The organism is Anaerocolumna sp. MB42-C2 (assembly GCF_030913705.1).
Taxonomy (GTDB): domain Bacteria; phylum Bacillota; class Clostridia; order Lachnospirales; family Lachnospiraceae; genus Anaerocolumna.
Genome location: NZ_CP133190.1, coordinates 1,845,486 through 1,960,828 on the forward strand (window position 1 = coordinate 1,845,486; position 115,343 = coordinate 1,960,828).

A 115,343-nucleotide genomic window follows, 5' to 3' on the forward strand; every position below is an offset into this window, starting at 1 on the left:
GAAAAAGCGTTCCGGTAAGCCCTGTCAGAAGTCATGGCATCATAGGTGTCAGCAACAGCCAGGATTCGTCCGAAGATAGTTATTTCATCCCCTTTTAAACCTCTTGGATACCCGGATCCGTCGTATCTTTCATGGTGCTGCAGTACACCGACTTTGGTAACACTATTAAGTTCCATAGCTTTTGCCAGGATTTCAAATCCCATTTCAGGATGTTTTTGGATTAATTCATATTCATCACCTGATAACTTGCCCTGCTTATCTAAGATTTCTATCGGTACATTCTTTTTACCGATATCATGAAGGATACCGGCGGTTCCCAAATAAATTAAGTTATCACGGCTTAAGTTTAATTTAATACCAATACTGACAGCTAAAATTCCTACATTTACACAATGAAGATAAGTATATTCATGGTGTCCCCATAAATGATGCATATTTATTTCCACATCACGATTTGCAATAATATTATCCACAATATCAGATATTAAGGGCATCATTTCTGCGATATTTCCGTTTTGGTTGACTATAGTTTCCAGACGTGAAGCGGTTTGTAATCGTAGCCCTTCATCTACTACATCCTGAATAACTATACCCTCTGATATCTCATCTTCTATATATAAACCGGTAAAACCATGTGAGATTAATCTGGCAAGGATAGCTTCTGTTAACTCAACATTTTCCCTTAATAAGATTACACCCTGAGCACCATATAACGGTTTTGCTAAGCGGGAACCTGGAATTACTTTATCTATAGTAAGAAATCTCATTACCCTGAATCCTCCAAGTATGTATAATATAATAATCAGAAGCCGTTTAAAACTCCTGATAAAAGCGCTTTCTGCAAACAAATAATGCAGGAACCTGCTGTTTTTTATAACAGAATATATCGGAAGATTACGTACATCTTCCAATATAAGGTGGCTTACAACCAAGTTCACCTAAGTCATGCATAGTATTCTATTACTATACAATACACTAGGCACATATTATAGCATATTATGTCAGATATTGGTATACCTTTTAAAAAATTATTCTATTTGCTCTTATCTTTGTTTACGCCAGTATCATTCTGTCATTGGCAAATTCACCGCCGCTGGCTGTTTCAAATCTTGCTAACAGATCGCTTACCTGTAGTTTCTTTTTTTCTTCTCCGGATACATCATATATAATTTTACCTTCAAACATCATAATCAGACGATTTCCATACTGAATGGCATTTTTCATATTATGGGTTACCATAAGGGCCGTAAGGGAGTTTTTAGTTACAATCTGTTCCGTTAATTCCAATACTTTTCTGGCCGTTTTTGGATCCAATGCCGCAGTATGTTCATCCAGAAGCAGCAATTTAGGATTTTTCAAAGTAGCCATAAGAAGAGTTAGAGCCTGTCTCTGTCCACCGGAAAGGAGTCCGACTTTAGAGGTTAATCGGTTTTCTAATCCCAGATCCAGGGTTTTTAATAGTTCAACGTACAACTCTTTCTCCGCTTTTGTTATTCCCCAGCTTAAGCCTCGCCTTTTACCTCTGCGGTACGCAAGTGCCAGATTTTCTTCAATTTCCATATCAGCTGCAGTTCCCATCATAGGATCCTGAAAAACCCTCCCCAGATATTTCGCCCTCTCATATTCCGGTAATCTGGTAATATTAATATTATCAAGTGTTATTGTTCCCTCATCCGGAAAATGTACTCCGGCTATCATATTAAGCATAGTGGATTTACCGGCGCCATTACCGCCGATTATAGTTACAAAGTCGGAAGGATTTAACTGAAGTTCCAGACCGTTTAATACCCTTTTTTCATTAATAGTACCCGGATTAAAGGTCTTATATAAATTATTTAATGTAAGCATTATACACCCTCCTTATGTACTACCACTTTTTGTTTCTTTAAAACCGGTACGGACAACGCAACTGCAACAAGAACTGCAGTCAGAAGTTTAAGGTCATTGGTATTCAAACCGAATTGCAATACGATAGCAATAATGATACGATAAATAACGGCTCCGATTATAATTGCCCTTAGTTTATAAGCAAAAGAACGTTTCCTGTGAAATACGACCTCTCCGATTACAATGGAAGCAAGACCTACCACAATCGCACCGACACCCATACTTACATCTGCGTACCCCTGACTCTGGGCTACAAGACCACCTGACAAAGCAATTAATCCATTCCCTAATGCCAGGCCGATTATTTTCATTAAATCCGTATTCGATCCCTGCGCTCTAACCATAGCTTCATTATTACCGGTGGCACGAATGGTACATCCGATTTCCGTACCGAAAAACCAGTACAGAAAAGCAACCACTAATATAACAAAAGCTAATCCTATACCAATTGAAACCAACGTCTGTAAAAGAGAATCTTTCATTCCGAGTTCTTTTGCTGATGGCAGTATTCCTTTTATCTCGGATATTACCGTTTTCTGCCCAAGAAGCGGGGTATTAGCCTGTCCCATAATTCTTAAATTAACAGAGTATAATGCTATCATTGACAGAATACCGGAAAGAATTGCAGGTATCTTTAGTTTTGTATGTAAAAGTCCCGTTACAACTCCTGATAACATTCCTGCAAGTATTGCTATAATTAAACTTAAAAAAGGGTTCCAGCCTAAAACAACAATAACGGTTGCACTGACACTGCCTCCTAACGCAAAACTTCCCTCACTGGTCATATCCGCAATATCCAATATACGAAATGAAATATAAACACCAATGGCTAAAATTGCCCAAAAAAGCCCTTGTGACAGGGCACCTACCGAAGCCAGTAATATTGCCGGCAATAATGTTAAGAAATTTGCCAATACTGCTTTAATATTCATAATGATTCCTTACCTTCCCTTAAACGCAAAGACTGTCCCTTATATCATTCTTGTTCATGTACGTAAACAGATTCAAGAATCCTACATCGGGACAGCTTTTCTGTTATATAATAAATGATACCTACTCTTTATCTTCTGTTAAATCAGACGGAATTTCAATTCCTAATTGTGCTGCAACATCCTCATTAATGGATAACTTACATTGATCTGCTGAAAGATATTCAATAGGCATTTCTGCAGTAGTAGCTGTTCCTTCAATAATTTTTACTGCCTGCTTACCGGTTAACTTACCAAGTTCGTAATAATCGATTCCATATGTAGCTAAACCGCCTGCATCCACCATACCCTCTTCACCGCAGATGACAGGAAGATTGTTGGCATTGGCAACCTGGGAAACTGTTGGCATAGCTTTTGCAATAACATTATCGGTGGGAGCATAAATCGCATCTACTTTACCAATTAAAGATTCTACCACCTGTTGGATTTCATTGGTATTGGAAACGGTAGCTTCCTCAGATTCCATCCCTAATTTAGTAGCCGCTTCAATCGCCATATCAGCTTGTATTTTAGAATTCACTTCACTGGAACAGTAAAGAATCGCTATTTTTTTTGCCTCGGGAACCAGTTTTTTTAATAAATCGATTTGTTCCTTTACAGGAGTTAAGTCAGAGGTTCCTGAAACATTTCCTCCCGGTGCTTCATTGGATGCAACTAAACCGGCTGCTTGAGGGTCTGTAACTGCTGTCACAAGAATAGGAATATCTTTTGTTGCATTGGCAACTGCCTGTGAGGCCGGAGTCGCAATTGCTAAGATTAAATCATCATTATCATTCACCAGTTTTGTTGCGATGGTATTAGCATTGGATTGATCCCCCTGTGCATTCTGATAATCAATGGAAATTTTCTCACCATCTTTATAACCTGCTTCTGCCAGGGCATCTACAAATCCCTTATAGGAAGCATCTAATGCAGCATGTTCCACTAATTGATCAACACCAATACGAAATACTTCTCCTCCTGAAGCAGTGTCTTTCTTGCCACATCCTGATAAGGACGCCGTAACCAGTAATGCGGTTAAAAAAATAGAAATCGCTTTTTTTGATTTTTTCATAACTTCCTCCTTTATAACCGTAACATTTTACTTCAATACAAAATTGCTTTAAAGCATTACAGTTTAGCACTTTTAATGGATAAAGTCTAACCTGATTTTGCACTTTTGTCAATTATTTTTTTCTGACTTAATTTTACTCTTTGGAAGTTTTTGTAACATATAAAATCGGAAGCTACTGATTTTTTTCATTAATCCAATAGCTTCCTGCCCATAATTTACAATTCCATTCACTTTTGTACCTGTCTTGCCTCTTCATTATAAAGTAAGGTTAGACTGATACGTCTGTTTTTCATTCTACCCTCTTTCGTTTTGTTAGAAGCTACCGGTTTATATTCTCCGTAACCAATGGCTGCTAAACGATCCGGTTTCATTTTATAATTTTCGATTAAATACTGTACCATATTGGCTGCTCTTTCCGCAGACAGCTGCCAATTGGATCTGTATTGATTATTATTAACCGGTACATTATCTGTATAACCCTCCACTAGAATGGGGCTGTCAACACTGTTTAATACAACTGCGACCTGATCCAGGATTGGTTTCATCTCCGGTTTTACATCCGCTTCTCCACTATCAAACAGAATATCATTCGGCAAAGAAATAACCATTCCTTTATCTTCCACAGTAATACGGAGTTTATCTTTTAATTTACTGTCTTTTAGAGTTTCATAAAGCTCCTCTCTTAATCTGGCAAATTCTTCTTTGCTGATACCGTCACTGGCATCGATGTCATTCTCTTGACCGGACTGTGCCTTATCGGAATCTCCGCTTTCTTTAATATCTTTCGATGTAAGCCCTGTACCGCCGTCTAAAATCCCGCTGCCTTTTGGTATAACCGATCCATCTACACTCTTTCCGGAATTACCGAAAGCTTGACTTAATGATTGAGAGAGGGCTTCATATTTTTTCTGATTTACGTTGCTGATGGAATAAAGCATAACGAAAAATACCATTAATAACGTAATCAGGTCTGAGTAGGTTAACAGCCATCTTTCACCGTTCTCCTTCTTCACTTTCTTCTTTTTCATCATCTAAGTACCCTTTTAGCCTTTCTACGATTAACGCAGGATTACCGCCTTCTTGTAGCATTAAAATTCCATCCATCATCATATTTTTGGTTACTATTTCATCCGTATCAAGCTCTTTTAATTTATTTGCTATCGGCAGCCATAAAAGGTTGGCAGAAGATATGCCATAAAGGGTTGCTATAAAAGCTATGGCGATCTGAGGCCCCAGTGAATTTGCATCCCCTCCTAAATTACCTAAAACATGTACCAGACCCATAACAGTACCAATAATCCCCATAGTCGGGGCAAATCCGCCTGCTGCTTCAAATACCGCAATTCCTTTTGAGTGACGGTACTCCATATTATCCACTTTATTCTCCAAAGTCTTTTTAATAATTTCAGGATCCGTACCATCCATAACCAGTTGAATTCCATCTACAATAAATTTATCATATGTATTATTCTGAATTTCGGTTTCCAGGGACAATAATCCACTGGTCCTGGCCAGATTGGATATTTTATAGAATGTATCTACAATAGCTTGTCTGTCCTGTTTTTGCTTTTTAAAAGCTATTGCCATTATTTTGGGCAATTTCACCAGCACTGAGGATTTAAAAGATATTCCTACCGCACCAAAAGTACCGCCGAATACAATCATTGCTGCTGTTGGTTCCAGCAGTGAATGAACATGGCCTCCATCCAAAACAAAAGCCAGTATCAGCGATGTGAAAGCAAATATAATACTAATTAACATCGTAATATCCATATATACAGTTCCTCCTGCTATTCAATTATATTTAAATCAAAATCGTATCCTATTAACTTACAAACTTTTATATTTTATAGCTTATTTCATTTTTATACCTTATCTTTTATGGGTATTATAACTATACACCTTCTAACTTATAAATCTATTGTTTATACGTCGAAATTCAGGAAATGAATTAAGTATATAAATGCCTAAAAATAACTTATTTATCCATAATTCTTGTAACATTTAACAGATATCTATTCTCATTTTAGACAAATTAATATATTTGTCAACATATTTTTACATTGTAAAACCAGGACCAAATCCTCATAAATAAACTGAAGATATAAGCATTTTGGCTAATTTGCGGAGCTTGATTTATCAATTGAAATATACACTAGTACTAATTTCTTATAACTGCTTGGATTCTGCTTTCCCAATCAATACAAAACAATCATAATTGAAAATATTTTCAAAATTGACTATGATTCATTATTCACTTATAATAATATTATTAAGAAATATAATCATCAGGAGTTCAATCTGAAAAAAACGAAAGGAACTAATCATGACAGAAGAAATTAATAACTTAAACACGGATTTAAAAGAATTATTTGTTGAAAATAAATTAGAAGAATTACTTGAAACCTTAGAGCAGACAGCGGATAATACCGTTATTGAAATTACTATATATAATTATGAAATTATTAAAAAATATTTTGATACCGGAAATTTTGCTGTTTTAATCCAGCATATTAAATTTACTGCATTTACCTGCTTCCTATGTGAATATGCTGCGAAACGCCAATTAATTAGTAATGAAGATTTTGAAAATCAAACTCTTATATTTAATGAAATCTATAATAAGATGCACCAATCATCTTAATAATATTTGTGATTGCTTCCTGCCCTGTAGTGCTTTTTCTCTTATAGGATGTAATCTCTTAAAATATTAACAGCGCCTGGTATTCCAACCAAGCGCTGTATTTTTATATTAATCATTTCTGCTTTTCTTATGTCGATATTCTTCTATCATACGCTTTTATCTATGCACTTTCGTCAATTCTTTCATCTATACTTTTTTTCTAACTCTTTCATCTAACTCTTTCGTTAAACTATGAGTGCTATGGTACCTATAAAACAAGAGAAGGCGCTGCATAAATTCTTGCTTTCAATTCATTATCCAACATATATAACCCTTTGGGATCACCTGCAAACAAATCATATTTCTTAATGTTATCATCCGCATTTTTCTCTTCTTCACCTTGTTCCTTAATAAACCAATCTAAGAACTGCATTGTCCTGAAATCTTTATTTTTATATGCGGCTTCATATATATTGTTTATGGACGCGGTCACAAATTCTTCATGTTCAAGTGCTAACACTAATGGTTCACGGAAATTATCATATTTTTTATCGGGTGCAGATATTGCTGCCAGTTGTACTGTTTCACTGTTATTTAGCAGGTATTGACGAAATAACATTGCGTGGTCTCTTTCTTCCTGCATTTGAACAAAAAACCAATTTTCAAATCCGCTTAAACTTTGATCCGCGTAATAGTTCGCCATATCCATATAAAGATAGGCTGAATAAAATTCTTTGTTAATCTGGTCGTTGAGTAATTTTGCTACTTCTTGATTTAACATATTTTACACCATCCTTTCATTTGTTCCCAGAATAGTATTGTATACGGATTCCAAATCCATCCTGGTAATTCTATTATATCACATTATGCTTGTATAATATTAGTAATTATTATAAGATTTACTGTTCTAATTTTAACCTATTAAGATTTTAGTGTAAAAGGTTAATTTCATACTTGGAGTATTATCTATAGCGTTCCGGGTAAGAATTGTAATATTGATATATTCATGCCAGACTCTAGCGCTGACGCGCTGTACTTCAGTGACAATCTATCTATGGCACGTCATTCGCATCCTGCCCGGAGGGCTTTTAATTACACAGGAAAGTTCGGAGAACTTTCCTGTGTAATTAAAAACCATATTAATTTTCAATAAAGCATAAGGTATATAAGGCAAATAAAAAATATTGAGGGGATTATATTTTTATATATTGCATTAAAGCCTTATGCCTTATTGAAAGTTAATATGGTAATTGTTTTATCAACTTTTATATCACTTTTTATATTATATCCATTTTTATTTGATTTGTCAAATATTTTTAAATAATATCCAGTATTATTGGACTTATATTTTAAAAAATATATTTTATGTTAGTATTTATTAAAAAAGGGAGTGTTATCTTGGATATTGGTAAAAAAATTCGAAACTTAAGACTTGAAAAAAATATTCCACAGAATGACTTGGCTCAGATCCTTGGGGTAAGTAAATCTACCATGTCCAATTATGAACGGAATTACAGTACTCCCGATCCCGATATATTAGTAAAACTGGCGGAATATTTTAATGTCAGTGTTGATTATCTGTTTGACTACGAAAATAGCAGACAAAGATTTGAGGGAACAAAAGAAACTACGAATTATACACATTCAAAAAGTACCGTTTTAACCAAAGACGAATGGAATGTGCTGAATTATTATAACCGGCTTACAGATGAATACAAAGATTATATTAAAGGCCGTATGATCCAGTTACATCTGGATCAGCTTAAAGAGAAAAACGAAGAAAGTTCTGACTGATGGGGTCGTTGCAAAATTCTTTTAATACTCTTACATATGGATTATGGTTCCTCACGTAAGTCTGTATTCAAAGAAATTTAGAAACGACCTCTTTTTTTATTTAATCTGCAGAGAATGTCTCAGGTAACATAACCGGCTCGATTATTACGGTATCATATACAAAAGTGCATTACAGATACATGCTGCTACATTACTACCGCCTTTTCTTCCCCTGGCTATGATATAAGGTACGTCTGTTTCCATAATTAACTCTTTTGCTTCCACTACATTAACAAAACCCACCGGAACACCGATGATTAGCTCCGGTTTTATATTTGTCTTAAGTATCAGTTCATGTAACCGTATCAGTGCAGTGGGGGCGTTACCGATTGCAAATATCAGGCTTTTATTTAATTCAACCGCTTTTTCCATACTGATGGCTGCTCTTGTTACTCCTCTCTCCTTTGCTTTTAGGGCAACATCCTCATCTGCCATAAAACAGTGCACGTCTCCGCCGAATCTGGCTAAGGATTTTTTATTGATTCCTGCTTTACCCATATTAGTATCCGTAATAATATCAGCACCGTTTTTTATTGCTTCCAGTGCTTTTTTAACTACTCCGTCTGAAAAACACAGGTTTTTTGCATAATCAAAATCTGCAGTCGTATGGATTACTCTTTTTATAATAGGTTTTAGCTCCTCATCCAGCTTTGTTTTTAATTCTGCCTCAATAATCTCAAAACTTCTTTTTTCTATTGTCTCCGGAGCTAAATATTCTGCCTGTATTTTCATAGTTCTATTCCCTTTCTGGCTGTAATATTTTTATCATAGGGATGTTTTACTTTCTTTATTTCCGATACATAATCTGCCTTTTCGAGAAATAAAGGCGCAGGGTCCCGTCCGGTCAGCACCAGCTCCAGTTCTTTCTTCTTATTCAATATAAGATCATCAATTAGCGGGCAATCCACCAATTCATATTTATATGCAGCCATTATCTCATCTAAGATCAGTAGATCACAGGAATCTCTCTTAACCATATCTAAAGCTTTTCTTAAGTTTTCATTGTGATATACGGTAATATCCTTTTTATCCTGGGGGGACATGGTATTGTAAAACCCTAAATCTTTATGATTCCGTATCACGGTAATGCCCGGAATTAACTTTAAACTCTCCAGTTCACTTACCACTCTTCCTTTCAGGAATTGTAATAATACTACTTTCATTCCGCTGCCGGCAGCACGAATGGCCAGCCCGATTGCCGCCGTGGTTTTACCTTTTCCATCCCCGCAGTAAACATGTATCAAACCCTGATTCATTTCGCTTCCTCCAAAATTCTATAAATGAAATCTATGTCCAGATTGTTCCTGACCGTATCCGCTAACTTGTCATATTGCATTTCCTTATAAGCTTTTAAATCAACGGATTTCACTTGATTATATTCCAAACCCTTAGACTTATAAAGGGTTTTGATAATTCCCTCTATAAATTCTTCACTATCAAATATTCCATGTACATAGGTTCCGATTACGTTTTCGAATACATAACCGTCAGACTTTAGACTTTCATTTTGCTCTGTATTGCCATCCATTCTTTCTGTTAAACAAGCAGAGATCTGAGAAAAATAACTACCATTGCCACGACCCGTTTTACTGGATACTCCCATATGAATTTCATACCCCTCAATAGGAACACCGTTTAATAATCCGAATATCCCGTCCAGAGTATTGATATTTCCCGCTATTCTGGTACGAACTTTTTCTTTATTAAATACGGTTGCTATTGGCAGCAGTCCCATTCCCTCCATATTACCGGAGGCTTCCACTCCATAGGGATCACTTAATTTTTCTCCGAGCATCTGGTATCCGCCACAGATTCCGAAGACAATCTTTCCCTCTGCCGCCTGCTTTTTAATTGCGGTTTCAAGACCATTCTGCCGCATCCAGAGAAGGTCTGCCATAGTACTTTTGGTTCCCGGTATAATAATCATATCCGTTTCTTTTAAGTCAGATACATTTGTTATATAACGAAGAGAAACGCCCTCCATATGTTCCAGAGAATTAAAATCCGTAAAATTCGAGATACGTGGTAACTTAATGACAGCTATATCTACCAAACCGATCGTCTTACTGCTTACAAAACGCTCAGATAAACTATCTTCATCATCAATATCCAGATACACATAAGGGATTACACCTGCTACTTCTTTTCCGCTTATATCCTTTAACATGTCAAGTCCCGGTTCTAATATGGCCTTATCTCCCCTGAACTTATTAATTATAGTGGCTTTCACCCTTGCCCTTTCTTCTTCCTCCAATAACATTAACGTTCCTGCAAGCTGAGCAAATACACCGCCTCTGTCTATATCGCCGACTAATAGAACCGGTGCATCAACGAGTTTTGCCATACCCATATTGACAATGTCATCACTTTTCAAATTAATTTCTGCCGGGCTTCCGGCTCCCTCTATTACAATGATATCATATTCTTCCTCCAATTTATGATAAGCTTTCATAATATCCGGTATAAGAGATTTTTTATACTTAAAGTAATCCATGGCTTTCATATTACCAAGTACTTCACCATTTACAATAACCTGGGAACCCACATCAGTGGTAGGTTTTAAAAGTATTGGATTCATAAGCACACTGGGTTTAATCCCACAGGCTTCCGCTTGCATAACCTGTGCTCGTCCCATTTCCAGGCCCTCTTCCGTAATGAAGGAATTCAAAGCCATATTTTGAGATTTAAAGGGTGCGACCTTGTGCCCATCCTGTTTTAATACCCTGCAAAGCCCTGCCACCAAAAGGCTTTTTCCTACATTGGACATGGTTCCCTGTATCATAATCGCTTTTGCCATAATTTATACCCTCCTATATCTTGTAGTCTAATTCTGATTCAGTTTGCAGATGTCTAAAAATTCAGCTATCTCCCTAATCAGGATAACATTTTCTTCATGATTTTTGACTGCAATCCGGTAGAATTCTCTGCTTAATTGATTGTAATTGCCACACTGCCGTATGAGGATTTCCCTATGTAACAGAAATTCATAAAGGGTATCCCAACATTTAAAGAAGATGTAATTGGCAGTAGGTTTAAATACCTTGATTCCAAGTGTTTTCAGACTGTTATACAGATACTCCCGTTCAACTCTTATTAGCTCTTTGGTCTTAAGACGGTAGGACTCTTCCTTTAAGGCTTCTATTCCGGCAATCTGGGCCGGTACGGACACATTCCAGGCAGGCCCCATGGCAGACATTTTGTTAATCAGCTGTATATCACTGCATATGCCGTACCCGAGTCTTAAACCAGCCATAGCATATAATTTGGTAAACGCTCTTAACAGAAAAACTCTATCATTTTTATTCAGATACTTCTTTATTGAATAGGCTTCCGGTTCGTCCGTAAATTCAATGAAACACTCATCCATCACTAAGAAAATATTGTACCTGAGACACTGAGTCATAATTTTTTCTAACAGGGCTGGTGGTATAAGGTTACCTACCGGATTATTGGGGTTACATAAAAATAACAGATCAATCGTTTCATTTAATTGGTTCAGAAGCTGTTCCGTGACTTGAAACGAATCCCGTTCCGTTAAAAGGCAGTATTCAATCTGACTTCCGGCTTCCCTTAACGCTTTTTCATATTCGGAAAAAGCAGGTGCCGTTACCATTGCTTTTCCTGGTTTTAAGGCATAACATAATCGAAATATTAAATCAGAAGCACCGTTTCCGCAGATAATGTAATCCCTGTCTGCTCTTTCATAATCCGCTATGGCACTTGCCAGACTGCCGCAGCGGTTATCCGGATATAAGGCAAAAGTATCTATGTGTCGGATAAGTGTTTTTTTTACGCCCTCCGGCAGACCAAAGGGGTTGGTATTAACAGAAAAATCCCAGCTGATTTTTTTATCATAAATTTCGCCGCCATGTTGGTTTTGCTCCATTATTCTCTCCTGTCTGCCAATTCTCTAAGCCGGCAGTTTATTTAATAAACATTACTACACAAACTAATTTCAATATGGTAAATAATACTACCGCCAGAAAGGATGCTGCGTAGAGTAGTTTATTTACCCTTTTAATGTCTTCTGCTTCAATCGGCCTTGTATCATCCCCTATGGTAGGTTTCTTGTACAGTTTTCCAAAATAAAAAGCATCTCCGGCGAGTTGAAGACCTAATGCACCTGCACAGACTGCTTCTGTCTGGGCAGAATTGGGACTGGCATGGTTTTGTTTATCTCTTCGATAGATCCGTACCGCTGCTTTAAAATCCAACCCAGTTAAAGGACATACCAATATCATAAGATAAGCAGATATTCTGGCCGGGAGATAATTAACGAAATCGTCTAACCTGGCCGCAACCCGTCCAAAATAAAGATAGGACTCGTTTTTATATCCAATCATGGAATCCATGGTATTTACCGCTTTATAGAAAAAACCAAGGACCGGCCCTCCGATTGCCAGATAAATCATCGGTGCAATTACTCCGTCGGAGGTATTCTCCGCAACCGTTTCAACAGCTGCTCTGGTAACTCCTGCTTCATCTAAATCAGCGGTATCTCTTCCGACTATCATGGATACGTTATATCTGGCTTCTTTTAAATCCCCCTTAACCAGCGAATGGTATACCCGCATACTTTCAACTTTAAGACATTTCGTAGCCAGTATCTGATAACACATGATACTTTCAACGATAAACCCAAGTAAAGGAATATTATGATACAAAAAATTCAAAAGGGTAAGAGGAATCAGAGTGGAGAAAGTGAGAATCAGGATTACCAGTACTGTACCTCCCGCCATCAGGCTTTTTTGCGTATTTTTACAGAATCTGCGTATCCATTTTTCTGTCTTACTTATTAAAGTTCCTATAAGACGGATGGGATGGGGAAGCCAATACGGATCGCCAAAGATTAAATCTAATAAATAGCCGGTTACAAATGCGGTTATGGAATAATAAATCATGATTTTTCTCCCGTATCAATTTATTTTAAGGTAATTAAGATACTAAACTGTAATATTCTGATACTATAACGTTTCACAGTTGGCTGCTATTATGCTAACAACTTTCAGGCTGACTCTGTCTTTCTGAAGTTCACACAGATATCCTTCACCATTTTTTAACTGCCAGTCATAGAAGCTTTTTTCAGGTACTCCGTATTTTTCTAAAATAGCCATAATAGTACCTCCATGGATAATAAAGGCAAGATCCTGATTGAAACTTTTTTTTATGATCAGTTTATAAGCCTCCTGGCATCTCTTTTTAAAATCCTCCTGCTTTTCGGCGGAGGGAAATTCCGAGGTTCCATTGCCTGCAAGCCATTTTTGATATTTAACATGATTTGATAGCTCCAGATAATTTTTATTTTCCAATTCTCCAAAGTCACATTCCCTTAAATTCTCAGAAAGAATATATTTTTTCTTTGGATAGATAAGTTGTGCCGTCTGAATGCAGCGTTTTAAGGGACTTGTATAAATAACGGAAACTTCCGGGTATTGGTTGTCTTTCACATTTTCCAGAATCCGGTCCACACCCTCCGTACATAAAGATTCATCTGTCACTCCGATATACCGCTTTTTAAGATTTCCTTCCGTCTGGCCATGTCTTATCAGCATTACCTTCATTTTAGTTTCATCCCCAATCCGCAGACAATCCTTTCTACACTTGTAGAGTATTCTGCCACTCTGCATAAACACCGTCCTACTGTTTCCCGGTATATCCGATCTGTTTTATCCATAGGAACGATTCCGTATCCGACTTCATTACAGATAATAACAGCGGATGGGTTCTTTGCTATCAGTACTTCAATAAATGCTAAGGCCATATCCTGGGGCGTGGAGGGATTTTTTAAATAGACATCCCCAAGTGTTTCCTCCATCCATAAACGCTTAATAAATAAATGGAACTGATGAATAATTCTTTTGGACAATATTTCTTTCATAGAGCAAACTGCTCCATCACAAATTTCTATGCTGTCTATAGAGATATTCTTTTTGTTACATACATACTGAAGTTTTCCCTGGCTGATTCCACCGATATATAATTCCATTTTATTTTTCCTCCCCTTACTAAAGAATAACTGCCACGGCAATCACAATAGCCAGCTCACAAACCTGTAGAAAAAATCCGGCCAGATCACCTGTAATTCCTCCAAACTGGCTGTAAGAGACCCTTTTGTAATACCAGAAAATAAGTAACGCCATAAGAAACAGTACACTGCCGCCAATCCTATCAACGTAAAGCAGGAAACCCAGACAGATAAAGAGAATCAGTCCTAATAAAAAACCTGTAATTCCCCTATGTGCGGCAGAAGAAAAAGCATACAATAAGCCTTGTTTTTTGGCAGAGCGAAACAGTACCAGCCCTAATCCGCTTAATGCTCTGGATAGAATGAATCCCAGACTTAGCATTATATATGCTTTAAGACTTTTCATTTCCGTAAGGGCTCCAAAATACAAGATAAAATAAACACTACAGCTAATTAGAGCAAAAGCACCAGTGTGGGGATCTTTTAATATTTCTAATTTTCTCTCTTTCGGCTGATAGGAACCTAACGCATCTACCGTATCGATAAATCCGTCCAAATGAATGCCTCCGGTTATAAAAACAGGAATAGCCAAAGCAACGGCTGATCTCATAAAAACCCCAAAACCTAAAACCCCAGAGAGCCCCCACCATCCGCAAAGAACTCCGCCGATTACAACACCTATGAGAGGAAAAAAGATTAAGGAATACTTCCTGTTTTTTTCATCCCATTCTACTCTCGGCATTGGTATTATGGAATAAGTCGAAAAAGATATTATTATAGATGACAATACAGAAGTTATTAAAGATACTAATCTATTTATAAATGTCATAAAATATCTGCTCCTTTCTGGCAGACCGGTATCCCGCACACGATTTCGTAAACATTTGAAGCCATATTGGCAATGGTACAATTTATTTCACCTAATATGTTTATGTATTGGGAAGTTTCCTCATAGTGGGAACCATTATCGGAAAAAACTTCATTGGATACGATAATGACATGCTCACAAACTGCAGCTAGATGAGTGATACCCTTTAGAATTTCCTCTTTTACCGGTACCTTTTCAAACAAATTAGATATTCCATTCTCACAGTACATCTCATTTGCCAGCAGATTGGACATACATTCTAATAATACGGCAGGATAATTATTTATCTCCAAATTTTTTAAATCCGTATAACGCTCCAGGGTTTGGAATCCTTTTTCTTTCCTTTGGTTTTGATGTCTTTTGATTCTAATTAAGCTTTCCTCATCCATCGGAATCATGGTAGCGATATAAAGTAAATCCTTATTTCTAAGCTTTACTGCCAGGTTTTCCGCAAATTTTGATTTTCCGCTTCCACTGCCGCCGGTAACTAATATAATCATAACAACCTCTTTCCGGTAAAAGATACACACCCATATCCGCCTATAATGGTATATAATTTCTTTTATTTATTATCGAATCTCTCATAAGCCTTAACATTAATATTATCAAAAGTAGAATTAAAGTAATAAACTTTCAATACCATATCTAACAAGGGAAACAACATGGCTGTTCCTGTACCCTCTCCCAATGCCAGATTGCCGTATATTACAGGGGTAAGCCCTAATTCTTCCATAATCTTTATACTGGCAGGTTCTTTGCTCATATGAGAGGGAATCATATAATTAACGGCTTCCCTGTTAATTCTGGCTGCAATAAGGGCAGCTACGGAAGATATTACCCCGTCAATGACTATGGGAAGTCCATACTGTAAGCCGCCTATATAGAGACCAACCATTCCTGCAATATCATAACCGCCCAGTTTAGCAAGGACTTCCACCGGATTTCCGGAATCGGTCTGGTTAATACAAATTGCTTCTTCTATGACACGAACTTTTCTGTTAAGTCCCTCATCTGATAAGCCGGCACCTTTACCGGTGACCTCCCTTACCGGAAGATTTAATAAAACACTGGCAACAGCACTGCTGGTAGTGGTATTTCCAATTCCCATTTCGCCGGTTCCGATTATGCGATAGCCGTCCTCTTTTAAATCCCTGACAATTTCCATACCGATTTCAATTGCTTTTAATGCCTGTTCCATGGTCATTGCCGGTTCTTTTGCAATATTTCCTGTTCCATAACCGACTTTTTTATTTATAATCCCAGGAGACTCTAAGTCTTTATTTACGCCTATATCAACCGGTATTACCTTAGCACCGGCTGCCGCAGCCATCTGATTGATACTTGCAATTCCTTTTGCAAAATTTTCCGTAACAATTGCTGTAACGGAACTGTCGGTCTGAGTCACCTTTTCCCTTACCACTCCGTTATCACTGCACATAATTACTACAGCTTTCTTACTGATATCTACTTTTTTACTGCCTTGAATACCAGCTATCTTAATGATCAAATCTTCAAATACTCCCAGGCTCCCTATAGGTTTAGCAATATTATCCCAATGCTCTTTAGCGGCAGCCATAGCTGAATGGTCTAACTTTTGTTCCCTGATCTCAAGCATCATACCTATCCTTTCCTTTAAACCGGATTCTTATAGTGATATGGACTGATTCTGTATTGCATACACCGGTCTATAAACCGTTTTGCAATGGAATTATCACTGGAGAAATAAAGGTGTGGAAATCCGGCATAAAGGGTTTTACTTGCGTGAACACACTCCCATTCCCTGCTGCCGTCCGGTTTCACTGCATGAAAATCCTTGCCGCAGCTTTCGCTGTCCCAATAATGAAATTCATGGGCTTTAATCATTTCCTGATTACCGGCTGCTAGACTTTCCTCCAGGCCTTTTAAATAAATATAACCAAATCTCTGCAGGTGTTTGGTTTTAAAACATTTACCGGGAATTACACCCGCCATAGGATAGGCTAACCCTTTCGAATCCTCCATAGTTTCGTGAAGATACATAAAACCGCCGCATTCCGCGATGGTGGGTATTCCATTCTCAATTGCAGTTTTAATCTCATGAAGCAGGGAAGTATTCCGGGATAAATCTCTGGCATACAGTTCCGGATATCCCCCGCAAAGCAATAATCCATCCACTTTCTCAGGCAGAGTTTTATCCCTTAAGGGACTAAAAAAATAAAGCTTGGCTCCTGCCTCCTTAAGCCTTTCCAGATTATCCCTATAAATAAAACAAAAGGCTTCATCCTGTGCTACTGCAATGGAAATCTTCTCTTTTTCCTTTAGGTAGGGTAAATCTTCTGTAATCGAAAGAGGTTCTGCCATTCCTGCAATGGTGAGGATTTTCTTAAAATCAATGGTATTAGAGAGCCTGTCCGCCAATCTCTTTATCCTTTCTTTAATATCTATTATTTCATCGGCAGTTACCAGTCCGAGATGCCTGCTTTCAAGCTCCCATTCCCTAAGGACAGGTACATAACCAATTGCCTGGATTCCCATATCTTCTGCTAGTTTTCTGGCACTGTCGTATAATCTGTCCGGCAGCCGGTTAAATATAACCCCTTTAATATAACTTTCCTTTTTGTATGTTGAAAAGCCATGTAATAATGCACCTAAAGAACCACTGATTCCCTTAGCGTCAACAATTAAAATTACCGGTGTTTTCGTTATCGCTGCGATAGAATAAGTACTTCCGGTATCAGAAAACCCGATACCGTCGTAATAACCCATTACTCCCTCCATTACACTGATATCCGTATCTCTGGAATTTTGATATAGTAAACCCATTAAAGTATCATCATCACAAAAAAAGCTGTCCAGATTCCCGGATTTTGTACCTATTACTTTACTGTGAAACATGGGGTCTATATAATCGGGTCCGCATTTAAAAGAACTGACTTTGTAACCTCTGTCCACCAGACCCTGTAATATACTTAAGGTTATGGTTGTTTTTCCTGCACCGCTTTTTGTTCCTGCTAACATGATCCGATTTATCTGTTTCAAGTAGTTTCCCCCCTGCCGCTAACTATAAATACCGGGTTTTGTCCCATTAACATATGATAACTTCCCACTTTCTGTGCTTTTGATATGGCAGCCTGTACTACTTCAACTTCTTCAAATTTAAACTCAGTCATAAGTCTTAAAACTTCTGTCAGAGTTTCTAAAGCAATGGCAGTAATAACCAGGCGAATACCCGGATTTTTATTAAGTAAAGATTTTATGATGTTCTCCATATTTCCCTTACTGCCTCCGATAAATGCAAAATCCGGTTTCTCTAAATTCTCCATAACTTCCGGTGCAGTTCCTGGTATTGCTATTATGTTTTCTAGTTTGAATTTATCTTTATTTTTCTCTATCAGCCCTATAGCTTCTTCTTTCTGCTCAATTGCATATACTACCCCTCTCTTAGCCAGAAACGCTGCTTCAACAGAAACAGAACCGGTACCCGCTCCGATGTCATAAAGGATGGAATCTTCCTTAAGCTTCAATTTGCTTAAGATGATAGCTCTGATTTCACTTTTGGTCATGGGAACAGCACCGCGTATAAATTCATCATCGGGAATGCCGATACGGAATTTTGCTTCATAATCCGAGTTTATAATATAAACAGCACTTAAGGGGGCAAAATCCATATGTTGAATTTCTTCGGCTGTTCCTTTTACGATTCTTTCCTTATCGTAGGAGAGGTTTTCTCCCACATACACCTGTACGAATCCAAGACCTGCCCGGGTAAGCTTTTGGCATATAGCATTTATTTTTCCATCCGTGAGAGCAAAGGTTTTCATGTGCTGTCTTACTGCCTGTACAATATTCTCCTCCCTGCCGTGAAGACTTAACAAAAAGGCATCCTCCCAGGATAATTTTAGCTTAGAGCAAAAATAGGATACGGTTGAAATACCGGGAATAACCTTAACTTCATACTCCTTAAGCAAAGGAAGAAGAGAGGTCGTTCCACTGTAAAATCCGGTGTCACCGGACATAAGAACGGCATAATTTACATAGTTTGAGGATTGTATGAAATTCTTAATCTCATTACCGTCAAAGGACGGAAAAGACGGCTTATTTCCTGTATTTACGGATTCTATCATACGTTTAGCACCAAGTAATACTTCAGCCTTGTCGATATGGTTTTTTCCCTCTATTGTAAGGGTATCTGTATTACCCATACCTACTCCGATTATTGTTACGTTTTTCATAATCACCTCTTTAATCTGCCGCAGCCGGCGGAATCAATTTCTTAAGTTTCTCTGTAACCTCCTGCAGGGTATATCCCTTTTCCGCTTCGGGTCGTTTTATAACGATAACCTGAGCACCGGCTTTTTCTGCCGCATGTACTTTTTCCAAAAACCCTCCATAGGCGCCGGCTTCCTTGGTTACCAGATAAGATGCTTTTATTTCCTTTAAGAGAGCTAAATTAAATTCTTCCGAAAAAGGTCCCTGCATACAAATCAGATTGCGGCCTGTGAAGCCCAGTTCCATACACTGTTTTACATTCTCGTAATCCGGCAGTATCCTTACCGTTAATCTTTTCCTGTAATCCCTGATTTGACTGAATACTTGCAGTTCCTTGCTTCCGGTAGTAATCAGTGCTGCCCCTTCGTGTGTATTTAAATAGTTTGCAGCCTCGTATATGTTATCAACCTGTATAACACCCGGTATAATCTGGCTTTCTCTTAGTACACGGACATATGGTGTATTATGCTTTATACATGCAGTTTTAATATTTATCGTAACTTCCCTGGCATAAGGGTGAGTTGCATCTATTACAAGTACGTATTGGCTGCCAAAGAGTAATTCCTCCATCTGCTGCTCATCCATTCTGCCTACCAGTATGTCGGATATTTCATTTGGCGGCAGTACCGACTCCCCATATTCCGTTGCGACAGAGGCAGTTACCGGAATATTAAGCTCACTGCAATATTCCCAAATAAACCTGCCCTCCGTTGTACCTGCAAACAAAAGTATTTTCTCCATAAATCTCTGCCTTTCCCGTTTTGCTTAAAATTACAAGTCTGTATTAATGGATGCTTTACCAGGATCCGTCTTCCGGTGTAAATCAGGTGTAATTTTATAACCTCTTGGTGTTACCATCTTATTATTCAGATTTTTTGTGGTGGAATTACCTATAAATACAGTTGTAAACATATCTACCGATAGTTCCTTTAAATCGACCAGATTCATTATCTGACTGGATTCACCCTCCCGTCCGATATTACGGACATAACCGCATACTGTTTCTTTCTTCCTGTATTTCAAGATAATTTCACAGGCTTTTTTTAGATAATCAAACCTTTTTTTACTGGACGGGTTATAAAGACAGATTACCATATCACACATGGCAGAACACTGCAGTCTTTTTTCAATCAAGTCCCAGGGAGTCAGTAAATCGCTCAGACTGATGACGGCAAAGTCATGAGTCAGGGGAGCCCCTAATACCGCTCCGCCGCTTAATGCAGCTGTTACACCGGATATCACTTCGATTTCAAAAGGTTCATATTCTACAGCCAGTTCATAAACTAAGCTGGCAAGGCCATATACACCGCTGTCACCGCTGCATATTATTGCAACCTTTTTTCCTTGCAATGTCTTCTCTATAGCCCACCTGCACCGTTCTTCCTCCTTCTTCATGGAAGTACTGTAGTATTCTTTATTTTCAATATACTTCTGCACCAATTCCACATAAACGGAGTATCCTACGATTACCTCACTATCTTCCAGGGCCTCTTTTGCCTGCATGGTCATATATTGATAATTCCCTGCTCCAAATCCTATTATGTATAATTTCATTTGACACCATTGCATATCCTTTCTTTCTCTTTTACTTTTATAGTGAAGATATAAATGTTATCGAATAGTCCTTTACATAAGCAGCCAGGGTGATACCTGCCGCAGCTGTTTTAGGTATCAGCATTTTGCCATAACCGCTTCCAAGACAAGCACTTCTTTCACATACATTATCTACACCGACTGTTTTTTCTACAAATTGGGATGTTTTAAAATCACCCGGTGCTTTTTTCAGTTCCTCCGCGGAGAACGTGCTGTATTCCACCTGCAGATATTCCGAGAGTTTCAGAATCCCCTCTTCTTCTGCTTTTATATCAATGGAACAAATACTACAGATACGTTTTTCATCCAGATTATATTTTCTAAAAGTATTCTTTAGAACATCCATAATGGGTGCTATTTTTGTACCTTTTCTGCAACCGATTCCCAGTACAATATTTCTCGGTATCAGATGTAAAGTCTTAGGGAAAGGGCTAAACAGCGTATTTTCTGCTATATAGATACCTATGTCGGCAGCTTTTTTAGTAAGTTCGAAAGGTTTGTCCCCATGTATTGGATATTCACTGCAAAATCCCACCTGGTTACCGTTTAATATGGCACCTGATATTTCTTTTATCAGACTCATATTCGTTATAATCAGGTTATTATTAACTGCCCAGCTATCAACCGCAAATTTATGATTCATATCGGTTGCAGTGGTTATGACCGGCTGTGCTCCTATCAACCCGGCTACCTTTCTGCTTAGTTCGTTCGCTCCGCCGATATGACCGGACAAAAGGGCAATCACATATTTACCGTCTTCCCCTGCCACTACTACGGCCGGATCCGTTACTTTACTTTTAATATAAGGTGCAATTGCCCGAACTGCTATACCACAAGCTCCGATTACAATGATACCGTCCATGGTTCTGAATAATTGATTCATTAATTCACTCAGGTTTTGAAAAGGATTTATTTCTGTACTTTGAATATACTTGGCTAATCCATACCCCTCAGCTTCCATACCAGAGGATTGTAATCCCCGGCAAATTTTATTGTTTAAATATCCGCCTTTTACCGTAAAAGAAATGATACCTACTTTCATAAACTTAATAAAGCCTCCTTAAGCAATTATCCGGTGCTCTTTCTTTAACCCTGCAGCTTTCCCTGATTAAAGGCAGCCTCACGGTATCCGGTAGAAAAGGATGGATCATACAATTTTGATAATTCATAATCGTCACCCAGAAACTCACCGACTACAATCAGAGCGGTTTTGGTTATGTGGTTCTTTAACGCCATTTCAGGTAAATCCGCTACAATCCCACGTACCACCAGTTCATCCTCCCAGCTTGCTTTATACACAATTGCACAAGGTGTGGTAGGCTTATATCCACCATTTTGCAGTTCCTCTTTCAGTTCCTCCAAAAGTCCGGTACTTAAAAATATAACCATAGTGGACTGATGAGCTGCAAGCGATGCAATCTGTTCTTTCTCAGGTACCGGTGTACGCCCTGCCATACGGGTGATAATAACTGTCTGGGATACTCCTGGCAATGTATATTCCGTTTTTAAGGATGCCGCAGCTCCAAACAAACTGCTGACACCGGGACAAATATCATACTCAATTTTTTCTTTAGTAAGACAATCCATCTGTTCCCTGATTGCTCCATAGATACTTGGATCTCCGGTATGAAGCCTTACGACTTTCTTACCCTCCCTGCTGCCGTTAATCAGAACCTCCATAACCTGTGTAAGTGTCATACGGGCACTGTCATAAATACAGCAATCTTCTTTCGTATACTGCAGCAGGTCAGGATTTACCAGGGAACCTGCGTAGACTACTATATCCGCTTCACTTAATAATTTCTGGCCTCTGACAGTAATTAAATCCACCGCACCGCAGCCGGCCCCTACAAAATGTACCATATTTGTACCTCCTGCATAACGCAGATCTGTCTGCGTTACTGCTTTAATAAGTAGTTTGAAAGGGAACTTTCAAACTTCTCCTATCGTAAGTTAAATTAACAGGATTCGAGTATCAAGACCATACAAATAATTTATGTCCGCCAATTTGCACATCTACACTTCACACTCGCCTCCTATAAGTTGATTTATAAGAAACGGAACCTTTTTTGTCTCTCCTAATATGCCATATTTATTTGAAAATACCAAAGCCCCTATTGTTAAACCCTCATATGCTCTGTGCCCTATATGATAGTCGATTTTTTCCATCAAAACTTGCATTACTGCTTCCAGTAAACCGGCTTCCTGAAATAGTTCCAGAGCTTCATCCGTAGTAATACAATTAAGGATTTTTCGTAACAATACAGAATCTCCGCCTGCCAGAAGACCACAGCTGCACAGTATCTCCATCCGTCCGTCCGCCCATTTGGAATGGGTATTCATGATACCTCCGCCAAGCTTAACTAACTTACCGATATGCCCTACCAGTAATAATCCCTTTAATTTAAATTCAAATGCCATATCAATGGTTTCTCCGATAAAATTACTGCACTTAACCGTCTTGTTTTCTGTAAGAGTCAGGTGACTGTCCACAAAGGCTTCCCCATAGTTTCCGGGAGCTGCTATAAGGTATTTTGCTCCTTCTGCCACAAGGGAACTCATCTCCGTTCTGATCGTATCAATAAGTGCCGTTTCACTCATCGGTTCCACAATACCGGTGGTTCCCAGTATGGAAAGGCCACCCTTTATTCCGAGTCTTGGGTTAAATGTTTTTCTTGCAAGCTCTTCTCCCTGAGGTATTGAGATGATAATTGATAAGCCTCCGGTGTATTCTGACTCTTCGCAGACTGCCATAACCTCTTTGTAAATCATTTCTCTGGGAACGGTGTTGATGGCAGCCTGCCCGATATCCTGATTTAAGCCTAATCTGGTAACCCTTCCAACTCCGGGTCCACCGTCAATCACAATATCCTTATCCGTCTTACTGACCGTAGCAAATACTAATATTCCATTGGTTACATCTGCATCGTCCCCGCTGTCTTTTTGTATCCCGCAGGTAACAAAATCATCTCCCCGTGTAATCTCTTTTACTTCCAGGTTAAGAGGTATTCCTTTTGGTGTTAAGATAGAAATCCATTCCAAAGTTTTTTCTGCAAACAACATAACCGCACCTGCTTTTGCTGCTGCCGCCGCACAGGATCCTGTTGTATAACCGCACCTTAATTTCTGGTTTCCTTTATAAACATATCTCTCTAACATAATTTAACCGGCCCTTTTACTTTACAATAATTAGGGAATAATATCCCGCTTCCTCTGGGATTTCATCAAGGGTGGAATATACTTTCTCCTGCTCCATTCCGCAATTCTCCACCATTGCCGCATGAAGCCCCAAAGCCTTTATTTGTTCCTTTACTTCACCAAATTTTTTTCCTGTTTTCATAAGTACCTTGGTACCTTTTAGGGTAATGGCATCAGAAATAGAATAAGAACCCGGTATAATATGAAGCTGTTCTGAATTTTCCACAAGTCCTTCCTGTAATCTGGCAGCCACAGCACAAAAGGACGGAATGCCGTTAATTATTTCTGCTGTAAAACCCTCGGCTAAAATACGCTTATGAATATAAATATACGTAGAATAAATTGTTGGATCTCCTAATGTCAGAAATGCAACCTTAAGTCCCTCCTCCAAATAGCTCCTGATTAATTCTGCACCATTTTTGTGGCTTTCTTCTAACTTTTCTTTCTCTTTGGTCATAGGCATATCCACTGTAATGATTTTTTTATTGCCAATATCCGATAAAAACTGTTTTACAATATTATAAGCCATGCAGGTATTCAAATCTTTCCCCGGCACAGCAATTATGTCAGACTCTTTTATAATTCGGACTGCTTTTAATGTAAGTAATTCCGGATCTCCCGGCCCTACTCCCACACCGAATAATATACCTTTCATACGAATTCCTCCACTTCAAGCCAATTTAATCTAAATACATCAATAAACACCTGTTGACTGCCCTATCATGTATTAAACTATTACTGACATTCCGGCACTCAATCTGCTTTGGCAACATGCTCAATAAAAATATTCCTGATTCTTTTATATTCCCCAAGTCCTTTTAAAGAATATCCCACGTTATATCCCAATCTCTCCAGTATAGATTTCCAGGAATCCTCTTCCTCTCCTGCCATATCATTTACGGCATGGTCCCCTGCAACTATCATAAAAGGTACTAATATTACCTTTTTGTAATCTTTTTTCTTTAGTTGTTTTATTACATTATCCAACGTTGGGTAGGCTTCCACCGTAGCAATATAGATATCCTCATATCCATAATCCCGGAACATATATTCAAGAGCCGGATAGCTGGTATTGGAGTAATGCGTTGTACCATGCCCCATATATACAACCGCCTCGTCATTTTGCAGCTCCGGTAACTCCTTAATAAGCGCCGTTATCACTTTATGATAATCCTCTGCAGAGGTTAGAAGCGGGGCACCGATTTTAACAGATTTAAACCGGTTCCGCCAATTCTGTATCGCTATTTTCATATTGTCATTCTCAATACCATTTATAATATGCGTGGGTTGTACGATTACCTCACTGATTCCATCCGTAAACATCTGTTCCATGGCTTCATTTACGGTATTCACTAACAGCCTGTCTCTGTTTTTTAATATTTTTATTATAATATTGCTTGTAAATGCACGGTATATCTTCCAATCCGGATAGTTTTTACTAATATCCTTTTCAATCTGATCAATGGTTTTCCTTCTCGTTTCATTATGGCTTGTACCAAAACTGACAACCAGAATTGCTTTTTTGCACATATTCTCTGCTCCTGAAGTTTTAATCTGTAACTTATCGGAAGCCGGTTTAAAACTTCTGATAAAAGGCGGTGCTTTTGTTCCTGTAATCCGGTCATAGGTGTTTGTTATTTGTTCATAAAACTCCTTTCTGAATAAATAAAAAAAGCCCTTTTCGTTAACCGGAATCATTATTATACGAACGATTCCAGCATACAAAAAAGGCCTGTAAAATATAATCCCGTTTTATTAGGAACTATATTTAATACACACAGCCATCGTTCGTAACTATGCATAATTTCATATCAAAAGGCAGGTCTTCTGACTCAGGTATCATAATAACAACCACTCTTCCCATATATCACAGTGATTTTTCAGCAATTCATTTTAATAAAATGTTTCACCGACTGATTGTTACTCTTCCTTTACAGCGGCGGGACCGTATGGGCTTTTCACCCATTTCCCTATTATCTTGTCTGCATTATTTAATGCTCCAAGCACCTTTTCATATTAGATTGTTATAATTAGTGTAGCATTACTTGGTTTTCATGTCAAATATATTTCCTGGTCTTCCAAGAAAATCCAAAATCTTTAGAACAGGTTTTGGGTAAATACACAAACTATTTTTATACTGTCTGTTTTGAACTTTGAAAGAAATTGTTTGAAGTAACTATTTTCTTGTAAATATTTTCGATTTTACCAAGAAATTTATCCTTAGATATATGCAAAAAACAAAAAATATGTTATGTTATAATATAGATTATTTTTAAGGGGTGAGCATATGAGTTCCAACGGACAATATAATAAATATGTACTGCGTATTTTGGTTGTTCTGCTTCCAACTCTAGTGCTGAACCTTAATATAGATACATCTGTACCGGCTAACAGTAATGCGTACAGTGTTATAGAATCTTTTAATGCATTGGATAACATATATCGGCCTTTTTACTATCTGGATTATTTTACTTCTATAGCACTTCTTCCGGAAGAGGAAAGTGTGGCAACTCATTTTATTAGGGCCGCAACAAGATATTTTCAGTATCCCCAGCGTTTTTTATATCATGATCTTTATTCATCAAGATTCTCCCCTTTAGGCGTATCTCTGTTTTTATGTCTGCTATTAATTCTGTTTAAGAAACAGATTAATGATATAACAGAATTAGCAGCACATATAGGAGGACATGCTCCCCCTTGCAGTGTTTGCTAATAGTAGTGTAAGGTTAGTATAAATGGTTGAAGAAAAAATTAATGAAAGAAAGGATGCCACATAATGATTCTTTCAACCTGTGAGACATGAGTTTCACTTTTATTTGTGGCAGTATCACAAGTAAGCTTGTGATATGTTTTGGTATAAAAATGAGAAAAAATAGAAAACCGGTATTTTTTATAATTTTAATAATAGCGCTGCTTATGGCTTATACCGCAATTTTTGGCGTTTCTATTCCCCTTGGTTCCGATAAAGCATTTACAATCGCCGGAGCACCGGAAATGCGTTATGGTATTGATATCAGAGGAGGCGTGGATGCTGCATTTGAGCCTGTTGGACTTGACAGAAAACCTACCGGCAAAGAACTGGAGGCTGCAAGATCCATTATCGAAACACGTCTTGACCAGCAAAATATATTAGACCGTGATGTTACCGTTGATAAAGATAACGGTTATATCATCGTACGTTTTCCCTGGAAAGCAGATGAAAAAGACTTTAACCCTCAGGAAGCTATGGCAGAGCTCGGTGAAACCGCACAGCTTACTTTCCAGGACGCAGAGGGTAATGTATTAGTGGAGGGTTCCCATGTCAGCAACAGCTCACCAGAAATGGACAGAACCACAGGACAATATGCAGTAAGCCTTACTTTTGATGAAGAAGGAACAAAACTTTTCAGTAAAGCAACTCAAAAACTGATCGGTAAAGAAATAGATATCTATATGGATAAAACTTTAGTTCAACGAGCTACAGTTAATGAACATATCGGAGGCGGTAAAGCTCAGATTGACCACATCGGAACTTATGATGAAGCAAAAGCACTTTCCGATAAAATCAATGCTGGTTCTCTGCCATTTTCTATGACTACCAAAAATCACTCCACCATCAGTCCCACTCTTGGTGCCGGTGCATTAGACGTTATGGTACAAGCAGGTGTAATTGCTTTCGCTATAATTTGTTTACTTTTAATTCTGTATTACCGTTTACCTGGTTTTGTAGCCTGCATTGCACTTTTAATTCAGGTTTCCGGCCAGCTTTTAGCCCTTTCCATTCCGCAGGTAACCCTTACCTTAACAGGTATTGCAAGTATTATCCTTTCCATTGGTATGGGTGTAGACGCAAACGTTATTATATCAGAACGTATTAATGAAGAAATTAAATCCGGCAAAAGCATTCCGTCTGCTATCTCTTCCGGTTTTAAAGATGCTTTTTCCTCTGTATTCGATGGTAATATTACCGTATTAATCGTTGCAATCATATTAATGATTTTTGGTTCAGGTTCGTTATTATCCTTTGCATATTCATTGCTTACCGGTATCTTCTTCAATTTCGTTGCAGGTGTTACTGCTTCCCGTTTGATGATCAGATCCTTAAGTGAATTTAAAGCACTGCGCCAGCCTGCGCTTTTCAAATGTAGATCAAGGAGGGTAACACTATAATGGGAAAAATAATTGATTTTTATAAAAAACGCTGGATATTTTTCGGTATATCCATAACAATCATGTTAATTGGTATTATTTCTGCATTTATTAATGGTGTACAACTGGATATCCAGTTTAAGGGAGGTTCCCTCTTAAAATATTCTTATGTCGGTGATTTGGATGCCGACGCAGCTGCCGATATAGTAACAAAAACTTTAGACAGGCCGGTGACAACTCAGCTTACCTCTGATATTGCAACCGGTGAAAAGAGACTTATTATCAATATTTCCGGTAATTACGGCCTTGATGCAAAAGATCAGGATAAGTTTGACGCAGCATTAAAAGAAAAATTCCCGGATGCAAAATTAAATCTTTCTGAATCTTCCATGGTTGAACCATTTTTCGGTAAGAAATTTTTAACAAACGGTATTACAGCGATTCTTCTTTCCGCTGTATTAGTTATGATTTATGTATGGATTCGTTTCAGCAGAATGGGTGGACTTTCCGCCGGTGTTATGGCTCTTATCGCATTGTTCCATGACGTTTTGGTTGTATTTTTCACCTGCGTAATTTTCCAGATTCCAATTGGTGATTCTTTTGTTGCCGTAACACTCAGTATCATTGGTTATTCAGTTAATGATACCATCGTTATATATGACCGTATTCGTGAAAATACAAGACTGCATCCTAAGACGCCGGTGGATACCCTGACGAACCTTTCCATTTCTCAGTCCATCACAAGATCTGTCAATACGAACGTTGCAGTATTGTTAAGTGTAAGTTTGGTTTATATTCTGGCTCATATTAACAGTATAGATTCAATACAAAGTTTCGCTCTTCCTATGGCTATTGGTTCCATAAGCGGATGTTATTCAACGATTTGTATTGCCGGACCACTTTGGGTTATGTGGAAGAAGAGAAAGAATTCCAATGTAGCTTTTAAAAACAGTTAATTTAGCATAAAAAGCTGTCGCATTTTGATAATGCGGCAGCTTTTTATATAAATATATTAAAGGGCTTATAAGTACTTTCCTATAAATCTTATAATTCTCCTAAGTCGTAATAAGTGTTTAACAGACTATCAAAGTTTTTTCCCATCTCCTCAATACCCGGATTCATATGTAAATTCTCACTATTATTAATCATCTTATTTATATCTAATCTTAATTTTTCCAAAGTTAATAATTGAATTTTCGGTCTTGAAATTCTCCCCTCCACCTCTTGCCAATCATATAATTCCGTCAAGTTCTCGTTATTCATATCTTATCCTCCTTTGTAAAAAATGTATAAAATTAATTTTAAGTTAATTAATTTACCTTTATCCGCAATTCTTTACCGCAGCAGTAGTATAATATAAAGACAAATTACTAATATATATTATATATGACATTACTGACGGATTTCTGACAAAAGACCAAAAAAACTGCATAAGTATACAAATTCAGGCTAAAGTGAGACTAATTACCCAAAGGATTTTATTAATACGGAGTACAATTCCACCATTGAATTATCCGGTGAAAGCCCAAGTTCACTTTTTAGTATTTTTTTATATCTTTCATATTGCCGTTCCAATAAGTATCTGTTTTTTTGTAATGAATAAATTTTCATTAAGAGACCATTTATTTCTTCATCCAGTTCATTAAAATTATTAATTTTTTTTGTTATATGTAATGCAACCGTTAACCTCATATTGTCAATTAAATAATGTACCAGTCTTTTAGCAAAACTAAAATATACTTCGGATATCCTTTCTTTTTCCGGTAACGACCAGCTATAATCTTTTTCTCCAAAAAGTTCTCCGGAATAAAGCTTTTCAGTTTGTATTGCTTTTTCCAGATTCGACTCATCCAGTTGGTAAATAGATGTGATACGGTCTTCGAAGTCTATTATATCTGCATAAACCTCCTTTAAATCTATCTTATAACCTTCCTCTGCTGAGATAATCGCTGATTTCATACCGTGTGGTTCTAAAGCCTTTCTTAACTTATATACAGTGGTATTTAGATAGGTTTCTGCATTTGACTGTGCCATACCGCTAAATACGTCCTCCATGATTTTCCATTTTGAAACCAATCTCCCCCTGTGCATAACTAAATACGCCATTAATTCCGAACTTTTTGATGAAGTGAATTGTATACTGCCGCCCATTGCACTTTTTACCTCCAAACTGCCTAAGCAATTGAAAAATATTTTATTTTTATTATTCTGGTTAGAGGGTTGTAAAAAAATCAAAGTATCTTTCGCTTTTTGAATGGAATTTTCCAGTTTCTCGAATGTAATAGGTTTGACGATATAATCAAAGGCGTGCATTCCGTACGCTTCTAAAGCATATTCCTTATAAGCGGTCAGAAAAAATATTGCAATTTCCTTATATTGCGATGTTACTCTTCTAACAAAATCAAGCCCGTTTTCTTCCCGCATATTAATATCTACAAATGCCATATCTACTTTATTTTCTTTTATATAAGTATATGCCTCACTTGGACTTTGGAAGCTTCCTACTAATTCGATATCTTTAATTTTTGACAGCATTTTTTTCATAATGATTAACATTGATTTCTCATCATCTAAAAGAATTACTTTCATTTTATCTCCTTGTATTATTTCTTTCTTATCTGCACCATTCATTCCCTGTAGGCACTGAAATGTAGAAATTACTCCCTTCGTCTAATGTACTATCCACCCATATATCTCCATGATTACGTTGAATGATTTGCCTGCAGAACAGCAAACCCAAACCAATACCTAATTCTCCCTCTGTGCCAATGGAAGGCGTGCATTCCACATCCTGAAAAAGCAATTGTACTTTTTCCGATTCCATACCTATTCCAGTGTCTCTCACAGATATAATTACATAATCATTTTCTTTTTGTGCGGTTATTACTATTTTTCCATTTCTATTTGTAAACTTTACTGCGTTAGAAAGAAGATTTCTTAAAACAATCTGTAACATCCCCTTATCGGCATATACAAAAAGATCCTCCTGGATACTGGCCTTTATATTGATGTTTTTATGATCTGCTTTTATCTTTATAGAATTAACAGTATCCTGTACCAGCATAGCCAGTTTCCACTTCATAGGCAAATAGATATTACTGGTCTGCTTACTTTGAAAATATTCCAGCATACTATCGACTATTAAAAAAATATTTTTTACCTGCTTTTGAATCTCTCTCACTAATAATTTGTTATCCAATTGATTCAATTCCTGCTTGTCCAGAATATCTGTAAGATTAATAAGCATATCCAGCGGTTCCCTTATGTCATATGCCACTATGTTTATCAGTCTGTCTTTTAACGTATTAAGTGTTTCCAATTGTGCCGATGTAGAAGTTAAATCTTCAAGATTTTTTTTGCTAGTGGTTATATCCGATAATATCATAATTTTCCCTAAATAAGTCTTTTCGTTATTAATAAAGGTTAACTTCATTTTATAAATCCTTACAATATCTTCTTTGGGAACATGGAATTGTATTTCTCTTAGTTCATTACTTTTTAAGGTTTCAATTACTACCGGATAACTGGTAAATATTAATTCAATATCATTATTACGGGGTGTTATTTCCTTTAATTCGGGAATTAATATACACGCCGGTTTATTATATAAAATAATCTGATTCTTTTCATTAAATACGACTGCCCCGTCGGATATTGACTCAAGTATTTTATCAACTTCAATAGGTGTAATTGTAGATACATTATGCTTAATCTGATAAAACACCCAAATGATTAAGATACCGGTAATCGTTAAGCCTGCGAGGGTTAAAAATAAAGATAATTCTGTACTGTTCCATATGTATATAATATTTAAAATCCAGGAATTACATATACCTATACCCAGAATGATGATTTGTTTCCGTAAGAACTTTCCTGCTTTTAAGTAAATAATCCAAAAAGTAACGAAACAAATTACAATTACAAAGCTAAAATAAATGATATAACTTATATACCACGGTCCTATTTGCAAAGAAGCTAATGAAATAAATGAATTATTGATAAGACACATGATAAGGAAACAGGCTGTACTTAAATAATAATTCTTAAGCATATATATGTACCCTCGTTGGTAAATAACTTATATATAATCGAATTGAACAAAGTGTCAGCGCACTGACACTTTCACGCCCTCGCGGACCCTGCAGCAATATACTTCCTATCCGCGAAGCGTGCATCCTGACCGGAGGGCTTTTTTATCTTATAGGACGTATTTTTTATAAGATAAAAAATAACTGACTTAATATAATAGTATTTACTATAATTTTTTATTGGAATTTAATAATGAAATATAAAATGTACTTCCCACGCCTGGTTTACTCTCAGCCCATATTTTTCCTCCACCTTTCATAATAAATTCTTTGCATATTAAAAGCCCCAAGCCGATTCCCTTCTCGCCTGCCGTTCCTAAGGTCGAATTTACATATCCCTCATCAAAAAGCTGGCTTAATTTATTTTTATCCATACCAATGCCTGAATCTTTTACTGCAATAATTGTATCATTTGTTGTTAAATATGCCTCCACCCAGATATTTCCTCCAAGTTCCGTAAATTTTATCGCATTGGATAAAAGATTACGCAGTACCAGTTCCAGTACCTCCTTATCGGCAAATATTGTAAGTTTATCATTTACATTACAGAATATGCTTATCTTCTTTACCCCTGCACTAACCAGGTACATAGATATAGTCTCCTGTAAAATTTCAGTTAAATTCCAAAGTGATGGTTTGATAACCAGCCCCTCTCTTTGACTGTTCAGCCATTCCAATAAATTTTCAATGATGTTATACGTGTAGTTTATTTGCTTTTTCACTTCTTCTAATATTTCCGTGCAATCTGTGTTATACCACTCATTATCCTGTTCTAAAATATCCACCAGACTTACCATGGTAGCAATCGGATTTCTTATATCATGAGTAAATACAGTAAATAGTTTATCTTTTAATGCATTCATTGACTTCAACTGCTCTGTAACAGCTAATAAATTCCTATGCAAAATGTTATCGGTAATATCCATGATAAAGTATACACCATGGGTCAGGCTGCCACTATTACTATAAATTGGTGTACCATTAAACAGTAAATGTTTATCTTCTCCTGCATTTTTCATAATAAAATGAAAGTTTACAACTTTTTCTCCCCTCAAAACCCTAAGCAATGGAAGTTTATCTTTTTGAATTTCTCTTCCATCCTCATAATAATAGACTCCCTTATGATATGTGTTTATTATCTTATCCTTCACTATATAAATATTAGGCAAAAAATAGTCCTTTACTGCTTTGCTATAATATATTAGGTTGCCCTGTTTATCTGATATGGATAAACACGCAATATCCGATATAGTATTTATTATTGTTTCCACCTGCAGTTTCTGATCGCTTAACTCTGTGGAAAGATTGACAAGCTGTGATCTATTTGACTCCAAGGCAGTACTAAGTTCTTCTTCTTTCATTTTCCGATTCGTAATATCTATAAGAACAGATATGGTTCCACGTTTTTTTCTGTTATTATTATATACAGGATATACTTTAACATAATAGTATCTTTTCCTGCCCCATTTCAGAGCATCGATTTCGAATTCATCCGCCTTCATACTCTTGCAGGATTGATACCATCTTGGCCAATTCAATAGAAAATCTTCCAGTTTCCCGCCTATCAGCTCTTGATTTTCACCGGAAGTATCATAAATAAACTTATCCGCAGCAGCATTTTTATCAATGATCACACCATAATTATCTACAGAAATAATACCCTCCTGTACAATGTCAAATATTTTATCCCGAGTGATTGGGGCAATGGAAAATAACTGATACCGGAAGATACTAAAGAAAAGTATGATACCGGTTATTGATAAGGTTATTGCAATAAACGGCACATGTAATCCCAAATAAGATTTTACGATTATATATATAGAAGCGATTAATGTAGCCAATATTCCAATTCCCATAGTGAGGGTTTGCTTTTTGTAATTTACATTAATCTGCTTATGAAAATGGAGTAATAAAATTAATACTACCAATATTATATTAAACTCCAACACCATTATAAATAAAGCAAATTGCGCACTGTTAACAGCAAAACTGCCTTTATCTATATAAATATAATTTCTCATCATATGATAGTATGGATCCATCCATTGTAATAAAACTCCTAAAACCGGGAAAAAATAGATTCCAAGCATCATAATCGGTTTTAAAATATTTTCCTTGCCTATGTAAATAATGATAAGAATTAACAATGTAGGTACTGTTAGTAAAAAACATGTCTGACTTACTGCGCTCCATAAAACTTTTACGGTATCATCATTCACCATTAATTCTTTATAGGAACCTAAGGTGAATATCGTAATCTCTGACATAAGCAAGGCAAATATAACCGTATATTTTGAATGTTTCATATTATATGCATAGATTGTAAGCAATAAACTAATAAAAGCGGAAATAGCGGTTAGTATTTGAAAAATCATGATTATTTAATTCACCTTATTCAATTGTATATTTTTCCACATAATTTTACCTATAAACAAATTTTAACACATGATGTATAGTTTAAGCAATATAGATAAGCAATATATTAGTACAAGAAAACAATACATTATATACAAAAAAAGTTAAGCTAAAAGACCCGTAGTTACATTAGAAGTCCCCTCTTCTGCAGGATAAAACTGTTAATTGATGTTAGCTTTTTGAAACTCTTCTCTATATTTCGTCGGTGACATACCGGTATTTTTTTTAAATGCCAGTGAGAAATAATTGGTATCTCTATATCCTACCAACATGGCAATCCTACTGGTTTTAAAATTAGTGGTTTCCAGAAGAAGTTTTGCTTTTTCAATCCGTTTGCGCACTATGTATTCATTACACCCCTCCCCCGTTACTTTCTTAAATAATCTTGAAAAATAATTTGGTGAAATATATAATACTGCCGCAATGTTAGAAACCGATAACTCATCGGGCAAATTTTCCTTAATATAATGTTTTGCTTTATCTATGATTTCATGGACATTCTGATCTTCTTTATTCGCAAGTAATTTTATGAAGAATTGCCTCGTCAATTCAAATAATTCATTCCCACTAACATTCGTAAGGCCTTTTAACAGGATACTAAGGCGGGAATCTGCCTCCTCTCCGGTATTACATATAAAGGTATAATAGATAGAAGAAGCCAGTTCAAAACAGCTTTTACGTATATAAGAATCCGAAAGATTGTAAGAATCCGTTGCCTGCCTGAATCGGTTAAAAATATATAATACTTTATCGGAATCACCAACATTCACGCACATGGCATTTTTCATCTCTGCAAATACTTCCCGGAACAGATTATCCCTGTTCTGGGCATATTGGGTTTGAATAATTTCGTTAAAATCATCTTTTTCATATTTTAATAAAGAAACCGCATCATTATAGGACATATATAATAATCCAAATCCAATCACCGAATTTCCTACTACCACTTTTGGTTTTTTATTATACTCATCAGTCAATATATCATTTAATTCCTGTATCCATTCTAAAATGCTCCCCTTTTGTTTATCCAGAAAAAAAGCTATAACAATTCGTCCTGAATCATCCGTAAAGGTCAATCCCCGGTTTTGAGCATCTACCATACCGATACAGATATTTTTAACAGACAGGGCAATAAAATTTTCTTCCGATTTTCCGTTATCCATATATAAGGTTGGTACCAGTATTGCTGCCTGTATCGGTTGATTATAACTATATTTGTATTTATTACAGAATATAGTTATCTGCTCTTCCTGGTTTTGTACCCTCCTGTGAACCAGACCTCTAAGAAATTTCTCAATATTCATCTGCTCTGTAACGGCCAAAGCCCGGTTTATATTAAAATTAACGACTTTTTCTGAATTTTTCTCATTCAGGTATGTTACCTGCTTTTTTACTGCCTCAATTAATTGAGTCTCATCAATCGGCTTTAAAAAAAAATCATGTACCTTTAGTTTAATACACTGCCTGGCATATTCAAATTTATCATAACCGGTTAATACTAAAATTCTAATATCCGGTAAAATTATCTTAACCCTGTCAATTAAATCTAAACCCGTCATTTCATCCATATTAATATCCGTAATCATAATCTCCGGCTTATTTTCTTTTATAATTTCTAATGCTTCCTTACCGGATTTTGCAACGAAAACTTCTCCGATTCCAAGCGTGTTCCAGGGTATAACTTTCCTCATACCCATTCTTATCATTTTTTCATCATCTACTATAATCGCCTTATACATATAATATCAGCACCCGCTTTTTAACGAATTATTTACAGTACTTCTTCATATTCCATAACAAACCGGCAGGGCAAGTGTATGATAACAGTAACACCACCCAGTTCGTTTCTTTCATAATGAAGTCCATATTCTTTCCCAAATAATATCTCAATTCTTTTATTTACATTCCGGATACCATAACCGAAATCCTTATCATACTCAGATATGGAATTGTTCATATCCTGAATTGCTTCCTCCGTCATTCCGGTTCCATTATCCGAGACCGTAATAAATATCTCATCCCCCTTTTTTTCAACCCTAATCCAAAGTTTACCTTTTTTTCCTTCCTTTACTTTAATTCCATGATATATGGAATTTTCTACAAGAGGCTGCAAAGTAATTTTGGGTATGAGAATGTTCCTGCACGAATCATCCACTATAATATCACTCTCAATGATGTTGTCATAACGGATATTCTGAATAATGAGATAGTTTTTAACATGCTCTATCTCCTGTTCCAGATGTATTACATCTTTCCCTCCGCTGAGACACAACCGATAATACTGTGCCAATGCTTTTACCAGTGCAGATATTTCTTCATTTCCGTCAACCATTGCCTGCCAGTGAATGCAGTCCAGCGTATTATAAAGAAAATGCGGCTGAATCTGTGATTGCAGCGCATTGAAACGAATGTGGTTCATCTGCTGTTGTTCCAGCTTAACCTGTTCCATAAGGGAATTAATTTCCTTCATCATATAATTAAACCCATAAGCTAATTGTTTGAAATCAGTTCCCACATTTTCCATATCAATTCTTACATCTAATTTACCCTCAGCAGCATATTTCATTTCCTTAACAACATATTCTAACGGTTCATAAGTCTTTTTTAATATCTTCTTACAGATTGCCACCCCAAAGCAGGTAATTGCTACAGTCATAAAAAATAAAAGTGCTACTACAATAATATTATCCCTGTACATATTCATCAATGGAATTCTGCTGACCAGATAATAATTCCACTTTCCTATTTTTTTATAACTGTATAGGTTATTCGAAACGCTAAAATTAGCATTATCGCCGTTTAACCTGTCTGCATAGGCGAACTTGGTTCCGATTGAAAAATCATCTGTACTGGATACCACTACATGATTGCTGTCTACCATAAATACTTCCGAATCAAATTCCGTAATACTGTTTTCCGACAGTCCGTCAAATAAGCTGGTCTCAAAAATCATACATAACAGACCGGTCTCTTTAATCATTTTAGTTATGGAATAAACTGGGAAGTAAATATTTAACGTATTATGGCCGTTTCCCAGGTAGACGTCATTAAAACTCATTCGCATCGTTCCGGATTCATAACAAAATAAACTCTTGGCATAATCCATTTTGTACGTCTGATTGAAATTTTTAGCTATCTTGGTGATATTACCCTTATATACCATACCATTAAAGTTGTAGCTGAGTATTGCTATATAGTTCATACTGGAATGCATATTTATGGCATTTTGAAGTGTCTGTTTCGCACTATTAACAAGATTAAAGTAATCTTTATCTTTTTTTCCTGTACATTCTAAATATTCCTGGATGGAATCATCAATGATCATAGCTATTGCAAATTCATTGTAATCGTCTAGAGTTTTTTCATAATTGGAAGCAAGTGCAGATAATTGATTTTTGGTTATATTATTGGATTGTCTGATAAATGAATTAATATAAAAGGCCGTGAAGATAACAAGCATGATTACGGAGATACCGTAAATTAAACTTGTAATAATGAAAAATATCTTTTTATCCAGATTCCAGCTGTTTATATATTTTTTCATTATAATACCCATTGTATAACACATCTGCTCATACTATGTGTTACTGCCACAAATAAAAGTGTGAAAGTCTCTTAAAGTGGCATTCCTTCCTCTAAATATATTTTATTTCTAAGATTCGAGTGTCAAAAGATCCTTCAACCTGCATTTTATGAATATCTGTGTATATCTTGGTCGAAATATTTCGACTTCGATCGGCCGAGGGCTCTTTTTTCTATTCCTATAATGACTCGCACCTTTTAGAATATTATTATTGGAAATAAGCTAGTTAAAAATACGGGGCATGATTCTTTACATACATGCCCCATATACTTTCTATCTCTATTTTAACACAATTTAATTAAATCAGCATCTGATTTTTCCAAATTCTGCAAAGTTTTTTTACAAAACTAGCATCAGATAAAACTCCTACAATTCAACCATACCCTCCAATAAATCATTATTATCGCTGCTGGTTCCTATATACATATCATACTCCATATGTTCTAACTCCCAACTGGAGGTATCCGTATTGTACCATTTTAATTTTTCCACCGGGCAGGATATCCTTATCTCTTTTTCTTCTCCTGCACTTAAATCAACCCGGGTAAATCCGCGGAGTATCTTAACCGGCCGGTCTATTTTTGAATTTTTAAATCCCACATACAGCTGAACAACCTGACTTCCCTCCATGAGACCTGTATTTTTTACCTTGCAGCCTGCAAATACATTCTCGAAATCTGCAGAGAAAGTGGGGTCAATTAATGCAAATTCCGTATAAGACAGACCATAACCATACGGCAATAACGGCTTAACACCCTCTTTTTCAAGTTTTGTATAACCATGATAATAATCATACCACTGGGTGTCTGTATCCCAATTAACCTGCGGCAGATCACTTTCTTTTTCGGGAACCACAAAAGGGAGTTTTCCGCTGGGATTTACATCACCAAATAATATTTCAGCGATAACATTTCCCCCCTCCATACCCGGATAATATGCCATAAGAATGGCACTGACACAGTCTTTCCACTCCGTCATCATAATCATATTACCGCCCATTAAAACAGCTGCGGAATTTGCGTTTACAGGTCCGATTTCTTTTATTAGCCTTATTTCATCCTCATGTAATCCAAGACTTAACCTGTCTCCGCCTATAGCACCGGTATATCCGTCATTCTCACTTTCTGAAATGTATTCTCCTTCATCATCATGATCATAACCTACTACAAAGATAACAGCATCTGATTTTTCAGCTATTATTTTCGCTTCATTAAGATCACTTCCATCACAATACAAAACTTGTGTATCTGGTGCTATGTTTTTTAATCCATCATAAGGACTTACCACATAGGCCGGAAATACACGACTGGATCCCCAGTCACCAATAACTTCTTTCTTACCGAGTTTGCCGATTAGAGCTACAGTCTTAACCTTGGCTTTATCTAAAGGAAGAAGCTTCCGATCATTTTTTAGTAATGTAATACCTTTTCTTGCGGCTTCTTTTGCAAGAGCGATATGCTCTTTATTTCCTGCAAACTTTTCTTTGAGATAATCCTCGTTATCTGCCTCGCTAAATGCTAACAAAGTGCGGATAATTCGAACTGCAGCATCATCAATTTTGGATTCGGGAACCAATCCGTCCTCTACTGCTTTAACCAGTTTATCACCAAAATACTGGGTGCAGCACATTTCCATATTTTGTCCCCCATTGGCAGCCTCTACCGTATCTTTAACCCCCCAAATAAAGTCGCTCATTACAAATCCGTCAAAATCCCATTCTTCTTTTAACACCTGATTTAATAGATAATTATGATGACCGCACTGTCTTCCCTTATAACGATTATAGGAGCTCATAATACTGGCAGCTCCTGCGTCGATACAGTCTTTAAAATGCGGCAAAAACACTTCCCGTTCCGTACGTTTATCACAATCAACACTTACTTTGAACCTGGATATTTCCATTTGATTAAATGCATAATGTTTTACACAGGCAATAACATTTTTACTTTGTACACCTTTGACCAGGGAGGAACCCATCTGTCCTAGATGAAACGATTCTTCACCATAAGTCTCCTGACTGCGTCCCCACCCTGGATTATAGGGAAGATTTATGCAGACTCCTGCAAAGGTATTTCCACCAAATGCCCTTACTTCTTCCCCTATTGCCTGGCCTATTCGTTCTTCAAGGTCAGTATCAAAGGTAGCGCCCCTTAACATGGATACAGGAAAACAGGTGCTTTCTCCGGTTCCGCATACAACACCTCTGGGACCGTCAACAAACAGCATGGGAGGAATATCTTTCTCCTTAATACCACCTGCCGGGTACGGAACCTTATTATAATGATTATCCGATTCATTGGCTGTTGCTTCTGACATCATTTTTTCCAGACTCCAATTTCCACCCATTAGTGAGACCTTTTCTTCCAGTGTCAGACTACCTACAATTTCTTTTGCCCTGTCCGAATAGGACAAGCGATATTCCTTATTGCATTTCATATCTATTGGGTTTTCCTTTCTTTTTTAGATTTTCTTTCTACCTTATAAAAAGATTAATTGCAGTTTCCTATCGTTAATAAAATTATTATATCTGCTCACAAACTGACTACCTATCCTTTCACCGCTCCTGCCATAATACCTTTTACTAATTTGTCCTGAAAAATAATAAACATGATAATCATAGGAAGAACCGTTAAAACTAAAACTGCCATAATTACTGGTATATTTAAGGAATGTTCTCCCTGAAAGGCGGAGATAGCTAATGGCAGCGTTTTTGCTGCTTTTGACTGGGTGAGGGTATTGGCAAAAGAGAACTCATTCCAGATTCCAACACCATTATAGATAGCAAGTGTGGATATACCTGCTTTTGACAAGGGTAATATTATGGCAAAAAAATTTTTAAATTTGCCGCAGCCGTCTATTTCTGCAGATTCTTCGATTTCTTTTGGTATCGTGGACATAAAGGTAGTCAGAATAAAGCAGGAAATCGGTATGCCAAATGCAATATTCGGACCAATGAGTGACCAAAGCGTATCATAAATTTTAAATTTGGTAGTCATCTTAAATACCGGTATTAAAGTTACATGCATAGGAACGGACATACAGGCTACGATTAATATATAGATCAGATTTCTTAACTTAAATTGCATCCTGGAAAGGGGATATGAAGCACAGGCGGTTATGAACAAAAGGATGGACAGGGATATTACCAATACAAATACACTGTTGAAAAAATAATTTAAAAAACCTTTTGTTAATACTTCAATAAAGTTAGCTGGATACCAGGAATCCGGTAGTTGAAATACGCCCTTTTGCAGCATTTCAAATTGTTCTTTAAAAGAATTCAGTATCATAAACAAAAATGGAAGTCCGGTAATACAAACCCAGATTAATGCAAATAGAAATGCAATTGTCCAGGCAATTCTGCTTTTTAATTTTTCTTTCTTATATTTATCCATAATAATCTTCCTTCTTATTAATTAATTTCTGAATGATAAGCGCAATTCCTGTAACCAGGATAAACATACCCGCGGCTACTGTGGACCCATAACCCATTTTAAAATGGGTAAACGATAATTTATACATATAAGTCGCCATTAGTTCCGTAGCCGTACCCGGACCACCGCCGGTCATAACATAAATTAAATCAAAATATTTGAGGGATCCTATTAAGGACAGGATACATGCTGTACGTACGATAGGCATTAATAAAGGCAGTGCTACATACTTAAAATATTTACCTCTCGTTGCACCATCAATAATGGCTGCCTCATAAATATCCGAATCAATACCGCTGTAACCTGCCATAAAATAAACCATATAAAACGGTGTATACTGCCAGGCAATTACGCCGATTACTGCGAAAAGCGCCTGTGGTGCCCGCCCTAACAGGTCGATCTTGCCGCCTCCCAGCGCCTTTGAGATGGTAGTAATAATGCCTCCGGTTGTAGCTAATGCATAGGAAAATAAAAAACCAATTGCCACTGAGGACATTAAGAGAGGTAAAAACCAGATTACTTTAAATACATTTAATTTCTTACCTCCTGCATCTAAAAATGTTGCAAGAGCTACTCCTAACGGAATCTGAATACAGATAGAACAAATCATAATGATCAGATTATTGCGAAAAGCTACCCAAAAGTTAATATCAGTAAAAAGATCTTGCCAATTACTGAATCCAGTGAAAATTTTATCCGAAGAAATGCCGTTCCATTCGTATAAGCTGGTGTTAAAAGTAGACATAATAGGGTATACAATAAATACCAGCATCATTATTATTACTGGTGCAAGAAATACCGTTGCTGCAACACGTGTACTTCTCTGTTTATATTTTAAAAGTGATTGATTTTGATTATTTCTCACGAATACTTACCTCCAATACATTTTTACAATACACGACATGGCAGCATGTAATATATCTGGTTTTAAATTTAGGGCTGCTGCAAAATTATAAAATTCTTAAATTTCGTTAAGAAAAACATATTTTCCCACTAATTTAAACATTAAGAATTTTGCAACAGCCCATGTTTAGAATAACCTATCTAAGCCATTTTCTTGTTTACATGCTATTAATCTATGCCAGATTTTAGTTCAGAATAAATTTACTCTGCCAGATATTTTGCCATTGCATCCTGTAATGTCTTATTTGCTTCTTGAGGTGTCATAGTAAGACCAAATAATTCCTGACAAGTTGACTGATGTGCTTCACTGACAGCCGGCGGCAAGTACTGGTCATACCATAATTGTACGTTGCTTGCACTGGAAAAGTCCTTCCAAATCTGCTGCATACAAGGATCCTGTATGGTATCTCCCATTCCCTTAATAGAAGGAATAGTACCGGCAGCTAGTTGAGCCTTATTATAAGTATCATCATTGTAATATTGGGTAGTAAGAACAAAACCTGCTTTTAATTTATCCTGGTCATCTCCTGTATTAAAGGAAAATCCGTTACCAATGGAGGTACCTACTACGATACTCTGATCCGCTTTACTATTTTCCAATTTAGGAAATGCAAAATAACCGATATTCTGTGTATACCATTCTTCATTATCATTTTTCATAGAGGCAGCCTGCCAGGAACCATGAAGCATCATTGCTGCATCCTCCGTATACATTAATCCTCTGTCCTGACCATCATCCGTATTCAGACTGTTAACACCATCCGGGAAATATCCTGCTTTAATCCATTTTTGGATCGTCTCTGCCGCATACTGAAATGCATCTGATTCAAAGGAGCCAGTACCATCCACAGCAGCATTAAATTCATCAACACCGCCATAACGTGCTGCTAAATACATAAAATACATGGAACCGGTCCATTTATTCTGGTTTGCCAAAGAAAAAGGAATATAGTCATTTTCTTTTAAAGTATTTGCAACTGTTTCCAATTCAGAAATCGTTGCGGGCACCTGTAATCCTAATTTTGAGAAAATTGTTTTATTATAGAAAATACCGCTTCCCCCGATACCGCCATAAGGAACTGCATAAATATCTCCTTTATATGAACTCTGTGCAATTGCAGCATCTAAGAAATCAACATCACAATAATTTTTCATTAAATCGGTCAGCGGCACAGCAAAACCGGATTCAATATACTCATTCATAGGTCCGCCGCCCCAATGCATATAGATATCAGGACATTGACCAGAACTCATAGCGATAATCAATTTTTCTTTGTAGGTATCATTTTGAATATGCGTTGTTTCTACTTTAACATTAGGATGCTCTTTCATAAAACGGTCTACGGCACCTTGCTGAATTCCATTCGCCGGATCTTCCGTCGCAATGTCCCATAATGTTAATGTAATATCCTTATCCGGAACCTGTAACTTACCACCGGCGGTATCCGCAGTTTCCGTTTTTGCTTCTGTGGCAGCTTCCGGTGTTGTAGCATCTGCAGCAGCTTCTTTCGTTTCTGCGGTTTTTTCATCTGCTGCTTCCTGTGTTGGTGTGGACGATGTTTTTTGCGTATCTCCTCCTTTTTTGCATGCCATCAGTGATACACTTACCAATGTGATGACCAGTAATAGTGAAACTAATTTCTTCAATTTCACAATCTAATCCCCCTTTCAAGATGTGGTTTCTTGTAACATCTTCATCATAACACGATTTGCATATATTTGTAATTTAATAAAATATCCATTATCTATAAATTTCTTACCATTTTACTAATTATTGAAATTTTAGTTATAAATAGGTTTTTATTTACTTAATAAATTATTTATTACAGATTTTGATTAGTATTAAGATCTTCAGGTTTTTAATGTTCAGGATAGCTATTATGAGGTCTTAAATCCATTAGATAAATTAACTGGATTAATAAATAAAATGTAAAAAGTGTTCAATTAATTAAAGTTGAACACTTTTTTACCATAAATTTATTTATTTTTTAAATTGTCTGCCCGCTTCATCCAGATAATAATCATCAGTATAAATAAGCTCGGATATAGGTACGATTTTATAGCCCTTATCCTCTAATCTGTCAATAATATCCTCGAGGGCATCCTTAGTATATTTAGAACCATTATGAAATAATATAATTGATCCATTTCCTAAATGTTCATTATTTAATACTGTATCAACAATAGACCTGACCCCATAATCTTTCCAATCCAGGGAATCCACATCCCAATCAATGCAGTAATACCCAAGGTCATCCGTTGTTTCGATTAATGTGTTATTATAATCGCCGTATGGCGGACGGAATAAATTCATCTCTGTTCCCGTTAATTCTTTCACTTTGTTATGAGTTTTTAATATTTCAGCCTTGCATTCTTCTTTGGTCAGCTGTGACATATGTATGTGGTTATCACTGTGATTTCCCAGGTCATGGCCTGCTGCCGCAATTGCTTTAACATCCGCCGGATACTCATTGACCCATCCCCCCGTCAAAAAGAAAGTAGCTTTTATATTATGTAAAGCAAGTATTTCCAGAATTTCCTCAGTGTCCTCATTCCCATAAGCAGCATCAAAACTTAAAGCTACTTTCTTTTCTTTTTGATCTACACAGTTGATAGGTGTTCTTTCTGAATTTGCTGAATTAGTAACTGTAACTGCGGTGGATATGTATTTAGCACCTAAAACCATTAGAACAAGGAAGGATAAAACAGCAATTCCTGTTTTGATAAAGAATTTTAATTTATCTTGTTGTTCATTATCCATAGCTACACCATAGAAAATATTGTCAATATTAGTATATTTATTCAAATGAATAACTATACCTCTATCTTATTTTCTATCAGTGGTTATTTTTTATAAAATCCACTATATCACTGGCTTTCGGAGGACAGCCCTTTACATAAGACTCACATCCTGACGTACAGTTGCCTACACCAATTCCGGCATTTTTTTTCCCTCTGTATCCCTGACCAATCTTTATACACTCTCCCCTTATGCCACCGGTTTTATCAAGTGCATAAACAAGTGCAGCATAACAGGCTGAACAGGCACTGTCAGCTTCAATGTATTTGCTTAATTTCTTTATTGTACTGCTGTGGCTTACACTGGTTTTCGGCCGGTTCTTAGCGCCCAGTTCCATAATTTTCGTATCTTCATCCGCATATTTACCAATGCCGTAAGATTTCCCCAAACGAAGATATTCTATTTCATCCGGCTTAAAACCCATCAGCTGTGCTCCGTAAGAATCCAGCAGTACGGGATCAACCCCGAGCATAATCCGGTTTGCAATTACCGGATTTCCTCCCTCTTCAAAGGATAAATCACCGCAGACAGAATCCACAATATGAAGTGCAGGGTGAATAACCGTATTAAGAAGCGCAATGGGTTTCTCCAGTCCCATGGTATGAAAACGTCTTTTTTCACTGTCAGGTATACAGCCTTTCAGATTTTTCATACAACAGGTCATACCGGTCTGACAATGCCCTTTAAGAACCGGAACATTAATCAGATAATCCACATTAAGCACACTTTCACAAATATTCAGGGAAATGTCCTTACTTTTAACCTGTACCGCTTTATCCTTCTTGGTGTCAAGTAATTTAACTCCATACTTTTCTGCCAGGGACGTATAACCGCAGTTCTTGAATGCAAGTTGAGTACTATCGCCCACCCAGGATCCTTCCAGAATGGTAATATCTTTTATATCAAAAGCTTGCAGATAACGAATGATCCCCTCTACAATTTCAGGGTGCGTGGTGGCACCGTTATCAGCGGGACGCGATACGACAAGATTTGGTTTAATACCTATCTTCATATCCGGATTCAACCTGTCCGCAATTTTTGCAGCCTCCATCAATTCATATGTTATTTTAGGCAAATTAGTACCATAGTTTATATAAATATCTTTCATAATAACACTTCCTTTAATAATATTAATATTTTAAGATCAGGAATATAGAAATTAATAAGAAGATTATTCCTCCTGCTCTATGAAAAACTAAAGCGATATCACTGGATTCCATCTCTCCCTTAAATTTCCACCAATTTGACATATACCAGGAGGTGCGCGGACATATAATACCTAACATTCCGATTATTATAAATACAAAAATAAACAGCCACATATATAATACTCCTCGTAAAATCAAAAATAAACATCAATTTAAATGTAAATAAATTTGTTAACCTTACTTTTAATTCTAACCATTTAATTTTTCAATGTCAACTTAACATTATTTAAAATGTATGCGATTTGGGTAAAGAAAAAAACATAGCTAAGTGATTGTTTCATTCACTCAGTTATGCTTTTATACCTGTTACCTATTCTGATTCGCCTGAAAAAGCCTTACACTTTTGTCGGGTGAATCTTATTCTATTAAAAGACTTTTCCCATTGCTTTTTATCACATCATGGTACCAGTAAGCGGAATCCTTTAAAGTCCTTTTCTGTGTTTCATAATCCACATGAATCATACCGAACCGTTCCGTATAACCATTGGACCATTCATAATTGTCCATCATTGACCAGGCAAAATAACCTTTTACCGGAGTACCGTCATCTATTGCCTTCTTAAGTTCAAGCAAATAACGCTGCATGAAATCAATTCTTTGCGGATCATGTACCTTGCCGTCTAAGCTTACCCAATCAGCCATGGACAGACCATTTTCCGTAATATAGATTGGAATCTGATATCTATTATAAAGAAAGTTCGGCATATAATGCAGAATCTGGGGTGTAACTCCCCATTTAAATGCTGTCATATCAAATCCAGGTTTTCTTGGTACTATAACAGGCTCTCCGCTCTTATCTGCTCTGATTTCTGTTCCCTGATAAAAATTACATCCAAGAAAATCAATAGGCTCTGAAATCATTTCCATATCACCCGGTTTTATCATTTCCAACGGAAAATCATCACCAAATATATGAATTCCATCTTCAGGATAACACCCAAGGAAAATCGGATCCAGCCACCAGGTAGAACACCAGAAATTTCTGCTTGTAATGCCAAAAGCCATCTTCTTGGCTGCCTGAACATCTTCTTTCCGATCCGTTGACGGATAATAAGCTGAGGGATTGGGCGCAATCCCTATCTGAGGTTTTTTTACAGCGTATTTTCTGATAATCCGTACTGCCTTACCATGTGCTTTTAAAATACTGTGAATGAGATAAAACCCCTGCCGGTCTGTTACGCGTTGCTTCGGGGCACATTCTCCGTCTATATGGCCGATAATAATATGACACTGCGGTTCATTTAATGTCATCCAGTAAGTAACCCTGTCTGATAAAGCATCCACTACAACTTTTACATATTTCCCGAACAGATCCGGCATCTCAGGGTTTAACCAGCCGCCGATATCCTGCAAAGCTTGCGGAAGATCCCAATGAAATAATGTTATATAAGGCTCTATTCCTGCCGCTATTAATTCATCTACCAGATCACTGTAAAACTTTAGACCTTTCTCATTAACTTTACCTCTTCCCTCCGGTAAAATCCTTGACCAACTGATGGAAAAGCGGTATGCTAAAAGTCCCATTTCTTTCATATGCTGTACATCTTCTTTATAGCGGTGATAATGATCACAGGCTGTATCGCCGGTATCTCCATTCAGTATATTCATACGGTTTCGGAGCAAATCAATCTTTTTATTATGGGCATAGGTGTCCCAGATGGAGGGTCCTCTGCCATCCTCACCCGCACCACCTTCGATCTGGTAAGCTGCGGTTGCGGCACCCCAGGCGAAATCTTTTGGAAAGCTCATATTTTCTTATAAACAGCGTATCGTTAATCGCTGCTTTTCTCCTTTTATTAATAATTCTTAGGCGTTTTACAAACGCCTAAGCCCATTGATTTTATTGGGTTTTCTTTCTCGATTTATATAAATTTTCTCTCTAAAAACATTTTTTAATTACCTATCAATATTTATCTACACCTTGCTATCCTTTAACTGCACCAACTACGATACCTTTTACAAAATATTTCTGAAAAAAGGGATAGATAATTAAAACAGGTAAAGCACCAATTACCGCTACTGCCATTCGAATAGAGGTAGATGGCATTTTCATAGTGGAAGCTCCGGAAGAAGCTGCATTTTTAATCATTTCCACATTCTGAAGCATTTTATTAAGCAGTACCTGTATGCTGTAAAACCTGTCATCATTTAAGTAATATAAACCATTCAGCCAGTCATTCCAATATCCAAGTCCAATTAATAAAATCAGCGTTGCGATAATCGGTTTAGACATTGGAAGAACAATTTGAAGCAAGGTTTTAACTTCCCCTGCACCATCGGCTTTTGCCGCTTCGATTACTTCTTCCGGTATATTTGTCGTCAGATAAGACCTCATCATAATAACGTTAAAAGCATTCATAAGCAGTCCCGGAACGATCAGTGCCCAAATGGTATTTTTTATATGGAACATCTGGTTCCACATAATATAAGTAGGCACTAGCCCTCCGTTAAACAGCATGGTAAAGAAAATAAAAAAAGCGAAGAAATTCCTTCCCGGCAGATTCTTTCTGGATAACGGATAAGCAAATAAAGTTGTCAGCACCAGACTGCAGAAAGTACCTGTAACCGTTACAAAAATAGATATACCATAACCTCTTATAATTGACTTTGAGCCGAAAATCAGATATTTATACGCCGTCAGATCCAGAACTTTCGGAATAAATGAATAACCGTATTTTACCAGTGTTTTGTCTGCTGTCAGAGAAGAACTGATTAACAGCACAAAAGGAAGTACACATATCAAACACAGGATAATCATAATAATATTTACAACGTATTGGAACCCTCTATCATTTTTAACCATTTGATCATCCTCCTAAAATAATGCATTTTCCCTACTGATTTTCCGAACAATATAATTCGCTGTAAGTACTAAAATGAAACCAACAAGTGACTGGTATAAACCGGCTGCCGCGGCCATACCGATATTGTTCTGTTGTGTGAGACCCCGGTATACATAAGTATCAATGGTATTGGTAACATCAATCAATGCTCCGCTGTTCATGGGTACCTGATAAAATAAACCGAAATCCGAATAAAAAATTCTGCCGACGGCCATTAAAGTCAGCGTAATGATTGTGGTTTTCAACCCCGGCAGTGTAATATATTTGATCTGCTGCCAAACTGTAGCTCCGTCTATCACCGCTGCTTCATAGAATCCTTTATCGATACCGATCAAGGTAGCATAATAAATAATGCAGCTATAGCCGAACACTTTCCATATATGCACAAAGACCAGAATATATGGCCAGTATTTTGCTTCCGAATACCAGGAAACCGCATTCATTCCCAGTTTTTCTAAGATTGAATTATTTATAAAACCACTCTGTGTATTTAGAAAACCATAAACGATATAACTTACAACCACAATAGATATCAGATATGGTATTAAAATCAAAGTCTGATAAGTTTTCTTTGCTTTTTCGCTTTTAATCTCATTCAATAAGATTGCCATGGTTATTGCTACTGCAGTACCCAAGACAATAAAAACAATATTGTACCCTAAGGTATTTCTGGTAATTGTAAATGCATCCTTGGTCTTAAAGAGAAATTCGAAATTCTTAAAACCGATATTTGGGCTTAAATACATCCCTTTTTTCATATCATATTTCTTAAAGGCAAGCACAATGCCGGTCATGGGAATATAGTTATTAATAATCAGATAAATAAGGCCCGGTACCATCATCAAATATAACGGCAAAAACTTTTTCAATGCTTTAAGGCTTGAAATCAGGGGCTTTTTGGTTTTTGTGTTCATAATTATACCTCGCTGTTTAAAAACGGGGCAGCTGCAAAAATAATTAGCTTATCAGACTTAGGCTAAGAATCCATTTTAATTCTCTCCACAGTAAGATAATTTTTAATTTGCAGCAACCCCATTCTGTTAATTTATATCATGGTAATCCTCTATACATATCACAAGCCTTGTCTGTGATACTGTTCAAACAGAAATTACTACTTTCCTGCTAACCAGGCATCTAACTGTGCCTGTTTTTCAGTAATAATTGTATCAATTCCGGCTGATTTCAATTCCTCATTCATCTTAGGAATCGCTTCTTCAGGATTTAAACATCCCGTAATCAATCCCTTTTCATATTTATCGATTACATTGTTACATGCAGTTACTTCATTTAAAACCTTTTCATTATTAAATACAAAACCTTTGGCAGGTGAAGCATGCGCTGATGCATTGAATTCGCTGAGTTTTTTCCAAACATCCGGTTCATCACCGTTCCAAACATAAGTAATCTGCTCATTTGGCCATGCCCATCCTACAACAGAATAATTTGTTGTGGAGGAATCAACTCCATCTGCATAATCGATAATTTTTTTATCGTTATCTATAATTTTATAGTTATCCCCTTCAATACCATTGATAAACAGATTGGCAATTTCAGGATTTGTATACATTAAATTAAGCATTTCCATAGCTTTTTCCGGTTTTTCACTGTTTCCGGCAATACACCAGCAAGCGTTTACCATGGAGGTTGTGGAATGTGCATCAAATAACTGAACTGTTGCGATATCCACACCGCATTTTCTGGTTTCCTCAGCTTCAAAACCTGCTTTTAATGGTGTAAAAGTACCAAATCCAACCTCTGATCCAATATAGGTTGCATAACTTTCATCCGTATTGGCTCCATCCGGCATCATAAGACCTTCCTGTGCCCATTTATAAATATAGGAGCAATATTCCTTAAAGGAATCGGTATCAAACAGATTAACTACCTCTGTACTGTCGTTCAGGCAATTTTCCAATACACCCAGACTGTCACCAAGAACATCACAGGACCAGGTCGGGAAGTTCATACTTCCTCCGTTTGGAACAACAGGATACATATCAGGATACGCTTCTTTCACCTTTTTTAAATCAGCTTCCAGTTCTGCATAAGTAATCGGCTTACTATAGTCGATGCCAACTTCATCGGCAATCTTTTTGTTCATTTCAAATCCTCTTGCCTGTGCTTTATCTTTGTTCATTGGAACACCGTAGATTCCTCCATTTACCGTAACACAAGCCCAGTCATCTTCTGAAATGTTTTCTTTAGTCTCCGGAGCATATTTAGTCAGCAGGTCGTCCATTGCAACTACTTCGTTGCTGGCAACCATACTGGATAAAGATACTTCCCACGGAAATGCATAGAACAGATCCAATTTTTCACCTGACGTTAAAGCCAGGTTTAACTGATCCTTAGTTACCCCTCTGACTAGTTCCACATTACAATTGATTAAATCTCTGGTGATTTCACTTACTTTTTCAGAAACAGCTTTGCATTCATCCGTAGTTGCATCATACGGAGCATACACTGTGACCGTATAAGGTTCTTCACTGTCCGCGCTATCGGTTTTTGCAGTATTCCCCTCTGATGTACTGCTGCCTTTGGATGTGTTTTTGTCGGCTCCCCCGCATCCTCCTAATAAGCTGCACGTCATTACTGCTATTAATAAAGCAGCCAAAAGTTTTTTCATTTTCATAACCTTCCTCCTTGATTTGATGATACCATTATAATAAACTCTAACAGCAGCAACTACCTCGTCTGTGTCTTATTATTATTAAAAATGTAAGTTCTTTTGCAATACTGTATTACTTTTTAAAAAAATGTAACATTCCGATGCCGGAAATGTTACATTATCTCGTATTATACTATTTGAACTGTAAACCATTTTTGCTTATTTGTATTTGCCCTTATTTGTGCTTTCCGTTTATTTCTCTGTCTTCCGCCGGAGGAAGTCCATTTACTTTCTTATATACCTGTGCAAAATAAGAAAAATTGTTATAACCAACTTTCATTGTAATAACACTGATAGACAGATTTGTATTTCTGACCAGTTCCCTGGCCAACTCCATCTTTTCTTCCATAATATATTCTTTTAAGGATTTCCCCGTTTCATTCTTAAATAATCTGGAGACATAATTGGGATTAAGATGCACCGCCTCTGCAATATCGGTTCGGCGTATATCTGATTCAATATTACTTCTGATATATTGTAATATATAATCTATCTGTGTTTTCTGTTTTTCCTCCGATGCACTTTTTTCATTAAAGAATGCGGTAATATATTTTATCAGCCATTTCATCTCCTCCACGGAGGAATAAGCTTTCAGCGAACGTTCCCGTTCCGTTTCGCCCTCAAAGATCTCTGAAGACGAAATTCCGTATTTTTCTGCTGAAAGATACATAACTCCCAGAAAGTCCTGGTAAAACCGAATCAAACTATCCGCATTCATCTGTTTTTCTCCTGAAAGTTCATCTAACAGCAGCATTGCATCATCACAGATCTTTTCGTATAAATTATTCTCGATCAAGGTTCCGAGCTTCTCAAAAAAAATCTTTGTTTCTTCTCCTGCTGACTGTGTCTGCCGTTCCAGGTCACCATCTATAATTCCTTTATCCTGTATAACATTATTGGACTTAATTTGTTCCAGTTTATCTACCGCCGACTTCAGTTCCCTGATTCCGTTACATGAGACTAAATAACAGGTCATTTCACAACCACTGTATTCCTTATATATTTCAATAAAATGTTTTAGTTGGGTACCAACAATTTCTTTTTCAATGTTGCACGGTTCTTTCTTATATACATAAATCACAAAATTTCTTCGCGATTTAGTAAATATCAAGATACCATATCCATAACCGGATAACAGCTCATCCAAAATGTTTTCTATGGTATATTTAATCAGGTCATTTTCCCAATCTTTAACAATTGGGCTCTCTTTCTGCATATGCAGATGTATTACAAAGGTCCTCTCTGTTTCATTTAAAGGTATTCCAAGATTATTAAGATCCTTTATTGCCTGCTCCTGGGGAAGGCCTGTTTCACCAAAAAATCTTTGCAGAACCGCATCCAAAAATATATTTTTTCTTTTCTGTATCAGATCTCCGCAGGATGCCATTTCTTCTTTCTTTCTAGTAATCCGTATTTTATCCATAGCTTTCACCAGAGTTCTTTCAATTTCTTCGTACCTTGCAGGTTGTAAAATATAATCAAAACTTCCCAAGCGAAGCGCTTCCTTGGCATATATGAAATCAGCATGAGAAGTCAGAAATATGCATTCCATGGGATAATCCTTCTCCTTAACCCAGGTAAAAAGACTTAGTCCATCCTCCACGGGCATTTCGATATCACATAACAGAATGTCAATGTTCTGACTGCTGATAATTTTTCTTGCCTCTGTGGCATTATAGGCTTTCAGTACTTTCGTAATTCCTATTTTCCTCCAGTCTATTCCAAATATCAAACCGCTCACTACACTGATATGATCATCTACCACTAATACTGTCATCTTTTTTCACCTCATCTAAGTCCATTGGAATATAGATTTCAACACATGCTCCGTTTGAGTTACCAAAAAGGATGGTACCTTTTCCATGATACAAAAGTTCTATACGTTTTTTGATATTTATAATGCCAATATGCTCTTTGGAATCTACATCATATGGTTCATCCGATATATTTAAACCATCACTGGAAAAACCAGGTCCGTTGTCCAGAATCGTAATACATACATAAGATTCCGATTCACTGATTAGTTTGGACACTCTGATGGATATCATAAGTCTTTTATCCGATACCCCTCCATGTTTCACCGAATTTTCAATAAATGTTATAATCGACAGCGTTGGAATCTGAAACTGCCAAAGGTCTGAATCCACATCAATATTGCATTCCGGCGGTTCTGACCGGCACATCTGCTGCAATGCAATATAATTATTAACCCCTTTCATCTCTTCTTCTATGCTGATAAGAGATGGATTGATCTTAAAGAGGCTTCTTAAATACTGTGACAGCAAAAGTATCATTTCCTGTATGGAATCGTACTGTTTCTGATTCGCCATAGCATATATGTTCTTCAGACAATTCAAAAAGAAATGAGGGCGGATTTGTATCTGCAGATATTGCATCTGTACATTTTTATACTGAAGTTCCTGTTCGTATGCATTGATTTTTAATGCCTTGATCTTGTCAACCATTGCATTAAAAGTATCCTTGACCTGCAAGAATTCTGCAATTTTATAATCTTCATCCATATGTGCATCTGTCTGTCCGGCTCCTATGGATTCCATCGTTGTTATCATGGACTCCATAGGATTAAACAGTGTTTTTTTCATGTAATAAAACCCCACCGGTATAAAACAAGCAATACTTATAGTTATAATCATAAGTAATATCTGTACTACATCCAGATATCGAAAGGCACCGTTATACGGGCTGATATAATATTGTCTGATACCAGCATAGGGAAATTCCTTCTGTACTATCATATAATGATTCACATCACCACCGGATATATAATAATTAGCGTAAGACTGTTTTAGAACAATATCATTTTCGGTAATAAAATCTTTCATTATCAAAGGTATGTTATCTTCATCCGTGTACACAAGATATCCGCTTTCTACCTCATCTGCTTCTTTCTGTGGCGTAGTAATCAATGAAAAATCTATCACCATAATAATATAAACATTATTATTTTTTAAGATTCTCACAAGATAATCCCTTGCTGTCAGAGAAAGCAGCTGCCAGCCGGCTCTATAACATTCCTCATCCTGCATCAACAGTGCAATATATTGATTCAATTCACATTTTTCATCGTAAGTATATTTACCGGTATCCGAATACACCATTCTCGTTAGATTATTTTGCGGGGAGCTAATACCTAATGCACCTAAACCTTCCAGCTCCGAACGTACCATTGCCTTAAAATCCGAAGCTATATCATTACAGCAGAAATAAGCTTCCATATAACTCGTAGCGTAATTCAGCTGCAGCATGCTGGAATTATTAGCCATGGAATTCGCCATGGAATAACTGATATAGTCCATATCCTGAACTACCGGTTTTTCATATATTGATATAATATCGCTGTTATTTAAGGAAACCTGTTTGTTCAGTACTTTCAAAGTATATAAATTATACGCAGCCAGAACAAGCAGCAGCGGTACAATCAGTATAATCATCCATAATAATATCTGTGACTTTAATTTTTTCATTTTTCCTCATTCCCCACAATCAGGGTCTTACTGCCGTCCCATCGGGCAAACGGCTGAACAGCCAGCTAAAGTCCATCTCCACCGGTGGATATTTAAGTGCAGCTTTTTCATCAAAGTCTACACCGATACCTGCTTTATCACTTAAATAGGCATAACCGTTTCTTACCACTGGACAACCCGGAAACACTTCTTTTTCTTCTTCAGTGAAGCCTGAGTATTCCTGTATTCCGAAATTATGAATTGACGTATCCAGATGCATCTGAGCAGCCATTCCAATCGGCGACAGATCATTAGGACCATGAAAAGCTGTTTTTACCTGATACATTTCGCAGAAATCAGCAAGTTTTCTAGCCGGTGTAATTCCCCCGATATCGCTTAAGTGTACCCTGATATAATCAATCCAATAATTCTGAATAACATTTTTCCATTCACCTGGACTGGTAAATAGTTCTCCCATTGCAAGAGGGATTGTTGTATGCTCCCTTAACATTTTAAAAGCGTCGACCTGCTCCGGAGGTAATGCATCTTCCAGAAAATAGAGATGAAATTGTTCCAGATCTTTTGCCAGATTTATGGTGTCTGCAAGGGACAGCCTCTCATGCACATCATGAAGCAGTTCAAGGTCTTCACCAAAATCACTCCTTATTCTTTCAAATAAATGCACTACACTCTTCCTGTATTTACCCGGATGAAAATAAGCTCCGTCCGGTGCTCCCTCTGGTTTGGCAATCATTTGGTTTACATTTCCGGCATTACCTCCGTATAATCCCATATGACATCTGATATAACGGTATCCTTCCTCCAGATACTTACTGATACATTCCTCTACTTCTTCAATACTGTTTCCATCTGCATGACGATACAACGCAATACCGCTTCTTGTTTTACCGCCGAATAAACTGTATAAAGGCATATTTGCCAGCTTCCCTTTTATATCCCATAACGCTTCATCCACACCTGATATAGCATTATTTAATACCGGACCGTTTCTCCAATAAGAACTGCCCATCATAGTATGCCAGATATCCTCTGTATTATGAACAGATTTTCCTTTCAGCATTGGTGCCAGATACTCTTCTATGGCTGTAACTACCGCTTTATACCTCCAGGTAAATGTAGCACAACCGAAACCAGTAATATCCGGTTCGGAAGTCTCTACTTTTACTATAACCAGATTAATGTTTCTTGGTGCCGTTACAAATACTTTGACATTTTTAATAATAATTTCTTCCATCTTTACACCCATAACATACCGCAGACAGGTCTGCGGTACTGCCACAGAATAAAATGCGAAACAAAAGTTTCGCAGGTTGAAAGAATTGTATGTGGCATTCCTTCCTTTTTTTATTGTTTCTTTCAACCATACAGATATGATGCCGCTCTGGCGGCATCTTAAATTATATTTTTTCTAATTTTTATTTGCTATCAGCTATGTAAGTACTTGTGATAAAAAATGAAACTTCTTAAATTATTATTTAGTATAAAACAAAAAATGTAACATTTCTATATTAAATTTGTTACATTAATAGTTCAGGTTCATAAGTTTTTTCTAAAATTTGCTTATATCCTCTCCATCTTTGACCATATATTTCCATATTGTTTATACACTTCCACCCTGCATTAGGCTAATCATTTTAACCAATGCCTGTCCAAGTCCGTTGCTTCCAGATTTTACTTTATTTATTGTATAAAAAGGATAGATATTTTAATAAGAAAGAGTCTGGCTCGCCAGACTCTAGCGCTGACGCGCTGTCACTTTAGTCCTAAAGGATATTATCCTTTTGCGTGTTCATGTGCATCCTGCCGGTCGGGCTTTTTATTACATAGGGAAGTTCGGAGAATTTTCCTATGTAATAAAAAATATTCACGAATTGTTCATGAATCAGCCACGAAATAAACATATATGACTGTTATAATGAAAACATAGAAAATCAGTTACACCTAAAATTACTTATAAGAAAACTTTTTCATAAAATAAAGCCTGGTAGTTTCCCTCCCCCCTACCGGGCTTCTCCTCTGTCTATTAAAGAATCATCTGGCTAATCTGATTCTAATGCTGAAGCGCTATCATTTTATTGAAATCTGCCTCTGGTATCTCAGGTACATCCATTCGGTCGTGCTTTTTATTTATGAGGGAATATCAGTGAACTTCTTAGTAAATAAAAAATCTGGAATTTATATTTAATTATAAACTCCAGATTTTTAAATCTTCAAAACATCTTATATCTAAGAATGCTCACGTTCGCTAATGAGAAGAATTCTATCCAAAACCGTTTTATATACCAGCACTATCTGGGCATCGATAAAGCAATATTTATTTACAATAAACTGATAGGTTTTACCGATAAAACAAAAACTCATTAAAAGAATACTGAAAAATGTTATAAGCGGTTGAATATCCTTTGTTAATAAATAAAAAATAGCTCCCACAAAAAATAAAAATGAAAAAAGGTACGTTTTGCAAATACGCATAGCTAAAAACATGGTATCATTTAAACGCTCCTGCATCTTTTTAATTGCTACTCTATCTTTATTTTTCAGATGTTCATAAATATCATTGTATATTTCTTTACTGTCAAAAGCCTTGTTCTGTATGCTTTTCTGGCAGACAAAGAAATACTTATTGTAATTATTTTCGCCAAGTTCTCTACTTATTAATTTTTTAAAAATGCTTGCCATACTGATACCATCCTCTCATCTATTTTATAACTCACACAAATTTATTTTTATGCTTTAGATATTAGATGTTTCTCTTAGTATTTGTATCTTAACGAAAAGTAGCCTTTGTAATTCCTGAGAATTCTGCCTTTTATAAGAAAAATTTTAAATTTAAATATTCACAAAATGTTCATAAATCATCCATACAATAATCATATATGTCTATTATAATAAAATCATGGTAATTGAGTTACACATAATAATGCTTATAAGATAATTTTTTTCATAAAACAAAGCCTGGTAGTTACCCTCCCCCCCTCTACCGGGCTTCTCCTCTGTCTTGCGGTATTTTTTCTGTAAAATTCTGCAGTAAGATTTTATAATAACTGCCTCTATATATCAAAATAATAATAATAATTTTAATATATTAAATATTATTACAAATTCCAGTTCCCCATATGTTATGATTACATTGAAATTTTAAAAATTACAATAAATTAAAATTTACACTTTTCTTAGACATTAAACTTTGCTATAATGATTTTTAAAGTAAATAATTATGTTCATTTTTGGGAACAAAAGTATATTAAGTCAAAAATTTTTGGAGGCAATGTTATGTCTAAAGTTATTATTATGGATCACCCATTAATTCAGCACAAAATCGGCATTATGAGGCGCAAAACTACTTCAACCAAAGAGTTCCGTGATTTGGTTTCCGAGGTTGCCATGTTGATTTGCTATGAAGCAACAAGAGAACTTCCTCTTGCTGATATCGAGATAGAGACGCCTCTCGTTAAAACCATAGCACATGAGATAGCAGGTAAGAAACTCTGTATTGTACCGATTTTAAGGGCAGGCCTCCATATGGCCGATGGTATATTGAACCTGATTCCTAATGCTAAGGTTGGTCATATTGGTTTATATCGTAATGAAGAAACCCTTGAACCTGTAGAATATTTCTGTAAGCTTCCTGTTGATGCCGATGAAAGAGAAATTTTCGTTGTAGATCCTATGCTGGCAACCGGTGGTTCGGCAAGTGCCGCGATCACATTATTAAAAAATAAAGGAATCAGTAAAATACATTTCTTATGCTTAATCGCTGCACCGGAAGGTGTAAAACGTTTAACTGAACTTCATCCTGATGTTGATGTTTATATCGGAGCTTTGGATGAAAGATTAAACGAGCATGGATATATCCTTCCCGGACTTGGTGATGCTGGTGACAGAATCTACGGTACTAAATAATTATATACCATTAATATTAAAAAAGTGCTTATCTCCCAGTAAAATGGACGATAAGCACTTTTATTATTTTCTTAGCGGCAAGGATAACTTTACCGGTTTGCTTCATTTATTACATTAATTAAAAACCAGTTTATTTATTTGGTTGTAAATTTGAATACTGTCACATAATCATATTCATTACCGGCTTTTAACACACTGGATGGAAATTCTGGTTTATTGCAGGAATCAGGAAAATATTGGGTTTCAAAGCAAACACCGGCACGTTTTTCATATACGAAACCATCCTTACCTGTTTCTGCATTCAAGAAATTAGCCGTGTAGAATTGGATTCCCGGCATATTCGTAAAAATCTCCATCTTCCTTTTACTTTTCTCATCTACTAATTCACCAATTTTTTCCACTTCACTGCCGCTGATATTTAGAATAAAATTATGATCATATCCCCCTGCTTGCTTTAAAGGGCCATAGTTTGCATCGATATCTTGTCCGATAGGTTTTAACTTTCTAAAATCCATAGGAGTTCCTGTAACGTCACGTAATTCACCGGTAGGGATAAGTGCATCATCCGTAGGAGTAAATTTGTCCGCATCCAGCATAACCAGCTGTTCCAATACAGAACCTGATTTATGTCCCGCCAAATTAAAATAGGAATGGTTGGTCAAATTCACGATAGTGTCCTTATCTGAAACTGCAAGATATTCAATTACTAATTCATTATCATCAGTTAATGTATATGTTACACTGATATCAAGATTTCCCGGAAAACCTTGTTCCATATGCGGACTCAGTCTTGAAAATTCTATAGAATCTGAATCTTCCTCTTCAAAAGCTTCAACCTCATAAAGAAATTTATTATATCCTTTGGAACCACCATGTAAATTATTGGGACCATCATTTTTCTCCAGTTCATACTTTTTACCATTTAATTCAAAAGCAGCTCCGCCGATGCGGTTAGCATGACGCCCGATAAAAGAGCCAAATCCTGGTGTATTAATTTCATAGCCGGTTACATCATCATATCCTAAAACTACATCATCAAAATTACCGTTTTTGTCCGGAACATTGATATTTACGATAATAGCCCCAAAATCGGTAAAGCTGACAGTCATGCCGTTTTTATTTTTCAAAATAAAAAGAGTAGCTTCTACTCCCTCCTTGGTTTTTCCAAACGATTGTTTCTGTATACTCATAGTAATTCTCCTTCTGCGAACAAACATTTATTTAATTACTAGAATAATCCACTTTGTAAAAAAGTGCAAGATAATTTTGAATAAAAATTAAGATAAACGACAGCATATTAAATCTTTTTTATTAGTAAAATAGAATAATTATAAATAATAAGTATTTTTTTATCAGGATGTCAACCGTTTTTGAAAATGTCCTCAAAAAGTTTAAACATAAGCACCAGATTTCTGGTGCTTAGTTTTAAATAGTACTTTAGGAGAAAATCCATAGCTCAGTCGGTATTTGGATAACCTTAATAAACCTACAGACTTCGAAATATCAGTTAAGCTACATCTTTTCTATGTAATTGACTTTTAGCGTACTTTTCAAATGATGCCTGCTTCCAAGGATGGTTCATAGGAGGTATGTATTTCTTTTTTGGTAATTCCGGAATGGTCGCTAAATCAAATGCTTTTGAAGAAAGCTTGTGTTCCGGAAGTAACTCAAGTGCATAAACCTGCTCACCAATACAACTAAAAAGTTCACCATTGAATGATCTAATTACCATTGCTGTGGTGCCCTTACGATGGTGTACAGCGATTCCTTGACTGTTTACAGGAAGATAGTATTCATTTTGATATTTCAGGCAACTTCCGTTATCTATCTTTCTAGAAGATAATACCGCCAACGTCAGATTGATTTTATCACTATCTGGTTGCATTTCGAACACAGATTTGATACTATCAATAGGTAAAGCGAACTGCTTATTAAATTTCTTTATATAGGTGTGGAGAAATTGATTGGCTTGCTGAATGCTGGTTACATTCGCAAGTCGGAGTTCAACAGGAAGGCGGGATTGAAGAGTGCCAAACATTCTTTCAACCCGCCCTTTTGCTTGTGCAACGCTGGAAGTACGAATGTCGATTCCTAATTGTTTGCAGGCATAACCAAACTGAGTAAAGGTATCTTTCTCTAAAGAGGTTTCATGCTTCTTTTTATACTCAAATACAGTTCGGTTGTCAGTAAAAAATTGATATGGAATGCCATAATTACTAAGAACCTGATAGAGAACATGATAATAGCCATTTAATGTTTCTTGTTCATCAAAGTAGGCGCCAACAATCTGCCCTGTGGCATCATCAACGGCGATGTGGAGTTGTGTTTTGAATTGCCCAAACCAAAGGTGTAGGGACGCATCCATTTGAAGCATTTCACCGAAATACGCGCATCTAGGATGCCTAGGATGCGAATCCTCCAGATCCATGATGGAACTTTGAATAATAGCTGCTTTCTTTTTAGACTTAGTCTTTGATTGAATAGCCTTTAGTGCTTTTTTTACCGCTTTCTTGGAAGAACGGTTTGCTTTAGGAGAAAGGATGTATTCCTTTCTAAGAATAGAAGTAATGGCACTGACAGATACACTGATATGTTCTTTTTCTTTGAGAAGTTCAGAGTAATGGGTCAGATTGCAGTCACTGTACTTGGTACGATATAAGTCCAAGATTAACTGTTTTGTATCTGTAGGAAGAGTAATGGCCGGCTGTCGCCCTCGGTTACCATGAATAAAGAAAGACTTACCTTGTTCTTGATAGCCCTTTATTAAGCGATTGATGTGTCGATCTGAACAACCTATTTTAAGAGCAGCTGTTTTCTTATTACCATTTGTGTCTACGAGTTTTTTAATGACCTCGTACTTTTGGTTTTCGTCCATTGTTAGTAATACCTTTCTGATTGTGTCCACCTCATTTCTAAGTCATGAGGTTCTATTATAATATATGAACGACTAATTGGGACATAATCATTTGTGGTACACTAAGACATTATCATAAATGAATCATATAAATAATAAGTATTTTTTTATCAGGATTGACAAGTAAAATAGGTAATGTTATACTTCAACTATCAAAATAAGCATCTATTAAATTAAGTACTTATATAAAATTTAATAACGATTTGATGAAGATATATTTATAATGTATTTTAAGTGATTACTTATCCGATATATCTGTATAAAGGACAGATAAGCGGCATAATAGGGAAATAGTTCCTGCCCTCCTGGTTTAGGAGCTTTTTTATTGTATCTTATATATCTAATAAGATGAAAGGAATTAAATATGGAATATAAAAATAATGCAAGAAACATAATATTAGGTCTACTTGGTCTGGTTATCCTTGCTGCTGTTATGTTTTTAATGTATAATCATTTTAAATTAAAATCAGTTGAGGGTACGAAACATATCGTTGCTGAAGTTATATTTGATGATGGTAAAAGTAAATCTTATGATATTACAACAGATGAGAAATATCTTAGAGGTGCTTTGGTAAAAAACGGGCTTATTTCAGGTACAGATGACGAATATGGCCTTTATGTAACTACTGTGGATGGTAAAACTGCCGACAAATCCAAACAGGAATGGTGGTGTTTTACTTTAAATGGCGGAACCATAAATACCAGTGTGGATGCAACTCCAATAAAAGACGGAGATCATTATGAAATTACTTTTACCGTAGGTTGGTAGTTTAAGATAAAAGACAATATTACACTATTTATTTAAGCAGTATCGTAAGCTGGTTGGGATCTAAGTGGGTATAAAAATGAAAATAAAAGATATTGCTATTATAGGTATGTTCAGTGCTATATTGGTTGCCGTACAGTACAGCCTGGCTTTTCTTCCAAATATTGAACTGATTTCCTTATTAATAATCATATTTACGTTGATATTGCATAAGAAAACTCTTTATATCATTACGGTATTTATAATCCTGGAGGGATTTCTTTTTGGTATTGGATTGTGGTGGATAAATTATCTTTATATCTGGTTTGTCCTATACCTGTTAGTTACATTATTTCCAAAAGAAAGTACTTCACTGCAGTGGGCAATAATCTCTGGCGGATATGGCCTCTCATTCGGTGCATTATGCTCTATTCCGTATTTTTTTATGGGGTTAGCCGGTGGTACGATACGAAGTGGCTTACAATCTGCTTTTGCTTATTGGATAGCCGGAATTCCTTTTGATATAGCTCATGGTATTGCTAACTTTGTAGTTGTTTTGTTACTGTTTAAACCGATTTATAAGATTATAGATCAACTGGCAAGGAGAGGCAGTAATATAGTAACGCATTAAAAAAGGTTATCCCGAGGGATAACCTTTAATCAATTTCGTTCATGACAATATAGCTTATTTCTGTATAAAAATGTTAAAAATAATAATTCTTAAAATTTATATATATAGAAAAAGGTACACTGAAAACTTTGTTGATTATAATTTAGTTACGTTAGTAGCTTGAGGTCCTTTAGCTCCTTGAACAACATCAAAAGCAACTTCTTGTCCTTCTTCTAAAGACTTGAAACCGTCCATGTTAAGACCTGAATAATGTACGAATACATCGTTGCCTTGTTCATCAGAGATAAATCCGAAACCTTTTTGATTGTTAAACCATTTTACTGTACCTTTGTTCATGTTAATTCCTCCAAATAAATTAAAATTACTGTTACATATTAGTGACAGCTATAATCGTATTGCATCTACTGCAACATATTAATCATATCACTTATTTCTTGTTCTGTCAAATATTATTTTGTAGATTTTCATGCGAAATTATACCTTTTTCAATTATTTTTTGTTTGAATTTTTTTGTTTTATTATATATTATTGAAATAGATTAGTATAACATAATATTTCTTAGATAAACAGAATACAATTGTACTAACGCTACATTTTGTTGCTTTATCAGATATTTTTAAGTCAACTTGGTATAATAGATAAATTGTATAATTAAAAAGTTTACTACCGATGAAAGATGATGCCATATAAGAACTGTAATATGTTATAATTGAATACTTAATACAAGTATCAGCTTTCAATTAAAGAAAAGCATATAAATTTGCAAGGGGGTTTGGCATGTCTGAATTATTATTGAAAGACAAATTGCGCGAATTGCGTACCAGAATGCATTTAACCCAAAGTAAAGTCGGCCAATACCTGAATATGACTCGACAGGGTTATGCCCATTATGAAGCAGGCTTGCGAAATCCTGATTATCATACACTTTTAAAACTTTCCAAGTTATATCAAGTAGATATAGGAGATTTAATCAATAACCACACTACGCCCATAACGCATGAAACTCTTCATGAAAATGTGGATTATACCATAAAGTCTGGTAACTCGAAGCCAAATAACACACTTTCGCGTGTAATTCAATTAACCAGTGATGAAAAAAAACTATTTAATCTTTATAGTAAATTAAATTCAACTGAAAAAAAAGAGCTATTAGCTATGTTGGAGTCTAAAATAAATGAAACCAAAAAGAATAATAAATGATATTAATTATTTCATATTAGAAAATATAAAATAAAAAGCTGTTGCTAATTCAAGTTATCTGAAAGTATAAATAATGCTTGTAACCTATTTATAACATATTATTTATAGATAAACCCGAATAAGCAGCAGCTTTTTAATATTGGTTTAGTTTAATCTATATGATAAGCTTCCTCTGCCGTTAACATATCAAAGTTACTCTTATGTAATACTTCCAATGCTGCCTTGCTATTGGATACTTTTAGTATCATGGAACCTATTTCACTGGAGGATAGTGCGTACATATACTCCACGCTGATACCGGCTTCTGCCAGTACCTTAAATAATTGGTGAAGCATCCCAACTTTGTGGGATAGTTTAACTGCTATAACATCCGTCAGGTTTGCTGAGAAACCAGCTTCTTTTAATACGGTTCTTGCTTTTTCCGGCTCAGATACAATCATCCGAAACATTCCATACTCGGATGAATCGGCTAAACTGGCAGAGATAATATTAATGTTATTTTCATTAATAGTTTCCGTTACTTTCTCCAGTCTCCCTTCTCTGTTTTCAATAAATACTGATAGCTGTTTAATTAACATGAAATCACCTCTTTATATTTAATATTATTAGACGTTGAGTATCAAATATTTAATTTAGCATTAACAAACTATACAAATTTTAGGCAATTTTACGCCTTGTCTATTACACGTTTGGCTAAGCCTAACGAATTATTAAACCAATTTTCGCTTGTCTATTACACGTTTGGCTTTACCCTCACTTCTTTCAATGGTTTTTGGCTCTACCAGTTTAACTTTAACTGCCAGACCAAGTGCAGCTTGAAGTACATGCGCAATTTTTTTTGTCAGATCTTCCAAAACTTTAATTTCATCTGAGAAAAATCTCTCTTCTACCTCTACCCATACTTCCAAAACATCTAAATTATTTATCCTGTCTACGATAAGCAGATAATGAGGGCTGGTCTCTCCGATTTCTAAAAGTGCTGCTTCCACCTGGGATGGAAATACATTTACTCCCCGTATTATTAACATATCGTCAGAACGTCCTTTAAATCTGGATATTCTGGCTAAAGTTCGCCCGCATTCACATTTATCATAAGTTATACTGGTTAAATCCTTGGTGCGGTAACGAAATAGTGGTAGTGCTTCTTTGGTAACTGTGGTAAATACCAGCTCTCCTGTTACACCCTCCGCAACAGGTTCTAATGTTTCCGGATTAATAATTTCCGGAATAAAATGATCTTCATAGACATGAAGTCCATTATGGTATTCACAGTCAGCTGCAACACCCGGTCCCATTATCTCACTTAGACCATAGATATCATAAGCCTTGATATTCAGTTTCGTTTCAATTTCTTTTCTCATATTCTCTGTCCAGGGTTCTGCACCGAGTATAGCTGCTTTCAGTTTTATTTTATCAAGCTTCTCAGCTTCCTGTAAAGTTTCTGCTATATGTAGTAAATAAGACGGGGTACAGGCAATAACTGTACAGCCAAAATCCTCCATCATGGTAATCTGTTTTTTAGTATTACCGGAAGACATAGGTATTACGGTAGCTCCCAGATTCTCCGCTCCATAATGTAATCCCAGTCCTCCTGTAAATAAACCATATCCGTAGGATACCTGTATCTTATCACTTTTTCCTACACCTGCCATTGCTAAAACTCTGGCCACGCATTCCTGCCAGATCTCAATATCTCTTCTGGAGTACCCTACGACGGTAGCTTTACCCGTTGTACCGGAAGATGCATGTACTCTTACAATTTCGGACTGCGGAATTGCAAATAAACCAAATGGATAGTTATCTCTTAAGTCACTTTTTGTAGTAAATGGAAGTTTATTTATATCTTCAATCCCTCTGATATCACCTGGTTCCAACCCCATCTGCTGCATTTTTTTTCGATAAAATTCAACGTTATGGTAAACTCTGTCTACCATTTTAATAAGTCTGGCACCTTGAAGGTTTCTCATCTCTTCGCGGCTCATACATTCTTTTGTTTCATTCCATATCATAATTACACCCTGTGCATAACACATCTGTGTACAAATGTGTTACTGCCATATAATAAAATGTGAAAAAAGTTTCACAGATTGAAAGAATCTATTTATGGCATTCCCTTTCTTTTCTTGTATTTTCTTTCAATCTTACACCTATGTTCTCCCAGCTTAAAACTTTAAGATTAGTATATTTGGCATAAATCCAGAAGAATAGCCTCTTTTGCTATTCTTCCAATGGCTCGCATTTTCTTAGCGAGACTATTCATACTAGCGTAACATGGTCGCTTAAGCGACCGCAAATGTTATTTGAATCAAGGAAAATATAAAAATTTCGCCCCTCCGGCGGAATTCTTATATTTTGATAGAAAACTGCATAGCAGTTTTCTATTTCATACTATATCCTCCTGATCTATTACCTTAACCCCGTTTACCCTTAAGGTTAAATCAGCTTTTTCCATATTATCCAAATGAATTACCATAAGCGGAGCTTTACCGTCCCTGATTACAAAGGAATATATATAATTAATCGCTAAGCCGGAATTTGAAATAATATTCAGCACTCGATCAAGATCTCCCGGTTTATCTTCTAATTCTACTGCTAAAACTTCTGTGATTTTTACTACAAACCCTTTACTTGTTAAAATCTCCTTAGTATATTCCGGTTTATCCACAATCATCCGCATAATCCCAAACTCAGGAGAATCAAAGGAGGATATGGCTCTTAAATTAATCCCCTTCTCCTTTAATACTGTTGTTATCTTCGCCAGACTGCCAATTTCATTTTCAACAAAAACCGAGAGTTGTTTTATCATGGTGTCCTCCTTTTATGAAAGGGTTTGAAGATTATATCCCACTTCAAAAGCCTGTTTGTTAATATCTATCGTTTTCGGCGGTACCGTATTCTCAATTACTTTCTGCCATTCTTCTTTCGTAAAGTTCATATGCTGCGCTGCTACACCCAGAATGATTATGTTAAATGTCTTTGTATTACCCAATTTTTGTGCTTCATGAAGGGCATCTACATGTACTACCTTAAATTTTTTTGAAAGTTTCTCAATAATATTATCCGGATATTCTGCTGCTCCGATTACCACAGGCATAGGATCGATTCTTTGATCATTTACTATTAAAACTCCGTCTTCTTTCAGAAAATGAGCATATCTTAACGCTTCCAGCCTTTCGAAAGCAATTAACACATCAGCCTGACCGACTTCCACAATAGGTTCTGCTACTTTTTCACCGAAACGCACAAAAGTAACAACACTTCCGCCCCTTTGAGCCATACCGTGTACTTCGGATAATTTCACGTCATAACCTGCCTGCATAGTTATTCCGCCTAATATACGGCTTGTAAGCAGAGTTCCCTGACCACCGACACCAACAATCATAATATTCTTAGTTTTCATGTCATTACACCTCTACTTTCTCTATTGCATTAAACTTGCATAAACCATAACATAAGCCACAACCGGTACACATGGTTTCATTTATTCCGGCAGTACCGTCTTCTTTTTTCGTAATAGCCGGGCAACCGGGTTTTAAGCACATCCCGCACTTTTTACATACTTCGGTTTTAATTTTATACTGGCTGGTAATTTTTTTCTTATTTAATAGCACACAGGGTGCCTTTGTTATAATAACGGAAATCTCGTCCCTGGTAGTTTCTTCTTTAATAACCTTTGTCAGATAATCCGTATCAAATGCGGGAACTACTATTACATGATTAATTCCAATGGCTTTGCAAAGTCCCTGAATATCAATTGAATAGGTGGACTCTCCCATCAGCGTTTTACCGGTAGCGGCATGATCCTGGTGTCCGGTCATACCTGTAGTTGAATTATCAAGGATTAACACAGTTCCGGTACTTTGGTTGTATACCATATTCATTAATGAGTTAATACCTGTATGAAGGAAAGTGGAATCCCCGATAACAGCCACCCAGTTTTTGATATAATCCTTACCTTTGGCTTTTTCCATGCCGTGTAAGGTACTGATACTTGCTCCCATACATACCGTGGTATCTACCACGCTTAGCGGAGCCACTGCACCAAGGGTATAACAGCCGATATCTCCTGCCGCATGTATTTTTAATTTATTTAATACAGAGAAAACACTTCTGTGCGGACATCCCGGACATAGAATCGGAGGCCGCTGTGGTACTTCTTCTGGCATATTTAACTTTATTTTTTCTCCAAGTATGGCTGTCCGTAACAGATTGGCACTATATTCACCCTGAACTGTAAGTATTTCCTTACCGATTGCTTTTATTCCCCAGGATTTAACCTGTTCTTCAATTATTGGATCTAATTCTTCAACTATGTATAGTTTATCAACTTTTGACGCAAATTCTTCAATCAGCTTTTTGGGAAGTGGATTCACCAAACCTAATTTTAAAACGGAAGCTTCCGGTAATGCTTCCTTAACATATTGATATGGAATTCCGGAAGTAATGATACCAATACCGGTATCCAGATGTTCCACTTTATTAACCGGAAATTCGCATCCGTCTTCTGCTAACGCTATTTCTCTTTGTTCTACTACCAGATGCCTGTTTTTTGCATTTCCCGGCATCATAACATTTTTTGCAGTGTTCCTTTCATATGGTTTATCCTCCGGTTCAAGCCTGTTTCCTAATTCCACCATACCCTGGGAATGAGATAACCTTGTGGTACTGCGTACAATTACCGGTGTGTCATATTTTTCACTCAAATCAAAAGCAAATTTCATAAATTCTTTTGCTTCCGCACTGTCGGAAGGCTCTAAGACCGGTACTTTAGCGGCTCTTGCTACTGCTCTGGTATCCTGTTCATTCTGTGAACTATATAAACCAGGGTCATCCGCCACTACTGCTACCAATCCACCTGTTACTCCAATATAGGAAACGGTAAATAAAGGATCTGCCGCTACGTTTAACCCAACATGTTTCATGGAAGCCATGGCACGAACACCACTCATAGACGCTCCTATGGCTACCTCCATTGCCACCTTTTCATTGGGTGACCACTCTGAATAAATCTCCTTATATTTTATAATATTTTCACTTATCTCCGTACTTGGTGTTCCTGGATAAGCCGCAGAAACCTTAACTCCTGCTTCATAGGCACCTCTGGCAAATGCTTCATTTCCCAGCATAATTACTTTGTCTTTCACTATAATGTCTCCTTTCAATCAATGAGGCTTAAACTAATTTTTCAAAACAAACCTCAATCTGCCTATCATGTGTATATTTATTATTAACCTCTAGGTAAACTCAAGCTTTTTAGCTTTCATTTCTTAAGTCCGTTACGCGCTTGGATTTTCCTTCAAAGCGCTGCAGGCTTCTTGGAGCAACCAGTTTAATATTAGCATCCAACCCTAGAACCACTTTTAAATTACCATGAATCTTTCTATTTAATTCTTCTAATCTAAAATAGGATTCAAGTAAAGTTTCGTCTACTAATTCTACTTTAATTTCCATGGTATCCAGATGATTTTTTCTATCTACAACAATTTCATAATGAGGTCCGATTTCAGAAGTTTTTAACAGTACTTCTTCAATCTGGGAAGGGAATACATTAACGCCTCTTATAATCAGCATATCATCCGAACGGCCGGATAAGTTCTCCATCCGTACCGTAGTTCTGCCGCATCTGCAGGAGTCATACATAAGTCTCGTAATATCCTTAGTTCTATAACGAATTAATGGGAGTGCTTCCTTGGTAATACAGGTAATAACTAATTCACCCTTAGAACCGGGGGGTAATACTTCACCTGTTGCCGAATCTATTATTTCTGGAATGAAATGGTCTTCATTAATATGCATACCATTTAGTTCCAGGCATTCTCCTGATACGCCCGGTCCCATTAACTCACTCATACCGTAATTTTGGGTCACTTTCATATCATGTCCCCAAAGTTTATACATTTCTTCTCTCATAGGTTCTGTCATTCCTTCGCCACCAAATAAACCTATTTTAACTTTTAAATCCGTTGCCGGATCAATCCCCATATTTTTTGCAACTTCTGCTATATGTAAAGCATAAGAGGGGGTGGCAACCAGCAGCGTGGTCTCAAAATCCTTCATATACATAATCTGTTTTTGTGTATTACCAGATGAAGTAGGACAGACGCTGGCTCCTAAGTTCTCCAACCCATAATGAAGTCCCAAAGCGCCTGTGAACATCCCATAACCAAAACAGATCTGTGCTACATCTTCTTTTGCAGCTCCGCCTAACACCGCAATTCTGGTGACTAATTCAGTCCATACTTTCAGATCTTTTCTCGTATACCCTACTACAGTAGGTTTCCCTGTTGTACCGGAAGAAGCATGAATACGTACCAGCTCGCTTTTGGGGACTGTAAATAAGCCAAAGGGGTAATTATCTCTTAGATCCTTTTTATTGGTGAATGGCAGATTCTTTAAATCATCCAGTGTTTGAACCTGTTCCGGTTTTATTCCTATTTCATCCATCTTAATACGATAAGCCGGAACCTTTTCATATACCCGCTCCACTGTTTCTCTTAACCTTGCCAGCTGAAGTTCTTTAAGTTCAGCTCTTGGCAAACTCTCTTCTTTTGCCCAAATCATTATAAATCAGCCTCCATGTTTTCGGATTTGTTAAAAATATATTCAATATGTGCTTGTTCATAAAGCCTCGTAACCAGACTTACAACATATAATACCGGTATGGGTATTATCATGGAACAAGCACTTATCGTCGTAATCATAGGACTGTTGATAGAATATTTTAAAACTCCTCCAGTCATTATAAGTATAGCGGATATTATACTCGCATACACACCCGTTTTTGTAGCATTTTTCCAATACAGACCCAATAAATACGGAGCCAGCATACAGCCGGACACCACTCCCCAGGACAGAGAATTCAGACTTAATATCGGGCTGTTACCTGTAGCCAAAAAATAAGCAGCAACTACAAATAGGATACAGCAGATCCGAAGCAGGGTAACTGTCTTTTTATCGTCTAATTTATCACCGGTTATAGGTTTAATCAAATCCATAACGAACGTCGTACTGGAGGCTAGCACAATAGAGGCCAGAGTTGACATGGAGGCTGCCAGAATAACGACTAACAGGATTCCGATAACGATCTTTGGAAGTGTATGATTAATTACCATTGGTACTATTTTATCATAAACCAATTTACCATTTACTGTAAATAAACTTTCATCATTTTTCAGTATTAATCTGCTCATGGTGCCCATGGTATACGCTCCTGTTGTGATGATTACTGCAAATATGGTAGAAACAATTTTTGCAGCGGGTATTGATTTCTCACTTTTTATGGTATAGAATTTGCTGACCATCTGCGGCAGTCCCCAAGTTCCTAAGCTGGTCATTATAACCAGAGATATAATAGGCAATACGGTGCCTTTTGTTAATGGTTTAATTAAATCCGGGTTTATACTATTTAAACCCTCTATACCATGTGTAATTCCATTCACTTCGGGTGCTGCCAATATAAAATAAATTAATAAGCAAACACCAATTATCATAATAATACCTTGAATAAAATCAGCAATGGAAGCAGCAAGAAATCCTCCGGCAAATAAATACAAGGCCGTGATTATCGTCATAATTAACATTATGACTCTTTCATTCATGTTGAATGTAATTTGAAACAGATATCCCAAACCTTTGTAAACAGAAGCTGCGTAAGGAACTAAGAAAATAAAAATAATCAGGGATGAGATAATCTTAAGTTTCGGATCTTTGTAACGAATGCCAAGAAATTGAGGCATAGTGGCGGCACCCAGTCTTTGTGTCATTTCTCTCGTTCTTGTCCCTAGTACTTTCCAGGCCAAATAGGTACCTAACAATGAATTACCGATTACAATCCAGAATGCACCAAGTCCAAAGGTCCATCCATTTTTACCTGCATGACCGATTAAAATAACCGCAGAAAAATAAGCCGTACCATAAGAGAATGCCGACATCCATGATGGAATGGAACGCCCCCCTAAAGCATAATCATCGACATTTTTTGTACGAGCTTTTGAATAGATACTAACCCCAATCATGATTGCTAAATAAACAGCTAAGCAGATTATGTACTCCATATACCTTCTCCTTATATAATAATTGTTACGCTTTGCTGTGTTACGGTTTAAAGCGTTTAAACATCACAGCTTTAGTGCGTTAAATTTATTATACCTTAGACCGGTAATGTTTTCAATGTGTCATTTACTTATCTACCATATAAATTTTTATGTAAGCATTCCTTCATTATATAATAAGATTTGGGTGTCACAATCAAATATTATATAGAGAACAAAAAAATAATCAGTATTACCTGTATAATCAATATTATTGGCATACCAATCACAAAACGGCAATGTTTCGTTTTATGATGAAAGCAAAACATTCCTAAGATGGAACCGAGACTTCCACCGATTACTGCTAAAGTAAAAAGTGTTTTCTCCTTTATTCGCCACTGATTTTTCTTGGCTTTCTGCTTATCAGCACCCATAACTAAGAAACTGGCAAAATTAATAGTGACAAAATATATGATACAAATTAAAAATAGTGATTTCATTTATTACTTTATTCCTTTCGTACCGTTAAATTTTTATAATTTATTTTCTTAAAATTCAATTTATCAAACTATTTATTATTTTAACTTGATGACTAAATAAAGTCCAGGCAAAAATTACTATAATTATTATTTCTTTTGCTTGTTATAATTTAAAAGATTATAATAAACATAACGGAAGTTTCTTTTCCTGCTTTTGATAGAAACAGGTATTAATTGTATGGCAGATTCAAAAAACCATTTTGTTTCCAATTGCCTATAGAATTCGAGAATAAAGGAGATAGAAGATGAAAGAAATAGAAACGCAAAGGCTAAGACTTGGCAGATTCAGACCTGAAGACTGGAAAGATTTATACGAATATCTCTCCGATGAAAATGTGGTAAGATTCGAACCTTATGAAACCTATACGGAAGAAGAAAGCAAACAGGAAGCAATTAACCGTTCCGTTAACGATGCTTTTTGGGCGGTTATATTAAAAGAGAATAACAAAGTGATCGGAAATATTTATTTTGAAAAGCAGGATTTTGATACTTGGGAACTCGGTTATGTCTTTCATACGGATTACCAAAGATATGGTTACGCTACGGAAAGTGCCCGTGCTATTATGGATTATGCCTTTCATAATCTTAATGCAAGACGTATAATTGCCAGGTGTGATACAAAAAACGAACCATCCTGGAAACTTCTGGAACGTTTACATATGAGACGGGAAGGCCACTACCGTAATTTAAGGTATTTTAAAATGGACAAAGAAAATAATCCTATCTGGATAGATGCTTACGAATATGCAATTTTAGCTGAAGAATGGAAGTAATGTATTTGAAACAAATGCTGCCTGACGGAAATAATTAAACAAAGGAGTTATTGCAAAAGCTGCTATATTTTGCAATAACTCCTGAAACTCTCATTAACAGATTAATCACTATCTTTTATCGGTATATTTATCCAGTTCTTTTTCTATGGCTGTTAATTCATCTTTTACAAGATCAAGTATTTTCTGCTGTCTTGACTTTATATCTTCCGGAACCGTTTTTAATTCTTCAGCTGTTTTGTCAAGCTGTTTTTTTTGCTCTGCAATAGTTTTCTGGATTCCTTCTATACTCATCACATATCCTCCTCTCCAGCAAAATACAATTATAAAAGGATTTATAATAAATCTAAACCAAATTTATTTATATTGTACTATAATATATTCCCGACAAATTAATTGTGTTCCCATCAAAAAGCATAAATAAATTATAAAATACTCTTTGTTAACATAAAATGGGCCATTGAGAAATTTTTTAATTTCAATGGCCCATACATGATAAAATTACTATATTATAAAATTATATATTTAACTAATGCATCCTTTCTTCCTTATTTAATCCTATCCTTGTCGTTTAATAAAACCATATGTATGTGATCTTCCCATTTTCCATTGATTTTTAAATAATTTCGCGCTATTCCTTCATTATAAAATCCCAATTTGGTTACCACACCTAAGGAGCATACATTTTTAGGCATAATGTTAGCTTCAATCCTGTGAAGTCCATAATCTTGAAACATAATTTCAATTCCCCTGCTTACTGCTTCTGTCATAAAGCCTTTATTGATTTCATCTCTGTCCAGCTTGTACCCAAGAAAGCAGGATAAAAAAACGCCTCTTACTATATTGGTAAATGCAATTGTTCCGATTACTTTATCAGCTTCTTCTTTCTTGTAGATCCAGAGCCTTAAGGACACATTGCGGTCCATATCCATTAAATCCTGTTCCAATAGTTTTTCCTGACAAGCTAAGGTATAAAAAGATTCCTCTCTTTCTGCTTCCCATTCTTCCAAAAAATCTTTATTTCTCCTGTAATAATCCAATACCTGGTCTGCGCTGGATTGATCCAGTATCTTTAAGCAAAGCCTATCTGTTTGATAAAATTTCTGCATATAATCTCCCCGGAAAATAATAAATAAACTTATTTTCAGTAATATAATAAATGTAGTGTCATAAAATAAATTATATTTTAGCACAAACAGATTCTTTAATCAATAACAGCAGAAATTGACCAGGTAATGGAATCTTTTGTCCACAAAAATAGTATAGTATTTTATTTTACCACTACACGTCGAATACGAACTGCCATATATTCTCTTCCCGGTAAATCAATAGTAAATTTCCCTTTAAATTTTCCGGCATTGGTTATGGTCATATTCCAGGTATCGAGGACTTCAACTTCATATGTATGTACATCGTCATAATAATATTCCCGGAAAGATGGTCTGTTAAAACCATAATAATATAAATAATAACCGCCATCGTAAAAAGGTACACTTTCCACTTTTGCTGCTACTTCATCCCACTTTGCTTCCATTGGCGCTAAGCCAAGACCAGGAGTTTCTTTTAAAATGTTTAATAAGAATTTAAACCTTTCCGGGCTTTCTCCATGTAATTTTCCGCCATGGGACCACCATAAAATACCATCTTTATTTAAATAAGTCTCCCCATGACCGGCGTACCCGCCTCTGCATGCTGCCTCCCAAAATCTTCGTACAAGTTCCTGTCCGCTGATATTTCCCCATCCATGCTGAATATTACCCTCATAGGCAATCTCATCTAACACAACAGGTTTCTTATAACGAATTCTCCATTCCTCCACATATTCAGCTGTTTTGTATATATCCTGGCGTTGTATGCTGCAATGGGTAATCCATGGCCTGGTATAATCATAAAATGGTTTGCAGTTATGAATGGAGCGCAAATGGTTATAAACATCTTTTTGGCAAATTATTTTTGCATAACGTTCCCAGTCTTCTATATTTTTATGAAACATTAAATCATATTCATTAGCTAGAGACCACCAGACATTTCGATAGGCACTGAATCTGGCTATGACATAATTCCAATATAAATCATCCTCCTCTTTAGTCATCATGCTAAATCCCCAGCGGTCATAAGGATGCATAACAATAATATCTGCTTCGATACCCAGATTCATTAAATCTTTGATCCTCTTCTCAAACAGTTGAAAATGTTTTGGGTTAAAACGCTTGTAATCCCAGTTGTTACCGGGCGCACAACCCACATATTCCTGAAAATTCTCTTTTGTTAAAACCGAATTATCACAAGGTGTTCCTTCATATGGATAACTGATTGGCTCATTAAAGTTATAATCATAATGTTTTGGGAAAATGCAAAAACGTATTTTATTAAATGCACTGTCTGAAAGTGTTTGTAAGGTTAATTTCTGTAAATCCTCCGATTGGAGACTCCATACATAACATGTAGTTCCCACAGGATAATACGGTCTACCGTCTTCATAAGCAAAATGATAAGTATTAGCTACTCTTACCGGCCCGTGATTATCCGGCTTCGGTGCTGTAACCATAAAAGACCCCTGGTACACTTCTTCTGAAAAACTTCCTTTTATCTCAAATGTATAAGTCTCTTCAAAAGACGGCATAAATCTTACTTTATAGATACCCTCTCCATCATAGAAACCGTCAACATACTTTTCTTCATTTTTGCTACAAAATCTTCCCTGAATATCATAGTCGGTGAACGGATTATTTTCAGAATGACCAGACACGGCCACTTCAAAAACATCCCACTTTTCTACCGTTGTTACATAATTTATCTCTCTCATTATCTCATCCTTCCTAGCTATACAATTATGATTTTACCGCTCCTGCCATACCCTCCACAAAATAACGCTGAAATATTAAGTATACAATTATTACAGGAATTACGGATATGAGAACTCCGGCGCACAAATATCCATAATCCGTTCCATGTTCTCCTACAAATGTCATCAATCCAACCGGTATCGTTTTTTTCGCATTATCATTGATAATGACACTTGCCAGCAGATATTCATTCCAGGTTGCCAAAAAATCGGTAATCAATAGAGTTGCCACCGCCGGTTTGGAAATCGGAAAAATAATTCGTATAAAAAGCTGCCACTTGCTGCATCCGTCAATATAAGCAGCTTCATCAATATCTTTTGGGATTCCGTTCATGAACCCTCTTAAAATCAATATTGCATATGAAATACCAAAACCAACATATACATAAAACAAACCAAAATAGGTATTAAGTAGTTTTAATTTACTATAGATTACATTAATAGGCACTAACGCTGCTTGCATGGGCAGCATCATCCCAATCAGAAAAAATATAAAAAGTCCTGTTCTGTGTTTAATTTTTAATCGGGTTAAAGCAAAGGAAGCCAACGCACCTATAAAGATCCCTAAAGGTACTTTTAAACAGGTTACAATAAGGTCATTTTTCATGTAGGTGAACAGACGGCCTTTTATTATTGCATTAATAAAATTACTCCAGGCAATTTTATCCGGCAGTTTAAAAAGACTGATTCCGCTGTAAAAATCCTGTTTACTCTTTAATGCCGTAGCAACTAAAGTAAACATGGGTACAATCCAAATTAAGGCTAATATTATCAAGACCAAATAATGTACAATCTTTTTTGCTGTTTTTTTCTGTTTTCCTTCCATTATTCTTGTCCTCCTTAATTTTCTTTTGCCGTAAATGATACATATGGAACAATAACTACCAACATCATAATAACCATAACGCAAGCCACTGCAGTTCCGGTTCCTACATTATTATACTGGAACGTTTGCGAATACATATAAGTAGATAACATCTGGGTGGAGTTGTTAGGACCTCCTCCTGTTAAACCTTGAACCACATCAAAAACTTTCATCGCCGATACTATTAATGTTGCAATTACAATTACAAAAGTTTCTTTCATTAAAGGAACTGTAATATAAAAGAATTTTTTTATGTCTCCGGCACCATCAATGGTAGCCGCCTCTAAAACATCAATTGACACGGACTGCAAGCCTGCTAAAAAAAGAAGTGTGGGCTGCCCCACCGCCTGCCAAAGGGATGCGGCAAATACTGCATATAAACTATATTTTGGATTGGAAATCCAACTTTGTGAGAAGTCACTTCCCAAAACTTTGAAAAATTGATTTATAAATCCGATATTAGGATTATAAATCCATCTCCAGATGATAGCTACTGCAATGGGCGCTATAACACACGGAAAATAAAAAAAACCCCGGAAGAACGTTCTTCCTTTAAATTGATTATTAAGCAGCAATGCAAACCCCAATGAAACGGTCATAGTCATCAGTATAGTCAATACAATCCATATTAAATTGTTTTTTAGTGCAGTAAAGAAAACTTTATCCTCTGTAAACAGCTTTAAGTAATTTTCCAGTCCGATAAACTTCATTTTCCCAATACCGTTCCAATTAAATAAACTGATATACAACGAATAGAAGACTGGTACAACGATTACGGAAAGATAAATAATACCTGCCGGAATCAAAAAGGCATATGCACTAAAATCAAATTTCTTTTCTCTTTTCATATTTTACACCCATTGCATATCGCAGGCAGGCCTGCGATACTGCCACAAATAAAAAGGAGTGAATGAATCACAGTGGAACCTTTTCTTTTCAAAATTTTCTTTCACTCTTATCTCCATTGCCTACCGCAAACTGGTCTGCGGTACTGCCTAAATAAAACAGATTGAAAGAATCATTACTGTGGCGTCCTTTCACTTTTATATTTTCTTTCAATCTTTTTTCCAGTCAGGTAAAGAAAGTCATACTAAATAACCCGGAAAATACCGGATTACAGGGATAGTGCAAAAAATCAAAACCGATTATTTGCAACCGTCCCTGTCCCAGAATGGATTTAGTTATTTTACTTTAAACCTCTAAAACCTTTATTTGTTGTTGTATGCTTCAATAGCAGCCTGAATATTGGCAGCTCCTTCTTCCGGAGTCATTTCTCCAAACGCCATCGCATCCTGTGCATTAAATAATACATCTGCAACTTCAGTGGGAAGAGCCTGATCGGTAATAGTAAAGGTTCCGTTCTTATTACTTGTATTAATTATCTGCTCTACGTTTGGTTGTCCTTCCGGCATAGAGGCTCCATTGAAAGGAAGTGGTAAATTATAATATTCCGCATATTTTTTAGTATTATCTTCACTATAATAATAATCCATAAATTTTATACAAGCATCTAATTCTTCTTGACTAAGATTTTTATTAAACTGAGTCATCTCAGCAAAAGAAGATAATCTGTTTGTACCACCGGATGGAAATGCAAAGGTGGAGAATAAGTTTATATCTACTCCATCCTGTATTATCTTACCATCCTGCCACTGACCTTGGATGTCCATAGCAGCGGTTCCTGAAGCCATATTAATCAGTGTATCATTAGGGTCAGCCGTTACAAAGCCTTCCGGGAAGTAACCTTTCTCACAGAATTCCTGATATTTAGCAAAAGCTTTTATAACCGCATCATTATTCCAGCTTTCCTGGAATGTACTTAATTTATCATGAAGTTCTGCACCCGCGTAATGCTCAATCAATAATTCTACAAATCTCATAACATGCCATCCATTAAGACCGGCAGTTGAAATAGGAACGATACCATTTTCTTTTAATGTCGCACAGGCTTGTTCAAACTCTTCAAAAGTAGTTGGTACTGCAATGTTATATTTCTCGAAGATATCTTTACGATAATATACTCCTAACGCATTGTAACTGGTAGGATATCCTGCTAAGGTATTGCTTAATTGACACAGATTTAGTGCACCTGCACTGAATTTGTTTGCCCAATCATGCTCTTTCGCATATTCGGTCAAATCATATGTAAGTCCATTTTCAGCATAAAAACCACCTAAACTTCCTCCCCAGTTGAACCACATAGATGGAAGAGTATTAGCAGTAGCAGCTACCTTACAAGTATTTTTGATACCATCGGTATCGTAATAGGAAGCAGTAACTTTTATATTACTATTAGCTGCATTAAAAGCTTCCACAATAGGATCTACTGCAGCCTGTCTGGTTGATAATGTCCAAAATGTTATTTCAACAGGTTCCCCGGAATTTGCCTCTGTACTGCCTGTTTGTGTTGTCTCTGTTTTGGATGACTCAGTTTCTCCCGTACTAACATTTTCTGTTGTAGTTGAAGAACCTTTACTGCACCCAGCTAAAAGACTTGAAAGTAACATAATGGCTACCAATAATAATGCTGTTATTTTTTGTGATTTCATGGTTGTCCTCCCTTGATAAAAGTTAAATTACCTCATATTATTTTGTGCGCACTTGATATCGATTCCGTTTAATTTCAAATTACCTCCCCGATAATTTAAATAACTAAACTTTATCTAAATTTAATTTAACATATTTTAAATTATATTTCAAGCATTTTATATATTTTATTAGTTATTACCATTTTTTATATTTATTTTTATGCATTTTGTACAGTTAATTTTATTATCGATATTAATAATGCATTGAATTCATTTTTAAAAAATTAAAAAAAGTAAATCTTTTTAAATAAATGATCTACTTTTTAAATTTCAAATATTAACTTTTTTTATTATCTCAAATTCTTTTAACACTGTTCCCAATTACAAATTCCGTATTAACTAATATATGAATTGACTCACGGTTTTTTTTCTTTATTCGATCCAGTAATCGTCCAACCGCTATGTTTGCAACATTTCCATGTAATGCTCTAAGAAAAGTAGGCTGGAAACCTAATATCGCGGCTCCTGGAATTTCATCAAAACCTACAATGGATACATCCTCCGGAATACGAAATCCACAACTTTGCAATGCTCTGGATACTCCTATGGTTACTTCAAAATTTTCTGCAAAGATGGCATTGGGAACATGACCTTTGTTCTTAATATATTTATACATGTTATCGTATATTTCCTGGGTAGTGCTTCCAATATCTAAAATTCGTTCATTTTCGATCTGCTGGAGCTTTTTTTCATTCATGAAAGCATTACATGCGCTTCTTCTTTCATACATATTGTAGAAGTTCTTGGAATTTCGCAGATACATAATATCTCTATAGCCATTATCATAAAGATATCTTAATCCTGTTTTAACTCCCTGCTGGTTATTTAATGTAATACTGTCGGTACGCAAATCCTCAAAATCCTGGTCACATACAACAAAGGGTATATTAAAACCACGAAGGCATTGATAATCCTCCAAAGTCATATAAGCAGCCCCCAGATACACACCTGCGACATCTTCCTCCTGGCATTCTTTTAATATTTTTACAAAATCATCTTTATTACGGTCTACAAATAACATATCCATTTTATACCCGGCTGCTCTGGCCCTTCTTGAGGCTTCTGCATATCCCATATAATGCCTTGCATTTTCATTTTCATCGAATAGACCGCTTTCCTGTAAGAAAGTATACATTCGTATAGTTTTTTCTTTACGGCTTTTCCAAACTTCTCTATCTTCTTCAGATTCTTTAACATAATTTAAAATTTTGTTCCGCGTCAGCTCATTTACACCGGGCTTATTATTCAGCGCCAGTGATACGGTAGCTGTGGAGACGCCCAGTTCTCGTGCAATATCTTTTGCTTTTAGTTTCATTATACCCACCTTACAAATTAGTTTAAATTTTTAAATTATTTAAATTAATTTTACAGGTTAATTTAAATTATGTCAATAAGTATTTAAAATCAAGATGAAGACGGGTGGTTACGAATAGTAAAACCTCCAATTTTCTTATTTATTCAATTTAAATTGAAAACGATATTCCCCGGATCCAACGTCTAATTTTGTATTTTCCTGATCAGGTAAATAAATCGTACCTACTGTATTAGCCGGTACTCTAACCAACATATCCACTGTATTATCTTCACCGATTTCCCATTTGCTTATAATTTTTCCATAAACGGATTCATACTCACAGGTTACATTTTGAATGCAGTCGTTTATAGATGGCTTAATAATTAAGTGTTTATATCCCGGATATTCTTCATCTATCTCAATTCCTGCCACAACCCTGTACAACCAGTCACCGATTGCACCGTAGGCATAATGGTTAAACGAATTCATATTAGGACTCCAGAAAGTATCGTCCGGTTTCTTTCCATCCCAATGCTCCCATATGGTTGTCGCTCCTTTTAATATCTGGTATAGCCAGGATGGATAATCCGTTTGCATTAATAACCGATATGCAATTTCACTGTATCCGTTTTTACTTAAAACATGGCATAAATATGGCGTTCCAATAAAGCCGGTTGTTAAATGGTAATTATTTTCTTTTAATAATTTTACTAATTTTTCTACAGCAAAATTGACCTCTTCTCCTTCTAAAAGACCAAATTCTAATGGTATAATTTGCGAGGTCTGAGTATTTTGCAGGATTATACCATCTTTCATAAAGGTTTTCTTAAAGTTCATAACTATGCTTTCATAAAGGTTTGAATATGTAATAACATCTTTCTCTTTTCTCAAAACTTTTGCGCATTTACATAAAATCTTCACTGTATTGGCATAATAAGCAGTTGCCACAAAGCTTTCCTCCGTAGCGCCACGGTAGCTTCCCTCCGAATGATCTAATGCAAGCCAGTCTCCTAATTGAGGACCCCAATCCCAGATAAATGGATTACCACTTCCGTTTTTATACCCATTCCGTATATAGGCTACATATTTTTCTATTGCCGGATAGGATTTTTCTAAAATCTGTTTATCTCCATAACAGAGATAAAGAGTCCAGGGGCAAACAGTAATTACATCTCCCCAGGCGGCGGAGGTTTGTTCAAATCCCAGCTGACATTCCGTTAAAAAACTCCAATCAGTAGGAAGAACATTAGGAACGACAAAGGGTATGGCTCCATTATAAAATTGATCCGCTTTTACATCCTCCAACCATTTTGTAAAAAAGGAATCTGCTCCAAAATTAAAACATGCCGTTCTGCAGAAAATCTGCGCATCTCCCGTCCATCCTAACCGTTCATCTCTTTGAGGACAGTCTGTTGGCACATCAATAAAATTACCTTTCTGTCCCCAGACCAGATTATGCCATAACTGATTAATTAACGGATTAGAGCAGGAGAATTTTGCGGTAGGTTCCATATCCGTATGAATAACTACTCCGGTAAAATTATCAATAGCCGCTTCTCCTGGAAATTCAAGGATTTTAATATAACGGAACCCCTGAAAGGTAAAATGGGGTTCCAACACTTCCACCCCTTTCCCTGTTAATGTATAGCAGGTTTCCTGCTTTGCGAGCCTGATATTATCAAAATAAAAATTACCATTACCGTCTAATACTTCTCCATGTTTTAGATGAACCTTATCGCCCTGTCTCCCAGAAACAGTAACTTTAACCCATCCGGCCATATTTTGTCCCATATCTATTAATGTTTCTCCGGACGGAGTTTTAATTATTGCTATTGGTTTGATTTCTTCTATCCGCTTGGTTCCCTCATTTATAGTTCCTACAAGATTCGCTTTGGTCCTGTTCAGGATAACTACCTTTTCCCAGTGTGTATCATCAAACCCATTGATATTCCAACCGTCTGGTTCTTTATTTCCATCATAGATTTCACCATCATAAATTTCAGAAAATAAAACACCACTGTCAGCCGTTTTCCAGGTTGCGTCCGTTACAACCGTATCTTCTGTATCATCTTCATAAGTAATCATAAGTTGAGCGATGGCTCCGATATTTTCTCCATAAGTATGTATCTGATGGTTAAATGAAATCTCACCGTTATGCCATCCGTCTCCCAACCTGATTCCTATCGTATTTTCATTTATCAGCAGTAAATTGGTTACGTCGTAACATTGATATTGTATGCGGTTATTATAACTCGTCCAACCGGGTGTCAGAACATAATCCCCTACTATCTGACCATTGAAATGCAATTCATATAAACCCATTGCGCTGATATAAATTCTTGCGGATTTTACTCTTTTTATCAGTTTAAAGCTCTTTCGCAATACTGGGCAAATGTCCATGCACTCTCTTTTTGTCTTCTTTTCTTTTCCGATCCACTCACCACTCCACAAATCAGGATCCAATATACCGGTTTCAAAATAAGAAATTTCGGTAGAATCTGCTTTTTCTCCATAATTATCAGTGATTTCAACGGAATAATAATACCTGTGGTTGGACTTTAGTTTTTCCCCCTCATAAGGTATATGTATGGAATCAGAGGAATTATCTTCTTTCCTCCAAATAGTAGTGCCCTCTATACCATCTATCACTGATAATACAAAAGATTTCTGTAAGACATTCTTTTTATCCGTCTTAATTTTCCAGCTGAATCTCGGTTTCTCAGTATCGATACAGTTAGGATTTTTTTTGTATTCACATTTTAAATCATATACTTCTAACATATTATACCTCTCTCTTATCTTAAATTTTATTAAAGGCTGCTGCAAAGTTTATAAATTATTTACTCATAAAGTAAATAAAATAAGTTTTGCAACAGCCTATGTAATTAAAAGTTTAGTAAAATCACACCTCACGATATGGCTAGCTACCTTGCCGTGTCGAATTTCCACCTACTATACCAGTCGTCCTGGATGTACTCAACCTTTAACAGCACCGGCTGCAACACCATTGACAAACTGCTTTTGAAAAATTAAAAATAAGGTTATTAATGGTAATGCACACAAGAAACAGGATGCAAATAATACGTTCCATTGTGCCGGATTTTCTCTATCACCTAAAAACTGAATCATAGCAACCGGTAAACTAAATTGCTCTGATTTCGTTATAAATACCATTGGGAAAAAATAATCATTCCATATCCAGATACCTTGCGTAATAACTACCGCCACCGTAGCCGGTTTCAAAAGTGGAAATACAATTTGTGCAAACCTCGTAAAAAGATTCGCTCCATCCATATAAGCAGCTTCCTCAATCTCCACAGGAACACCTTTCATAAATCCGGAGTACAAAAACGTTGTAAATGGCATACTGCAAGTGATAAACATAAACATTGGCGTAAACCTCGTATATGGAATGTTTAAAGAATTAAACATCTGTGCTACGGGAATAATAACCATCTGTGCTGGAATCACAAGACCAGCAATAAAAAAGTAATATAAAAATCTGCTTAATTTAGATTTCAATCTACCTATAGGATAAGCTGCCGCAGCTCCGATAATAACAATTACAATCAGTGAACCTGCCGTGGTAATAAAGCTATTAAAAAAAACAATTGGAAAATCCATTTTTTTAAAGGCTGTTCTATAACTTTCCATAGAAAATTCCATAAATAATTTTAAATGGGATGCCTGATTTCCAATTGTACGAAACGAGCTGGAAAATACAGTAATAAGTGGAGCTAATGTAATGATAGAATATAGGATAAGTATTACATGAATTAATATATTTCCCGGTTTGAATTTGTTTCTTGTCTTCATTACATTTCTACCTCCTTCTTATTCATAAAGATAAGCAAACAAATAGTAATTGCAATAATCAGTATAAATGCTACGACAGACAATGCTGCTGATTTACCCATCAGCTGCTCTGTAAATGCCAATTTGTATATAGAATACATTAATGTATTCGTCGCTTTTCCAGGTCCTCCATTGGTCATAATAAAAACATAATCATATGCTTTGAGGCCATTAATTATACTTAATACGACATTAATAGTGATAGTTGCTGAGATTAAAGGTATCTTAATCATTCGTATCATCTGCCAGCCACTGCAGCCATCGATTTTACCGGCTTCAATTAAGCTTGTATCAATTGTCTGTAATCCGGCCAGATATATAATCATCGTAGTTCCGATATGCTTCCAGATATCAACGGTTATAATTGCATACAATGCAGATTTAAAACCCGCTAATATATTAAACTTAGAACCGTCCATTCCTATATTATTCATTATGGTAGCGATCATACCATCACTTGGCATATACACATATGACCAGATAAAACCAATTACTATCGCGCTAAATAAGGTTGGTAAGTATGCTGCTGTACGGTAAATACCTTTCCCTCTTATATTGGCATTGAGCAATAATGCCAGTGCCAACGCAATAATATTACTAACAGCAACAAGAACTACGGCGTAAATAAGAGTATTGGGAACCGCATTTAACAAAGTGCCCTCTTTATACAAAGTAATATAATTTTTAAAACCTACAAAATCATAATTCTGGTCAATTCCGTTAAAATTAGTCATACTGTATCGAAATAGCTGAAATACAGGAAATATCCAGAATATAAAGTACATAAGAAATGCCGGCACTGCAAACCAAAACATTTTATTCGTCATAACCAGAGACTTATGCATTTTCTTCTTTTTCAATTTGCTCTCTCCTTTTCTATCATTCAACAACCTTGATGACAAGAAAGAATCTGGTTTACCAGAATCTAGCTGCACTGCCTTACAATAAATGAGGCAGATGCAAAATTCATATCTATATTACTTGTGGATAAATTCCAGGCACAAGTCTAAAATAGTAATTTTGCAACGCCTCCTTTAACTTAACCAAGTCTGTTATTCTGCAAGTAATTCTTCCATTTTGCTTTGCATACCTTTTGTAATATCAGGAACTGTTGTTCCTGCACCACCAATCATTTCACCAAATAATGCTTCCATTTCATTTTCAGTTCCGGCAGGCCATGCCTGATTACACCAATACCAGGAATTACCTTCAGAATATAATTTCATGAAATCACTGTATAAAGGATCAACTACAGCACCCTCATTGGTTGAAATGAATTTTCCGCAGCTTTCATATGCTTTGTAAAGATCAGATTGACCGTCAAACCAATACTCTAAAATCTGTTTGCATAAATCGGCGTTTTTAGATTCGGAATAAATAGCTGGTCCCGCACCGGGTGCACCAGCCGTATAGAGTTGCTGACCCTCGTCATTACCCGGTAATGGGAAATAACCTCTTTTAAAATCCGCTGCTCCGGTCGAATTAATTGCCTGCGCATTAAATGTACCGTCAAAAATCATAGCACTTTCGCCATCGATAAATTTTTGTATTGCCTGAGATGCACCTAATCCTAAAGAACCGGACTGAATATATCCGTTTTCATATAAAGAGCCATATCTTTCAAGTACTTTATCCCAGGTTCCTTCATCAGTGAATTTAACGGAACCATCGCGCAACTGATCATCATAGGTAGGATTTTTCGGATAAATCATATTAGCTGCCAGCTGATATAAACCAAACTGCATGACATACATATCTTTATCCCCCATAACAATAGGTTGAACGCCGTTATCTTTTAAAACTTTACATACATTTTCAAACTCACTCCAATTGGTTGGAACAGATAAACCGTATTGATCAAACATATTTTTATTGTAATAGGTACCCAAATATGTAACACCTGCCGGTATTGCATAAATCTTATCGTTATAAGTGAAATCTTTTACACCGGGTCCAACTAACTTGGCAGCATTTAAATCGGAGAGATCTGTTAAATAACCGGCTTTAGCTAAAGCAAAAACGGAGTTAACTCCAGCATACCTTGGCTGTACCCACATAATATCCGGTGCTTCTCCTGTAGCAAGCTTAGTTTTTAATGCCGTATAATATTGATCATCAGGAAGTTTTGTAACTTCAAGATTAACATTGGAAAATTTTTGCTCCACTAATCTTGTCATCTGATCTACCTGAAAATCTTCACCTTCTGTTGCTAATGTGCCTGAACACATAAAAGTAATTGTAACTTCTTCTCCAGCGTCTGTAGCCGTACTATCTTTTGAACCGGAATCAGCCTTTGATGAATCTGCTGTTTTAGTATTCGCTGCAGTTTCATTTCCTGTGGTAACGACGCTGCTATCAGATTTCTTACCACACCCAAAAAGCATAATTGCAGCCATAACGATAACTAATAGCATCGATAAAAATTTCTTTCTTTTCATACATTAATTCCTCCCTGTTTTTATTGCTGAATTATCATTGCAAAGTTATTGTAGCATAGTAGCAGTATATTTTTGTTGGATGTTATGGTATATTATTGTTGGATTTTTAATTCCATTCATTCTATAGCAATTACACAATGTCGGTATACTTTAATGCAGATTTATGATATATTATTTATATCTTTTTTCCGAAGGAGATATAATTTTGAAATTAAATAATAAATTTTTACTTATATTTATTACTATTTCTGTTCTGCCTATCGTTATAATTACTATTTTTGTATATGGGCGGTATACTGATCTTGTAAACAAACAGACCATTCAAGTTACTAACAGTATTGTTGATAATGCGGTAGAAGCTACAAAAGCCCATATTGATGCGGTGGATGGCATGACAGAAATTTTCCAGCTATATTCTAATAGTTCTTATAGTGTATTAGATGATATAAAAAAGTATAGAGAAAAGGGTAATTACACCGTATATGATTTATGGAAAAGTCGTAATAATATGCGGTTTTTATGTCAGCATCTGTTATATTCTAATAATTTTGTAAATGGTGTTTTTATCTTTACTCCAGGCGGAGAGAATATAGGTTATGGCTGGAATAATGGAATTGACATCCAAAACGATTACACTCCTTTTGAAGATTCCTGGTATAAAAAAACCTTAGAAAAAAAAGGACAGCTATATATTAGTGATTTAAGTAAAAAAGCCTTTATATTAAACTCCCAAAGATCCATTTCTTTTTCCAGAGCTCTTTATGATGTATATACAAAAGACTTTTTAGGTGTTTTACTGATTGACTGTTCACCGGATGTCTTTGATATAAGCAGCTCTAATACACTTCCAGGGCATGCCTTATTAACTGTTTCAAAAGAAAACGGAAATATACTCTATACTAACATTGATTCTGTAAAGGCTAGTTTTACCAATAAAAAAAACAATAAGAATATCAATGTAATTAAGAATACATTGGACAACCCCGCTCTAACAGTTGTTGCTGCCATTGATATGAAACCTATTTATAATGAATTTAACTTTACGAAATTTTTAATTATTGGTATTGCAACTTCCTGTGCACTAATATTCATTATTATATCTTTCTTCTTATCAAGATCACTTACCAGGCCAATCTCCGCTCTTAGTGATATTATGCGAAATCATAAAAAACACGGGTTGGTAACTGCTGATAAATATTTGAATTTACATAATGAAATTGGTGTGTTATACAATGAATATAATAATATGGTAGAAGAAAATAATCAGTTTATTAAAGAACAATACCACAATAAACTGATAACTCTGGATTCTCAGATGAAGTCTCTGGAAGCACAGATTAACTCACATTTTTTATATAATACTTTAGAATCTATAAACAGTATAGCAGAGATTGAGGAAATTGAAAGCATTTCCATTATATCCCTGGCACTTGGCAATATGCTCCGTTACAGCATCAATACAGAAAGCGAACTAGTTAATATTCAGGATGAGCTTAAAAATGTAAATGACTATATGTCGATCCAGAAAATTCGTTTTGACAACCGTTTCGAGATTATTTATGAAATCAATGAATCTGTTTTAAAATTAAAAATTTTAAAATTAATATTACAACCTTTAGTAGAAAATGCACTGTACCATGGCCTTAACCGATGCTCCATAGCCGGGAAAGTTATAATATCGGTTAATGTAAAAAATGAAATAATATTCATAGATATAACCGATACCGGCATGGGTATGAATGAGAAACAATTACGGGAAGTGCAGGAATCTTTAAGTAAACCGATTTTATTCACCGAACTTGGCCGGCGTGAAAAGCAGAGTATAGGGTTAAAAAATATCCATTCCCGAATTGAACTGTATTATGGAATCGGGTATGGATTATCTGTTAAAAGCAAGGAAAAAGAAGGAACCACGATAATGATTAAATTACCTGTACTAAAATAGGAGGCATTATGTACCGTTATATCATAATTGATGATGAAACTTTAACCAGAAAAGGAACAATAAAAAAGATCGGAACATTAGATGGCCGAGTTCAATGTATCGGTGAAGCAGATAACGGAGAATCAGGTATGCAGCTTATTGATGAAACAGATTCGGATATTATAATAACTGATATGAATATGCCCGTAGTAGACGGCACCCAACTACTAAAATTAATACGGGAGAAATATTCAACTAAACAGATAATCGTTATCAGCGGATATAAAGATTTTGACTATGCAAAACAAGCGATCCAGGCAAAAGTAATCAGTTATATATTAAAGCCTTTTAGTAAGGAAGACATACAAAATACCATGATGGAAGCAATTCATCTGATAGAAAATAATCAATCCTCTGACAATAAAATTATATCCATTGAGGCAGAAAAAGAATATGTTCAATACGGTTATGATATCCAAATGCTGAAAAACCTTATTTTAGGTTACCATAACCGGCAGCTGGAATTAAACTCAGAAAAGCTAAAAACCATGTATTCCATGCACCATATAGTACTAATGACAATTCATTCTACTTCTAACTTAGATGAAACTGCCTTAAATAACTATGCCATCACCAGTGGATATGGAGATTTGGGCTTATATATATCTCATCTGAATAATGATAAGATGGGATTTTTTGTCCTGTTTTTTCCGGATAATACACCAGTTAAACTAAATAGTCTCTGTAAGCAGATCAGCTCCGGGTTGATTCAATTACTGATGGAAATGGATTCTTCTGTCTCTATCGGAATCAGTAATATCAAATCTGATTTACTGCAGTTAAATGCTGCTTTTAATGAATGTGTAGATGCACTAAATTCAAAGAAACTGACAGATTTAAATCATTATTATTTTTATAATGAGATTAACAATACACATAAACGTTTTAGTTGGGAGTTATCAGATGAATTTTTATTCCGTATTGAGGCTGCAGAAGAAACGAAAGTAATTGACTTAATAGATAATTTATTTAATTATTTTATGTCTATTCCAGATTGTACATTATATGAAGCCAAATTTTACTGTAATGATTTAATTCAAAAAACAAAAATTATGTTAAGTACTTACTATCAGTATTCCTCTTTAAATAATGATTCCTCAAGTATAAAGAATATATTTAATTCTATTTTTAACTTTGAAGAAATGAATAATTATTTAAAACTACTCTTCACTAATATATCTTCTAGTATGGCAAATACCAGTATTTATAAGATTGATGACAATATTGGAAAAATAAAATTATATATTGATAGAAATTATAAAAATAATCTATCCATGGAATTTATATCTTCCTTGTTTTATATGAACCGAAGCTATTGCAGTTTTTTATTTAAAGAAAAAACCGGTGAAAAATTTGTAGACTATGTTAACAACATACGTATAAATAAAGCAAAAGAGCTATTAACTCAAACTGATATGAAATTGTATCAAATATCAAAATCCGTAGGTTATGATAATATCAAATATTTCTTTCGTGTCTTTAAGAAACAAACTGGTATAACTCCGGAGCAATACCGTAAAAATATTAAATAAGAAAAAGGGGCAAAAAATAAATCCATCTTATTTGGGTTTGGAATATTGTTAACATCTGCAAAATATTAACTATATTCTCTCCCATATAAGATAGATTTTGAATTTTGGAACAGCCTTTTTATTTAAAAGTTCTTGTCACTTATACCTATATGCAAGAAAAAAATCTTTCTTATCCTATTTTTATTACTGCTTTTACTATCTCAGCTTTATTATTCACACTGTAATCCATTGCTTTTTGAGCTTCATCCAAAGAGAATTCATTCGTTACAATTCCCTTTAGATTTACCTTGCCTGCTGCCACTGCTTCTATAGCCATGGGATAAATATGACGATAACGGAACACGGTTTTTAAAGTAAGCTCTTTATCTAAGATAAGACTCATCGGGAGAGTCATCTCACCACTCTTGCTATAACCTACCAATACTATATTGGAACCTTTTTTTGTCATATATACCGCTTGTTTCGTAGTGATCTCAGTTCCTGCTGCTTCAACTGCCAAATCACAGCCCGCACCATTAGTTAATTCCAATATGGCTTTTACAGCATCCGTTTTACTCGCATTAATTACATCAGTAGCACCCAGTTCCAATGCTTTTTCTAATCTTTTTTCCATAATATCTACTACATATACCTTCATGACACCCATAGCTTTTAAAGCCATCATACAAACCAGACCAATACAGCCTGCACCCAAAACAACTGCAGTCTGACCGGCTCTGGCATTTCCCTGTATAGCTGCATGGAATCCCACCGCTAAAGGTTCTATTAAAGCTCCCTCTAATGTACTTACATTATCCGGAAGTTTAAAACACAAATCCGCTTCGTGAGCCACATACTCCTGGAATACTCCGTCTACCGGCGGGGTAGCAAAGAAAACAACCTCAGGGCATAAGTTATATCTTCCGGTTTTACAAAATTCACAATGTCCGCATGTTTTTCCCGGCTCTAATGCAACCCTGTCTCCTGTCTTTAAATGTTTTACATCCGCACCGACTTCTACTACAACACCACCAGGCTCATGCCCCAGTACAAAGGGTGGTTCTACTATGTAATCCCCAATTCTCCCCGTTTCATAATAATGCAGATCTGATCCGCAGATCCCCACATATTCCAGTTTAACTAATACCTCATTGTTTTTAGGGCTTGGAATAGGTCTTTGTTCAAAACCCATTTCTCCAATACCATTCATTACTGCAACTTTCATCAATCCGTCCATAGAAATAACCTCCCAAATGATAATTTATCTCTTTTATAAAATGTTTTATTAAAGTTATTATATTATTGCATTCTTATACTAAAAAGTCAAGTCAAATCCAGTTATTCTTTTACTATTTATTATTTTTAACCGGTCAATCAGATCCGGAGCTGAAATACACATAAATAAAACCTTATGACCATATTGAAACAATCATAAGGTTTATACTTAGTATATGGAATTAAAATATCGTTCTATAAATTGTATCCCTGCTCCAACTGCAGCCGCTTCTATTTTATACTTACCGCTTTTGATATAAGTAGTATCTATGTCAAAGTTATTATATATCATAACAGCCTGTCCTAATTCTACCAAATACTCTTCCAAATATCCACCGACATAACCGCCTAAAATTATGTCGCAATCAAAAGCCATTCTTAAATTTGATACTGCAATTGCAAGATAATTGATGTATTCATCCCAGGCTTTCTTACTATCTTTATCGCCGTCTTTTAATTTATCAAAAAATAAATCCAGATTTTCATCGGTATATTTCGATAAATTCAACGCAGAACAATAAACATCCATACACCCTTTCTTACCGCAATAACAGGTCCGTCCGTTCGGTTCTATCACCATATGTCCAAACTCAGCACTTTTAAAATTATCTCCCATGTATATTTCATCGTTAATATATACCGCACCACCCACTGTATTACTCAAGGATAAATATATACTGTTTTTTGCTGATTCTCTAAGCTCTGCATAAGCTGCACTATTGGCATCATTGCTGAACGCAACTTCATATTTTAAAAATTGGCTGAACTTTTTGAGACTTAAGTTACTGACTTTAAAGACATGGGTTCGCAATAGAACTGAATTTGATGTATCAACGATTCCGGGTATTGATAAACCAACACCCAGAACCTTATTTTTGTCGATCTGATTTTCATTTAGAAATACTTCAAGTTCAACTCCCAAAATCTCGTAATATTCAACCGTGTCCTCATAGAACCGTTTTAATCTTTTATATACGGAAACCGTACCACTGGTATCAACAAGAACCATACTGATATGATTTTTTGTAATATCAATTCCTACCGCATATTTGTGCCCTTTTGCCAAAGCCAGTGCACCGGCCTTTCTTCCGCCGGTAGATTGATATTTCCCGACTTCAGTCACGATACCATCCTCCAGCAGTTCTTTCACATTCTGCAATACCGTAGGCATACTAAGTCCAAGCTCTCTGGAAATCTCCTGTTTCGATGTTTCGCCTTTTTTATATATAAATTTGACTATTTTTACTTTGTTTCTATGTTTCGTTTCAAAATTATTTGGTATTCGTTTCATAAACACCTCTTCTAAAAGTAAATGATTTATCACTTCTATTATAGGATAATTCAGAGTCTAATTCAATTCTTTAATTAATATAAAAAAAGTAAAAGGTAATAAAGTTAAAAAACTCTATTACCTCAAAGAATTTATTATTCTGTTACTTTAATATTCTGTTACTTTATTGTCTCTGTTAATTTACTATTGCTCTTCTAAAACAACTCCGATTCCAAGTTCATCTAATTGTTTTTGCTCTACTATATTCGGGGCATCTGTCATTAAACAGGAGGCATCTTTTACTTTAGGAAAGGCGATTACATCACGGATACTGTCTTCCTGTGCCATAAGCATAATAAGTCGATCCAGTCCATAAGCAAGTCCGGCATGGGGTGGAACTCCATACTTAAACGCATTTAATAAGAATCCGAAACGATCATAAGCATCTTCTTTGGTAAATCCTAATACTTCAAACATTTTCTCCTGAACATTATTCTGGAAGATTCTCACACTGCCGCCGCCGATTTCTGTTCCGTTTAATACAATATCGTAAGCTTTCGCCCTTACTTTACCGGGGTCAGTATCTAATAATTCCAGATCTTCTTCCATAGGCATGGTAAATGGGTGATGTTTAGCTGTAAATCTTCCTTCTTCTTTGGAGTATTCCAGTAACGGGAATTCCGTTACCCAAAGAAATTTATACTCATCTTTCTTTAATAAGTCCAGATTTCTTGCTATCTCTAAACGTAAGTTACCTAATACATCAAATACAACGTCATCTTCATCAGCGGCAAATAATAATAAGTCGCCCGGTTTACCCGACATTGCTGATACCAAAGCTGCCAATTCATCTTCTGTCATAAATTTAGAGAAAGAGGATTTATAAGTACCGTCACTGTTAATAGCAAGGTATGCCAATCCTTTTGCTCCAAATCCTTTGGCAAATTCAACTAATGCATCGATTTTCTTTCTTGGCATCTCAGCTTGTCCATCTGCATTGATACCGCGAACGGAGCCGCCTTTTTCCAATGCTCCTGTAAATACGGAAAAACCGCAATTCTTTACAACCTCAGATACATTTTTTAATTCCATTCCAAAACGGATATCCGGTTTATCGGAACCAAAACGGTCCATTGCTTCCGCATAAGTCATCCTCTGGATAGGAAGTGCTACCTCTATACCAATGGTTTCTTTAAATAACTTTTGTAATAATCTTTCATTTACGCCGATTACATCATCTACATCCACAAAGGATAATTCCATGTCAATCTGGGTAAACTCCGGTTGCCTGTCCGCACGTAAATCTTCATCACGGAAGCATTTTACGATTTGGAAATAACGGTCGTAACCGGAACACATTAATAACTGTTTAAAAATCTGAGGTGATTGGGGAAGTGCATAAAAGTTGCCTGGGTGAACACGGCTTGGAACCAGATAATCCCTTGCACCCTCCGGTGTACTCTTAGTAAGCATCGGAGTTTCTATTTCCAAAAAGCCCTCTTCAGCTAAAAACTGACGGGTTAATGTGGCAACCTTACTTCTCATTATCAGGTTTTTCTGTAAATCCGGTCTTCTTAAATCCAGATATCTATATTTTAATCTTAATTCTTCTTTGGTTTTGCTCTCTTCTTCTATTGGGAACGGCGGTGTCTCTGCTTCAGACAGGATACGAAGTTCGGCAGCTCTAAGTTCAATACTGCCGGTTGCAAGATTTTCATTGGCTGCACCGGAACGTGCTTCAATCTTACCAACTACCGCAATAACAAATTCACTTCTTAATTTCTCTGCTTTCGAAAATCCTTCTGCGCCGATATCTCCTTCTTCAAATATAACCTGTAAAAGTCCTGAACGGTCTCTTAAGTCTACAAAGATAATTCCGCCTTTATTTCTGCTTTTTTGAACCCATCCCATAACGGTTACCACTTCTCCAATATTGGAACCGGTTACTTCTGTACATCTGTGGCTTCTGTGCAAGCCCTTCATTGATTCTGCCATTTTGACCTCCTTTTGTTACGTATCAAATGATACGCCAAAACTCCTTTGCTATCATATCACTGATTATTCATAATAGTCAATACATTTCCGGTCTTTCACAACAGATCTCACAAAGGTTGCAGCTTTCACATGCTCAGGATGAACCTGATAGTTATTCAATGCTTCCGCACTCTCAAAGGAGCTGTCCAAAATCAAGTCTGCATGACCGGAACCGGACGGCAGGGGCTCCGTAATTACTTTTATGGAAATAACACCGGGTACCTTATCAATTAAAGCTTCCAGACTTTCTTTGATGATTTTTGCATGCTCCATCTTTTCCTCTTCTGTAAAATTATCTCCGTGTTTCCACATTACAATATGTTTCACCATAATCAATTTCCTCCGTTATTTAAAATTTAGTCTCTGCTAAAATACTCTGCGATTTTTTCCAGTGTTTGCTCAGTCTGTTGACCGCTTTCCATGTTTTTTATGGATACTTTATTTACGGCTAATTCATCTGCGCCAATAATAATTGTATTTTTAGCTCCGATCTTATTCGCATATTTCATCTGAGCTTTTACACTACGGTCCATATAATCGGTCTCTACTATGATTCCTGCATTTCTTAACTGATTAACTACTTTGTAAGCTGCTGCTTTGGATTCTTTACCTAAGATACCAACATATAATTCAATCGCTGGCTCCGGTTTTAGTTCTACATTTTCTTTATCCAGGAAATAAATGATACGTTCTATACCCATACCAAAACCAACAGAGGGAATATCCTGTTTTTCATCAATCTCATGAATCAGATTATCATAACGGCCGCCTCCGCATAAAGTAAAACCTTCCTCATTAACAAATTCAAATACAGTTTTCGTGTAGTAGTCCAAACCTCTGACTATACCGGTATCTATTTCAAAAGGAATATTTAACTCTTTTAATAAATCCTGTAATTCTTCAAAATGTGTCCTGCATTCTTCATCCAGATATTCTATGGTTCTTGGTGCATCTTTTACAATCTCTTTGCAGGTCGGAACCTTACAATCCAATACTCTTAAAGGGTTTTTAAGCATTCTTTCCCGGCAGGTCGGGCATAAATTCTCTTCCTGTTTCTTCAGATACTCTAATAATGCTTCGTTATAGGTCTTTCTGCAATTACTGCAGCCAATGCTGTTTATGTGGAGTCTGGCATTCTTAAGCCCTATCTTCTCTATAAAAGTAGTAATTAAAGTAATTAATTCCACCTCAGCCAAAGGACTTTTAGAACCGATAAATTCCACACCAAACTGGTGATGCTGGCGAAGTCTTCCGCTTTGTGGCTGTTCATACCGGAATGCAGGCGTTACATAAAACAGTTTTGTCGGCTGACTTTCCGCATATAAATTATTTTCCAGATAAGCACGTATTGCACCTGCAGTTCCTTCCGGTTTCAGGGTGACACTGCGTTTCCCTTTGTCTTCGAAAGTGTACATTTCTTTTTGTACTACATCTGTAGTTTCACCAACTCCTCGTTGAAATAATACAGTATGTTCAAATACAGGTGTAATCACTTCTTTTATATTATAAGTCCTGCATAATTCTCTTGCCAGTTCTTCTATCCGGGTTCTTTTGTACATATTACTTCCAAACCAGTCCTGTGTACCTTTAGGTCTTTGTGTAATCATGTCTTTACCTCCACATCTATTTATATTTTAATAATAACCATCATGAAGAATTTTTCTCCAAGAATAATTTTTTTTGTTTATTTCATGTACAAAATTGTTAACATCAGAAAACTTTTCAGAATGAACCACTCTTAAAAAAGCAAGGAATATTCCCATGTCAAAATTCTTCACTTCTTCGATTAATAAATTAATCGCAGTCTCCTGATTAAAAGCGGACCGGTATCTTCTGTCTGATATTAATGCCGCGTACACATCACATATCCTTAAAATTCTGCCGCCGATTGGTATGGCACTTTCTTTGAGATTATCCGGATAACCTGTACCGTCATAATTTTCATGATGGTGGTAAACAGATTCTAATATAGTATCATCATATTTATATTTTTTCAGTATTTCATAGCCGATTGCAGGATGCATACGAATGTATTTCATTTCTTCTACTGTTAATGTATTATTGCTGCGTTTATATAAAAACTGCCCTAACTTCAGCTTGCCGATATCGTGTACCATTCCTGCCACTGCCATGGTATAGCAATAATTCTCGTCCATCTCCATTTCTTTTGATAAGAGAAACGCTAATTTGCTAACCAGGATTCCATGGTCAATTGCCTCTTCCAGATCATCTTCCATAGCAGTATCATTTTCCGGTTCATATAAATCCAGTGTTTCCTGTAACAACATTCATATTTCCTTTCTATATCAAGAGCCTGTCTATCCAATCTATGTTAAAGACCCTCCGCTTTAGTGAGTTTGTAGGGTTTTCCTATGAATTAAAATAAGAATTTTCCTTTATGAAAATACGTTTTCTCTCAATCATCTCATCAATCCGTTCCACATAATCTTTTAAACTTTTTACATTTTCTACCCGTTCTAAACGGTTTTCCTTGTGAAACACAAACTTGGAAAGTGCACCTGCACCTAAAGCAAGGATTGTCTGCTTCTCTTCCATGATCAGTATGTTATATAAACCTTCTTTACCAAATTTAGAATATCCTATATTTTCGAGGTTATCTGCCATATTCTTCTGTCTGTAGAGATAATATGGAAGATAATCCGATTTCTTTGCATAATCAGATGTTAATTTTAACATGTCGGTAGTATCTGGGCATACCAAATCCTGATACTCTTCTTTCTGAATGTTTAATCTGGCTGCACGTTTAACTGCCAGTGTATGAACCGTTAAACTATCCGGCTTTAGCTTATCGATTTCTTCCAAAGTATAGGCTACATCTTCGGATATCTCACCGGGAAGCCCGACAATGATATCCATATTAATATTATTATGGCCGTAATCTCTTGCTATATGAAACGCTTCTGTAACCTGATGAACCGAATGTTTTCTGCCTATTAAATCTAAGGTTTTCTGCCTCATGGTTTGAGGATTAATTGAAATTCTGGTAACACCATGATCTTTTAAAACCTTTAATTTTTCTGTAGTTATGCTATCCGGTCTGCCAGCTTCCACGGTATATTCCAAAACACTTGAAAAATCAAAATTTTTTCTTATATGTGTTAACAATCCATCCAGCTGTTTGGCAGACAGGGTAGTCGGTGTTCCGCCTCCAAGATAAACAGTAGTTAGTTTTTTATTTATATTACAGCTTCCGGCAAATGTTATCTCCTTATATAAAGCATCTAAATAGGCTTCAACTACACTTGAATATTTTTCAAATGAATAAGAAGTAAAAGAACAATACAGACAGGTACTTGGACAAAATGGTATCCCAATATAAATGCTGTATCCATTCTTATAATCCATCTCATTTAACAGAGTTTTCTCTCTTTTAGCCACCTGGAGGCTTAATGCGGTCTTTTCCTCTGAACAAAGATAATCTTTCTTCAGACATTCCGCTATCTTATCCTCAGGAATATGTTCTTCCAGCTTTTCATAAGCTATTTTGGTAGGTCTGACACCAGTTAAGGTTCCCCATGGCAATATTCTTCCGGTTATATGTGATAAACAGCTGTATAACATCCTTTTTAAAAGATTCCGCTTACCTTTATTCCTATCGGCCCCGGAATCAAGTTTATAGTCACGGGTAGTATTATTCCGGTTTTCTGCATAACTACGATTTTCTGAGTATAATAAAACTTCATCTTCAATCGTTTTTATCTCAATGAAAGGATCCAAAAAATCGATATAAATCTGCAGAATATTGGTTATCGGAGGGGTAGATGAGTCTGTCTGATCCTTTATATTCCTTAAACTATTCCCTTTAATTATATCTTTCTCTGCCTTTTGTTCTGGAAGAAATTCCTTATACACCTTTATCTGAACATTGGGATAAAATGCCTTTACTAAGGAATATATATCATATTCGTATTCGTCTTTTGATAAATAAACCTGTATCATGACGGCTCCTATCTGCTTAATATCAATCCCAGAAATCATTATCTCCAATATAAGGATTATGAGTTCTTTCATATCCTATGGTTGTCCGGTCTCCATGACCGGGATAGATCTCAACATCATCCGGTAATACCATTAATTTCTGCTTTATAGAATCTATCAACGTTGCTGCGTTGCCGGTGGGAAGATCCGTTCTTCCTATTGACTCCAAAAATAAGGTATCACCACTGATTAGAACTTTCTCTTTCTCAAAATAATAACACATACCCCCGGCAGTGTGTCCGGGAGTATGAATCAACTGTATCTTAAGACCGGCTAATGTAATCTGTTCCTTATCCCGAACATATTGATCTGCCTTTAAAGTAATGTTTTTGCGTATCATATAACCGCCGTTTAAATCAGAATCTGCCAGCAGTTCTTTTTCTGCTTCACCGGCTATAACAGGTATATTATAACGCTTTGCAAGACTCTCGGCTGCCATAATATGATCAAAGTGACCATGAGTTAATACAATCGTTACCGGATGTAAACCCTGTTCATTTAGTTTGTCTGAAATTACCTGGGCCTGATCTGCAGGATCAATAATAATAGCCTCTTTTGTATTTTCATTGGATATTATATAACAATTGGTACTTACAAGACCTAATACATAAGACTGAATTTTCATATCTGCCTCCATCTGCCTTTATCCCCATCCTGCTTTTAACCGGTTGTACGTTCAATATCCAGCACGCTTTCTATGCCGCGTAATTTGGCAACAATATATTTTAACTGTTCCACTCCGTTAATTTCAAAGCCTACACTAATGGTTGCCGTTCCTTGTTTACTGGTTCTGACTGTCATTGATGTTACATCTATTTTATTTTCCGTTAAAATTTTAGATACATCAACCAATACACCGCTTCTGTTATTAGCATAGATTTTGATTTCCGCAGTATACAGTTCTCCCTGCATTTTATCGGGAGATACATTCCATTCTGCTTCAATTAACCTGGCACGGTCTTCTTCGGATAAATTCATAAGATTAATACAGTCCGTACGGTGGATAGATACACCACGGCCACGGGTTACAAACCCGACTATTTCATCACCCGGAACGGGACTGCAGCATTTAGAAAAACGAACTGCAACATCATGTATTCCCTCAACTACAATACCACTTCTGGATTTCGTAAAGGCAGGTTTATTCTCTTTAATATCAGAAATGGTATCTAATACCTTATCATCGGTTATATCTTTTTTATGTTTTTTATCGTACTCATCTTTAAGCTTATTAATTACCTGGCCTTCCTTTAAGCCACCGTGGCCAACGGCCGCATAGATGGAATCCCAATCGCGGAAACCATACTTGGACATTACCTTATTCATAAACTCAGGTTTTAATAAATCACTAAGATTAATGCCCTTAGCCTTACAATAAGCGATAATCATATCTTTACCGCGGGTGATGTTATCTTCTTTTAGTTCGGTTTTAAACCATTGATTAATTTTGTTTTTAGCCTGAGTGCTTTTCACCAAAGATAACCAGTCTCTACTTGGTCCTTTGGAATTCTGGGATGTAATAATTTCTATGCGGTCGCCGTTTTGAATCACATAATCAATATTCACTAATTTACCGTTTACCCTTGCTCCAACCATCTTATTACCTACTGCACTATGAATGCTGTAAGCAAAATCGATGGGTGTAGATCCATTAGGTAAATTTTTAACATCTCCGGTAGGTGTGAAACAATATACGCTTTCAGAAAATAAATCCAGATCACTCTTAAGCAGACTTAAGAATTCTTTATTATCCGACATGTCCCTCTGCCACTCTAAAATCTGTCGCAGCCAGGTTAATTTAGCTTCTTCCGTATCATGGCTATTCTTTCCGTCCTGCCCCTCTTTGTATTTCCAATGGGCAGCAATACCATATTCTGCAGTCCGGTGCATCTCATAAGTCCTGATCTGTATCTCAAACGGCTGTCCTCCAGGCCCGATTAATGTAGTATGAAGAGACTGGTACATATTCTGTTTCGGCATGGCAATATAATCTTTAAATCTGCCAGGTATTGGTTTATACATCTCATGAATAACACCGAGTGCAGCATAACAGTCCTTTACAGATTCCACTATAATACGAACAGCAAATAAATCATAAATCTGATCCAGTGTCTTACTTTGATTGACCATCTTTTTGTATATGCTGAAGAAATGTTTCACACGTCCGTCTATTTTAGCTTCTATTTCTGCTGCCTGAATATGAAACCGTACTTCTTCCACGATTCCGTTAATGATCTCTTCTCTTTCTCCTTTTTTGGAGTTTATCTTCTCCGTTAAATCATTATAAATTTCCGGTTCCAGATATTTTAAAGATAAATCATCTAATTCTATTTTAATTTTGGATATACCAAGTCTCTGTGCTATAGGAGCATAGATATCCATGGTTTCCCTTGCTTTTTCTTTTTGTTTAATGGGAGTTTGATATTGAAGGGTCCGCATATTGTGCAGACGATCCGCTAATTTTATTAATATAACGCGGATATCTTTTGCCATAGCCAAAAACATTTTTCTTAAATTTTCAGCCTGGATTTCGACTTTATCCTTAGAATAACTTAATTGAGTTAATTTTGTAACACCATCTACCAGTAATGCGATTTCTTCGTTAAACTCTCCCTTAAGTTCTTCAACCGTATAAACCGTATCTTCCACTACATCATGGAGAAGTCCTGCTACTATGGTTTCTTTATCTAATTCCAGTTCAGCCAGAATAATAGCTACGCATAAAGGATGTATAATATAAGGTTCCCCGGATTTCCTGAACTGATTTTTATGAGCAAGATCTGCAACATGGTAGGCTTTTTCTATCATGGAAATATCAGCAGACGGATGATAACTTTCCACAATTTTAACTAATTCCTTATATAATACATCAGGACTTGTAAAATCAGCAGGAATTAACATTTCTTTATTTTTTTTGTCGTTATTATCTTTATCCTTCATCATATATGCCAATTCATCCATGAAATCACCACCAGTCTGTAAGTTTATCTTTTTATTATAATCAATCTCTAAAAAAAAATCAATTCATTTATTGAATAATGACTTATCCTGCTGTTTTTTGTCATTATTATCCAGGTTACTATTCAAGAATTTAACTATTTTTGTCATGATATAACCGAAAGAAACACACTTTGCTAGTTTCTTCAGTTTGTCTCGCATTCTAATTTTTCACTTCGCTTTTGCTAAAAATTTAAGCCATAGGTTATAATAGTACATTTAACCTATGGCAAAATTTAATATAAATATATGATTTAAGTTTAACAAAGTTCTTACAATGTGAATAAGTAATTGTTTATGATAGTATTTCTTATTTTCCTTCGTATTTTATAACTGCATCTACATTATAACCTTTTAATTTATCACGTCCATGAAGTCCTTCTAATTCGATTAAGAATATAATTTTAACTACTTCACCGCCTAAGCTTTCAATCAGTTTCGTTATTGCTTCAATCGTACCACCGGTAGCAATTAAATCATCTACGATTGCTACTTTCTGCCCTGGCTTTATTGCATCCTTATGCATTTCAATCGTTGCAGTACCATACTCTAAGGCGTATTCCATCTGTATGGTTTCACAGGGGAGTTTCCCTTTCTTGCGTACCGGAACAAATGCTTTATTTAAATTATATGCAATCGGTACTCCAAAAATAAAACCTCTTGATTCAGGCCCAACAATAACATCTATGTCCAATCCATCTAAAAGCGTCTGCATTTGATCGATTGACATTCTTAAACTGTCTTTATCCTGCAATACACTTGTTACATCCCTGAAAACTATACCTTTTTCAGGAAAATCAGGTATACTTCTGATATATTCTTCTAACTTCTTCATATTAACGTCCTCCATAACACATCTACTTAAGATGTATGACTGCCACTAATAATTTGTGAAAGAATCTATATGTGGCATTCCTTTCTTTATTCTCTTTTCATTTCCGTCTTACTTTTATGGAATATTACATCTGCCAACAGATGATACTCCTTTGAAACGAATCAAATTATGTTTTCTGCTCGCAGAAAACCCAACATATATTATAACATTATCGTATATAAATATCAAATTATTTCAATTCTATCATATAATATTCCATGATGTATTTCGATGCCCAAAATTATTCTTAATTCCATAATTTAATTATTCCCAGATTACTTTCATCTCTCGTTTGCTTTAAACTCTATTTCTTACAATTACTTCAAATTTGAAACCCTATTTTATAAAGGTTTCACAATATCAGCTGATAGTTTTGAATAATGATCTGTACAGTGCGGTTTCCGCCATATTCATTAATGCTTGGATAATAGGTTATTGATAATTTTACCGCATTATCCCTGTTCTGGAACATCTTATCTATTTCTTCCCTGCCATAACCATCTCTTAAATCATTTAAAAATCTTTCAACTTCACCAAAATATACGGCATCCATAACCCGCCCATATTCGTTTACAATCTGAAATTTCAGTACATTTGAATTTTTACCGAAGATACCCGCCTTTCTGATACGCAGGTTTTTTTCAGCAAATATGGGTTTCAAGTTCCCTTTTCCGAAGGGTTCCATCATTTCTAATTCCGCTACCAGCTCTTCATTTAAGTAACCCAATGGAAGAAGAATATCGATTGATATTTTAGGGATTAAATCCTCTGGGGTTAAAAAAGAATTCTGATTCAGTGTTTTTCTTAAAAGTTCTACCTCCGTCTCTGCCAGGGATAATCCCGCGGCAAGCGGATGCCCGCCGTATTTTAATAATAAGTGTTTGCATTTCGTTAACTCTTCATATATATTATATTGCTCAATGGAACGACAGGACCCTTTTACAGCGGTTTCCGCATCGGTCAGAACAATTGCCGGTTTGTTATATCTTTCTTTCAGACGTCCTGCAATAATTCCGGCCAGACTTTCATGACAGTCTTTTAGATAAACTACTAAGACTTTATCTTCTTTCATATTGCCGTCTTCTACCAGTTTAATTGCCTGCTCCAGACTTCTGGAAGTCATTTCTTTACGGGTATCATTTAACTGCTTAAGTTCCTCCGCCAAACATTCTGCTTCCTCTTTTGATTCCGATAACAGCAGCTGCAAACCTTTTTTGGCCGTATCCAGTCTTCCGGATGCATTCAGACATGGTCCGATAATGTAACCTAAATGATATGCAGACAGATTAACCAGATTAATATTATTTTTTTCCATTAAAGCTTTTAGCCCATAATTATTTGTTTTTTTTAATAGTTCCAGTCCGTTTTTTACAATAATACGGTTTTCGTTCACCAGATCCATCACATCACATACTGTAGCGATAGCAACTACTTCTAATAATTTATCCGTCTCTTTTTTATCAATTCCAAACCTATCATAAAGTATTTGAACTAATTTAAAAGCCACTGCAGCGCCGCAAAGACATTTGAACGGATACTCACAATCGGACTGCTTGGGATTCACCACTGCATCCCCCATTGGTATGATATATTCTTTCTGATCTCCGTTTTCCAGAAACGGTACATCATGATGGTCCGTAATAATAACTGTCATACCAAGTTCTTTCGCTTTTTCAATCTGTTCTTTTGCTGATATTCCATTATCACAGGTTAATATGGTATCAATACCATCCCGGCTGGCAGCTTCTATAATATTCATATTAATACCGTAGCCGTCTTTTATCCTGTCAGGAATTTCATAATCTACTGAAGCTTCTAAGTTATTAAGTGCCGTGTACAAAACATAAGTCGAGGTGACTCCGTCAACATCATAATCCCCAACAATCCTGATTTTTTTACCCTGCTTTATTTTGTCTGTTAATATATCACACGCTTTCACCATATCTTTCATAGTCAGCGGATTATGTAAACGTCCGATATCCGGATTGAGAAAGGCTTCAATATCTTCTGCTTCTTCATGATTCCGGTTTACCAGTAATCGTGCAATTACTTCACTTATTTTATATTGCTTTGTCATAGCGGCAAAATCTGCTTTTTTATTTTTTAATACCCATTTTTCCATAGTAACCTCTTTCCTGAATATTCTTGATTTCGGTTGAATACTCGCTAATCTGTAGTTAAGATGAAAGAATAACGGAAGAAACTCAAACACTTGAGTTTCTTCCGTTCGCCGCAGCATTACAATCATCTAAGTAAGTTAGATGATTGCTCACTTTTGCCACTCCTATTATTCCAAATCCGCTTCTGCAGCTTTTAACATAATTGCACATTCTACTCGTTTTTTCTGCAGTTCGCAGCCAATATCATACGTATCCAAAATATTTCCGTGGAACTTAAAGGAATTTGCCGCGCAACCGCCGCTGCAGTAAAATCTGGCAAAACACTCTCTGCATTTATCTTTAGCATAAACATTACAGCATTTAAATTCGTCTCTTAAACCGGTCTTTTTAACACCCTCATACACGTTACCCATTAAGTATTTATCCTCACCGACAAATTGGTGGCATGGGTATAAATCCCCCCAAGGTGTTACCGCCAGATATTCCGTTCCCGAGCCACAGCCTGATAAACGTTTTGCAACACAGGGACCGCCGGATAAATCAATCATGAAGTGGAAAAAGTTAAAATCCTTTCCCTCCTTCTTCTTCTCCAGCATGTACCTGGCCAATTTGTCATATTCCTCAAAAATTTTAGGAATATCGTCTTCTGTAATAGAATAGGGTTCCTCAGGAAGTGATACTACAGGTTCTACGGAAATCTGTTTAAATCCCAGTTCTGCCAAATGCTTAACATCTTCTGAAAAATCCAGATTATTATGAGTAAATGTACCTCTGACATAATAATTCATCTGGTTTCGGCTGTCTGCAAATTTTAAAAACTTTGGTACAATTACATCATAACTGCCTTTTCCGTTCCTTGACGGTCTCATTAAATCATTTATTTCTTTACGTCCGTCAATACTTAGTACTACATTACTCATTTCCCGATTAGCAAATTCCATGATTTCGTCATTTAACAAAATTCCGTTAGTGGTTAAGGTAAAACGGAACTTTTTATTATGTAATGCTTCCTGTTCCCTTCCATAAATAACCAAACGTTTTACAACATCAAAGTTCATAAGCGGTTCGCCGCCGAAGAAATCAACTTCAAGATTTTTTCTATTACCGGAGTTCTGAATCAGAAAATCCAAGGCCTGTTTTCCCACCTCATAACTCATTAGAGCTCTTCTGCCCTGATACTCCCCTTCTTCTGCAAAACAATAACGGCAGGCAAGATTACAATCATGGGCTATATGTAAACATAATGCTTTTACAACGGTTTGCCTGGATTTAAAATCGGATATATAATTTTCATAAATATCTTCCGTGAAAAGCGCGCCGTCCTTAATTAATTCCTCTATATCGCTAAGAGCATCCAGAACAGCGGTTTTTACTTCTTCCTCATCCGATTCGTTTCCGAACAACTGACTGTAATCCGCATTATGATATTTACGGATTATTTCACTTATTACCTCTTCTTTATTAACCTCAGACAGGTTCTTAGATTTATTTTGATCTATTGTATTATATATGGCTATAATATCATAAGCTAAGTCATCAACAACATGAACCATTCCGCTGTTTACATCTAATATAATATTATATCCGTTATTTTTATATTGGTGAACCAAAGTGTTTCTCCCTTCTATATAAAAAGCTTAGGATATCCTAAAAAAAACAAGCAAAGCCGCACAAATAATAAGCAGCGGCCGAAAGACGCTGCTTATAAAATACATGGAATAATGGTGGAACTTATAAATTCTTTTTCCTACATTATTTCTCTGATTATGTAGCTTTATTATTTGTTTTCGCAGCTTTGATTTCCTACTGTACAGGATGTTTTACAAGCTGACTGGCAGGAAGTCTGACATTCGCCACATCCGCCTTTTTTCATGGTATCTTTTAAATTTCTTGTATTTAATGTTTTGATACGTTTCATGAGATTGCCTCCTTCAATTATTCCTGATTGCCTGTTTATAGCAACAATATCATCTGATATTATAGCATACCCCCAATAATATGAAAAGAGTTTTTTATTGATTTGCTTAATTTAACTGATCATACCACCAAGCATGCCACTGAATAGGCATATGACCATAACAGTTATTACTCTGCTTGCTTCCATTCCCATTACGGAATTCGTCAGTACAGAAATCAACATCAGCATAATAAAATATAATGCTCCCATACCCAAACCCCACAGAAACCTTTTCTGTTCTGCACTTTTTCCCAGCAAAAAACCGCCTGCAAAAGAAGACAAAACATAAGTCACTAAAATACCCCCATTAAGGATACCGCCTGATAAATCGGTTTTGAGCATAAGAAATGCCAGCAATAACAATAGTATTCCTGTTACCATATACGAAACCAGAAGATCTCTTAAGATAACTACAACCTTTGAATTACGGTGCAATACTTTGTCCATTCCAAACCTCCGCTTTATTTATACTGTAATATATTATCCATACTTTATATATATTCTATAATCTCCTGAGAATATCAGTTCATTTTTAATTTTATAATACCTCTCTTATCTTTAAGTTCTATCCGTGTCCATTTGAAAATCAGATGACTTCTTTTTGCTGGAATGATATAATGTATACGTCTTAATCAATTTAATAAAACCAAAGAAGCAAACTTAACTCGCAGGATTTAGGAACCAAATTCTTTCGGAATTATATTTATAACACCCAAATCCTAATAGATATAATCAATAGGAAGGAAGCATACGAATGAAATATATTGATCTCCATGTCCATTCCAATGTTTCGGATGGAACCTTAACTCCATCCGAAGTAGTGAAACTTGCCGTCAAGAACCAACTTGCAGCTATCGCTTTGACTGACCACGATACCCTTACCGGTATTCCACAGGCACAGGCTGCTGCCCTGTCAGAAACCAAAGACGGAAATCCCATACAGGTTATTCCCGGAACAGAACTTTCGGTATTTTACAGAAAAAGAGATATTCATATTTTAGGTTTATTTGTAGATGAGAATAATAGTACCCTTTATCAGGCCTTAGAGAATGCCCGTTTAAAGCGGGACGAAAGAAATGAAAAGATGACAGCCAATTTAAGGTCCGCGGGTATTGATATCACTGTTGATAAATTACGCCTGGAAGAAGGGGATGCTGTCTTAACAAGAGCTCATTTTGCCAAGTTTATGGTTAAGTACGGATATTGTAAGTCCATGCAGGACGCCTTTACCAGATATTTAAATGATGACTCTCCCTATTATGTACCCAGAGAATATTTATCCCCAGCTGAGGCAATTGATCTGATTCATACGGCCGGCGGACTTTCCGTCGCGGCACATCCACTGCTCTATAAATATACACTGGAGGAAGTGGAACAGATGGTCTCCTATCTTACCGAACGGGGGCTTGACGGAATCGAAGCAATTTATTCCTCTAATACCGGTTTTGATGAGGGACGAATGAAACATTTGGCTAATAAATATAATCTGGTAATTACAGGTGGTTCCGACTTTCACGGTGCTAACAAACCCGATTTAAATCTGGGTTTTGGCCGCGGAAATTTAAAAATCCCCTTTTCCATATTAGAAAAACTGGAAGAACGTTTACGTTTATGTTAACTTTCATCTATTAGCTTTGATTGGATTGGTTTGAAAAGCACAGCACTGTTTTATAACCGTGCGACTCCGTACTTTCTATTTTCATTGTCCCGCCATGTGCTTCTACAATATGACGTACCAAAAGAATACCCAGGCCGTGCCGCAGGTTCAGCTGATTGTCCGTGCTTTCCATGTAATGGGGTTTTTCTTCCAGTTCCCGCAGCTTTTCAGACGAAAGCCCTACACCGTTGTCCAAAACAGTAAGGGTGATAGCCGTTTCCTCACAGTCAAGAGCAATCATGATTTCACAGCCCTGCGGATTGTGCTTTATGCTATTTTGTACCAAATTATTGATTGCCCTCAAGATCAAGCGGGAGTCACATTCCAGTATGGCATTCTCAGCAGAGGGCTTGATTTCAACTTCTACCGAATAGCTGTCAGAAAGTCCGCTATTCAGCAGTTCCACCGCATAGGATCGCAGAAGTTTTGAGAAACGCACCAGCTCCTTATGGAGCGGCTGCATTTCATATTCCAACTGAGAAACCAAGTTCAAATCCTGCACCAGTTCCTTTATTTTGATGCTTTGCTGCCGTACGATTTCAGCCTGCTCCTTTACAGAGCTGTTTATGGTTTTATTGTCTGCAATGCGTTCGGCGTATCCTAAAATCATGGACAGTGGTGTGCGGATATCATGGGAAACACCACTGATCCAGTTAGCCCTTGCTTCGTTCTGCCTGCTCAAAATACGGGATGCTTTGTTGATACTACCTGCAACCTCTGATAAATCACCACAGATTGACAACGATACTGACTTGCCATTGGAAAGAGTCTCAATCGCATCGATGATTGGTTCCGTGCTTCGGATGATTTTCCTTCTGGAAAAAAAATAGGCCAGAAATAAAAACAAGAAGTCGGCTGCCAGCATTCCGGTAATATAGAGCGGTAGCGTTTGAATCGCATGGATGGAAAAATAGTTGCTGGTCAGCTTGGTATAGCTGTCTTTCGGATAGCCCAATACCAGCAGACCATCTTCCGTGTTCCAGACAAAAACAGGGTGATCCTTTAAATACCCTCTGGAAAAGAGGGCTACATCCTGAATGGTGTACTCATACGGAATATCTTCCGGAGTATCGATGGCCCATACCCGACTCCCGTCCTGGTTAAGGAGCATCGCCCAGATATGAGTACTCTCCAGCTTTTTACGAGCATCGTCCGATATACCCTCTGCTGTCGAGCTTGCAGCGATTTCCTCCAACATATTTTGCGGTGAGGTATCACCGTAGTCGTTTATTATAACGCTCTGAAACGTAATACCAAAGACCAGTACATTGAGCAGCGCCAATAGAAGGATAAAAGCGGCAAAGGATGCCAGATGCTTTGAGATATATTTTCCAAATGATTTCATGACGTCACTTCCTTATGTTCAGTTTATAGCCCAGCCCTTTGATTGTAATCAGTGAAACCGGCTTTGACGGGTCTGTTTCAATCTTTTCCCGAATGCGCCGCACATGGGCATTCAAGCTGTTCTCATACCCGAAAGGATTGTCCCCCCAAAGAGCTTCGCAAAGCGAATCTATAGAAACAATTTTGCCCTCATTCCTTGCAAGGGTTTCCAGCAGGGTGTGTTCCTTTGCAGTCAGGGAGATAACATCTCCGGCCTTTTGGACTTCGGCGCGGCTGAAATCAACCGTGCATCCGTCCAATCTCAGAAGCTGCCCGTCCTTTTTGTAACAGCGGCGCAACACAGCATAAACGCGCAGCAGCAATTCCTGTGCTATAAAGGGCTTTACGATGTAATCATCAGCACCCAACCCAAGACCGGCCAATTTATCCACAGCCTCGTCCTTCGCCGTCAAAAAGATGATCGGCACATCGGTGAAGGAACGTATTTGCTCCATCAGGGAAAAACCGTCTCCATCCGGCAGCATCACATCCAAAATTGCTAGATCGGGCTTTTCATTTTTGGCAACTGCGATACCTTCTTTCACGGAAGAGGCAGATACAATATTTTCAAAACCGTCATCCTTTAAAATGGCGGTTACCATTCTAAGCAGCCCCGGCTCGTCATCCACAAGCAGGAGCTTTTTTGTGTGTAAAAATGTCTGATCCATTCCTTCACCTCCAATAACATCTATTATACCAAAGCACGTTCGTTTTGTGTAATTTTCAGCAAAAAGTAAGGTAAAAGTAAGGACGCGGGAATGTAGATGTCAGGTTGACGCTGTACAATTAGTATGTCGAAAGGAGATGTTCTTATGAATTATATGATTACAACGGAGCAGTTGACAAAAAAATATAAAAATTTTACCGCTGTCAACCACGTATCGCTCAATATTCAGAAAGGAAGCATTTATGGTTTCCTTGGGCCGAACGGTGCAGGGAAATCTACCACCATGAAAATGTTGCTGGGCTTGACGGCTCCTACAAAAGGCAGCTTTATAATTGATGGGAAACACTTTCCCAATGAACGGCTGGCCATATTAAAGGAGATTGGTTCCTTTATCGAATCACCATCGTTCTATGCCAATCTGACCGGCCGCGAAAACCTTGATATCATCCGCCGAATTTTGAAGCTGCCGGAAAGCGCAGTAGAGGATGCATTGGAATTGGTTGGTCTCACTGAGTTTGGTGACCGACTGGCCAAAAAATATTCGCTGGGTATGAAACAGCGGCTGGGGCTTGCCGGGGCACTGCTTGGCAGGCCACCCATCCTCATCTTGGACGAACCGACCAACGGCCTTGACCCCTCGGGTATCCATGAGATACGTAATTTGGTGAAGTCCCTGCCGGAGCTTTACGATTGCACCGTTTTAATTTCATCTCATATGCTGTCGGAAATTGAGCTGATGGCGGACGATATCGGCATTCTGAATCATGGCCGTCTGCTATTCGAAGGCAGTTTGGATGAGCTGCGGCAGAGTGCGCTGCAGGCCGGTTTTGCCTCGGACAATCTGGAGGAAATGTTCCTGTCTATGATTGATAAGGACAATGCAGCCAGAAAGCAGAGGGCAAAACTATGAATGCGCTTGTAATTGAGCTGCGGAAAGAAAAGCGTACAGGAGTAATTCCTGTGCTGCTGGCGGTTGGCGTTCTGGGAGTGGCGTACGCCTTTGTCAATTTCTTCGTGCGGAAAGATACCCTGCTGAACCTGCCTCTGGCCCCGATGGACGTTCTGCTGACCCAGCTCTACGGCATGATCATGATCTTAAATATGTTTGGCGTCGTCGTCGCCGCCTGCATGGTCTACAACATGGATTTTAAGGGAAACGCAATTAAAAAGATGTATATGCTGCCCATGAGTGTGCCGGGAATGTACTTTTGCAAATTTTTAATCTTGACTGTGATGCTTTTGATAGCAGTGTCGTTGCAAAATCTTGCTCTAATGAAAATCGGCATGACCGAACTGCCGCAAAGTACCTTTGAACTCGGGACGTTGGTGCGGTTTGCAGCCTATTCGTTTATCACAACTATGCCTGTGCTGTCCTTTATGCTTTGTATTTCATCCCGCTTTGAAAATATGTGGGTTCCTCTCGGTATCGGAGTTGCAGGATTTTTAAGCGGAATGGCCTTGGCAAACTTGAAAGCTGCTTTGCTGATGATCCACCCCTTTGTTGTGATGCTAAAACCCGCAGTTGCCATGAGTGCGCAACCGGATAGCACGGTGATCCTTGTTTCTTTGGTGGAAACAATTCTTTTCCTTGGGGCAGGTCTGTGGATGGCAAAACATCTGCGCTATGAATAAAGAAGGAGGATTGAAATGAGTTTATTAGAACTGCTTAAAATTGAATTTATGAAAGTGAAGCGTTCAAAAATTGTTCCTTTGATTTTTATTGCCCCGTTATTGGTGGTAGCATCCGGGATTGCAAATTTGAGCAGCTATTTCACACCGGAATATACCAATGCGTGGCCAGCTATGTTCATTCAAAGCGCATTGGTCTATGCCTATTATCTGCTTCCGCTCAGCATGATTATAGTTTGTGTCATGATTGCTGGACGGGAAACGCAGAATAACGGCATTATGAAAATGCTGGCTCTGCCGGTTAGCCGGTATGCGCTTTCTCTGGCAAAGTTTTGTGTGCTGATGTTTTATCTTTTGATGGAAATGGTAGTGTTCCTCGCGGTATTCGTTGCTGCCGGATTGATTGCGACAAGCACGATGGGAATTACGGAAACGCTGCCTGTCCTCTATTTGTTGAAATGGTGCGCCGGACTATTCCTTACTATGTTACCTTGTGTTGCTACGATGTGGGCTGTTACGGTGCTGTTTGAAAAGCCGTTGCTTTCTGTTGGCTTGAACTTGCTGCTTGTAATTCCCGGTGTTCTGGTCGCAAATACACCGCTTTGGATTGTCTATTCTTATTGCTACAGCGGCTATTTGGTATCCTGTTCACTGCACGAATTTACAACAAACACTTCAGAGCCAGCTTTCGAGTTGTTTCCGTTCCTGCCCTGTGCGGCTTTGATCTTTGCGTTGGTACTCATATTAGCGGTAACACAATTTGGAAAGAAAGAAATGAGGTAAAAAGATGGAAAGTAAGAAACTACAAAAAGTAAGCGTAGCTGCATTGATTGTCAGTGTACTGCCGCTGACAACTTTTATTCCGATTATATTGAAAATTACTCTGTCAGATGGAGTACGCGGCATTTGGGCTGGGGCCAATATTCTTTTTATTCTGGCAGGGCTTTGTCTCTCTATACCATGTGTCAAAAACTGCGAAACTCGTAGCATTGTAAATATCATTGCTATGATAATAAGTGTCGTGCTGATTCTGATCGTAATTGGAATAATTATTCTGGCGTTTTTTTTGAATTTCCTACAGTAAAATGATTTGTTTCCTTGTCTAAATATAGAATTTTTAGGTGAATTGCAGCGCGACCGAAACTAACAGCTTCGGCTATTCTGTTCTCCTCGCAGAATTTCTGTATTCTTCTCTTGGAGATAATTGATCAGCGGCCTGCTGAACGGATATATAATCAAGCATTTATATTCCTCCATAATATATCTTAATTACAGTATTTACGCAAAAGCGAATAAAATCAATAACCGCCTTGCATAGCCAGTCCTCTCACTTTAATTAAGCGAGGAGGCTGGCACACTTTCACTTTAGTGACCCTCCACCCCTGGTGCGTAATGTGCATCCTGCCGGTCGGGCTTTTTATTTCATAGTAAAAACCTGTCCTAATACTTACCTTGGTTGTTTCTGCAGGTAATAAATCGGGACAGGTTTTTATTTTTTAAACATATTTTCTAATGTTATTTTATATCATCTAAAAAGCATTTATTATTTGCTTTTT

General features: G+C 36.5%; 102 protein-coding genes and 1 riboswitch (1 of these 103 only partly in view). Of the genes, 17 read left to right on the top strand and 85 right to left on the bottom strand.

Annotated features, from left to right (window positions below; all coding sequences use genetic code 11):
• The 6 genes from RBU59_RS08295 to RBU59_RS08320 form a co-directional block, all read right to left on the bottom strand.
• Positions 1-767, bottom strand: partial view of an HD-GYP domain-containing protein gene (locus RBU59_RS08295; RefSeq protein WP_308147409.1) — the 5' portion only. Its footprint begins 265 nt before the window's first position; the window shows 767 of its 1,032 coding nt (coding positions 1-767); its start codon is at positions 765-767; its stop codon lies off the left edge, out of view.
• A gap of 286 nt (positions 768-1,053) precedes the next feature.
• Positions 1,054-1,848: an ABC transporter ATP-binding protein gene (locus RBU59_RS08300; protein ID WP_308147410.1), complete on the bottom strand. Its 795-nt coding sequence runs from the start codon at positions 1,846-1,848 to the stop codon at positions 1,054-1,056.
• Positions 1,848-2,819: an ABC transporter permease gene (locus RBU59_RS08305; protein WP_308147411.1), complete on the bottom strand. Its 972-nt coding sequence runs from the start codon at positions 2,817-2,819 to the stop codon at positions 1,848-1,850. The genes RBU59_RS08300 and RBU59_RS08305 overlap by 1 nt, the downstream gene beginning before the upstream one ends.
• 121 nt (positions 2,820-2,940) lie before the next feature.
• Positions 2,941-3,930 carry an ABC transporter substrate-binding protein gene (locus tag RBU59_RS08310; RefSeq protein WP_308147412.1) on the bottom strand — a complete coding sequence of 330 codons (990 nt, stop codon included), beginning with the start codon at positions 3,928-3,930 and terminating at the stop codon, positions 2,941-2,943.
• Positions 3,931-4,157: 227 nt separating this feature from the next.
• Positions 4,158-4,961: a flagellar motor protein MotB gene (locus tag RBU59_RS08315; protein ID WP_308147413.1), complete on the bottom strand. Its 804-nt coding sequence runs from the start codon at positions 4,959-4,961 to the stop codon at positions 4,158-4,160.
• Complete coding sequence (locus RBU59_RS08320; RefSeq protein ID WP_308147414.1) at positions 4,924-5,703, bottom strand: flagellar motor protein; 780 nt, start codon at positions 5,701-5,703, stop codon at positions 4,924-4,926. The genes RBU59_RS08315 and RBU59_RS08320 overlap by 38 nt, the downstream gene beginning before the upstream one ends.
• Before the next feature lie 553 nt (positions 5,704-6,256).
• Here RBU59_RS08320 and RBU59_RS08325 point away from each other — a divergent pair.
• The gene (locus tag RBU59_RS08325; protein ID WP_308147415.1) at positions 6,257-6,574 is read left to right on the top strand and encodes a hypothetical protein; all 318 of its coding nucleotides are present in this window, start codon (positions 6,257-6,259) and stop codon (positions 6,572-6,574) included.
• 247 nt (positions 6,575-6,821) lie between these two features.
• On the opposite strand, the gene RBU59_RS08330 is transcribed toward RBU59_RS08325, so the two are convergent.
• Positions 6,822-7,334: a ferritin gene (locus RBU59_RS08330; protein WP_308147416.1), complete on the bottom strand. Its 513-nt coding sequence runs from the start codon at positions 7,332-7,334 to the stop codon at positions 6,822-6,824.
• A gap of 617 nt (positions 7,335-7,951) precedes the next feature.
• On the opposite strand from RBU59_RS08330, the gene RBU59_RS08335 reads away from it, so the two are divergent.
• Complete coding sequence (locus tag RBU59_RS08335) at positions 7,952-8,347, top strand: helix-turn-helix domain-containing protein (protein WP_308147417.1); 396 nt, start codon at positions 7,952-7,954, stop codon at positions 8,345-8,347.
• Between the two features lie 144 nt (positions 8,348-8,491).
• Here RBU59_RS08335 and RBU59_RS08340 read toward each other — a convergent pair whose 3' ends face one another.
• The 19 genes from RBU59_RS08340 to RBU59_RS08430 form a co-directional block, all read right to left on the bottom strand.
• Entirely contained in the window at positions 8,492-9,118 is a 627-nt protein-coding gene (locus RBU59_RS08340) for a precorrin-8X methylmutase (protein ID WP_308147418.1), read from the bottom strand.
• Positions 9,115-9,642, bottom strand: coding sequence for a cob(I)yrinic acid a,c-diamide adenosyltransferase (locus RBU59_RS08345; RefSeq protein WP_308147419.1), 528 nt, complete (start codon positions 9,640-9,642; stop codon positions 9,115-9,117). The genes RBU59_RS08340 and RBU59_RS08345 overlap by 4 nt, the downstream gene beginning before the upstream one ends.
• On the bottom strand, positions 9,639-11,183 hold the full coding sequence (locus RBU59_RS08350; protein ID WP_308147420.1) for a cobyric acid synthase: 1,545 nt from the start codon (positions 11,181-11,183) through the stop codon (positions 9,639-9,641). The genes RBU59_RS08345 and RBU59_RS08350 overlap by 4 nt, the downstream gene beginning before the upstream one ends.
• Positions 11,184-11,210: 27 nt before the next feature.
• Positions 11,211-12,272 (bottom strand): pyridoxal phosphate-dependent aminotransferase, encoded by a 1,062-nt coding sequence (locus RBU59_RS08355; RefSeq protein WP_308147421.1) that lies wholly within the window; start codon positions 12,270-12,272, stop codon positions 11,211-11,213.
• A gap of 37 nt (positions 12,273-12,309) precedes the next feature.
• Positions 12,310-13,287 carry an adenosylcobinamide-phosphate synthase CbiB gene (gene cbiB, locus RBU59_RS08360; RefSeq protein ID WP_308147422.1) on the bottom strand — a complete coding sequence of 326 codons (978 nt, stop codon included), beginning with the start codon at positions 13,285-13,287 and terminating at the stop codon, positions 12,310-12,312.
• A gap of 63 nt (positions 13,288-13,350) precedes the next feature.
• Positions 13,351-13,947 (bottom strand): histidine phosphatase family protein, encoded by a 597-nt coding sequence (locus RBU59_RS08365; protein ID WP_308147423.1) that lies wholly within the window; start codon positions 13,945-13,947, stop codon positions 13,351-13,353.
• Positions 13,944-14,372, bottom strand: a complete 429-nt coding sequence (locus tag RBU59_RS08370) for a bifunctional adenosylcobinamide kinase/adenosylcobinamide-phosphate guanylyltransferase (RefSeq protein ID WP_308147424.1) — start codon at positions 14,370-14,372, stop codon at positions 13,944-13,946. The genes RBU59_RS08365 and RBU59_RS08370 overlap by 4 nt, the downstream gene beginning before the upstream one ends.
• A gap of 19 nt (positions 14,373-14,391) precedes the next feature.
• Positions 14,392-15,180, bottom strand: coding sequence for an adenosylcobinamide-GDP ribazoletransferase (locus tag RBU59_RS08375; protein ID WP_308147425.1), 789 nt, complete (start codon positions 15,178-15,180; stop codon positions 14,392-14,394).
• Positions 15,177-15,719, bottom strand: coding sequence for a bifunctional adenosylcobinamide kinase/adenosylcobinamide-phosphate guanylyltransferase (locus RBU59_RS08380; protein ID WP_308147426.1), 543 nt, complete (start codon positions 15,717-15,719; stop codon positions 15,177-15,179). The genes RBU59_RS08375 and RBU59_RS08380 overlap by 4 nt, the downstream gene beginning before the upstream one ends.
• Before the next feature lie 62 nt (positions 15,720-15,781).
• Entirely contained in the window at positions 15,782-16,837 is a 1,056-nt protein-coding gene (gene cobT, locus RBU59_RS08385) for a nicotinate-nucleotide--dimethylbenzimidazole phosphoribosyltransferase (protein WP_308147427.1), read from the bottom strand.
• 14 nt (positions 16,838-16,851) lie between these two features.
• On the bottom strand, positions 16,852-18,237 hold the full coding sequence (locus RBU59_RS08390) for a cobyrinate a,c-diamide synthase (protein WP_308147428.1): 1,386 nt from the start codon (positions 18,235-18,237) through the stop codon (positions 16,852-16,854).
• Positions 18,234-19,430: a precorrin-6y C5,15-methyltransferase (decarboxylating) subunit CbiE gene (gene cbiE / locus RBU59_RS08395; protein WP_308147429.1), complete on the bottom strand. Its 1,197-nt coding sequence runs from the start codon at positions 19,428-19,430 to the stop codon at positions 18,234-18,236. Before cbiE ends, RBU59_RS08390 begins: the two co-directional genes overlap by 4 nt.
• A gap of 10 nt (positions 19,431-19,440) precedes the next feature.
• The gene (gene cobK, locus RBU59_RS08400) at positions 19,441-20,208 is read right to left on the bottom strand and encodes a precorrin-6A reductase (protein WP_308147430.1); all 768 of its coding nucleotides are present in this window, start codon (positions 20,206-20,208) and stop codon (positions 19,441-19,443) included.
• 30 nt (positions 20,209-20,238) lie between these two features.
• Positions 20,239-21,036 carry a precorrin-3B C(17)-methyltransferase gene (gene cobJ / locus RBU59_RS08405; RefSeq protein WP_308147431.1) on the bottom strand — a complete coding sequence of 266 codons (798 nt, stop codon included), beginning with the start codon at positions 21,034-21,036 and terminating at the stop codon, positions 20,239-20,241.
• Positions 21,037-21,058: 22 nt separating this feature from the next.
• A complete protein-coding gene (cbiG, locus tag RBU59_RS08410) occupies positions 21,059-22,102 on the bottom strand; it encodes a cobalt-precorrin 5A hydrolase (RefSeq protein ID WP_308147432.1) in 1,044 nt (347 codons plus the stop codon).
• A gap of 44 nt (positions 22,103-22,146) precedes the next feature.
• Entirely contained in the window at positions 22,147-22,923 is a 777-nt protein-coding gene (gene cobM / locus RBU59_RS08415) for a precorrin-4 C(11)-methyltransferase (protein WP_308147433.1), read from the bottom strand.
• Positions 22,924-23,076: 153 nt separating this feature from the next.
• Positions 23,077-24,219: a cobalt-precorrin-5B (C(1))-methyltransferase CbiD gene (gene cbiD / locus RBU59_RS08420; protein WP_308147434.1), complete on the bottom strand. Its 1,143-nt coding sequence runs from the start codon at positions 24,217-24,219 to the stop codon at positions 23,077-23,079.
• A 16-nt stretch (positions 24,220-24,235) separates the two neighbouring features.
• Positions 24,236-24,913: a precorrin-2 C(20)-methyltransferase gene (cobI, locus tag RBU59_RS08425; RefSeq protein WP_308147435.1), complete on the bottom strand. Its 678-nt coding sequence runs from the start codon at positions 24,911-24,913 to the stop codon at positions 24,236-24,238.
• A gap of 98 nt (positions 24,914-25,011) precedes the next feature.
• A complete protein-coding gene (locus tag RBU59_RS08430; RefSeq protein ID WP_308147436.1) occupies positions 25,012-25,983 on the bottom strand; it encodes a sirohydrochlorin cobaltochelatase in 972 nt (323 codons plus the stop codon).
• A gap of 75 nt (positions 25,984-26,058) precedes the next feature.
• Positions 26,059-26,284: riboswitch (cobalamin riboswitch) on the bottom strand.
• A 261-nt stretch (positions 26,285-26,545) separates the two neighbouring features.
• Here RBU59_RS08430 and RBU59_RS08435 point away from each other — a divergent pair.
• From RBU59_RS08435 to secF, 3 genes are all read left to right on the top strand, one after another.
• Complete coding sequence (locus RBU59_RS08435) at positions 26,546-26,971, top strand: hypothetical protein (RefSeq protein ID WP_308147437.1); 426 nt, start codon at positions 26,546-26,548, stop codon at positions 26,969-26,971.
• A gap of 149 nt (positions 26,972-27,120) precedes the next feature.
• Entirely contained in the window at positions 27,121-28,407 is a 1,287-nt protein-coding gene (secD, locus tag RBU59_RS08440; protein ID WP_308147438.1) for a protein translocase subunit SecD, read from the top strand.
• Positions 28,407-29,342, top strand: a complete 936-nt coding sequence (secF, locus tag RBU59_RS08445) for a protein translocase subunit SecF (protein WP_308147439.1) — start codon at positions 28,407-28,409, stop codon at positions 29,340-29,342. The genes secD and secF overlap by 1 nt, the downstream gene beginning before the upstream one ends.
• Before the next feature lie 88 nt (positions 29,343-29,430).
• Here secF and RBU59_RS08450 read toward each other — a convergent pair whose 3' ends face one another.
• The 21 genes from RBU59_RS08450 to RBU59_RS08545 form a co-directional block, all read right to left on the bottom strand.
• Positions 29,431-29,649 carry a hypothetical protein gene (locus RBU59_RS08450; RefSeq protein WP_308147440.1) on the bottom strand — a complete coding sequence of 73 codons (219 nt, stop codon included), beginning with the start codon at positions 29,647-29,649 and terminating at the stop codon, positions 29,431-29,433.
• Positions 29,650-29,850: 201 nt separating this feature from the next.
• Positions 29,851-30,975: a response regulator gene (locus RBU59_RS08455; protein ID WP_308147441.1), complete on the bottom strand. Its 1,125-nt coding sequence runs from the start codon at positions 30,973-30,975 to the stop codon at positions 29,851-29,853.
• Between the two features lie 25 nt (positions 30,976-31,000).
• On the bottom strand, positions 31,001-32,437 hold the full coding sequence (locus tag RBU59_RS08460) for a sensor histidine kinase (RefSeq protein WP_308147442.1): 1,437 nt from the start codon (positions 32,435-32,437) through the stop codon (positions 31,001-31,003).
• A gap of 204 nt (positions 32,438-32,641) precedes the next feature.
• Positions 32,642-34,849: a sensor histidine kinase gene (locus RBU59_RS08465; protein ID WP_308147443.1), complete on the bottom strand. Its 2,208-nt coding sequence runs from the start codon at positions 34,847-34,849 to the stop codon at positions 32,642-32,644.
• Between the two features lie 201 nt (positions 34,850-35,050).
• Entirely contained in the window at positions 35,051-36,628 is a 1,578-nt protein-coding gene (locus RBU59_RS08470) for a response regulator transcription factor (RefSeq protein ID WP_308147444.1), read from the bottom strand.
• A 32-nt stretch (positions 36,629-36,660) separates the two neighbouring features.
• A complete protein-coding gene (locus tag RBU59_RS08475) occupies positions 36,661-38,433 on the bottom strand; it encodes a sensor histidine kinase (RefSeq protein ID WP_308147445.1) in 1,773 nt (590 codons plus the stop codon).
• A 405-nt stretch (positions 38,434-38,838) separates the two neighbouring features.
• The gene (locus RBU59_RS08480) at positions 38,839-40,908 is read right to left on the bottom strand and encodes a beta-glucosidase (RefSeq protein ID WP_308147446.1); all 2,070 of its coding nucleotides are present in this window, start codon (positions 40,906-40,908) and stop codon (positions 38,839-38,841) included.
• A 110-nt stretch (positions 40,909-41,018) separates the two neighbouring features.
• Positions 41,019-41,867, bottom strand: a complete 849-nt coding sequence (locus tag RBU59_RS08485) for a carbohydrate ABC transporter permease (protein ID WP_308147447.1) — start codon at positions 41,865-41,867, stop codon at positions 41,019-41,021.
• Positions 41,860-42,771: a carbohydrate ABC transporter permease gene (locus RBU59_RS08490; RefSeq protein WP_308147448.1), complete on the bottom strand. Its 912-nt coding sequence runs from the start codon at positions 42,769-42,771 to the stop codon at positions 41,860-41,862. Before RBU59_RS08490 ends, RBU59_RS08485 begins: the two co-directional genes overlap by 8 nt.
• Positions 42,772-43,010: 239 nt before the next feature.
• Positions 43,011-44,462, bottom strand: coding sequence for an extracellular solute-binding protein (locus RBU59_RS08495; protein WP_308147449.1), 1,452 nt, complete (start codon positions 44,460-44,462; stop codon positions 43,011-43,013).
• Between the two features lie 328 nt (positions 44,463-44,790).
• The gene (locus RBU59_RS08500) at positions 44,791-45,570 is read right to left on the bottom strand and encodes a polysaccharide deacetylase family protein (RefSeq protein WP_308147450.1); all 780 of its coding nucleotides are present in this window, start codon (positions 45,568-45,570) and stop codon (positions 44,791-44,793) included.
• Positions 45,571-45,646: 76 nt separating this feature from the next.
• Positions 45,647-46,717 carry a DUF362 domain-containing protein gene (locus tag RBU59_RS08505; protein WP_308147451.1) on the bottom strand — a complete coding sequence of 357 codons (1,071 nt, stop codon included), beginning with the start codon at positions 46,715-46,717 and terminating at the stop codon, positions 45,647-45,649.
• Positions 46,718-46,739: 22 nt separating this feature from the next.
• A complete protein-coding gene (locus RBU59_RS28770) occupies positions 46,740-46,931 on the bottom strand; it encodes a DUF6199 family natural product biosynthesis protein (RefSeq protein WP_442871702.1) in 192 nt (63 codons plus the stop codon).
• Between the two features lie 243 nt (positions 46,932-47,174).
• Positions 47,175-48,566, bottom strand: coding sequence for a GH1 family beta-glucosidase (locus tag RBU59_RS08510; RefSeq protein ID WP_308147452.1), 1,392 nt, complete (start codon positions 48,564-48,566; stop codon positions 47,175-47,177).
• Positions 48,567-48,741: 175 nt separating this feature from the next.
• Positions 48,742-49,620, bottom strand: a complete 879-nt coding sequence (locus RBU59_RS08515) for a carbohydrate ABC transporter permease (RefSeq protein ID WP_308147453.1) — start codon at positions 49,618-49,620, stop codon at positions 48,742-48,744.
• Positions 49,621-49,632: 12 nt separating this feature from the next.
• Positions 49,633-50,574 carry an ABC transporter permease gene (locus tag RBU59_RS08520; RefSeq protein WP_308147454.1) on the bottom strand — a complete coding sequence of 314 codons (942 nt, stop codon included), beginning with the start codon at positions 50,572-50,574 and terminating at the stop codon, positions 49,633-49,635.
• Positions 50,575-50,771: 197 nt separating this feature from the next.
• The gene (locus RBU59_RS08525; protein WP_308147455.1) at positions 50,772-52,292 is read right to left on the bottom strand and encodes an ABC transporter substrate-binding protein; all 1,521 of its coding nucleotides are present in this window, start codon (positions 52,290-52,292) and stop codon (positions 50,772-50,774) included.
• Positions 52,293-52,503: 211 nt separating this feature from the next.
• The gene (locus RBU59_RS08530) at positions 52,504-54,105 is read right to left on the bottom strand and encodes a response regulator transcription factor (protein WP_308147456.1); all 1,602 of its coding nucleotides are present in this window, start codon (positions 54,103-54,105) and stop codon (positions 52,504-52,506) included.
• Positions 54,083-55,813 (bottom strand): sensor histidine kinase, encoded by a 1,731-nt coding sequence (locus RBU59_RS08535; protein ID WP_308147457.1) that lies wholly within the window; start codon positions 55,811-55,813, stop codon positions 54,083-54,085. The genes RBU59_RS08530 and RBU59_RS08535 overlap by 23 nt, the downstream gene beginning before the upstream one ends.
• A 19-nt stretch (positions 55,814-55,832) precedes the next feature.
• Complete coding sequence (locus RBU59_RS08540) at positions 55,833-57,047, bottom strand: enolase C-terminal domain-like protein (protein ID WP_308147458.1); 1,215 nt, start codon at positions 57,045-57,047, stop codon at positions 55,833-55,835.
• Positions 57,048-58,039: 992 nt separating this feature from the next.
• A complete protein-coding gene (locus RBU59_RS08545) occupies positions 58,040-58,492 on the bottom strand; it encodes a hypothetical protein (RefSeq protein ID WP_308147459.1) in 453 nt (150 codons plus the stop codon).
• A 594-nt stretch (positions 58,493-59,086) separates the two neighbouring features.
• Between RBU59_RS08545 and upp the strand changes: the two genes are divergently transcribed.
• Positions 59,087-59,716 (top strand): uracil phosphoribosyltransferase, encoded by a 630-nt coding sequence (gene upp, locus RBU59_RS08550; protein WP_161838051.1) that lies wholly within the window; start codon positions 59,087-59,089, stop codon positions 59,714-59,716.
• 134 nt (positions 59,717-59,850) lie between these two features.
• On the opposite strand, the gene RBU59_RS08555 is transcribed toward upp, so the two are convergent.
• Positions 59,851-60,906: an aldose epimerase family protein gene (locus RBU59_RS08555; protein ID WP_308147460.1), complete on the bottom strand. Its 1,056-nt coding sequence runs from the start codon at positions 60,904-60,906 to the stop codon at positions 59,851-59,853.
• 317 nt (positions 60,907-61,223) lie between these two features.
• Positions 61,224-62,591 (bottom strand): ISNCY family transposase, encoded by a 1,368-nt coding sequence (locus RBU59_RS08560; RefSeq protein WP_308143379.1) that lies wholly within the window; start codon positions 62,589-62,591, stop codon positions 61,224-61,226.
• A 403-nt stretch (positions 62,592-62,994) separates the two neighbouring features.
• Between RBU59_RS08560 and RBU59_RS08565 the strand changes: the two genes are divergently transcribed.
• Entirely contained in the window at positions 62,995-63,399 is a 405-nt protein-coding gene (locus RBU59_RS08565) for a DUF4430 domain-containing protein (RefSeq protein WP_308147461.1), read from the top strand.
• Positions 63,400-63,475: 76 nt separating this feature from the next.
• Positions 63,476-64,006, top strand: a complete 531-nt coding sequence (locus RBU59_RS08570; protein ID WP_308147462.1) for a hypothetical protein — start codon at positions 63,476-63,478, stop codon at positions 64,004-64,006.
• A 135-nt stretch (positions 64,007-64,141) separates the two neighbouring features.
• On the opposite strand, the gene RBU59_RS08575 is transcribed toward RBU59_RS08570, so the two are convergent.
• Complete coding sequence (locus tag RBU59_RS08575) at positions 64,142-64,342, bottom strand: cold-shock protein (protein ID WP_033165096.1); 201 nt, start codon at positions 64,340-64,342, stop codon at positions 64,142-64,144.
• 441 nt (positions 64,343-64,783) lie between these two features.
• Here RBU59_RS08575 and RBU59_RS08580 point away from each other — a divergent pair, with 441 nt between their 5' ends.
• Positions 64,784-65,206 (top strand): helix-turn-helix domain-containing protein, encoded by a 423-nt coding sequence (locus RBU59_RS08580; protein WP_308147463.1) that lies wholly within the window; start codon positions 64,784-64,786, stop codon positions 65,204-65,206.
• 149 nt (positions 65,207-65,355) lie between these two features.
• On the opposite strand, the gene RBU59_RS08585 is transcribed toward RBU59_RS08580, so the two are convergent.
• The 8 genes from RBU59_RS08585 to RBU59_RS08620 all read right to left on the bottom strand — a co-directional run bounded on the left by RBU59_RS08585 (position 65,356) and on the right by RBU59_RS08620 (position 73,736).
• Positions 65,356-65,784 (bottom strand): ACT domain-containing protein, encoded by a 429-nt coding sequence (locus RBU59_RS08585; RefSeq protein WP_308147464.1) that lies wholly within the window; start codon positions 65,782-65,784, stop codon positions 65,356-65,358.
• Between the two features lie 132 nt (positions 65,785-65,916).
• A complete protein-coding gene (locus RBU59_RS08590) occupies positions 65,917-67,215 on the bottom strand; it encodes a phenylacetate--CoA ligase family protein (RefSeq protein ID WP_308147465.1) in 1,299 nt (432 codons plus the stop codon).
• 374 nt (positions 67,216-67,589) lie between these two features.
• Positions 67,590-68,012, bottom strand: a complete 423-nt coding sequence (locus tag RBU59_RS08595; protein WP_308147466.1) for an ACT domain-containing protein — start codon at positions 68,010-68,012, stop codon at positions 67,590-67,592.
• Positions 68,013-68,024: 12 nt separating this feature from the next.
• Positions 68,025-68,606, bottom strand: a complete 582-nt coding sequence (locus RBU59_RS08600; RefSeq protein ID WP_308147467.1) for an indolepyruvate oxidoreductase subunit beta — start codon at positions 68,604-68,606, stop codon at positions 68,025-68,027.
• A 4-nt stretch (positions 68,607-68,610) separates the two neighbouring features.
• Positions 68,611-70,350, bottom strand: a complete 1,740-nt coding sequence (iorA, locus tag RBU59_RS08605; protein WP_308147468.1) for an indolepyruvate ferredoxin oxidoreductase subunit alpha — start codon at positions 70,348-70,350, stop codon at positions 68,611-68,613.
• 109 nt (positions 70,351-70,459) lie between these two features.
• Positions 70,460-71,767, bottom strand: coding sequence for a phenylacetate--CoA ligase family protein (locus tag RBU59_RS08610; RefSeq protein WP_308147469.1), 1,308 nt, complete (start codon positions 71,765-71,767; stop codon positions 70,460-70,462).
• Positions 71,767-73,260, bottom strand: a complete 1,494-nt coding sequence (locus RBU59_RS08615) for a sodium:solute symporter family protein (RefSeq protein ID WP_308147470.1) — start codon at positions 73,258-73,260, stop codon at positions 71,767-71,769. Before RBU59_RS08615 ends, RBU59_RS08610 begins: the two co-directional genes overlap by 1 nt.
• Before the next feature lie 200 nt (positions 73,261-73,460).
• Complete coding sequence (locus RBU59_RS08620; RefSeq protein WP_308147471.1) at positions 73,461-73,736, bottom strand: DUF1294 domain-containing protein; 276 nt, start codon at positions 73,734-73,736, stop codon at positions 73,461-73,463.
• A 284-nt stretch (positions 73,737-74,020) separates the two neighbouring features.
• Between RBU59_RS08620 and RBU59_RS08625 the strand changes: the two genes are divergently transcribed.
• Entirely contained in the window at positions 74,021-74,548 is a 528-nt protein-coding gene (locus tag RBU59_RS08625) for a GNAT family N-acetyltransferase (protein ID WP_308147472.1), read from the top strand.
• 108 nt (positions 74,549-74,656) lie between these two features.
• Here RBU59_RS08625 and RBU59_RS08630 read toward each other — a convergent pair whose 3' ends face one another.
• From RBU59_RS08630 to RBU59_RS08680, 11 genes are all read right to left on the bottom strand, one after another.
• Positions 74,657-74,839: a hypothetical protein gene (locus tag RBU59_RS08630; RefSeq protein ID WP_308147473.1), complete on the bottom strand. Its 183-nt coding sequence runs from the start codon at positions 74,837-74,839 to the stop codon at positions 74,657-74,659.
• A gap of 254 nt (positions 74,840-75,093) precedes the next feature.
• Complete coding sequence (locus RBU59_RS08635; RefSeq protein WP_308147474.1) at positions 75,094-75,654, bottom strand: GNAT family N-acetyltransferase; 561 nt, start codon at positions 75,652-75,654, stop codon at positions 75,094-75,096.
• A gap of 161 nt (positions 75,655-75,815) precedes the next feature.
• On the bottom strand, positions 75,816-77,351 hold the full coding sequence (locus tag RBU59_RS08640; protein WP_308147475.1) for a DUF5605 domain-containing protein: 1,536 nt from the start codon (positions 77,349-77,351) through the stop codon (positions 75,816-75,818).
• A gap of 25 nt (positions 77,352-77,376) precedes the next feature.
• The gene (locus RBU59_RS08645; protein ID WP_308147476.1) at positions 77,377-78,216 is read right to left on the bottom strand and encodes a carbohydrate ABC transporter permease; all 840 of its coding nucleotides are present in this window, start codon (positions 78,214-78,216) and stop codon (positions 77,377-77,379) included.
• 14 nt (positions 78,217-78,230) lie between these two features.
• Positions 78,231-79,103 carry a carbohydrate ABC transporter permease gene (locus RBU59_RS08650; protein WP_308147477.1) on the bottom strand — a complete coding sequence of 291 codons (873 nt, stop codon included), beginning with the start codon at positions 79,101-79,103 and terminating at the stop codon, positions 78,231-78,233.
• A gap of 360 nt (positions 79,104-79,463) precedes the next feature.
• Positions 79,464-80,804: an ABC transporter substrate-binding protein gene (locus RBU59_RS08655; protein WP_308147478.1), complete on the bottom strand. Its 1,341-nt coding sequence runs from the start codon at positions 80,802-80,804 to the stop codon at positions 79,464-79,466.
• 334 nt (positions 80,805-81,138) lie between these two features.
• Positions 81,139-82,158 carry a LacI family DNA-binding transcriptional regulator gene (locus RBU59_RS08660; RefSeq protein ID WP_308147479.1) on the bottom strand — a complete coding sequence of 340 codons (1,020 nt, stop codon included), beginning with the start codon at positions 82,156-82,158 and terminating at the stop codon, positions 81,139-81,141.
• Between the two features lie 135 nt (positions 82,159-82,293).
• On the bottom strand, positions 82,294-84,918 hold the full coding sequence (locus tag RBU59_RS08665; protein WP_308147480.1) for an alpha-L-rhamnosidase: 2,625 nt from the start codon (positions 84,916-84,918) through the stop codon (positions 82,294-82,296).
• Positions 84,919-85,113: 195 nt separating this feature from the next.
• Complete coding sequence (locus RBU59_RS08670) at positions 85,114-85,953, bottom strand: carbohydrate ABC transporter permease (protein WP_308147481.1); 840 nt, start codon at positions 85,951-85,953, stop codon at positions 85,114-85,116.
• Positions 85,953-86,852, bottom strand: coding sequence for a carbohydrate ABC transporter permease (locus RBU59_RS08675; RefSeq protein WP_308147482.1), 900 nt, complete (start codon positions 86,850-86,852; stop codon positions 85,953-85,955). Before RBU59_RS08675 ends, RBU59_RS08670 begins: the two co-directional genes overlap by 1 nt.
• Positions 86,853-87,044: 192 nt before the next feature.
• Complete coding sequence (locus RBU59_RS08680) at positions 87,045-88,430, bottom strand: ABC transporter substrate-binding protein (protein ID WP_308147483.1); 1,386 nt, start codon at positions 88,428-88,430, stop codon at positions 87,045-87,047.
• 205 nt (positions 88,431-88,635) lie between these two features.
• Between RBU59_RS08680 and RBU59_RS08685 the strand changes: the two genes are divergently transcribed.
• Both RBU59_RS08685 and RBU59_RS08690 read left to right on the top strand, forming a co-directional pair.
• Entirely contained in the window at positions 88,636-90,375 is a 1,740-nt protein-coding gene (locus RBU59_RS08685) for a sensor histidine kinase (protein ID WP_308147484.1), read from the top strand.
• 8 nt (positions 90,376-90,383) lie between these two features.
• Positions 90,384-91,946: a response regulator gene (locus RBU59_RS08690; RefSeq protein WP_308147485.1), complete on the top strand. Its 1,563-nt coding sequence runs from the start codon at positions 90,384-90,386 to the stop codon at positions 91,944-91,946.
• A gap of 169 nt (positions 91,947-92,115) precedes the next feature.
• Here the strand turns inward: RBU59_RS08690 and RBU59_RS08695 are convergent, their stop codons facing one another.
• From RBU59_RS08695 to RBU59_RS08760, 14 genes are all read right to left on the bottom strand, one after another.
• On the bottom strand, positions 92,116-93,162 hold the full coding sequence (locus RBU59_RS08695; protein ID WP_308147486.1) for an NAD(P)-dependent alcohol dehydrogenase: 1,047 nt from the start codon (positions 93,160-93,162) through the stop codon (positions 92,116-92,118).
• A gap of 207 nt (positions 93,163-93,369) precedes the next feature.
• Positions 93,370-94,491: an ROK family transcriptional regulator gene (locus RBU59_RS08700; RefSeq protein WP_308147487.1), complete on the bottom strand. Its 1,122-nt coding sequence runs from the start codon at positions 94,489-94,491 to the stop codon at positions 93,370-93,372.
• Between the two features lie 183 nt (positions 94,492-94,674).
• Positions 94,675-96,465: an aspartate--tRNA ligase gene (gene aspS / locus RBU59_RS08705; RefSeq protein WP_308147488.1), complete on the bottom strand. Its 1,791-nt coding sequence runs from the start codon at positions 96,463-96,465 to the stop codon at positions 94,675-94,677.
• A gap of 63 nt (positions 96,466-96,528) precedes the next feature.
• Entirely contained in the window at positions 96,529-96,834 is a 306-nt protein-coding gene (locus tag RBU59_RS08710; protein WP_308147489.1) for a Dabb family protein, read from the bottom strand.
• 26 nt (positions 96,835-96,860) lie between these two features.
• Complete coding sequence (gene hisS, locus RBU59_RS08715) at positions 96,861-98,111, bottom strand: histidine--tRNA ligase (RefSeq protein ID WP_308147490.1); 1,251 nt, start codon at positions 98,109-98,111, stop codon at positions 96,861-96,863.
• A 27-nt stretch (positions 98,112-98,138) separates the two neighbouring features.
• A complete protein-coding gene (locus RBU59_RS08720) occupies positions 98,139-98,792 on the bottom strand; it encodes an HD-GYP domain-containing protein (RefSeq protein WP_308147491.1) in 654 nt (217 codons plus the stop codon).
• A gap of 82 nt (positions 98,793-98,874) precedes the next feature.
• A complete protein-coding gene (gene hemZ / locus RBU59_RS08725; protein ID WP_308147492.1) occupies positions 98,875-100,464 on the bottom strand; it encodes a coproporphyrinogen dehydrogenase HemZ in 1,590 nt (529 codons plus the stop codon).
• Positions 100,465-100,486: 22 nt separating this feature from the next.
• Positions 100,487-101,128: an MBL fold metallo-hydrolase gene (locus tag RBU59_RS08730; protein WP_308147493.1), complete on the bottom strand. Its 642-nt coding sequence runs from the start codon at positions 101,126-101,128 to the stop codon at positions 100,487-100,489.
• A 35-nt stretch (positions 101,129-101,163) separates the two neighbouring features.
• The gene (locus RBU59_RS08735) at positions 101,164-103,443 is read right to left on the bottom strand and encodes a RelA/SpoT family protein (RefSeq protein ID WP_308148563.1); all 2,280 of its coding nucleotides are present in this window, start codon (positions 103,441-103,443) and stop codon (positions 101,164-101,166) included.
• Between the two features lie 367 nt (positions 103,444-103,810).
• Positions 103,811-104,335, bottom strand: a complete 525-nt coding sequence (locus tag RBU59_RS08740) for an adenine phosphoribosyltransferase (RefSeq protein WP_308147494.1) — start codon at positions 104,333-104,335, stop codon at positions 103,811-103,813.
• Between the two features lie 391 nt (positions 104,336-104,726).
• Positions 104,727-106,496: a single-stranded-DNA-specific exonuclease RecJ gene (gene recJ / locus RBU59_RS08745; protein ID WP_308147495.1), complete on the bottom strand. Its 1,770-nt coding sequence runs from the start codon at positions 106,494-106,496 to the stop codon at positions 104,727-104,729.
• A 165-nt stretch (positions 106,497-106,661) separates the two neighbouring features.
• Positions 106,662-108,104, bottom strand: a complete 1,443-nt coding sequence (gene scfB, locus RBU59_RS08750; RefSeq protein WP_308147496.1) for a thioether cross-link-forming SCIFF peptide maturase — start codon at positions 108,102-108,104, stop codon at positions 106,662-106,664.
• Positions 108,105-108,271: 167 nt separating this feature from the next.
• Positions 108,272-108,412 (bottom strand): six-cysteine ranthipeptide SCIFF, encoded by a 141-nt coding sequence (gene scfA, locus RBU59_RS08755; RefSeq protein ID WP_091684032.1) that lies wholly within the window; start codon positions 108,410-108,412, stop codon positions 108,272-108,274.
• A gap of 111 nt (positions 108,413-108,523) precedes the next feature.
• The gene (locus RBU59_RS08760; protein ID WP_308147497.1) at positions 108,524-108,898 is read right to left on the bottom strand and encodes a TIGR04086 family membrane protein; all 375 of its coding nucleotides are present in this window, start codon (positions 108,896-108,898) and stop codon (positions 108,524-108,526) included.
• 307 nt (positions 108,899-109,205) lie between these two features.
• Between RBU59_RS08760 and RBU59_RS08765 the strand changes: the two genes are divergently transcribed.
• Positions 109,206-110,069 (top strand): PHP domain-containing protein, encoded by an 864-nt coding sequence (locus RBU59_RS08765; RefSeq protein WP_308147498.1) that lies wholly within the window; start codon positions 109,206-109,208, stop codon positions 110,067-110,069.
• Between the two features lie 10 nt (positions 110,070-110,079).
• On the opposite strand, the gene RBU59_RS08770 is transcribed toward RBU59_RS08765, so the two are convergent.
• Both RBU59_RS08770 and RBU59_RS08775 read right to left on the bottom strand, forming a co-directional pair.
• On the bottom strand, positions 110,080-111,453 hold the full coding sequence (locus RBU59_RS08770) for a sensor histidine kinase (RefSeq protein ID WP_308147499.1): 1,374 nt from the start codon (positions 111,451-111,453) through the stop codon (positions 110,080-110,082).
• Between the two features lie 4 nt (positions 111,454-111,457).
• Positions 111,458-112,159 carry a response regulator transcription factor gene (locus RBU59_RS08775; RefSeq protein WP_308147500.1) on the bottom strand — a complete coding sequence of 234 codons (702 nt, stop codon included), beginning with the start codon at positions 112,157-112,159 and terminating at the stop codon, positions 111,458-111,460.
• Between the two features lie 144 nt (positions 112,160-112,303).
• On the opposite strand from RBU59_RS08775, the gene RBU59_RS08780 reads away from it, so the two are divergent.
• Genes RBU59_RS08780 through RBU59_RS08795 form a run of 4 tightly spaced genes read left to right on the top strand, consistent with a single transcriptional unit; the run spans position 112,304 to position 114,871 of the window.
• Positions 112,304-113,068 (top strand): ABC transporter ATP-binding protein, encoded by a 765-nt coding sequence (locus RBU59_RS08780; RefSeq protein ID WP_308147501.1) that lies wholly within the window; start codon positions 112,304-112,306, stop codon positions 113,066-113,068.
• Positions 113,065-113,790 (top strand): ABC transporter permease, encoded by a 726-nt coding sequence (locus tag RBU59_RS08785; RefSeq protein ID WP_308147502.1) that lies wholly within the window; start codon positions 113,065-113,067, stop codon positions 113,788-113,790. Before RBU59_RS08780 ends, RBU59_RS08785 begins: the two co-directional genes overlap by 4 nt.
• Before the next feature lie 15 nt (positions 113,791-113,805).
• A complete protein-coding gene (locus RBU59_RS08790; RefSeq protein ID WP_308147503.1) occupies positions 113,806-114,570 on the top strand; it encodes an ABC transporter permease in 765 nt (254 codons plus the stop codon).
• 4 nt (positions 114,571-114,574) lie between these two features.
• Positions 114,575-114,871 carry a hypothetical protein gene (locus tag RBU59_RS08795; RefSeq protein ID WP_308147504.1) on the top strand — a complete coding sequence of 99 codons (297 nt, stop codon included), beginning with the start codon at positions 114,575-114,577 and terminating at the stop codon, positions 114,869-114,871.
• Positions 114,872-115,343: the final 472 nt, after the last annotated feature.

Bases quoted from the DNA above. Each gene is read 5' to 3' on its own strand.
- RBU59_RS08700 (WP_308147487.1), bottom strand. From the start codon at position 94,491: ATGAAACGAATACCAAATAATTTTGAAACGAAACATAGAAACAAAGTA.
- RBU59_RS08515 (WP_308147453.1), bottom strand. From the start codon at position 49,620: ATGGTTAAAAATGATAGAGGGTTCCAATACGTTGTAAATATTATTATG.
- RBU59_RS08575 (WP_033165096.1), bottom strand. From the start codon at position 64,342: ATGAACAAAGGTACAGTAAAATGGTTTAACAATCAAAAAGGTTTCGGA.
- RBU59_RS08610 (WP_308147469.1), bottom strand. From the start codon at position 71,767: ATGATTTGGGCAAAAGAAGAGAGTTTGCCAAGAGCTGAACTTAAAGAA.
- RBU59_RS08555 (WP_308147460.1), bottom strand. From the start codon at position 60,906: ATGAGTATACAGAAACAATCGTTTGGAAAAACCAAGGAGGGAGTAGAA.
- recJ (WP_308147495.1), bottom strand. From the start codon at position 106,496: ATGGAAAAATGGGTATTAAAAAATAAAAAAGCAGATTTTGCCGCTATG.
- RBU59_RS08305 (WP_308147411.1), bottom strand. From the start codon at position 2,819: ATGAATATTAAAGCAGTATTGGCAAATTTCTTAACATTATTGCCGGCA.
- scfA (WP_091684032.1), bottom strand. From the start codon at position 108,412: ATGAAACGTATCAAAACATTAAATACAAGAAATTTAAAAGATACCATG.
- RBU59_RS08760 (WP_308147497.1), bottom strand. From the start codon at position 108,898: ATGGACAAAGTATTGCACCGTAATTCAAAGGTTGTAGTTATCTTAAGA.
- RBU59_RS08585 (WP_308147464.1), bottom strand. From the start codon at position 65,784: ATGTTAATTAAACAGCTATCAGTATTTATTGAAAACAGAGAAGGGAGA.
- RBU59_RS08775 (WP_308147500.1), bottom strand. From the start codon at position 112,159: ATGGATCAGACATTTTTACACACAAAAAAGCTCCTGCTTGTGGATGAC.
- RBU59_RS08695 (WP_308147486.1), bottom strand. From the start codon at position 93,162: ATGGACGGATTGATGAAAGTTGCAGTAATGAATGGTATTGGAGAAATG.
- aspS (WP_308147488.1), bottom strand. From the start codon at position 96,465: ATGGCAGAATCAATGAAGGGCTTGCACAGAAGCCACAGATGTACAGAA.
- RBU59_RS08330 (WP_308147416.1), bottom strand. From the start codon at position 7,334: ATGTTAAATCAAGAAGTAGCAAAATTACTCAACGACCAGATTAACAAA.
- RBU59_RS08625 (WP_308147472.1), top strand. From the start codon at position 74,021: ATGAAAGAAATAGAAACGCAAAGGCTAAGACTTGGCAGATTCAGACCT.
- RBU59_RS08735 (WP_308148563.1), bottom strand. From the start codon at position 103,443: ATGAAGGATAAAGATAATAACGACAAAAAAAATAAAGAAATGTTAATT.
- RBU59_RS08520 (WP_308147454.1), bottom strand. From the start codon at position 50,574: ATGAACACAAAAACCAAAAAGCCCCTGATTTCAAGCCTTAAAGCATTG.
- RBU59_RS08650 (WP_308147477.1), bottom strand. From the start codon at position 79,103: ATGAAAAGAGAAAAGAAATTTGATTTTAGTGCATATGCCTTTTTGATT.
- cbiD (WP_308147434.1), bottom strand. From the start codon at position 24,219: ATGTTAGAGAGATATGTTTATAAAGGAAACCAGAAATTAAGGTGCGGT.
- RBU59_RS08730 (WP_308147493.1), bottom strand. From the start codon at position 101,128: ATGAAAATTCAGTCTTATGTATTAGGTCTTGTAAGTACCAATTGTTAT.
- RBU59_RS08345 (WP_308147419.1), bottom strand. From the start codon at position 9,642: ATGAATCAGGGTTTGATACATGTTTACTGCGGGGATGGAAAAGGTAAA.
- RBU59_RS08710 (WP_308147489.1), bottom strand. From the start codon at position 96,834: ATGGTGAAACATATTGTAATGTGGAAACACGGAGATAATTTTACAGAA.
- cobM (WP_308147433.1), bottom strand. From the start codon at position 22,923: ATGGTACATTTTGTAGGGGCCGGCTGCGGTGCGGTGGATTTAATTACT.
- RBU59_RS08525 (WP_308147455.1), bottom strand. From the start codon at position 52,292: ATGAAAATGAAAAAACTTTTGGCTGCTTTATTAATAGCAGTAATGACG.
- RBU59_RS08640 (WP_308147475.1), bottom strand. From the start codon at position 77,351: ATGAGAGAGATAAATTATGTAACAACGGTAGAAAAGTGGGATGTTTTT.
- RBU59_RS08510 (WP_308147452.1), bottom strand. From the start codon at position 48,566: ATGAGCTTTCCAAAAGATTTCGCCTGGGGTGCCGCAACCGCAGCTTAC.
- cobK (WP_308147430.1), bottom strand. From the start codon at position 20,208: ATGGAGAAAATACTTTTGTTTGCAGGTACAACGGAGGGCAGGTTTATT.
- RBU59_RS08320 (WP_308147414.1), bottom strand. From the start codon at position 5,703: ATGGATATTACGATGTTAATTAGTATTATATTTGCTTTCACATCGCTG.
- RBU59_RS08380 (WP_308147426.1), bottom strand. From the start codon at position 15,719: ATGATTATATTAGTTACCGGCGGCAGTGGAAGCGGAAAATCAAAATTT.
- RBU59_RS08595 (WP_308147466.1), bottom strand. From the start codon at position 68,012: ATGATAAAACAACTCTCGGTTTTTGTTGAAAATGAAATTGGCAGTCTG.
- RBU59_RS08615 (WP_308147470.1), bottom strand. From the start codon at position 73,260: ATGGAGTACATAATCTGCTTAGCTGTTTATTTAGCAATCATGATTGGG.
- RBU59_RS08740 (WP_308147494.1), bottom strand. From the start codon at position 104,335: ATGAAGAAGTTAGAAGAATATATCAGAAGTATACCTGATTTTCCTGAA.
- secD (WP_308147438.1), top strand. From the start codon at position 27,121: ATGAGAAAAAATAGAAAACCGGTATTTTTTATAATTTTAATAATAGCG.
- RBU59_RS08530 (WP_308147456.1), bottom strand. From the start codon at position 54,105: ATGACAGTATTAGTGGTAGATGATCATATCAGTGTAGTGAGCGGTTTG.
- RBU59_RS08630 (WP_308147473.1), bottom strand. From the start codon at position 74,839: ATGAGTATAGAAGGAATCCAGAAAACTATTGCAGAGCAAAAAAAACAG.
- RBU59_RS08765 (WP_308147498.1), top strand. From the start codon at position 109,206: ATGAAATATATTGATCTCCATGTCCATTCCAATGTTTCGGATGGAACC.
- RBU59_RS08780 (WP_308147501.1), top strand. From the start codon at position 112,304: ATGAATTATATGATTACAACGGAGCAGTTGACAAAAAAATATAAAAAT.
- RBU59_RS08355 (WP_308147421.1), bottom strand. From the start codon at position 12,272: ATGGAGCAAAACCAACATGGCGGCGAAATTTATGATAAAAAAATCAGC.
- RBU59_RS08500 (WP_308147450.1), bottom strand. From the start codon at position 45,570: ATGGATAATGAACAACAAGATAAATTAAAATTCTTTATCAAAACAGGA.
- cbiE (WP_308147429.1), bottom strand. From the start codon at position 19,430: ATGAAAAACGTAACAATAATCGGAGTAGGTATGGGTAATACAGATACC.
- RBU59_RS08485 (WP_308147447.1), bottom strand. From the start codon at position 41,867: ATGGATAAATATAAGAAAGAAAAATTAAAAAGCAGAATTGCCTGGACA.
- RBU59_RS08350 (WP_308147420.1), bottom strand. From the start codon at position 11,183: ATGGCAAAAGCGATTATGATACAGGGAACCATGTCCAATGTAGGAAAA.
- RBU59_RS08720 (WP_308147491.1), bottom strand. From the start codon at position 98,792: ATGTTGTTACAGGAAACACTGGATTTATATGAACCGGAAAATGATACT.
- RBU59_RS08645 (WP_308147476.1), bottom strand. From the start codon at position 78,216: ATGGAAGGAAAACAGAAAAAAACAGCAAAAAAGATTGTACATTATTTG.
- RBU59_RS08470 (WP_308147444.1), bottom strand. From the start codon at position 36,628: ATGTATAAGGCGATTATAGTAGATGATGAAAAAATGATAAGAATGGGT.
- cobJ (WP_308147431.1), bottom strand. From the start codon at position 21,036: ATGCAATGGTGTCAAATGAAATTATACATAATAGGATTTGGAGCAGGG.
- hemZ (WP_308147492.1), bottom strand. From the start codon at position 100,464: ATGATACAGGTTTATTTATCAAAAGACGAATACGAATATGATATATAT.
- RBU59_RS08580 (WP_308147463.1), top strand. From the start codon at position 64,784: ATGTCTGAATTATTATTGAAAGACAAATTGCGCGAATTGCGTACCAGA.
- RBU59_RS08480 (WP_308147446.1), bottom strand. From the start codon at position 40,908: ATGAAATGCAATAAGGAATATCGCTTGTCCTATTCGGACAGGGCAAAA.
- RBU59_RS08455 (WP_308147441.1), bottom strand. From the start codon at position 30,975: ATGAAAGTAATTCTTTTAGATGATGAGAAATCAATGTTAATCATTATG.
- RBU59_RS08375 (WP_308147425.1), bottom strand. From the start codon at position 15,180: ATGACATTTATAAATAGATTAGTATCTTTAATAACTTCTGTATTGTCA.
- RBU59_RS08540 (WP_308147458.1), bottom strand. From the start codon at position 57,047: ATGGAAGAAATTATTATTAAAAATGTCAAAGTATTTGTAACGGCACCA.
- RBU59_RS08535 (WP_308147457.1), bottom strand. From the start codon at position 55,813: ATGAAAAAATTAAAGTCACAGATATTATTATGGATGATTATACTGATT.
- RBU59_RS08300 (WP_308147410.1), bottom strand. From the start codon at position 1,848: ATGCTTACATTAAATAATTTATATAAGACCTTTAATCCGGGTACTATT.
- RBU59_RS08310 (WP_308147412.1), bottom strand. From the start codon at position 3,930: ATGAAAAAATCAAAAAAAGCGATTTCTATTTTTTTAACCGCATTACTG.
- RBU59_RS08340 (WP_308147418.1), bottom strand. From the start codon at position 9,118: ATGAAAATACAGGCAGAATATTTAGCTCCGGAGACAATAGAAAAAAGA.
- RBU59_RS28770 (WP_442871702.1), bottom strand. From the start codon at position 46,931: ATGTGGCTGTTTATTTTTGTATTTATAATAATCGGAATGTTAGGTATT.
- RBU59_RS08450 (WP_308147440.1), bottom strand. From the start codon at position 29,649: ATGAATAACGAGAACTTGACGGAATTATATGATTGGCAAGAGGTGGAG.
- RBU59_RS08435 (WP_308147437.1), top strand. From the start codon at position 26,546: ATGAGTTCCAACGGACAATATAATAAATATGTACTGCGTATTTTGGTT.
- RBU59_RS08560 (WP_308143379.1), bottom strand. From the start codon at position 62,591: ATGGACGAAAACCAAAAGTACGAGGTCATTAAAAAACTCGTAGACACA.
- RBU59_RS08460 (WP_308147442.1), bottom strand. From the start codon at position 32,437: ATGCTTAAGAATTATTATTTAAGTACAGCCTGTTTCCTTATCATGTGT.
- cbiB (WP_308147422.1), bottom strand. From the start codon at position 13,287: ATGATTTATTATTCCATAACCGCATTTGTAACCGGCTATTTATTAGAT.
- RBU59_RS08365 (WP_308147423.1), bottom strand. From the start codon at position 13,947: ATGAAGGTAATGCTGATAAGACATGGCCAGACGGAAGGAAATCTTAAA.
- RBU59_RS08660 (WP_308147479.1), bottom strand. From the start codon at position 82,158: ATGAAACTAAAAGCAAAAGATATTGCACGAGAACTGGGCGTCTCCACA.
- RBU59_RS08655 (WP_308147478.1), bottom strand. From the start codon at position 80,804: ATGAAATCACAAAAAATAACAGCATTATTATTGGTAGCCATTATGTTA.
- cobT (WP_308147427.1), bottom strand. From the start codon at position 16,837: ATGATGCTTGAGATCAGGGAACAAAAGTTAGACCATTCAGCTATGGCT.
- RBU59_RS08370 (WP_308147424.1), bottom strand. From the start codon at position 14,372: ATGGAATTATATATCGGTGGAATCAGCCAGGGAAAACTTCAGTATGTA.
- RBU59_RS08785 (WP_308147502.1), top strand. From the start codon at position 113,065: ATGAATGCGCTTGTAATTGAGCTGCGGAAAGAAAAGCGTACAGGAGTA.
- RBU59_RS08325 (WP_308147415.1), top strand. From the start codon at position 6,257: ATGACAGAAGAAATTAATAACTTAAACACGGATTTAAAAGAATTATTT.
- RBU59_RS08795 (WP_308147504.1), top strand. From the start codon at position 114,575: ATGGAAAGTAAGAAACTACAAAAAGTAAGCGTAGCTGCATTGATTGTC.
- RBU59_RS08600 (WP_308147467.1), bottom strand. From the start codon at position 68,606: ATGAAAACTAAGAATATTATGATTGTTGGTGTCGGTGGTCAGGGAACT.
- secF (WP_308147439.1), top strand. From the start codon at position 28,407: ATGGGAAAAATAATTGATTTTTATAAAAAACGCTGGATATTTTTCGGT.
- cobI (WP_308147435.1), bottom strand. From the start codon at position 24,913: ATGAAAGGTATATTATTCGGTGTGGGAGTAGGGCCGGGAGATCCGGAA.
- RBU59_RS08790 (WP_308147503.1), top strand. From the start codon at position 113,806: ATGAGTTTATTAGAACTGCTTAAAATTGAATTTATGAAAGTGAAGCGT.
- RBU59_RS08680 (WP_308147483.1), bottom strand. From the start codon at position 88,430: ATGAAAAGAAAGAAATTTTTATCGATGCTATTAGTTATCGTTATGGCT.
- RBU59_RS08315 (WP_308147413.1), bottom strand. From the start codon at position 4,961: ATGATGAAAAAGAAGAAAGTGAAGAAGGAGAACGGTGAAAGATGGCTG.
- RBU59_RS08670 (WP_308147481.1), bottom strand. From the start codon at position 85,953: ATGAAGACAAGAAACAAATTCAAACCGGGAAATATATTAATTCATGTA.
- RBU59_RS08590 (WP_308147465.1), bottom strand. From the start codon at position 67,215: ATGATATGGAATGAAACAAAAGAATGTATGAGCCGCGAAGAGATGAGA.
- RBU59_RS08505 (WP_308147451.1), bottom strand. From the start codon at position 46,717: ATGAAAGATATTTATATAAACTATGGTACTAATTTGCCTAAAATAACA.
- RBU59_RS08620 (WP_308147471.1), bottom strand. From the start codon at position 73,736: ATGAAATCACTATTTTTAATTTGTATCATATATTTTGTCACTATTAAT.
- RBU59_RS08690 (WP_308147485.1), top strand. From the start codon at position 90,384: ATGTACCGTTATATCATAATTGATGATGAAACTTTAACCAGAAAAGGA.
- RBU59_RS08565 (WP_308147461.1), top strand. From the start codon at position 62,995: ATGGAATATAAAAATAATGCAAGAAACATAATATTAGGTCTACTTGGT.
- RBU59_RS08570 (WP_308147462.1), top strand. From the start codon at position 63,476: ATGAAAATAAAAGATATTGCTATTATAGGTATGTTCAGTGCTATATTG.
- cbiG (WP_308147432.1), bottom strand. From the start codon at position 22,102: ATGAAAGTAGGTATCATTTCTTTTACGGTAAAAGGCGGATATTTAAAC.
- RBU59_RS08665 (WP_308147480.1), bottom strand. From the start codon at position 84,918: ATGTTAGAAGTATATGATTTAAAATGTGAATACAAAAAAAATCCTAAC.
- upp (WP_161838051.1), top strand. From the start codon at position 59,087: ATGTCTAAAGTTATTATTATGGATCACCCATTAATTCAGCACAAAATC.
- RBU59_RS08465 (WP_308147443.1), bottom strand. From the start codon at position 34,849: ATGATTTTTCAAATACTAACCGCTATTTCCGCTTTTATTAGTTTATTG.
- RBU59_RS08475 (WP_308147445.1), bottom strand. From the start codon at position 38,433: ATGAAAAAATATATAAACAGCTGGAATCTGGATAAAAAGATATTTTTC.
- RBU59_RS08770 (WP_308147499.1), bottom strand. From the start codon at position 111,453: ATGAAATCATTTGGAAAATATATCTCAAAGCATCTGGCATCCTTTGCC.
- hisS (WP_308147490.1), bottom strand. From the start codon at position 98,111: ATGATTACACAAAGACCTAAAGGTACACAGGACTGGTTTGGAAGTAAT.
- RBU59_RS08635 (WP_308147474.1), bottom strand. From the start codon at position 75,654: ATGCAGAAATTTTATCAAACAGATAGGCTTTGCTTAAAGATACTGGAT.
- RBU59_RS08545 (WP_308147459.1), bottom strand. From the start codon at position 58,492: ATGGCAAGCATTTTTAAAAAATTAATAAGTAGAGAACTTGGCGAAAAT.